Here is a 115343-nt window from a genome sequence, read left to right as displayed (position 1 = left end):
AAAGTGAGGCTGAGCTTCGGAAATTGATTAAGCAAGTTTCTGCTGTAGCAAAAGTACCTGTATCAGAAAGTACCATCAATGAAATTGTAGGTGCTGTCAAAAAAAGCGGGATGAATCCATCTAATATGGAAGCACTTATGAAATTAATGATGAAAAAATAGTTGTCTAAAATCCTATTGCACATTTGCAATAGGATTTTTTTTGTCTCTTGGTCTATCAATCTTAGTGGATACATAGTATTTAAATAGGCAGAATATGATTTGCTGTAAAGTATTGGTAGGTTTACTTCATGGCGAAGCAGCAACTTGCAAAAAAAAATGGGCGTAACATGCTTCTACTGTCATAATTACGCATCTAGTACATATGATGATACTAGTCCAAATGCATGTACGAGTTAACGCCGCTTCGTTTAAGTCATTCTCCACGTAGATGTTTAGCGGCGGACACGAAGCTCTAGGAGCGCCGCTCCTGCCGTAGTATTGGTAATAATTATTCATAATTTAAAACGAAGCGGATGCTCTCAAGGCATTTTTCCTTCGGGTCATTTTGAGGAGGGGATATCATTGGTATTGGAAAAGGTAGATATTTTCAAGGACATTGCTGAACGTACCGGAGGAGACATTTATCTCGGAATCGTAGGTGCTGTCCGAACAGGCAAGTCTACATTTATTAAGCGGTTTATGGAAACAATTGTGTTGCCAAACATCGTGAATGAAGCGGATCGAGTACGTGCAGTGGATGAGCTTCCGCAAAGTGCAGCAGGAAAAACAATTATGACAACAGAGCCTAAATTTGTACCAAACAATGCAGTGCAAATTAATGTGGATGAAGGCTTAGAGGTGAACGTCAGGTTAGTAGATTGTGTAGGTTATGCAGTAGAAGGTGCTAAAGGGTATGAGGACGAAAACGGACCAAGAATGATTTCAACACCTTGGTTTGAAGAGCCAATTCCATTTCAGGAAGCGGCAGAGATTGGCACACGTAAAGTCATTCAGGAGCATTCTACACTTGGTGTAGTCATCACGACAGACGGGACGATTGCTGACATTCCACGCTATTCTTATGTAGAATCTGAGGAGCGTGTTATTAATGAGTTAAAAGAGGTTGGCAAACCATTTGTACTCGTCATTAACTCTACACATCCAAATAGCCAAGATGCATTAGAGCTTCGCAGTGAGCTAGCACAAAAATATGATATACCTGTGCTGACTCTAAGTGCAGCAACGATGACAGAGGAAGATGTTACTGGTGTTTTACGTGAAGTATTATATGAATTCCCTGTGCATGAGGTGAATGTCAATTTACCGAGCTGGGTTATGGTGCTTGAGGAAGATCATTGGCTACGCAGCAACTATGAAAACTCCGTTAGAGATACCGTGAAGGACATTCGCCGTTTACGTGATGTGGACAGGGTCGTAAGTAACTTTATGGAATACGATTTTATCGATCGCGCCGGCTTAAGCGGATTAAATATGGGTCAAGGTGTAGCAGAAATTGATCTGTATGCGCCAGATGAGCTGTATGATGGCATTTTAATGGAAGTGGTAGGCGTTGAAATTAGAGGTAAAGATCATTTGCTACAATTAATGCAGGATTTTACACATGCTAAACGAGAATACGATCGATTTGCTGAAGCGCTAGAGATGGTGAAGACAACCGGTTATGGTATCGCCGCGCCAACCTTATCTGAAATGGCCTTGGATGATCCAGAACTAATTCGCCAAGGTGCAAGATTTGGAGTGCGTTTAAAGGCGACAGCACCATCGATTCATATGATTCGTGTCGATGTTGAATCGGAGTTCTCACCAATTATTGGAACTGAAAAACAAAGTGAAGAGCTAGTACGCTACCTGATGCAGGACTTTGAAAATGATCCAATCAAGATTTGGGAGTCTGATATTTTTGGTAGATCCTTGCATTCTATTGTCAGAGAAGGTATCCAAGGGAAAATCGCTATGATGCCTGACAATGCACGTTATAAGCTACAAGAGACATTAGGTAGAATTATTAATGAGGGTTCAGGTGGCTTGATCGCCATTATTTTATAGTTAATCTAACTGCAGCTGTACGCAAAATATTGTGTACAGCTGTTTTTATATGTAAATTTAAGGATTAATTATGAAATTTTATAAGGAAATTAAATTTAAAAAACTTGAAATTATGGGTAGGCTGTATTACTATAAATTTGTCCGCTTTTCCTGTGGTCAACGAATATAACGAATTTTACAGGGTTTTTTTGATATTAGGCTTATAAAACGTATATTCTGCAGTAAAACGGAAACACAGAATAATAGTAACATAGAACATTAGGCAGGGAGGTGAATGATGATGAATAAATCTGACTTAATTACTCAAGTAGTTGAGAGTACTGAATTGTCTAAGAAGGATGCAACTAAAGCTGTAGATGCTGTATTTGAAGCAATTTCTACTGCCCTTCAAAACGGAGACAAAGTACAACTAGTTGGCTTTGGTAACTTTGAAGTGCGTGAGCGTTCTGCTCGTAAAGGTCGCAATCCGCAAACTGGAGAGGAAATTGAAATCCCTGCAAGCAAAATTCCTGCATTTAAACCAGGTAAAGCGCTTAAGGACGGAATCAAATAATGATTTCTACATATTTTCTCTAAAAAAGGACGTGGGCATATTGTTCACGTTCTTTTTTTTCAAAATATTTGCTATGATTAATTTTTATTTTATTAAAAATAAGGAGGTAGCTTAAATTATGGATGAGACACAACATTCCGGAAATGGGGCAACACCGAATACAACTAATAACGATTATTTTGTTGTTAAGGCAAAGGAGCAAGGCGTCACTGTAATTGGCTTAACTCGGGGTAGGGACACACGGTTTCATCACACTGAGAAGCTGGACAAGGGTGAGGTGTTGATCGCTCAATTTACTGAGCATACTTCAGCTATTAAGGTTCGAGGGAAAGCAATTGTAATGACAAGACACGGTAATATTGATACGGAAGAATAATTGGTGAATGCAGGCATAGCCTGCCTTTTTTATTTATACAATGGGTATAGAGGGGGGAAGTTCATGAAACAGAAATGGCTGTGGGTAGCAGGTTGTGTTGGGCTTACATTTATTAGTGTATTTGTATTGGTGAGCTTATCCTCGTTGTCCTCCTATGCCTCTAAAGAAGTACATAAACCAGCATTGGCTGATATAGGAAAGTCGATTGAGCTGAGCACAGCTAATCTTGTTGATGAGCTAAGCAGACTTGACCTGTCTGTTAAGTTAAGCAAAGTAGATTTTAGTAGGCATATTTTATCGGTGGATATGAAGCTAACTGGCGACAATTTCAAACCCGCTTTAGTATATGAGAGTCTAGCAGAGCTAATTTCTTTTTCCATGGGACAGACCAATAATGTGTATCAGCTATTAGTACGAGTTGTAGCTGAAGACCCATGGACAAAAAACAAATATTTATTGCTTGCGGCAGATATACGAAAAGGAGAATGGCCTAAGGAAATAATACAGCAATTAGAGGGGCTTGGAGATGAACCATTGCCAAGAGAGATAAAAACGTGGTTTCGTATGACGGAAACGAAGCTATGGCAATTACATTTTAAAAAATAAGACATCGAATTATAACGTAATTAATATACATTGTCTATTGTGCGTAGCCTTAAAACATATGCTATAATAGACAAGATTGTGACAATTATTTGAGGAGTAGCGAGAATGAACCTTCAACATATAAGTAACCTTGCTCAAAAGTATGTGGGGTACGATATGATATCTAAGCACACGAAGCTGCCAGCATTTCCGGTGCCTCGTGTTCATTTACTTTATACATTTCTAAATGCTCATCAACAAGACCAAGCTTTAAATGCAGCTCAGTCCTGCGCCTTAGCGTCTTTCCTTGTACAACTTGGATTAGATACACATGATTTTATTGATCAAAATGAAGGTGCAATTGAAGATGAGTTGATGCGTTCGAGGCAGCTTAAGGTTTTAGCAGGGGATTATTTTAGTAGTGTTTTTTATGAATTATTAGCTGAAGAAGGTAATATTGCAACGATTGCCTCGATGAGTGCAGCGATTTGTGAGGTTAACCGGATGAAGGTAAGCCTATATACTAAGCTTAAAACAATGTCTTTAACAGCAGAACAATATTTAAAGGATAAGGTCTCTTTAAAAATGGGGCTTTTTATTTCTTTTACTGCTTCATTGGACAAGTCGCTTCAAAACGTGTGGAAGCTGTTATTAGCCGAATTTAGCCGCCTTGAGGTTGTTCTAGAGGAGCTAGACCTTGAGGGTACATTGCCTGAACAACGGATGAGTTATACTTATTTGAAAATTATGGAGACTGGTACCTCAGAGGATAAAGAAAAGTTGTCCAGATCTAAGGTTGGACTAGAGGAATGGACAAGGCTTTTGTCTAAATATAATATGGGTGAGCAGTTTAAAATGTTATTTACAACAACGTTAGCACAAATTCAATCGTTATTAGCGGACTATGAAACTGAAAAGCTTCAATTGCAATTAGATGAGCTGTTACAAGCTTTGAATGATTCTTTTAGAAGTAAGCTTCGCTTGTGTGTGGAAGGGTAAGGTGAAATGAACATATGAATCCGCAAAGTGATTCCAAGCCAAAAGAAGAGTTTGTACATGATGTATTTGAGAGTATTGCACATAAGTACGATGTGATGAACGATATTTTAAGTTTCAGGCGACATAAGGCTTGGCGCAAGTTCACCATGAAAAAGATGAATATGTCACAAGGAGATAGTGCAATTGACTTATGCTGTGGGACTTGTGACTGGACAATCAGTATGGCGCAAGCTTCTAGGGGACCAATTACAGGTCTTGATTTTAGCGAAAATATGCTTGCCGTTGGAAAAAGCAAAGTGCAGCAGCAAGGTCTTAATGATGTCATTACATTAGTTCAAGGAAATGCGATGGCACTTCCATTTGACGATAATACATTTGATTATGCTACGATTGGCTTCGGCTTACGTAACGTGCCTGATTTAAAGCAAGTGTTAAGCGAAATGAAGCGAGTGGTCAAGCCTGGTGGAATGGTGGTATGTCTGGAGCTATCTAAACCGACGTGGCAGCCATTTAAGGGCTTGTATTATTTTTATTTCAAAAATTTGTTGCCCATGCTGGGGAAAATATTTGCGAAACGTTACGAGCAATATAAATGGTTGCCTGATTCATTAGTTCAATTCCCAGGACGTGAAGAGTTGTTACAAATATTCCAAGAGACTGGGCTGCAGCAGGTTCAAGCTTATCCTTTAACAGGTGGGATTGCCGCATTGCATATTGGAACAAAGGAGACGTAAGAACTGATGTTTAAGAAGGCTATAATTTTTTTGCAAATGATTAAATTTGAGCATACGGTGTTTGCTTTACCTTTTGCTTTTATGGGAGCCATGTTAGGTTCTGTAGCGCTTAATCAGCATCTCCCGACTTGGGCACAAATTGGCTGGGTACTGCTAGCGATGTTTGGGGCTAGAAGTGCTGCTATGGGTCTAAATCGCTTAATAGATCGGGTAAGTGATGCTAAAAATCCACGTACGGCTAACCGTGCGATTCCTGCTGGGTTACTTAAAATCGGTGAAGTTATTATTTTTATTATTGTTTCATTTGTATTGTTATTTTGGGCGGCGTATAAGCTTGATCCACTTGCTGTAAAACTGTTACCTATTGCAGTAATTATGCTAGTTGTTTATTCCTATACGAAACGCTTCACATGGCTATGCCACGTTGTGCTTGGTCTAACTATTGCCCTGGCTCCATTAGGAGGTTGGGCGGCAGTGACAGGCAAGGTAGACTGGACAGCGATGGTGTTCTTTTTCACGATTACGTTTTGGGTGGCAGGTTTTGATATTATATATTCCTGTCAAGATGTAGAGTTTGATACGAAGGAAGGTCTATACTCTATACCAGTACGTTTTGGTGTAGCAAGATCACTTACGATTGCTAAGGTGATGCACATTGCTACAGCAATTGGATTTATTGCTCTCTATTTTATGGCCGATCTAGGTGGTTGGTATATCGCAGGAATGATCGTAGCCTTCTTGATGTTGTTTTATGAACACTACATTGTGTCACCTAGTGATCTAAGTAGATTGCAAACTGCATTTTTTTGGATGAATGGTGTGTTAAGTATTGTTGTATTTTCATTTACTACGATTGATTTATTTATTCGATAATTGTTCTTAACGAGGAGGATAACACTATGGAAAATTATGAAAGAGATATCCTCATCGGTAAAATTAGATATACAAATGCTTGGCCGATGTATCATCATTTTGATGTGGATCGGCTAACGAAGCCAAGCCGTTTAGTTGTAGAGGTTCCATCTGTATTAAATCAAGGGATATTAGACAAGACACTGGATGTTGCTCCAGTGTCTTCCTTTGCTTATGGTGTTGGCTCAGAGCAGTTAATGGTATTACCTGATTTATCGGTGAGCAGTAATGGCGCAGTCAAATCGATTTTACTATTTTCACGTAAGCCTATTGAAGAATTAGGTGATGTCAGCATTGCACTAACAAATACATCTGCAACTTCAGTCAATTTACTGAAAATAATTATGAGTAAGAAATTTGGTGCTAATCCTAGCTACGTAGTATGTGAACCAAGGTTAGATGTTATGATGGCTGAGCATGATGCTGCTCTGTTAATTGGCGATCATGCGATTCGTGCCTCGTGGGAGGATCATGGGTTTATCGTTACCGATTTAGGGGAAATCTGGAGAGCATGGACAGGACATAGTATGACTTTTGCTGTATGGACGGTGCATACTAAATTTGCAGAGCAAAATCAAGACTTCATTGGTGAGTTAGTGGCGGCGTTTGTTCATAGTAAGCAGCAAAGCTTAGCTCATTTAGATTCGCTTGTTGCAGCAGCCTGTAAAGAAATTGGTGGGACCAATCATTATTGGCATTCCTATTTTACTAATTTATGTTATGATTTTAATGATAAAATTCAAGCGGGCTTGCAGTTGTATTTTGATTATGCCTATGAGCTTGGATTACTGGACCACAAGGTGCATATTCAGTTGTGGAGTAATAATACGTTGACACAGGTGAAGGGATGAAACTAGTAGATATTTTTGGTACCTTAAAAAGAGATATAGATTTTATTGAACGCCAGCTTTACAAAAGTATTGAGGGTGACGACCCATTATTAAGTGAAACCTCGCTTCATCTGCTTAAGGCTGGGGGGAAACGCTTGCGCCCCGTTTTTGTTTTGCTTGGTGCAAAGTTTGGTGAATACGATATTAATAAGCTACAATACATTGCAGTTCCATTAGAACTCATTCATTCAGCTTCCCTCGTGCATGATGATGTGATTGATGATGCTGCGTTGCGGCGTGGTAAACCAACTGTAAAGTCAAAATGGGATAATAAAATTGCGATGTACACGGGTGATTACATTTATGCCAAAGCTTTAATGCTAGTAACTGAGCTTAAAAATCCAGATATACATCGTATTTTAGCTAAAGCTTTAGTTCAGATGTCCATTGGTGAAATGGAGCAAATTCGGGATTTTTACAATACCAACCAAAGTGTACGTAATTATCTATTACGTATTCGTCGTAAGACAGCGTTGCTAATTGCAATAAGCTGTCAGCTTGGAGCAATAGCTGCTGGAGTCTCCAAAGAGCATAGTCGATTATTGTATCAGTATGGTTACAACGTTGGGATGGCATTTCAAATTCGTGATGACTTGCTGGATTTATGTGGTACTGAAAAAGCAATTGGCAAACCACCAGGTAGCGATATGCGGCAGGGAAACATTACGTTGCCCGTTATTTATACCCTTCAACATTCTTCGAATAAAGAAAAACTATTAGCGGAGATAGATACGATACGACATCAAGCGGATGGGGACAAGGATACTTCAAAAGCGATTGAGTATATTGTTAATGGACCTGGTATTAAAATGGCGGAGGCGTTAGCCGATCAATTTATTCATAAAGCATTGGATGCCTTAGATCAGCTACCAGAAATGAAAACACGAACGCAATTGAAGGAAATTGCAATTTTCGTAAATAAGCGCACTTATTAGGCTTACGTACTAAGGATTTTTCTGATACACTACGAGATAAGACAAGCTATGATTAATTTGTTTCGGAGGATTGCTATGGAGCGTACTTTTTTGATGATAAAGCCTGATGGTGTACAACGTGGATTGATAGGGGAAATTGTAAAGCGCTTTGAAAATAAAGGGATGAAGCTTATTGCGGCAAAATTAATACAGCCGACCCCTGAACAAGCAAAAAATCACTACATAGAGCATGAAGGAAAACCTTTTTTTGCTGAAATTGTGGACTTTATATCCTCGGCGCCTGTATTTGCAATGGTATGGGAAGGTCAGGATGCCATCACCTTAGCTCGTAATTTAATTGGAAAAACAAAAGCGATGGATGCGATGCCTGGTACTATACGTGGTGATTTTGCAGCGCGTAATCCTTTTAATCTAATTCATGGTTCAGATGGACCTGACAGCGCTCAACGAGAAATTGCTAACTTTTTTGAGCCTCACGAATTTACTTCATATGATAAGGACATACAACCATGGATATAAACACAAGTAAAAACACTAATGATGTCACGGCAACGGACAGGGATTATTTAGGTTTTATAAGCAATATCAAAAAAAGCACCGGTATTGATCTAGCTCAATATAAAGAAGCTCAAATGAAACGTAGATTAACAACATTGCGTAATAAAAATGGGTTTGCTAGTTTTGATACCTTTTACGTGGCGATGATGAAGGAGAAAGCGCTATTTTATGAATTTTTAGATAAAATGACGATTAACGTGTCTGAGTTTTGGCGTAATCCAAATCGTTGGGAAACGCTACGTGATGTAGTGTTGCCTGAATTGTCAGCTGGGAAATCCAAACTAAAAATTTGGAGTGCAGCGTGTTCTACAGGTGAAGAGCCCTATACGTTAGCAATGATTTTATCTGATATGAAGTTATTGTCACAAAGCTATTTATTAGCTTCTGATATCGATGATGGAGCCCTAGCTAAGGCAGCGCAAGGCTTATACTTGGAACGTTCTTTAAAGGATGTGCCTGTTGATGTGGCTAAGCGTTATTTCAAGCCTGAAGGTCAAATGTTCCGTATTGATCCATCACTACAAAAAACAGTAAACTTCCGTAAGCAAAATTTATTGCTCGACACCTTTGAAGACGGTTTTGACCTCATTGTTTGTCGTAACGTGATGATTTATTTTACAGAGGAAGCGAAGCAATTGCTTTACCATAAATTTGCTAAGGCATTACGGCCTGGTGGCGTATTATTTGTAGGGAGTACTGAGCAAATATTTACACCTGGGACGTACGGATTAGAGCCAACTGAGACATTCTTTTATCGTAAAAGGGGATAGTCCAAAGGATAAGGTATATTCATGAGTTTACTTTCCAATACTTGTTAATAGTATTTTAAAAGGATATGGAGGTAAATTTCATGGACAAAAGAAAAGTGATTGAAGCTTATCAACGTGGCTTTTTAAGTCAACAGGAATGTGCACAGATTTTAGGACTTGAAGGCATCCAAATAAGAGGGCTGCTAGACAATATAGATGTGTCTACACTACCTACAGAAATAGAAGATAAGAAGCCAGCTTCAGGTTTTTTGTGTTAGAAAGACGAGCGGGTTTACCATTAAAGGCGCATAATCTATCCTAAGGAGAAGATGATGCGCCTTTATTTTATATGTCGATGAGATCGTATGTTCGTTTTTTGTGAATCAACTTGAAATTAGTACTTGACTGCTAACGCAAACTAGTGAAGAGACAGAGAGATTCTGAAGATTGTTTTTTAAAATCAAATTCCACCAATAATTTACTTCAATAAAAAGGAATATGATTTTAATACAATCGCAAGAACTCTCTGTATCGTAGCTAGCACCCTCTAGCCGTTGGAAGGTACTAATTTTATTAATAGAAAAAACAACAAATAGTAACTTTAAATAAAACCGAAAGCTGTTTGTCTTGAATATATGCGTGACAGAATGTATCCTTTAATAATATAATGAAAAAATACTAAGAGATTTTAGCTCTTTACAGTGTAACAGTTTAAAGGGGGAACGTATTTATGAGTTTACGCTATTTAACCGCAGGGGAGACGCACGGTCCCCAGCTGACTGCTATTATTGAAGGGTTACCAAGTAACTTGAAATTAGATTTTGAAGAAATGAATTTTGAATTAGCACGTCGCCAAAAAGGATATGGCAGAGGCCGCCGTATGCAGATTGAAAAGGATACTGCACAAATTGTTGGTGGTGTACGTCATGGTAGCACAACGGGTGCTCCTGTAGCGATTGTGGTTGAAAATAACGACTGGAAGCATTGGCAAAAAATTATGAATGTGGAGCCAATAGAGGGCACAGATGAAGAAAAAAGACGGGTTCATCGTCCTCGTCCAGGTCATGCAGATTTAAACGGAGGTCTTAAGTATAACCTAAAGGATCTACGAAATGTGTTAGAGCGCTCTAGTGCGCGCGAAACTGCGGTACGTGTTGCAGTTGGTGCGATTGCTAAGCAGCTACTCTCCCAATTTGGCATTAAAATTGCCGGTCAAGTTAAACGGATTGGTGAAATAGAAGCACCTCCGCATAATCTAAGCTTGGATGAGCTACGCCAAGTTACGGAAAATTCCTCTGTTCGAGTTGCTGATGCTGAGACAGAAAAGAAGATGGAAGCTTATATCGATCAGATTAAAAAAGATGGCGATTCAGTTGGTGGAGTTGTGGAATGTATTGTAGAGGGTGTACCTGTTGGTTTAGGTAGCTATGTCCAATACGACCGCAAACTAGATGGTCGAATCGCGCAAGCTGTCATGTCCATCAATGCCTTTAAAGGCGTAGAAATTGGAATCGGCTTTGAGGCTGGTGAAATGTTAGGCTCTCAAGTGCATGATGAAATTTTGTACGATGAGGAACGTGGTTACCACCGTAGAACTAATCGTTTAGGTGGGTTTGAAGGTGGCGTTACGAACGGTATGCCAATCGTTGTTCGTGGCGTAATGAAGCCTATCCCAACGTTATATAAGCCGTTACAAAGCATTGATATTGACACGAAAGAAGTATTTACAGCGCAAGTGGAGCGTTCCGATGCCTGTGCAGTTCCTGCTGCTAGCGTAGTTTTGGAGAGTGTAGTCGCTTGGGAGGTTGCAAAAGCGTTCCTTGAAAAGTTTGGCGGAGATTCCATTGGAGAGATTAGAAACAACCTGAATAACTACTTATCTCAATTGGAGCAATACTAATGGGTACGTTATACGTTGATTTAGGAGAACGTTCGTATCCGATCTATATTGAGCGTGGATTGCTAGCGCAGGCTGGGAGCTATTTTGAACAACATCAGTTGGGCAAAAAAAGTCCTGTGCTTATCGTAAGTGATGACAATGTAGCTCCACTTTATTTAGACGTCGTTGTGATGTCTTTAGAGAAGCAAGGCTACACAGTGGTGACAAAAGTTGTCCCAGCAGGGGAGCAATCTAAATCACTATCTGTGTTTGAGGATGTCATGACAGCGGCAATTGAGGGTGGATTAGATCGAAAGTCAGCTGTTGTTGCGTTAGGCGGGGGTGTCATTGGTGACTTAGCAGGTTTTGTTGCTGCTTCCTATATGCGGGGGGTTACCTTTGTTCAGATGCCTACTACGATTTTGGCACATGATAGTAGTGTAGGTGGCAAGGTTGCTGTAAATCATCCTTTAGCTAAAAATATGATTGGTGTATTTCATCAGCCTGCGATGGTGCTGTATGACATTGATACATTAATGACATTGCCGCCTAGAGAAATTAAGGCAGGCTTAGCTGAAATGATCAAGCATGGCTTGATCTGGGATAAAGCCTTTGCAGACTGGTGCGAGGAACACAGTGACGAGCTATTGGAGCTTAAGACAGATGTTATCCAATACGGATTAACAAGAGGCTGTGAGATTAAAGCACAGATTGTAGGAAGTGACGAAACAGAGCAAGGCTTGCGTGCAATTTTAAATTTAGGTCATACGTTAGGACATGCATTTGAAGCTACAGCGGGATATGGACAGTTGTTGCATGGTGAAGCGATTGCGATTGGAATGGCAGCAGCAGCCAAGCTAGCCGAGTATCGTGGGGCTTCTAGCGCTCTATACGAGGATACTGTCACAAAATTACGGTGCTTTGATTTACCCGTCATTATTCCTGCGGATATGTCTGAGGAAAGCATTTTAGCTGCGATGATGCATGATAAGAAATTTAAGGAAAATAAATTGGTGTTTATTTTGCCAACTGAGATCGGGAAGGTTGAGATCGTTTCAGATGTCACTGTGGAGCAGGTGCGCCAAGTAATTTCGGAGTTAAAGGAGGTATAACCTTATGCTTAATCGAGGAATACGTGGTGCAACCACAGTGCAAGCGAATGAAGAAGCTGACATTTTAAATGGAACGGAAAAATTACTTGAGCAAATTATTGCTGAAAATAATTTAAATGCTGAGGATGTCACAAGTGTATGGATTACAGTCACTCCTGATTTGGATGCTGCATTTCCTGCGCGTGCAATTCGTGCCTTTGATGGATGGGATTTAGTCCCTCTAATGTGTGCAACAGAAATTCCCGTACAAGGGGCTTTGCCTAAATGTATTCGTTTATTGTTACATGTGAATACAACTAAAAGCCAAAGTGAAATTAATCATGTGTATTTAAATGAAGCTAGAAAGCTGCGCCCTGATTTGAGTAAATCTTAATTTAGGGGTTGCGAAAACACACACTTTCCGATATAGTATTGATAAGTTTTATAGTGTAGTGAAGAGATTGTTATTAGATTTGATTAGAATGAGATTCTGGAGCCGAGCAGGCTTAGCAGAGTAAAAGAGTAAAGCCGAGTAAAAAAGTTGAGTAGAGTTTAGTTGAGAAGAGATGAGCAGAGTCTAAATATAGGCATGTTGCAGTTTGAAAACATCACCTTATTTAGAGATAAGCACGGCGTTATAGGATGCTATGCTTAATTCATACAGAACTATGAGTGTAACCTTGTGTGTTTGGGGCTACGTTTATATTTCTATATATGATCTGTGAATTTAACCAACCTCTACGATACGTAGAGGTTTTTTTGTTATATAAGCAAGGTGCATTAGTATACCATTATTCAAATCCATAGAACAGGAAGTGAGCCATATGATAACCCCAACTTTGTCTGAAACAATCTCATTAGCGAAGGAGTACAATTTAATCCCAGTTGTACGTACGTTACTTGCTGACCTTGAAACCCCAATTTCAATTTTTAGACGAGTCGCAAAAAGAGATAAGGCATTTTTATTGGAAAGTGTGGAGGGAGGATTTCAATGGGCTCGCTACTCTTTTATTGGAACGGATCCCTTTATGATGGTATCGGCGAAGCAAGGAGAAATTACCATTGAGCGTCAGGGAAAGGTGGAAAAGACTTCAACCAAGCCACTTGAGGCATTAAAGGCGATTTTACGTCAGTATCGCAGTCCGAAGCTCAATGATTTTCCACCATTTACAGGTGGAGCCATCGGCTATTTTGGTTATGATTTACTTCAATATTATGAAAGCTTACCGGAACATCAGGTCGATGATCTGCAAATGAAGGATATTCAGTTTATGTTTTGTGACCAAGTGATCGTGTTTGATCATGTGAAGCAAAGATTACTGTTAGTAGCTAATATTCATGTTCAAGATGGGGCTACAGATGAAGATATAACCGAAGCCTATAAGCAAGCTGAGCAAAGATTAGATGGGATGTCTGCTCTACTAGAGCAGGAGCGGAGCTTAGAAAACTTTAATCATCGCCCATTCCCACATGATATTGAGCTTGGTGAAATTCGCTCTAACATTTCTAAAGAGAAATTCATTGAAAATGTGGAGCGTGGGCAGGAATACATTGCAGCAGGTGATATTTTTCAAGTGGTCTTATCCCAACGCTTTGAAATAGAAACTGAAGTGGATCCACTTCATGTCTATCGTGTATTACGCACATTAAATCCTTCTCCGTATATGTATTATTTGAAGCTAGACGATGAAATTATTGTTGGAGCTTCCCCAGAAGCATTAGTGAAGGTAAACAACGGAATCGTAGAAACAAGACCGATTGCTGGCACACGTCCACGCGGTGAGACGGTTGAGGAAGACCAAGCACATGAACAGGATTTATTAAAGGATGAAAAGGAACTAGCTGAGCATCTCATGTTAGTTGATCTAGGACGGAATGATCTTGGTAGAGTATCTAAGTTCGGGACTGTAAAATGTGAATCCTATATGGAAGTGGAACGGTATTCCCATGTGATGCACTTAGTATCTAAGGTTACGGGACAGATTCGAGACGATAAAGATTTCTTTGATGCATTTATTTCGTGCTTGCCAGCAGGAACGTTATCAGGAGCACCTAAGCTAAGAGCTATCGAAATTATTGCAGAGCTAGAGCGTGAATCTCGTGGAACCTATGGTGGTGCAATTGGTTATCTAGGCTTTTCTGGAAATATGGATTCCTGTATAACGATTCGTACGATTGTGTTTAAAAATGGTCATGCCTATGTGCAAGCAGGAGGCGGTATCGTATGGGATTCTGTTCCAGAAGCCGAATTCCAAGAATCTGTAAACAAAGCTAAGGCATTGCTAAAGGCAATTCGGATTGCTGAGTTTATGTTTCCACAGGCACCTATAGATCGGCCGATCATTAATCAAGATTACTTATATTCCTATACACCACAAATTTAGAAGGGAGAGATAGAAATGACGACAGCATATAACTTGATTCAAGGTGGATTAGAACGTCTTCTTGCAGGTCAGCATTTGAGTCGTGAAGAGGCAAAAAGCATGATGCAGGTCATTATGAATGGGGAAGCAACAAGCGCACAAATTGGTGGGCTACTTATGGCATTACGCTTTAAGGGCGAAACGGTAGATGAAATTACTGGCTTTGCGGAAGTGATGCGTCAGTTCGCAGGTAAAATGCATACAGAATCTACTCAATTATTAGACACCTGTGGCACAGGTGGTTCAGGTATTCATAAATTTAACATTTCAACAACAGCAGCATTAGTGTCATCCTCTGTATCGGTGCGTGTTGCTAAGCATGGCAATCGTTCTGCATCAGGCCGTGCAGGCAGTGCTGACGTATTAGAAGCGTTAGGCGTCAATATTCATCTCTCTGCAGAGCAGGCAGCACAATGTCTGGAGGAGATCAACATCTGTTTCCTCTTTGCTCAGCTCTATCACCCTTCTATGAAGCATGCCGCAGCCCCACGTAAGGAGTTAGGGATTAGAACGGTATTTAATATGCTTGGTCCTTTAACTAACCCTGCTGGTGCAGATCGCCAAGTGTTAGGCATTTATGATCGTAGTAAAACAGAAACGATGGCAACCGTGTTAAAGGAGTTGGGCTCTAAGCGAGCTTTAGTTGTTTCAAGTCAAGAGGGGCTGGATGAAATTAGCATTTCTGCACCAACGACAGTTTCTGAGCTGAGAAATGGGGTCATTACAACCTATGACATTACACCTGATGAGCTTGGTCTACAAACGTACTCTTTACATGATATGCTAGGTGGAGACGCAGCAACCAATGCAGAAATTATCAACCGTGTATTGCAGGGCGAGCGTGGTGCTTACCGTGATGTTGTGCTTGCTAACTCTGGTGCATGTATTTATGTATCTGGACTAGCTAATAGCATTCAGGAGGGCGTTCATATCGCTGCCAATGCAATTGATTCAGGCAAAGCGTTAGCCCAATTACAGCGACTTATCCAGACGACGGGGGAATATAGCTATGTATCTTGATAAAATTGTTGAAACAAAAAAAATAGAGGTTGGACAGTTGGCGGGGAATCTTTCCATTGATGAAGCAAAAGAAAAAATAGCGGCATTACCTCCTACAAGGGGATTCCACCAAGCCTTAACGACAGGACGCAAGCGGAAGTTAGGTTTAATTGCAGAAGTTAAAAAGGCATCACCATCCAAAGGATTAATTCGCGAAGATTTCCATCCTATAGAGTTAGCACAAAGCTATGAACGGGCAGGGGCTGATTGCTTATCTGTCCTTACAGATGAGACCTACTTTCAAGGTAGTGGTCAATATTTAAGTCAAATTAGAGAGCATGTTAATATCCCTTTATTGCGAAAGGATTTCATTATTAGCGAGCTACAAATTTACGAGGCAAGGTTGCTTGGGGCAGATGCAATTTTACTCATTGCTGCCATTTTAAGTGATGAGCAAATCCGCCATTACATCCAGCTTGCCAAGGAATTAACGTTAGATGTTTTGCTAGAGGTGCATGACGAAGCAGAGCTAGATCGAGTATTGGCAATTGGTGGTGCAACGCTGATTGGCATCAATAACCGTAATTTGCATACCTTTGAAACTTCACTTAGCCATACAGAGCTTTTAGCTGCTAAGGTTCCAGACGAGATCACATTGATTAGTGAAAGTGGAATAAAAACGAAGGAAGATATTGAGTATTTAGAGGCACATGGGGCAGATGGGGTTTTAATCGGAGAAACGTTTATGCGTCAACCTGATGTTGGCAAAGCAATTACTCAATTAATGGGTTCGTAGTGTGAAAGGAGACCTTACTTGTGGCAAATACAATCATAAAAATTTGTGGACTTCAATCCGTTGAAGTGCTAAAATCTATAATACACTTACCCTTAAATTTAATCGGTTTTGTATTTTCAAAAAGTAAACGGCAGGTGACTGCGGAGCAAGCGGCATTGCTATTACCGATACTTAAAAGTTGGCAGACAGACATTATTCCGCAAAGTGTGGGCGTGTTTGTAAACCCAACTCAGAAAGAACTGACACATATTTTAGCGCTTGCGCCTTTAGATATTGTACAACTACATGGAGATGAAAGCCCTGCGTTTTGCAGGCTTATCAAAGAGTCATTTGGTGTAAAGGTGTTCAAAGCCTTATCCATTTATAAGGATGGCTCAGCTAGAGATTTAAGTGCTGAATTAAGTCGATATGAAGGCGTAATTGATGGTCTTTTGTTAGACAGTTATGATCCTAAATATGTTGGAGGCTCTGGGCATGTATTTCCTTGGGAAGCCGCTCGGCCTTATCAAATATGGGCAAAGCAAGTAAATATTCCTTTATTTATTGCAGGAGGCTTAACGCATCACAATGTAGCTGAATTAATTCAGAGTATGCAACCAGATGGAGTTGACGTTTCTAGTGGTGTAGAGAGTGATGGAGTGAAGGATGTTGCTAAAATAACTGAATTTGTTGAAAGGGTGAGGGAAGTATGAATCAAGTAAATATGAGTGATCAAATAAAAGGTGAAGTAAATGAAATGCCAGATCAGTTTGGACGTTTTGGTGATTTTGGTGGACGTTATGTGCCTGAAACGTTAATGAATGCCCTAATTGAGTTAGAGCAATCTTATGAGCAGGTGAAGGATGAGCCAGATTTTCAAGCAGAGCTTGCATATTTATTAAAGCAATATGCTGGACGGGAAAATCCTTTGTATTACGCTGAACGACTAACCAATCATTTAGGTGGAGCAAAAATTTATTTGAAGCGTGAGGATTTAAATCATACAGGTGCACACAAAATTAACAATGCGCTTGGACAAGGCTTGTTAGCGAAACGAATGGGCAAGCAAAAGGTCATTGCAGAAACTGGCGCAGGTCAGCATGGTGTGGCAACAGCGACAGTGGCGGCATTGCTTGGTATGGAATGTAAGGTGTTTATGGGAGAAGAGGATACAAAGCGTCAGCAGCTTAATGTATTTCGGATGAAGTTGCTAGGTGCTGAGGTCATTCCAGTTACTTCAGGCACAAAAACTTTAAAGGATGCCTGTAATGAGGCATTACGTTACTGGGTCAGCAACGTGCACGACACCTTTTATATTTTAGGTTCAGCGACAGGTCCACATCCTTATCCGAAAATGGTTCGCAACTTCCAGCGCATTATTGGCGATGAAACGCGTCGTCAAATTTTAGAAGCGGAAGGCCGTCTTCCTAATATGCTCGTTGCGGCAGTGGGTGGAGGTAGTAATGCAATCGGGATGTTTTATCCGTTTATTGAGGATGAGGATGTCCAGCTTGTTGGTGTTGAAGCGGCGGGACGAGGCGTTGATACACCTTATCATGCTGCTACAATGACAAAAGGCTCAAAGGGTGTTTTCCAAGGCTCAATGAGCTACCTGCTACAAGATGCATTTGGTCAGGTATTGCCAGCGCACTCTATTTCTGCAGGATTAGATTATCCAGGTGTAGGTCCTGAGCATTCCTATTTGAAAGATATAAAACGAGCAAAATATTACCCAATTACAGACCAAGAGGCGTTAGAGGCACTACAATTACTTTGCCGTACAGAAGGCATTATCCCAGCGCTTGAATCTTCACATGCGGTTGCTCAAGTAATGAAGCTTGCACCTACAATGAATCAAGATCAAATTATTGTGATCTGCTTGTCTGGTCGCGGTGATAAGGACGTAGAATCGATTATGCAATATACGGAAGGAGAAGCCTATCATGAATAAAGTGGCAGTGAATTTGTTAGATGAGACGTTTGCAGCCTTAAAGGCAGCGGATAAAACAGCATTAGTCCCTTTTATTACAGTAGGCGATCCTAATCCTGAATTAACCGTGGATATTATTGCTACACTTGAGGAAGCGGGGGCAGATGTCATCGAGCTAGGTGTTCCTTATTCTGATCCGCTTGCAGATGGTCCTGTCATTCAGCGTGCTTCGTTACGGGCGCTTGAACACGAGATTACAATTGATACTTGTATCCAGACTGCAAAGGCGGCACGAGCAAGAGGGGTTAAATTACCGTTTGTTCTGTTTACTTATTTTAATCCCGTTTTACAATATGCATCGTTGCCACAATTTTTTAGCGCTGTTCAAGAGGCAGGTATTAGTGGACTTATTATTCCAGATCTTCCGTTTGAAGAATCAGAGCAAATATTGAAATTAGCAGATCAAGCTAATGTCTATCTTATTCCGCTTGTTGCACCAACCTCTAATGAAAGAATCGCTGCGATTTTAAGTCGTGCAAGAGGATTTATTTATTGTGTATCTTCACTTGGGGTTACAGGAGAAAGAGCTAGCTTTTTTGATGGTGTTCAGAGCTTTATCAATGATGTGAAGGCGATTACTTCCCTTCCTGTTGCAGTGGGCTTTGGCATTTCATCGAAGGAGCAGGTGGAGCAATTTTCACAGTGGTGTGATGCCGTTGTCGTAGGTAGCGCCATCGTTCGGACAATTGAAGAAAGTATTCCACTTTTATTTGAAGACAGTACAAAAGCAGAGGGCTTATTGCAAATTAAAAACTTTGTGTCACAATTAAAAGCATAAATTAATTACGCAGGGGGAGAAGGAATGAGACCCAAACCACATATTGTAGATTTACCCGTATACCAACCTGGGAAACCGATTGAAGAAGTAAAAAAAGAACTTGGACTAGATGAGGTGATTAAGCTTGCCTCCAATGAAAACCCGTATGGTAGCTCTAGCTTAGTCGCAGAGGCGATCCAAGCGGAGTTGTCTCAGTTAAGTATGTATCCAGATGGTAGCTCGGCTGAACTGACAGCAGTGTTAGCAGAGCACCTTGGTGTAGAGCACAATCAAATCATTTTTGGTTGTGGCTCAGATGAAGTTATTGCTTTAATTACGCGTGCTTTTATTTTGCCGAAGGATGAAAGTATTATGGCTGATCAAACCTTCTCTGTATACAAATCAAATGTTGATATTGAAGGTGGAGTTAGCATTGAGGTTCCGCTGAAGGATGGTGTGCACGATCTTGATGCGATGTTAGCAGCAGTTACGGATCATACAAAAATTATTTGGATTTGTAACCCTAACAACCCAACAGGAACGATTGTGGAGCATGATAACCTCATATCTTTCTTAAATCAAGTGCCTGCACATGTGCTAGTAGTTTTAGATGAGGCTTATTGTGAGTTTGTTACAGACGAAAATTATAGCGATGGGGTTTCACTGCTAAACCAATATCCTAACCTTGTTGTGTTACGTACATTTTCTAAAATATATGGACTAGCATCATTGCGGATTGGTTATGCTGTGGCTAACGCTCAAAGTATCACTTATATTAATCAGGTGCGGGAGCCGTTTAATACTTCACGTATTGCTCAAGCAGCTGCAAAAGCAGCATTAACTGACTATGATTTTGTTGAAAGCTGCAGAACTAAAAATCAGCAAGGTATTGAGTACTTATATGGGCAATTTGATGAATTAGGGTTGGAATATTACCCTGCAAATGGGAACTTTATTTTTGTCAATATTAAATCCTCTGGTCTGGAGATGTTTCAAAGCTTGCTTAAGCAAGGCATCATTATTCGTGCAGGCTTCGGTAAATATCCGAACTATATTCGGGTGAGTGTAGGTACACCTGAGCAAAACGAAAAATTTATTGCGGCATTAAAGCATGCACTTGCACAATAATGAATAAATAGAAATTGGTGAATGTTATGACAATCAAAGTTGCAATTTTTGGGGTTGGTTTGATTGGCGGCTCCTTAGCGCTTACGCTAAAAGGAAAACCTGGAATCACCGTAATCGGACATAGTCATCGACCTGAGTCATTAGCGAAAATCAAAGAGCGTGATGTTGTTGATGTTGCAACGCTGTCTATGGAAGAGGCGGCATGCGATGCTGATTTTATTTTTTTATGTGTCCCAGTCGGGAAACTAGATGAATACCTTGAAAAACTAACAGCACTACCTTTAAAACAAAATTGTATTATTACCGATGTAGGGAGCACCAAAGCAGGTGTAGCAAAATCTGCTGCCAAATGTGCGAAGCCAGGCATTCATTTTATTGGGGGACACCCAATGGCTGGTTCTGAGCGCTCAGGGGTAGAAGCTGCTTCTTCTTTGCTATTTGAAAATGCGTATTATGTGTTGACACCTTCCGCAGATGTGCCTGAGGAAATGTATACACGCTTAGAAAATCTGCTTCAGCATACAAAAGCGCAAATTGTACGCGTTGATCCAGCACTTCATGATGAAATTGTGGGTGCAATTAGTCACCTTCCACATATTATTGCCGTTGCTTTAGTGAATCAGATTCGTGGTTATAACGAAAAGCAAGATCTATACCAGCGTTTAGCGGCAGGTGGCTTCCGAGATATTACAAGAATTGCGTCTAGCGATCCCATTGTATGGCGTGACATCTTGCTGAGCAATCGTGATGTGTTGTTGACCTTGTTACAGGATTGGAATAAGGAAATTGAGCATTTTGTTAGCCTGCTAGAGCAAGAGGATGGACAAGGGATTGAAGTTGCCTTTGGGGAAGCTAATGTTTTCCGTAATGAACTACCTGAACGGCGTAAAGGGGTTATTACCTCCTTATTTGATATTTATATTGACGTACCCGACCATCCGGGTATTATAGGGCAAATTACGACAGAGCTAGGGGATAAGAAAATTAACCTTAGCAATATTCAAATTATTGAAAGTCGTGAGGATGTACCGGGCATTATGCGTTTATCGTTCCGTAACGAAGAACAAATGAAGCGAGCAAAGCAGCACTTACATACGTTAGGTTATGCGGTGCATGTGTAAAAGGAAAGAGGGGAGATGATCCCCTCTTTTTTTGTGTTTACTTAAATTAGTGGTTGACAATAAAGGGTGGAAGCTACGAGACAGAGGGTTCTTCCGATCGTTGTTAAAACCAGCTTCTTTTAATTGAAGTTAGGGGTAAGAAGCTGTTTTTAAAGACGAACGTTCCACTTCTCCAGAATCCCTCTGTCCCTTCGCTAGTTTGGGATGTTGTCAACCATTAATTTAAAAGATAAACCTAATTTCATTGCACAAAAAAAAGACCGCCAATTGGCGATCTGCTACTCATCTTAGAGTAACTATTATTTTGGATAGGAGTGGAGAGAAACCATACTGTACTTTTATTATATGTATACGCTTCCATTATGTCAACACATTTTTATTAGCGCTTACATTTCCAGAAAAAAGGAAGAACTATGTTCTTTTCATACTCCCATGTTATATTAAAATGAGCAAGGAGGAGTCACGATGAAAACAATATTAATTGCTGATGATGATACACATATTCGTACCTTGCTTCGCCATGTTTTGATGGAGGAAGGTTATTTAGTAATCGAAGCAAAGGATGGACAAGAAGCACTGACTAAAATGAAGGCAATGATGATTGACCTTGCAGTGCTTGATGTGATGATGCCTTATGTGGATGGATTGGAGTTATGTCAGCATATTCGAGATACATATGATATTCCAATTATATTGCTGACGGCACGGGATGCGCTAAGTGATAAGGAGCAAGGTTATTTAAGGGGAACGGATGACTATTTAACAAAGCCATTTGAGCCGGAAGAATTGCTATTTCGTATAAAGGCATTATTTCGGAGATATCTCGTGCCTTCACAGGACAAAATTGTGTTAAATCAGGTTGTGATTGACCGCAAAAATTATGAGGTAAGTGATGGGGCTAATATGCTATTGTTGCCTACAAAGGAATTTGAGCTACTAGTCCAGCTTGCTTGTTACCCGGGTAGATTATTTGCGCGTAGTGAACTTATTGAGCTCGTGTGGGGCGCTGATTATGAAGGAGATGAGCGGACAGTCGATGTGCATATTAAACGCCTTCGTAGTCGCTTTAATCAATATGAAGACAGCTTTATGATTCGAACGGTGAGAGGGATTGGCTATAAGCTCGATTTGGTGAAGTCATGAAATCTTTATATTTTAGAATGTGTATTGCCTTTACCGTCGTCATAGCGATTAGCTGTGTGTTGTCCTTTTTAGCCTCAAATGCGTATTATCAGTGGAAAATAAAACCACAAAATGATATTAAGCTGACAGGGATGGCCAATGAGATGCGTGCTTTTATTGAAGGCCATCAAAAGGGGATCGCTGATTATTTAAACAGTGTAGGTAAGCTAGGCTACAAAATTTATATGGTTGATGAAAATGGAAACGAACAGTTTTATGGTCATCAATTTCGCAATTACAATTTAGATAAAGATGTAATTAATAATGTTTTAGCAGGTGAAACGTATCATGGTGTAGGTAATTATTCTAAAAATGCACTAATTACAGGTTTTTTTGATAATGAGCTAGTTAATTCAATTGGTGTGCCTGTTAAGATCAGTGACGAGTCGTATGCGATGTTTATACGCCCAGATGCGGAGGTGCAATTCGGGGAGCTCAGGATCTTTTTTGCGATGTTGCTAGGACTTGCGATCCTATTTAGCTTACTGTTTGTTATGATTATTACTCTGCATATTGTTAGACCAATTACACGCTTGTCTAAAGCGACACAGGATATTGCCAAAGGCAGGTTTAATGTGAAGGTTGAAACACGAAGACGAGATGAAATTGGACAACTTGCACACCAGTTTAACCGTATGAGTCAAGAGTTGGGACGAAGTGATAAGGCAAAACAGGAGTTTGTAGCAAATGTGTCGCATGAGATCGAATCCCCACTCACCTCGATTCAAGGTTTTGCGCATACGTTAAAGGACAATACACTAAGTAGTGAGCAACAGCAGCATTATTTATCTATTATCGAGGATGAAAGTAAACGGCTTTCTATGTTAAGTAAGCAATTGCTAACGTTATCCTCATTAGATCATGCTGGGGAGGCATTACGTATTGAAAACTATGATTTGCGTGCTCAGCTTAGAGCGGTGATTCAAGTGCTAGAATGGAAGCTTACACAAAAAGAGCTAGCGATTAAGCTAAGTGTGCCTGAATTGCATATTCAAGGTGATCAAGAGCTATTGTACCAGGTGTGGATGAACCTAATTAGTAATGCGATCAAATACACTCCTCATGGAGGCGAAATCGCAGTATTAGCAATGGTAGAGCATGAAAAATATGTAATCAAGGTCACGGATAACGGTCAAGGGATCGGAAAAGAACATCTTGCTCATATTTTTGATCGCTTTTATAAAGTAGATCAGGTTCGCTCTCGTGAAGGTAATGAAGATAACAGTACAGGTCTAGGGTTAGCTATTGTACAAAAAATTGTCCATCTTCATCAAGGGACAGTTGAGGTAAGGAGTAAAGAAGGAGAAGGGACTACTTTTATTGTTACCTTGCCAACCCTTCTGTTAACTCAATTATAGTTCACACATGTATTTTTTTACCTTGAAATTAGTACTTGACAGCTGGGCCCAAACTAGCGAAGAGACAGAGCGATTCTGAAGATTATCTCTTAAAATTTACTTCCATCCATAAAAATACTTCAATAATAGGAAGTTGATTTTAACAACAATCGCAAGAACGCTCTGGATCGTAGCTACCAGCCTCCTGTCGTTGGCAAGTACTAATTATAATAGAGTTGCATTTGTAATTGATTATTCATATTCCGTTCATACACCCCTCTTACACTGTGATTATACAGAAGGAGGGGATTTTTATGTTTCTTGCCTGGCGAGAAATAAGGCATTCGAAAATGAAGTATGTATTTATTTTTACGATTATGTTTCTAGTATCCTTTTTAGTGCTATTTGTGACAGGTTTAGCTAAGGGCTTGTCTTATGCGAATACGTCTGCGTTAGAGCAATTTCCTACACACTACTATTCTATTCAAGATGATGCTGATCAAACTTTTAGAAGATCACAACTAGGTGAAAAGGATTTACAGCAAATACAAGACTTGATTGGAAAAGATAAGGTATCTCCGCTTGGGGTTCAAACCAGCACGGTTACAGTCGAACAGTTAAATCGTAAGCAGGATGTTACCTTTTTTGCAATTGATATGAAAGGGGCTTTGGCACCTAAAGTAACAGAAGGTCGTATCCCTAACGACGGAGCAGGGGATGGAGAGGGAATAAGTGGAGAAGTGATAGTGGATAGTAAGCTAGCAAATGAAGGCTTAACACTTGGAAGTCAAATTACAGATCAAATGTCAGGACGAACCTTTACCATTGTGGGCTACACTAAAAATCAATCGTATAGTCATATGCCTGTCGTCTTTGTTTCCTTTTCGGATTGGAAGCTGATGAAGGGATCAAATGGACAAAAGTCTTTAGCAGAGACACCTTTGTATAACGTATTTGCTTTAGACATCGATAAGGAGCAAGCGGAGCAACTTAATACGAAGCTTAAAGGGCAGGAAATCATTACTCAAAAACAAGCGATTGCAAATATTCCTGGGTATGCAGGTGAGCAAAAGTCATTAACGATGATGATAGCCTTCTTATACGTCATTGGAGCGTTAGTTTTAGCGGTTTTCTTCTATGTCATTACGATGCAAAAAAGTAGCCAGTTTGGCATTCTAAAAGCGATGGGTACCAAAACCTCCTATTTAGCACGAAGTGTGCTCGGGCAAGTGTTTATATTATCGTTGCTTAGCTTAATGGTAAGTCTATTTCTTATTTGGGGCATTACGCTTATTTTGCCATCCACGATGCCATTTAATTTAGACGCTAATGCCGTAGGGACGAGCTGTGTATTGTTATTAGTCATGTCCTTGTTAGGTGCAGTAGTGTCGGTATTCAGAGTAGCAAAAATTGATGCATTGGTTGCGATTGGAGGCGGACAAGGATGAGTATAAAGCTGAAAATGAGCGGAGTGACTAAAAGCTATGGTGATGGTGACAGTACATTATCCGTGTTAGCTGGCTTAGAGCTTGAGGTGCGGGAAGGTGAGTTTGTCGCAGTATTAGGTCCTTCAGGTTCAGGCAAAAGCACCTTTTTATCAACTGCGGGTGCATTGGTGACACCAACGAGTGGAGAGATTAAAATTGATGGTGAAGCAATAGGCTTAAAAACAAAGCAACAGTTATCTGATTTGCGACTTCATAAAATTGGCTTTATGTTTCAGAGCGCACATCTGATTCCTTATTTAAAGGTAGAAGAGCAGCTACTATTTGTTGCTAAGCTGGCAGGAACGGAGCAAGCTATCGCGAAGCAACGTTCACAGGAGTTGCTGACTCGTTTAGGCATGTGGGAGCGGCGGAATTATTACCCAGAGAAGTTATCTGGTGGTGAAAAGCAACGGGTTGCGATTGCAAGAGCATGGATGAATAACCCAGCAATATTGTTAGCTGATGAGCCTACTGCAAGCTTGGATTATACAAGAGGAAGAGAAGTCGTGAAAATGATTGCGGATGAGGTTCAGTTAGAAGGCAAAGCCGCAGTGATGGTGACGCATGATGAGCGAATGCTAGAATGGTGTCATCGTGTGCTTTATTTGAAGGATGGTAAGCTTATAGATCAAGGTTAAGTTTAAAAGATTAATTTTTATTCTAGGTATCCTAAACGTAATGAAGAGATTGCGTTGGGGGTACCTTTTTGTGATTTTGATGTAAGCATATATTTTCATCGTCAAAAACCGCAACTATAGACAAAAAAATGCGTATGAAAAATATCACTAGGATGCTGTCTTTTTCCTTTAGTTTGCTCAAAGGGGTTGTCGAAGATTGTGTTGTATGAAACAATACAATGTAAGGAAGATTAAGGATTTTAAGCTGTAGTATGCTACTTTTAAGCAAAAAGACTTACGAATTGGAGAGGTATAATTTATGAGGTTTTTGAAGACGCAACATTGTTTTAAAATTTTATTAGCTTTTACGTTACTAATTTGGGGGATGCCTTTGTCAGCAAGTGCTGACAGTGAAGTCGAAAATGTAAGTAATATGACGACAAATACGACACTTAATACGATCCCAGCTATTCAAAGCTGGAGTAGTGTAGTAGGGCATTATGAATTTAACTCTAATGTAAGAATTGTAGTACAGGAACGTTACGCCGATCAGTTATCCCCAATTGCAACAACGCTTACACAAGACTTACGTGCATTAACTGGACTTGAAATTCCGGTCATTAAAGGTAGCAAAGGACAAAAAGGTGATATTATTTTGACAATGGGTGCAGACGAAGCCCAATTTGTTCATGATGGTTATAATATGGTGGTATCAGATACCATTGAAATTAATGGACAAAACTCTTCTGGCGTTTTTTATGGCACTCGTACTTTATTGCAACTATTAAAGCAAAGCTGGGTAATTCCACATGGAACTGCTAAGGACTGGGCAGTTTATCCAGAGCGCACCTTTATGTTAGATAATGGACGTAAATTTTATTCAATGGACTTTTTAAAAAATACAATAAGAGAAATTTCATATCTAAAATACAATTATTTCCATATGCATTTTTCCGATAATGAAGGTTTTAGAATCGAATCAGATCGGCACCCTGAAATTGTGTCCAAAGATGGCTTTTTAACGAAGGAACAAGTAAAGGAATTAATTGAATTTGCAGCACAATACAACATTACGATTATTCCAGAAATCGATATGCCAGGCCATATGGGACAAATTTTATCCCAACATCCAGATCTACAGTTAACTGATATAAATGGTGCAAAGAAAAGCGACTATATCGATCTTTCTTTAGATGAATCTTATACCTTGCTACAAGAAATTTTAGAGGAGTATTTAGCCCTATTCCCTGGCCCTTATTTCCACATTGGCGCAGATGAATATTTGCGTGATGATAAATATGCACAATATCCGCAAATGCATGATTATGCTATTAACCATTATGGTGCAAATGCAGAGCCAAGAGATACGTTTCTTGGATTTATTAATTGGGCAGATGATATTATTCAAAAGGCAGGAAAAACGACAAGAATTTGGAATGACGGCTTACAGGATAGCAAGATCACTCCAGTAAACACACAAATTCAAGTACAACATTGGACTAATAAATATTTGTCTCCACTTGAGCTTATTGAACGTGGCTACACTTTAATTAATGCCAATTCAAAGGCGACCTATTATGTAATGGGAATGCTACAATCAAGACCAGATAATAAAGCAGTGTATGAAGGTTTTACGCCAACAACGTTTAGAGATGGAACGAAATTAAAGGAGCGTCACCCTCAGTTTCTTGGCTCTAGCTTGCAGGTGTGGGCTGATTTCCCTGACGCGGAAACACCTGAACAGGTTGTGTTAGGGACTGAATCAACGATGCGTATTATCGCTCAAAAAAACTGGGGATCACCGCTGTTAACCCCAACTTATACTGCCTTTATGCCAGTGATTGGGGCTGTAGGTAATGCACCTGGATATACTGGGGATAACGGTTTCGTTTCCAACAATAATCTTGTGTTAAATAAAAAAGCGACTTCATCCAAGAATGAAAGTAAACTACTTACCGCAGATAAAGCGATGGATGGGGAAGGATACAATACGCGTTGGAGCAGTGGTCCAGTAAAAACAGCATGGCTTCAGGCTGATTTAGGTGGAGTTTACGATATTAATGAGATGGCAATTCGTTGGCATGAGCAAGCGTATGCTCAATCCTTCCGTGTTCAGACTTCAATGGATGGAAAGACGTGGAGTAACGTATATAGCACCACAGCAGGTACAGGTGCAGTAGAGAAAATTCAAGGGTTAGCTTCAAAAGGACGTTATATCAGAATAACAGGTCTGGTGCCTGCTGATTCTAAGCTAGGTTATTCTATTTATGAACTGCAGGCTTATGGCAGCTCGCCTGACCTTGCTTTAGGGAAAGCAGCTAAAGCTTCTTCGATCGAGAAAAAGACAAGCTTCTCTGGGGAATTAGTGACAGATGGACGTGCTAATACCCGTTGGAGTAGTGAAAAAAGCGATAAACAGTGGGTACAAGTGGATTTAGGGCAAACTTATCGTATCGAGGGGTTACAGTTGAATTGGCAAAATGCATATGCAAAAGCATATCAGATTCAAGTTTCCGATGATGCGAAAACATGGAAGAACATCTATAGTACAAGCGCAGGTAAAGGTGGCGTAGAGCAAATTAAGGCGTCAGGCACAGGACGTTATGTGCGGTTGAATACTACGAAGCGTGTAAATGCAAAATGGGGTTATTCCTTATTTAATATGCAAGTATTTGGCACAGATTTAGCTAAAGGAAAAGCAACAACTGCTTCCTCTAACCAAAATGCAAGCACAAAGGCAAGCTTTGCGACAGATGGCAATGCGACTACATTATGGACAAGCTCAGCTGAAGAAACAAAATGGCTACAGGTTGATTTAGAGGCAAAAAGCAATTTGAATAGAATTGTGTTAGATTGGGGAAAACTTGCTCCTACAGCATATCAACTTCAAGTTTCGAATGATGGAACAAGCTGGACGACAATCTATAATACAAATGATAACGATCGTAGTATTAATGACATTAATAATCTAAGCTTGAATGCTCGTTATGTACGAGTAGTCAGCCATGATGAGGAGACGATTTCATTACGTAGTTTGCAGGTGTTTGGTCAATAAGTGTATTATGAGTGATTACGATACATTTTACATTTTTTGTGAATTCCAAAGTGTAAGTTAAAGAGACTGGGACAAAACCCAGCCTAAAGACAAAAAAACCGATGAACGTTTACGGTAAGTAAATGTTCATCGGTTTTCGTTATTTTTAACAAAAACAAAATCCTATCCTTCACTTAGTTGATAGTATTCCAAATAACGCTTTTGAAAGTCAGTGTATTAAAGAAAAGTATCCTTAATTTCGTCTACAGGGTCCCATTGTGACCAGGCTGCTTCTATATAATTTCCTTCAGGATCTCTAAAATAAAAATATTTAGCTTCACCGTCTCCTAATGTATGAAGGGCTTCAACGGCAACTCCTTTATCTTTTAATATCTTGTAGGTATTATCAATATTAGGACAATTCATAGTTAGAATTGGGAAGCTGGTTCCATTACGAATAATTTCTAATGGCTTTGCATCAGTTGTTTCAATAAGAACGAGAGCAATTGCATTTTTATGAGGATATTGCATTACAGCAATAGAAGAGCCTCGATCCTTAAATTTTTGACTTAATTGTAATCCAAGATAATTGCTATACCATCTTATGGAGTCATTAATATTTGTTGTTGGTAAGTAGTGATAACCTATTCTAGTAAATGGTAGTTCATTACCCATTATATTCACCCTTCTAGTATAATAGATTAAATTTAAAATAAAGGTTTTAGAATAGTTAGATTATAAGTAAATGACAATTATGTGTCAATTTTTTAGACCTGTTTTTTACAAAATTAAGTAAATGTTAAGGTGAAAAATATAAGAAGCTTACTTTATGAACTTAAGGTAAGCTATTTTGCTGGGGCTCAGGTATTGATATGCCTAATAGATGAAGCTCCTGAAGGATACATTGCATATGATAGTCGACAACAATATCTTGTGAGGAAGTGTCTAAGGACTGAACTTGGGTTAAAAATGATTGTACACCAGGCTCGCCATGTAGACGTTGAATCATACGCATATGTGCGTATATATGGTTAATGATATCAATTTCCTCCTGGATTTGATTCATTAATGCAGACAAGTCTTTTTTTAGATGAAACTCCTGTTTGCAAAGTGAATAATGTTTTTCCAAATTACTAATCTCTTTTTTTAGTTCCTTTATGCCACTATTGTTGCTTTCATAAAGAACTTGGTTAGAGATGGCTACTAAGTTTTTCATCAAGGCTTTTCGTGCAACATGAAGATTAAATTCATGCTTAGGTGGAAAGATGAGGTAATTGACAAGAACAGCTACACTCACCCCAATCAGCGTATCAAAAATACGATTGATCCCATAATAGAAAGAGCTTTCACCTGGCTTAAGGTTCAACATTATCGCCAAAAATACGATGCTAGCAATGGAAATGGACTTGTTCCATTTCAGTAGATTACATATATAAATAACAATGACAATACCTATTGCACAAAACAAGGCATCATGTGGTTTAATCCAAGCAAAGATAAGACCAATTCCTGCACCTACACAAGTGCCCATCATTCGATTACGTCCTGCCGTATAGGAATTAGTTACAGAATTCTCCATCGAGATAATGGTTGCTATGGCTGCATAAAAAGGATACTCCAGCTTCAATAATGCTGAAATCATGACCGTAATAAAAATAGCAATCGCTGTTTTTATATTTCTCATCCCAATTGTATACTTCATCTGTACTCATCCTCTCGGTATTTCCACGTTCCCTATTATACATCACAAATATATTTTTGAAATGAATATAGTTCCAAAGCACTATCATTTTTGGTGATATCGTCATATTGTCCCAACTTAGACTATGAAAGTGAATTGGTGATAATTACTATGGTATAATAATCAGCAGTTTGAGAAATAATAAAAAATTTACATAGAGAACGCAACTTTTTATGCCCAAATCGGTACTATTAATAGGGATCGAAACGGGAAGAAGTAGGTAAAAAGGGGCGAGGAGGATCGCACTTACAATGACCGATTCCCAGTTAATACATGAAATTAAAGAGGGAAATATAGAGCTTTATTCTGAATTGATGCGGCGTTATCAACGCAAAATTTTGGCCTTTATATATCATATGCTCAAAAGCGCTCAACTAGAGTTGTTTGCAGAGGATCTGTGCTCAGAAACTTTTTATAAAGCTTATCGGAGTTTACACTCCTTTCGAGAAATAGATGCTTCATTTTCAACCTGGTTGTATACGATTGCAAGAAATACAGTGCTGAGTGAGCTACGTAAGCAACGAAGTGTAAATGTTCCGCTTGAAGAAAGTGGATATGTTCCTGTTGCCTCTAGTGATATTGTACCTGAGCAGGCATTGCTTCGCAGGGAAAAGGTAAACAAAGTTCGTGAAGCAATCAATAAGCTACCGGAAAAGCAGCGTGCTGCTCTCATTTTACGTGAATATGACCAAATGGATTATCAAGAGATTGCGACGATTTTAGGACAAAGTGTAAGTGCTGTGAAATCTTTAATTTTCCGAGCACGCTGTAGTGTTAAAAATCAGCTTGAGCCCTATTATTATGAACCTGTCTTTGAGCAATACGAAGGGATGAAGAGCAAATGAATTGTGATGAAACACGGGAGTTATTTGGATTGATTTCGGATTTGCCTCCTGATCATCCAGAGCGTGTAGCATTTAATTGGCATATTATGAGTTGTGAATCTTGTGCGGCTGAGTATGCAATTTGGCAGGAAAGCCTCGAAATCATTCAAGACTATGCTCATGAAGTGACGTATGAACAAGGTGAAGCGATTAATCGATCAGTAATGGCGCGTATTTTTGCAGAACGTGATTCATTAGCTGACGCTCTAGAAACAGGGACACCAACAACTAGAGGTTTTAGAAGTCGACTTGCGATGTGGGCAGCAGGATGTTTTATTGTATTTATATGTAGTTCATTATTTTTTGTTTTCAGTAACTCTACTGGACAAAGTGATAAAATAACTAGCCAAACCGGCATTCTTCCCGCTGCGGTTGCAACTACAGGTGTAGATTCTACTGGGGCTATTTCTGTAAATTTGTCTAATGTATCAAGGGGCATCGTTGCACCATTTGTTGCACAAATTGGGCCAACCTACCCCCAATATTGGATGATTTTATCTATTGCAGGTATGGGGTTAGTTTTATTCTCATGGAAAGGCTTGCGCCGAATAAAAAAATAAAGAGTTAAAGTTTATATAAGCAAAGTAAATGAGGGAATCTTTCCAAATTACTTTGCTTTTTAAAATCAAATTCCACCCATTTATTTACTCCAGTCAAAGGAATATGATTTTAACACAATCATAAGAACGCTCTGGATCGTAGCTTCTAGCCTCATGTCATTGTCAAGTACTGATTTATAATAGAGCCTTTTTAAAGTGTAAGACTTTCATATATGTTGATTTTTGATATAATGCTTAATAAAAAAGGGGAGGCATATCATATGATTGTTGGATTGATACGACATGGGCTTACTGACTGGAATGCCGCAGGAAGAATTCAAGGACAAAGCGATATTCCTCTAAATGATGAAGGCAGAGCACAAGCACATCGATTAGCAGCTCGACTAAAGCAAGAAAATTATAAATGGGATTTTATAATTACTAGTGGACTCTCCAGAGCACAAGAAACTGGAGAAATTATTGCAAAGGTATTAAATATTCCTGTATATGAGCCTGATCAACGACTTAGGGAGCGTTCCTTTGGATTAGCGGAAGGGTTGACTGCTGCCGAGCGTGAGTCGAAATGGGGTAAACAGTGGGACACATGTGACCTTGGTCAAGAGAGCAATGTGGAGATACAAAAAAGAGCTTTAGCGTTTATGCAGGATTTAGCCCACAAGCATCCCGATGCTAACATTTTAGTTGTATCACATGGTGCATTTTTAGCTCAGCTATACAATGCGTTGTATGACAATCGATACACAGAGCGGCTTGGTAATCTATCCCTAACCATTTTGGAAAAGCAAGAGCAAGAGTGGGAATTGTTACTTTATAATTGTACTCGTCATTTGGAAGAAGCAGAAACTTATTAATGTAGTTACAAAGTTGTTAAGCAGGGGCACATAAAGGTGTCCCTGTTTTTTTGTTTTTCTTACATCTGTTGTCACAATGCAGAAAAGTACATGCTTTTTTTGTTAAAAGTGGAATAAAAGTTGTATATTTTCCCATAATGATAGTAAAACAGCGAGGCGGTAAAACATGAAATTAGCGGATATGCTTTCTTTTGCCGATATCGGACAGCTAAATCGAATTGCTTCACATTATGAATGTGAATGTAACCCTAATTCCAAACATGAATTAATTCAAAATGTGTTGCAGGTGCTTGGGCAAAGGAAATATGTTGAACACTATGTTGCTGAGATGAGTATAGAGGACATTCGTTTTTTGAACTCTCTTATTTTTGATTCACGCCGACATTTTACATTAGAGGAGTTAATTGCGTTTGCTGGACAATCTAAGTTTACAGATGCGGATAAAGAAAAAGAAAATCCAAGGGATGTAATTACTCGCTTTAGAAAACGTGGGTGGCTGTTTCAAGGCACAACCCAACATACTCGTTATGCGTTTTCGGTTCCTGAGGATTTAATTGATCGTTTTAAAAGTGCACTAAAACAAAAATTGTATGCAAATATTAAGCAAATGAAATCTGACATTCCTGTGTACAGGGAGGAAATTGGCTTAATGTCAGATGACCTGCTCTTATTTTTGCGATATGTCAGTGAGCATCAAATTCCACTAAATAGTGAACAGGCAATTTATCGTCAGCATCAAGCTCAATTAATGGAGTTATTTCATGTCAGCGAGCCGCTAGTCGGCAAAGGTTGGCGTTTTGGTTATGGGCGGCATTTTAAAGACTACCCTAGTCGATTTTCGCTTCTCTATGATTACGCCTTTGCTGAAAAATTAATACGCGAGGAAGCAGATCGACTACAAATTTCGCCTTCAGGTAGCAACTATTTACAAAATAATGAATCTACTGGCATGATACGCTTTGCTGAATTATGGTTAAGAATATATAAAGGTCCAATTCCTAACCTGTATTCCTTACTGTATTGGACTCTTGCCCACAGTAGCAACTGGATTCATCTCGGTTCGTTGTTTGAAGAGATTGAGCCGCTAATTAAGCCGTTTTATTATGACACATCTGCCTCTATTTTTGAAGAAAGAATTGTGCGTATGCTTTTACATCTAGGGGTACTACGACTTGGCGAAGATGAGCTTAAAGAACGTTACATACAAATTACACCAATAGGTCAAAGTCTAATTCATAGCCTGTACCACAAAAAGTAGGCAAACACACTTTCAATCAAATGAGGGGCGATTATCTACTCGACAAATGCTTATGGTGAATATGCTTTAGTACATTCACTTTTAAATTACAGTTTGGAGGTGCATCCTATGGATAAAATGAAGGTTACTTATGAAGTGATGCTTGGCTTGGCAGCGGAGATGATATGGGATGAGGCACTACGTAGACATCGCTGTCAGCAAATATATGATGAGATTGATCTGGCTTTAGTCAAAGGCGATGAAGCCGCCTTCCGGCTCCTGACGGATGAACTGAAAACGTACAACAAAAATTAGCTTAACGTGTAGCCCGAAGACTTAAATGAGCCTTCGGGTTTTATTATTTACATAGTGATATCAGTCACAAAGTCCAATTTCAGTATTATATATAATGATGTTGATAATGATTATCAACTTATTTAGATATAAGAAACTGGATAGGAGGATCAACCTTGAAATATATTTATATTGGATTAGGTTTTTTGTTTTTTGGTTTAGGTGCAGTTGGTGTTGTCCTGCCAGTGTTGCCCACCACACCTTTTTTACTGTTAGCTGCTTTTTTCTTTGCAAAAGGTTCAGAGCGTTTTAATACTTGGTTTTTGTCTACAAAGCTATATAAAAATTATTTACACGAATTTATACAACATCGAGAAATGTCGCTTAAATCAAAGATTAGTATTTTATCCTTTGCCTCTACCATGCTTATTATTGCCTTTATATTAACCGACCTACTTTTTCTTCGTATTTTCATAGGGCTTGTCATTATTTATAAATACTATTATTTTGTTACGAAAATAAAAACGAAACGAGAAGTAACCTCATGCGCTTAAATCGAATAGACACTGAGAAAAGAGTGTTGAAAACGATGGTTGAGGTTTACTGTAGAGGTCAAAAACACGAGAGTCATGAGAAGGCGGAGAGAAAACCCAACTTGTGCGAGGAATGTGAAAGTTTAGTACGGTATGCATGGAAAAGACTAGATTATTGTCGATTTGGTGAGCAAAAAACGTTCTGCGAAGATTGTCCTGTCCATTGCTATAGTCCTAAAATGCGAACGCAAGTGAAGCAGGTCATGCGTTATTCAGGTCCAAGAATGCTAATCTATCATCCTATTATTGCAATCAAGCATATGTTTAAAAAATAAAGTTAAGTTTAAGTGGCTCAACATATTAATCAGTGCTTGACAATGTTTGGGGTGGGAGGCTACGTAGCAGAGAGTGGTTTCAACCGCTGTTAAAGTCCCACTTTTTTTCATAACTTGTCTTCAAATGATAAAAGTGGGACTTTAAATGCGGACGCTATCGCTTTTCCACCATCTCTCTGCTCCTCCGCTTCGTTTGCCTATTGTCAAGCACTGATTTTGAGGTTGAGCCCAATTTAAGTGCCTCTATTTAAAAATTAGCGATTGCTAACTTCAGGGGGAAAGCAGCTACAGTGTAGAGGATGACTTCGACCACAATAAAATGTAGGTAGACCATATATAAGTTGTATTTTTTAATCCGAACTATTACCGAATTCAAATTTGAATTTGGTTTAATAGTTCGTTTTTTTTGCCAAGTTTACATGAAAATTTGGCTCATTATTCAAATTAGTGGTTGACAACAAGCACAATTTAGGAAAGGAACAGAGGGATTATGGAGAAGTGGAACGTTCGTCTCTTAAAACCAGATTTCAACAATTAGGATATAGAATAAGGAATCTGGTTTTAACAACGATCGGAAGAACCCTCTGTTTCGCAGCTTCCACCTCCATCGTTGTCAACCACTAATTTCAGAAGTCAAAATTTTATGTTGTCAAATCATATGAATAATTTGACAAGCCTAACGATAAAGCTTTTAATTTAAATGAACTTAGATTGGAAGGAGTATGAGACTTGAAAATTTCTTATTTTTGGAGCAAACCCTTTTTATCCTCTCGTCCTTTTTTGTGGTTGCTTCTGTTATGTAACTTTTTTGGAACAATATATGGATACATATGGTATGAATCACAGCTTACCTTAACTTGGAGGACTCAACCTTGGTGGCAAATAGTATTTGTCCCAGATAGTCCAACTGCGAGCCTGTTTTTCACTATTTCAATCGCTTTTTTGTTGTTTTTGCAGCCAGCAAGCCGCAATTCAACCTTCGTTAAAATTATTGAAGCATTAGCTGTAGTGACAAGTATTAAATATGGGATATGGGCAGTCAGTATGATCTTAGCAGGAGCCTATCAAGGTATGAACTTGCAGCCTACAGACTTTATGTTAATTTTCTCTCATTTAGCGATGGCTGTGGAGGCGTTACTCTATATTTCATTATTTAAATTTAGAACGGTGGCCTTAATCGGAGCTGTGACTTGGACGTTGCTAAATGACTTTATTGACTATACCTATGAGGTGTACCCTTGGTTGCCTGAGGCGTTAAACGATGATGTTCCAGCCGTTATGATATTTACTATAGGTTTGACGCTAGCAAGTGGTCTAGTCTCTTGGATGGTTATGTATAAGACTCGTAAGGCAGCTAGCAATCTTTAAAGGACTAAACATACTAGGGTGTAAGTTCTAACCTCGGACAACCTACCATACGATGATGGTAGGAGGGGATCACATGCCAAGCTTATTACGCTTCTCTAAACAATTTGCAATAGTACTCATTTTTTCTCTTTGTGTGGGAGCGATGGGAGTAGTGACAACGATGACAACTGCTTTTGCTATGGAGAATAAATCTCCACACTCAGAGCCACAACTTCAGCCGCAGCAACAAGGACAAAAGCTACAGCAATTGGAGGCAGCAACAGAGCAATTATACCAATACATGCAAAGTGGGAATGTTAGCAAATCTCAGGAGCAATTATCAATTGTAGTGGAGATAGTGAAAAGTATTTCTTTTAAACAGTTAACTTCAATTGAGGGGATTCATGAACTAGCCGGAGCAATTATGGATGTCCAGCAAGTCATCGTTTCCGTATCTATTTCAGAGGATGAATGGCAAAGAAGCTCTGCTAGCTTACGGTTAGCTGTAAATAGTATGCTCCACCATAAATCAGGCTTGTGGCTTAATTACTATAAAGTGATGTCAGAGCAGTTTAAGTCCATGAACCTAGCTCAAACAAATGGCGATAAGGAGAAGCTGCAAGCAGCTATTCATCAATTAAATGAAAATTATCAGTTAATTCGTCCAGCTGCAGTTATCGTAAGAGACGCCTCCACAATCTCCCAGTTCGACTCTTGGATGTCTTATGCAAGCAAGCTTAGTCAACAGTCACAAGCCGATTGGGAAGTGTGGAAGGGGTTATTGTCACAAGGGGAGCTGGCATTAAATCAATTATTTGGTAAGGCTACACATGATCCTGTATTTTTACCTATCATCTATAACCAGCACCCTTGGCGGTTAGTTGTGCTTATTGGTGCTTGGATTTTGTTGTCACTGCTTTATACAGCTTGGCGCAAATATAAAGGAGAGCAAGATCGTATTGTTACTCTTCCTTAAAACCTTCCCCATGCACGTCATGCACATCACTAATAATAATAAACGCGCGAGGATCAACAGACTTGGCAATGTTGTGCAATCGTCTAATTTCTTGCCTAGACACAACGCAATACACCATATGTTTTGCTTGCTTGGAGTAAGCACCAATCGCTGGAATCAAAGTTACACCCCGATCCATCTCTTTGGTAATAATATCCGCAATTGTAGGGGCGTGATCACTAATAATGGTGAATGCTTTAGCAGCATAGGCCCCTTCCTGAATAAAATCAATAACCCTAGAAGCAATAAACACAGCTACAAGTGTATATAAAATATTTTCTTTTTTAATATAAAATAAAGACAATCCAATGATCACAATGTCAATAAATAAAATGACCTGTCCCATACTCCAGCCATACTTTCGACCCAAAATTCGAGCTATAATATCTGAGCCCCCAGTTGTTCCACCAAAGCGAAACACAATGCCTAAGCCTGCTCCAAGCGTCACACCTGCATATAAGGAAACAAGAATATAGTCATGCTCCGTAATAAACGGGGCAATCCAATTCCTATTAATAAGTAGCTCGAACAACCACAGGAAAAAAGTTAAAGATGCAATACCAATCCCAGTGTACACAATTTGTTTTCCACCAAGAATACGCCATCCTAGCAAAAAGAGTGGAATATTAAGTATTAAGTTTGATAGCGACGGAGAAATCCCAAACGCATAATTTAGCAAAATCGTGATCCCTGTTACGCCACCCTCCATCAGCTTGTTGGGTATGATGAAATACAACAGGCCAAACGCATAAATGGCAGTCCCTAACATTAAAGGTAATACCGCTTTTACATGATCCCACAGTTTAATATTGTTCATAAAATCCCTCGCTTGATTCCTGAAATAAGTGATTGCATGCTTCCTTCCATAGTATACCTTTTTTTGCCTCCTTTAAAAAATGATTTGTTTTCAAAACGCCTTTACGATAACATAGGAATAAAACCTGAACTACTGTTGGAGGAAGATGTGTCGAACAATAAAACTCTTGAGGAAATGCAAAAGGAAGTAGATCAGTACATATCCCAATTTAAAGAGGGGTACTTCAGCCCTTTGAGTATGCTGGCTCGTATGTCAGAAGAGGTGGGTGAGCTAGCAAGAGAAGTGAACCATCAATTTGGCGAGAAGCCCAAAAAGGCTGAGGAAGCTGATAATTCGATTGAGCTTGAGCTAGGAGATATTTTATTTATTGTAATTTGCTTTGCAAATTCATTAGGCATTGATTTGACAGAGGCGCATGATAAAGTCATGCAGAAGTTTTCTACGCGTGATGCAAATAGATGGACAAAAAAGGACACCAATTAGTCCAGTTGTTCATATGATGTATTACATTCGCCCACAAGTAGAGAATAGCAAGTTGTACAGGGTTTGCAAAATTACTCAATACTTTAGAATGTGAGGAGATATTATGGCGGAAACAATCAGAGTTGCTGTTGCGGGAGCAGGCGGCAAAATGGGCAAAGAAGTAATAAAAATGGTGCTAGAAGATGCAGAGCTTTGTCTAGTAGCCGCCGTAAATTTATCAGACGAAGGTATAGATGCTGGTATATTGGCAGGTGTGTCTCCATGTGGAGTCAAAGTCACTACTGACCTAGAATTAGCTTTAGTGGAGAGTAAACCGGATGTGCTCGTTGATTTTACAACGCATCAATCTGCGTATAAAAATACAGTGCTATCAATTAAGTATGGTGTTGCTCCTGTTGTAGGGACAACTGGGTTTACACCAGAGCAAATTGAAGATCTGGACAAGCAGTGTCGTGAGAAGGAAATTGGAGGCATTATTGCGCCTAACTTCTCTATTGGTGCGATTCTAATGATGAAGTTTGCTGCACAAGCAGCAAAGTATTTTCCTCATGTCGAAATTATTGAATACCATGGTGATCACAAGCTAGATGCGCCATCAGGGACAGCGATTAATACTGCAGAATTTATTGCAAAAAATCGTGAGGAGATTCGTCAAGGCGCGCCTGATGAAACAGAACTAATCGATGGTGCCCGTGGCGGTTATTACAATGGATTTCGTATCCATAGTGTCAGATTACCAGGGGTGTTTGCACAACAAGAGGTTGTGTTTGGGGGATTTGGTCAAACATTAAAAATAAGACATGACTCTTATGAACGTGCTGGGTATATGCCAGGCGTTAATTTGGCCATTAAAAAAGTGGTAACCTTCCAAGGCATGGTTTATGGTTTTGAACAATTTGTTGATGGATAAGGGAGATAATCGCTATGATAAATATTGCTTTTATTGCACATGATCGCAAAAAAGAAGATATCGTAAATTTTGTAATTGCGTATGAACATGTCTTTAAAGATAAAAAGCTTTATTCAACTGGAACCACCGGCCTTCGTATTATGGAAAGTACAAATTTAAAAATTCATCGTTTTTTATCAGGTCCATTAGGTGGGGATCAACAAATTGGCTCCATGATTGCTCAAAATGAAATGGATTTAGTGATCTTCTTAAGAGATCCGCTACTTGCTCAGCCACATGAACCAGATATTACGGCATTACTTCGTCTTTGTGATGTACATGGTATTCCTGTTGCGACCAATATGGCATCTGCTGAAATTTTGGTGCGTGCACTCGATCGTGGAGAATTTGGTTGGCGTGAGTTGGTGGAACAAAATAAACCGGGATTGTCATCATGAGTAATGGATTAGATATTCTTATTTTTGGTGCTCATGCTGATGATGCTGAAATTGGGATGGCAGGTGTCATTGCAAAGCAGGTACATTTGGGTGCTAAAGTAGGCATTTGTGATTTAACAGAAGCGGAATTGTCCTCCAATGGAAACGTAGAATTACGTAAACAGGAGGCGGCTTCAGCAGCAAAAAGCTTAGGAATTGCTTGGCGTGGCAATCTAGGACTCAGTGATCGAGGGTTATTTGTCACCCCTCAGCATATTGAGCAAATTACGAAAGTAATTCGTGAGCATAAGCCAAAAGTGATTTTTGCACCTTACTGGGAGGATCGTCATCCCGATCATATTGCTTGTAGCAAATTAGTTGAAGAAGCAGTCTTTAATGCTAAGCTACGCAAGTTCTTGCCTGAAATTCCTAGTATTGCTGCACCTGAATTATATTATTATTTTATCAATGATTGGCGTACACCAGATTTGCTAGTAGATGTAACGGCGTATTATGAGCAAAAGGAAAAAGCGCTAACGTGTTATGCTTCTCAATTTGGACAAGCATCGCTTCAAGATGATGTGGTATTGACACCACTAAATCAGGGTTACATTGAACGCGTGAAGGCTAGAGATGCATTATTAGGACAACGAAAATTAATTCCATACGCAGAAGGTTTTGCGGTCAAAACTCCTTTTGTTGTAGATGTTTTCGTTTGATTATGAAAAAGAGAAGGGGGATTTATGTACATGGCCTCAAAATTAAAAATTGGCATTACGTGTTATCCGTCGATTGGCGGATCGGGTGTAGTGGCTACAGAGCTTGGGAAACTGCTGGCTCAACAGGGGCATGAGGTGCATTTCATCTGTCATGGTGTACCTTTTCGCTTAGGAAGCTTTCATAAAAATATTATTTGTCATGAGGTTGAGGTTAGTGATTATTATGTATTCCGCTATCCACCCTACGATCTTTCATTAGCTACAAAGATGGCACAAGTGGCAAAGACAGAAAAACTTGACATATTGCATGTTCATTATGCTGTACCTCATGCTGTGTGTGCCTTTTTGGCAAAACAGATGGTGGGAGAAGAACTTAAAGTCGTTACCACTTTGCATGGTACAGATATTACCGTTCTAGGACAAGATCAATCCATCAAGGATTTAATTCGTTTAGCGATAAATCAAAGTGATGCGGTTACGAGCGTTTCAGGCGATTTAATTAAACAGACAAGAGAAGCGCTTGATATTACAAGAGATATCGATTTAACGTATAATTTTGTGGACGAAAATGTTTATTTCCCACGGGATGCCAAGGTGTGTCGAAACGATTTTGCTGCTACGGATGAAAAGGTATTGATGCACATTTCTAACTTCCGACCAGTGAAACGTGTCGCAGATGTTGTCGATATTTTTAATATGGTGAATGAAAAAATTCCTTCTAAACTACTTTTTGTAGGCGAAGGACCTGATCTTCCTAAAGTTCAATGGAAAATCAAAGAGATGGGCCTTGAAGAACGTGTTCATTTCCTTGGAAAACAAGATGATATTGCACAGGTTATTTCAATGGCGGATGTGCTATTATTGCCGTCTGAAAAAGAGAGCTTCGGGCTTGTTGCATTAGAGGCGATGGCATGTGGTGTCCCAACGGTAGGTAGTCAAGCAGGAGGCATTCCTGAATTAGTGACGCATGGAGAAACAGGTTTCCTTGCACCAATCGGAGATACTCAAAAGATGGCAGAATATACTATTCAGCTATTAAGTAATGACACATTAGCTAAAGCAATACAAACGGCGTGTATTCAGCGTGCTAAGCATGAATTCAGCAGTGCAACCATTATGAGTCAATATGAGCAAATTTATTATCGTGTATTAGGAATAGAACAAGGAATAGAACAAGGAATATAGCAATTGAAAATTGTCCTATACCTTCTAAGCTAAGGAGCGAGGATGAATGGCAATAAATAATAGTTGGACACAAGTAGACCCCCTGATGCAAGCGCAGGGGGAGCTTGTGCTTAGAAAGCTAGTGGATGCTGGTTACCCTAGTTATTTTGTGGGTGGTTGTGTTCGTGATGAATTGATGTCAAGGCCTGTACATGATATGGATATAGCGAGCAACGCTACACCTGAACAGGTCATAGCGTTATTTGAGCATGTTATCCCAACGGGATTACAGCATGGCACAGTGACTGTATTAATGGAAAACAAATTTCACTTTGAAGTAACGACCTTCCGAACTGAATCTACATATGGCGATCATCGTAGACCTTCCGCAGTACAGTTCGTAACTGACATTACCGAGGATTTAAAGCGTCGGGATTTTACGATGAATGCAATTGCTCGTGATGTAAATGGACAGCTGACTGATCCCTTTAGGGGGGCAAAGGATATTGAATCGAAGACACTTCGTTGTGTTGGACTCGCTTCTGAGCGTTTCGATGAAGATGCACTAAGGATGTTAAGAGCGGTTCGGTTTGCCTCGGTTTTTTCCTTTAGGCCAGTTAAAAGCTTATGGGCTGGACTGCTTGCTGAGAAAGCTAAGCTTAAGCATATTGCAATTGAACGTGTGCGTGCGGAACTCACTCGTGTTGTGTTAGGCCCTGATCCCCTTTATGGATTAGCACTTATTAAGCGAAGTGGGTTATATCATTATTTTAAAGTTCCTATGTCTTGGTCCGGTTCCATTAATGATGATCTACTAAATACGTTACCGATTGCGCCTGCTGATTGTCCTATAATCCGTTGGTCTCTGCTATTGCAAGGCTTGGGTTATTCTTCTTCACAAAGCTTGGATCTGATGAAATCTTGGACGTTTTCTAATGAAGAAGCAGAAGGGACAAGTAAACTGATTTTGTTTGATGAACTGTGGCATGAACAACTAGCTGAGGATCAAGAGCTTGAACCTCTAAGAAGAAGCTGGATCAAGCTAGAGCTGGAGTTAGGCAAGCAGAGTAGTGAGGATTGGCTAAAACGTGAAGAATTACTCCAGTCTACTGGACGATATGAGCAGTTCCTAGCGTGGCATAAAGAGATAAGCATTCATGCCCCACATCAATTATGTATAACGGGTAAGGATGTGTTAGAGACAACGCAAAAACAAGGTGGACCTTGGTTAGGTCAGTTTTTGAAAAAAGTAACTTATCTAGTTGCAGTTGGTGATCTTTCTAATGAGAAGGAAATACTGCTTGAGGCAGCAAATAAAGAGGTGATACAAAATGGAATATGATCAATTACTTCAAATGTTTTTGGATCACCAAGGTGAATATTTATCAGGCGAAGAGATTAGTAATCGGCTTGGCATTAGTCGAACTGCGGTCTGGAAGCAGATTAATAAGTTGCGGGATCAAGGTTATGATTTTGAGGCGGTATCACGTAAAGGTTATCGCCTTGTCCGTCAGCCTGACAAGCTGAAGCATCTAGATGTGGTTAAAGCACTGCAAGGCTGTCAATATGGTAATCAACTCAAGCTGCTTGAAACTACGACTTCTACGCAGGAGGAAATTCGAATTTGGGCGGACCAAGGTGCAGACAATGGTGCACTTGTCATCGCGGAAGAACAGACCCTTGGACGTGGAAGACAAGGGCGTAGATGGATGTCTCCATCAGGTAAAGGGGTATGGATGAGTTTATTGCTTAAACCTGAATTGCCCCTAGCGGATGCTTCAAGATTGACGTTACTTACCGCAGTCGCAGTATGTAGGGCACTTCGCAGCATTACAGGTCTTGAAATCGGCATTAAGTGGCCTAACGATTTGCTCATCAACGGAAAAAAAATCTGTGGCATATTAGTAGAATCTGCAGGTGAGGATGGGAAAATTCGTTATTGTGTCGTTGGAATCGGAATTGACGTTAATTTGGAGGCACAGGATTATGCTGAAGAGTTATCTCACCGAGCAACTTCGCTTAAAATAGAAGGTAATCAAGACTATGATCGAGCTGTTATTATCGGTGCGGTGATGAAAGAAATGGAATTTTTAATGACCTCCTTTTTAGAGCAGGGCTTCTCTACGATTGCAAACTTATGGGAGGCATTATCTGTCACCTTAGGTAAAACGATAACAGTAAGAACGTATCAAGGTGAAATGATCGGGGTAGCAGAGGAATTGGATAGTTCAGGGGGACTTAAGCTAAGGAAGCCTGATGGAAATATTGAAATTGTATACTCAGGTGAAATATAACTATAATAATTAAGAGATGCAAGTCTACATGTTATTTGCTATACTGTAGCTATAAGACGGCATCGTAATTCGAGCTGTACTTATAAATAAGGATTGTAGTTAACATGTGCGTACACGTACACGTTGGATTCTGCTCAGAGCCGAAGAGGACCGGGACAGAAGGGACGATGGAATGGACTCTTCTTGTAAAAATCGGACCTTTTTAGCAAAATGGCTAAAAGGTTTTTTTTATGGATAACAACATGTTTTTTTAGTTTGCTTATCCAGCATATCGTGCTTGTATCCTCATCTTAAGGAAAAGGAAATTTAGCACTTTATTGCTATGTAGCCATGAGAATTGGAAGACTACATGAAAAACAAGGAGATGGCAAAACGATGGCAACAAAACCAATGCTCAACATTATTAAGCTTAAGAAAATGAAAGAAGCGGGCGATCCGATTTCGATGATCACTGCATATGATTATCCCTCAGCACGACTTGCGGAAGAGGCTGGGATTGATATCATATTAGTTGGTGATTCTTTAGCTAATGTTGTGTTAGGGTATAACTCCACAATTCCAATTACGATTGATGACATGGTGTTCCATAGTCGTAGTGTTGCAAGAGGGGCTACGCATACGTTTATCGTAACGGATATGCCGTTTATGACCTATCATGGCAATATTGATGAGACACTTCGTAATGTGCGCCGGATTATGCAAGAGGGTTATGCACATGCGGTCAAAATGGAAGGTGGAGCAGAGATTGCACCTGCGATAAAAGCAATTGTCAAGGCAGGCGTGCCTGTGCTTGGGCATATTGGTCTTATCCCGCAATCTGTAAATCAAATTGGTGGTTATCGTATTCAAGGCAAAACACCTGAAGAAGCTAAGCAGCTTATGGAAGATGCAAAAGCTTTAGAGAAGGCAGGCGCATTTGCAATTGTATTAGAGCTAGTAACTGAAGAGGTTGCTGCTGCAATTACAGCTGCGATTTCAATTCCTGTCATTGGTATTGGTGCAGGACGGAAGGTAGACGGCCAAGTGTTAGTTTACCACGATGTGTTAAAATATACCGATAGCTATAGAGAAAAACGTTTTGTAAAAACCTATGCTGATCTTGGTGAAATTGCAAAGCAGGGGATTACTGAATTTATAAAAGAAGTAAAGACTAAGGAATTTCCTTCTGAGGATCACGTTTTTGCGGCAAATGAAGAAGTATTAGATCAGTTGTATGGGGCAAAGACTGGAGCAAAACAATGAAATTAGTCAAAGAAATAAACGTATTACGTTCTCATTTGAAGGAGATCACTTTTAAGGCAGCACAGGGTGGTAAACAGCTTCAAGTAGGTTTTGTGCCAACAATGGGTTATTTACATGCTGGACATGCAAGTTTACTTCGACAAGCACGTCAGGAAAATGACATTGTCGTTTTAAGTATTTTTGTAAATCCAATTCAGTTTGGCGCAAATGAAGACCTAGATAAATATCCTCGAGATTTTGAAGCAGACATGACATTAGCAGGTCAAATGGGTGTAGATATTGTATTTATGCCAACACCTGAAGAAATGTATCCAACACCAACTAAAACACATGTAAAGGTGTCACAGCTTACTGATCTTTTATGTGGAGCGTCTCGTCCAGGACATTTTGATGGTGTGACAACCGTTGTGAGCAAGCTTTTTCATATTGTATCACCAAATGTAGCCTATTTTGGTCAAAAGGATGCTCAGCAGCTTGCTGTTATTACACAGATGGTTCGCGATTTAAATTTAGATGTGAAGATTGTGCCTTGCCCAATCGTACGTGAGCAGGATGGACTTGCACTTAGCTCCCGTAATGTGTATCTAAGTGATGATGAAAGACAAGCGGCTTTAGTGTTATCTCAAAGCTTAGAGCTTGCTAAGAGCTTAACGTCTTCTTCAAATTCAGTTAGTATTGGTCAGCTAAGGGATTCTGTTACAAATCATATAAAGACAGAACCGTTAGCCAAAATTGATTATGTAACATTAACCTCATTTCCAGAGCTTGAGGAGCTTGAGGATGAATTAAAATATAGTGATATTCAAGGTGATATTTTACTTGCCCTTGCTGTTAAATTTGGAAACACTCGGCTAATTGATAATGTCATTTTAACGAAGAAAGGGCTGTGAGCCATGTATCGCACTTTGATGAAATCAAAAATTCATAGAGCAACGGTAACCGAAGCTAATCTTAACTATGTAGGCAGTATTACGATAGATGAATTGCTTATGGAGCAAGCGGACTTGGTGGAAAATGAAAAGGTGCAAATTGTTAATAATAACAATGGTGCACGCCTTGAGACGTATGTCATTCCTGGTCCACGAGCAAGTGGGGTAATTTGCTTAAATGGTGCTGCTGCAAGATTGGTACAGCCTGGCGATAACGTCATTATCATTTCATATGGGGAATATTCTCCTGAAGAGGTTCGTAGTCACAAGCCAACGGTTGTATTTGTCAACGAGCACAATAAAGCAGTTGAAAAAGCATTCCAAGAACTACATGCTACGATTCGCTAACTGCTTTACAGAATGCTCAGGTATGTAATTAATGCCTGTGGGAATGAAAAGGCGCTTTTCAACAAAAAATGAGTGTATCTTAAAACCTGATTCACATCATTTCTTGTTGAGAGCGGGGGATGCACATGATGTTTGAGCACATGTTTGCTGAAATGAATGAAATATTAGATGAAATATCTCAAAAATACCCATCTGCCAATGGCGTAAAAAAGCAAGAGCTTGATTACAAGTGGAATTTGTTAAAGGATATGAGTGATGGCATCATTGAGGAATGGCTCAGTTTTGAAGAGAAATTAGGTGTTTTGCAAAAAAACTGTGGACATTCTAGCAATTACTCCCATCCGAAACCTTCTAATGAAGAAATTATGAGGCAAACTGATTTTGTGAAAGCGCAAGGTTATTATAAGCTACTGATGTTTGAACAGGCGCATCGGTTGTTTTTACAGCTACAGAGCCATTATCCTCAAAGTGATTTGATTTACACGTATCTCGGCATGTGTGCGATGCATTTGCAGCACTACAGCGAAGCTGTAGAATATATGGGAAAGGTACTTGAGCTGACCTCAAGTCCTCGTACCAGAGCAATTATTTATAATGCTCTAGGTTGTATTGCTGCGACAGATAAACGTATGGCTGAAGCTAAGGAGTACTTTTTGTTAGCACATCATAATGATGAAACGCTGGATGAACCCGTTCAAAATCTAAAATCATGTCAGCAAAACAACGGGCAATTATTTATAAGTAATCAATTTTCACCGTTAGCTTAAATTAGTGATAAAGCGATGTGACTGTCCACTGGAGCAGATTACATCGCTTTATTGCGCCTTCAAGGCGCATTTTTACAAGTTATTTTCAAGAAGGTCATCTTCTGTTATGCTGATAATAGAAATGGAATGAAAGGGACTTAAAATGTAATGAAATATGCGGTATTGGATTTTGAAACAACAGGTAACCAGTCCACAGATGAGATCATTCAGGTTGGGCTTGCTATTATAGATCATGATTCCACCGTATCCCAGGTATATCGTTCTTATGTGAAGCCAAGTGTTGCAATTCCCCCCTTTATAACAGGGTTGACCGGAATTACAGAAGATGATGTGTTGGATGCTCCTGAGCTTGATGATGTCATGATGCAAATGGTTCCTTTGTTAAACGATGTTATTCTTGTGGGACATAATGTCGCTTTTGACTTTAACTTTTTACAAAATGGTCTTGAAAAGACAGGTTATCTTCCTTTTACAGGGAGAATTCTGGATACGATGGATTTTCTGAAAATTTTATTTCCATCTTTAACGTCATATCAGCTTGGTATGGTATCAAAGCAATTTGAAGTGCAGCATGACCGTCCACATCAAGCAGATAGTGATGCGCTTGCGACGGCTCTTATTTTTATCAAATGCTTAGAGGAAATTAATGATCTTCCACTGCTAACCATTCAAAGGTTATGTGATCTATTTGCGGATGATAGTGACTTGGGATGGTTTTTTGAAGCGGTGCTCACACAAAGAGAGCAGGAAAGCGTTCAAGAAGAGGATACACGTTATACGTATTATAGACAATTTGCACTCAAGGTGCAGGATTGGATGGATATTGAGCCTCCTCGCGCACTGATGGAGCAAAATCCTTTAGCAGAGGTAAGCTTTGAGCAATTTATGGAGCAGGTCACAGCTTCTTTAAAGGAAGCCTTGCCTGGGTATGAGCAACGGGAAGCACAAACCCTTATGCTTGATAAGGTAAATGAGGCATTCGAAGACGATAAGCATTTACTTATCGAGGCAGGGACTGGTACGGGAAAATCATTAGGGTACTTACTTCCTTCTATTTACCAAAGTGTAAAAAGTGATGAGAAGGTAATGATTAGTACACATACGATCAACCTTCAAGAACAGCTTAGAGAGCGTGATGTACCTTTATTATCCAAAGTTGTTCCTTTTCCATTTCGAGCAGCAATTTTTAAAGGAAGACAACATTATTTGTGTTTGAGAAAATTTGAACATAAAATAAATAGAAGAGACTTTGTTGCGCCTAAGGATGATGTATTGATCGCAGCCCAGATGATTGTATGGTTAGCAAGAACCGAATCAGGGGATGATGAAGAATTAAATATGGGTAATCGCGGTGTTGACTTCTGGGAAACAGTTGCAAGTGAATCTGATTCCTGTTTAGGACGTGCCTGTCCATGGTTCCGTAAATGCTACTATCATCGTGCTAAGCATGAAGCAGGTATTGCAGATGTAGTCATTACGAACCATTCTAAATTGTTTACTGACATTCAAGCAGGTCATCAGCTGTTGCCGACTTATGAGCGACTTGTTGTTGATGAAGCTCACCATCTAGAGGATGTTGCTGGGAAGCATCTTGGTTTACAGATGAAATACTTTACAATCGTGCATACTCTGATGAGATTGTTTAAAGATAGTAAAACAGGTCAACTTCCAAGCTTAATGGGACTACTACAATCTTCTCACTATGAGAACAGCAATGAATGGATTAGAGTGATGGACGATATGTACCATGATTTGCTAGATGTGAAGGAAAGCTGGGATCGTTTAAGCGATATGCTGTTTGGACTCATGCCTGAGCGTAATGATGCGGCACCAGGCGATCCTGGGCAGTTCGTATTGCGTCTTTTGAGCCACAATAGACCTGATAACTGGGAGGAGATTGTCGCCCTAGAAAACAGCATTTATGTCACGATGGGCGATGTTGTCCGTAAAGGTGAAAAGATGCTTGCACAAATTAGGGACGCGGTTGATGATTATGCGATTGAGGCATTGGTGACAGACATTAGTGGTTTAGTTAAGGATATGGCTAATCAACGAGATGGTCTTCGCACCTTTATTAAGCTTGATAATGAGGACATCGTATATTGGATGGAGGCTAATGGGAATTATCGTGGTCGTTCCCTGCAAATCTTTGCGGTACCGATTGATGTGAGCGAGCAGTTAAAGGCATTCTTTTTTGACAAAAAGAAAAGTGTCGTTATGACCTCTGCAACGTTGTCTGTGGATAAATCATTTCAGTATATGATTGAGCAGCTAGGTCTAGAGCAATCGCAGGAGGATCAACGCTTATTACAGTCAATGTTACCATCGCCATTTAATTATCGAGACCAGTCACTGCTTGTCATCCCTCGAGATTTTCCAAGTCTTAAGGGAAGCATTGGGGATGGCCATTTTATTAATACCCTTGTCACCTCCTTAGCGGATGCGGCTGTTGCAACAAAAGGACGAATGCTGGTCCTGTTTACCTCTTACCGGATGTTAAGACAGGTGTATGATCCATTAAAGGAACGTCTAGCAAATGAAGGAATTACGGTGCTTGGACAAGGTATGGACAACGGCAGTCGCAATAAGCTGACACGCAGATTCCAGCATGATGCAGCATCTGTATTGTTAGGAACTAATAGCTTCTGGGAAGGTGTGGATATTCCAGGGGAGGCATTAACAAGCCTTGCTATCGTTCGTCTCCCGTTTCAGCCACCTAACCATCCTATGGTTGAAGCTAAAAGTGAACGATTAAAGAGAGAGAAAAAAAATCCATTCATGAAATTATCTGTGCCTCAAGCTGTTATTCGGTTTAAGCAAGGTTTTGGACGTTTAGTTCGTTCATCACAGGATCGTGGAATTGTAATTGTGTACGATACGCGTATTTTGGAATCCTATTATGGGAAACATTTCTTGTATTCCTTGCCAGGGCCCAAGATGGAGCATATGCCATTGTCGCAAATGACACCACGTATTTCTCAGTGGCTTGAAATGGAGCAAGAGTAGGAAAAGAGAAAAACCATATTGATATTGATTTTGGAGGTAACAAAATGAAATCGGAGAAAATTTCAGATGCAGTGGTGCGTAGATTGCCTGTGTACCTACGCTTCCTTAATCAACTCACCATGCAGGAAGTGTTAACTGTATCTTCACAAGAATTGGGACAAAAATTAGATTTAAATCCAGCACAGATTCGGAAAGATTTAGCTTATTTCGGAGACTTTGGGCGTAAAGGGATTGGCTATGATGTTTCCTACTTAATCGAAAAAATTAGATATATACTAAATCTTGATCAACAGATCAATGTTGCGTTAATTGGTGCTGGTAATTTAGGTCAAGCCTTGTCTAACTATAATGCTTATTTGAAAGACAACATGAAAATTGTAGCTGTTTTTGATACGTATGAAGGTAAAATCGGTACATCTATTAATAATATTGTTGTGCAGCCGATTGATCAATTAACGGATACAATTATAAAAAATAATGTAAAAATAGGTATTATCACTGTTCCCGGTTCTGAAGCACAACGTGTCGCAGATGAATTGATTTCTGCGGGAATACGTGCAATTTTAAATTTTGCCCCTGTCATTTTAAAAACACCTCCTGACATTCGGGTGCATAACGCCGATTTCACGACGGATTTGTTAAGCTTAGCTTATTATTTAGAAGATAAAGACGATAAAGAAGTGGCGTCACATGAGTCATAAGTGGTTGATTGAAAATGGGACATTTCTAGTTTTAGATCAGACCTCTCCAATTATGAAAGGCTATATGTTAATCCAAGATGACCTGATTCAATATGTGGGGGAAATTCGACCTCAGGTTGAAGAGGATATTCAAATTATGGATGGTTCAGGCTTATTATTTATGCCTGGCTTAATAAATACACATGGTCATTCACCAATGTCGTTATTGCGTGGGTTGAGTGATGATGTTACTCTTCAAGTTTGGCTACAACAAAAAATATGGCCAATGGAAGCAAAATTTAGTGAGCAAGAGATATCTGCAGGGGCAGCATTATCTATCCTTGAAATGATTAAAGGTGGAACAACTACTTTTTTAGATATGTATATTTACATGGATGAGGTAGCTAGACTTGTTGAGCAGGCAGGAATTCGTGCAGTTTTAACTAGAGGGGTACTTGGGTTATGCTCGGAGCAAGAACAGTTAGATAAGCTTGCGGGTGCAGTTTCTTTTGCTAAAGAGTGGAATCATGCAGCAGATGGTCGGATAACTACAATGTTATCACCACATTCACCTTACACCTGTCCTCCTGCTTTGATCCAAAAATTTGTGGAAGCTGCTCATGATCTGAATGTTTCACTACATACACATATGTCTGAGACAAGGCTAGAGGTTCAGCAATGTATTAAGGATTATGGAGTCGCTCCTGCTGAGCATTTGCAGCAACTTGGTTTTTTCTCAAGGCCAGCATTAGTTGCGCACGGGGTACATGTGAATAGCGAAGAGATACAGCTTTTAGCTGAACATAAGGTTAGTGTTGCTCACAATCCAGGAAGTAATCTAAAATTGGCAAGTGGTATCGCTCCTGTTGTACAGTTGCTAGAAGCGGGGGTTAATGTATCCCTTGGTACGGATAGTGCAGCAAGCAACAATAATTTAGATATGTTTGAGGAAATGAACTTGGCTGCTCTAATTCATAAAGGAGTTAGTGGGGATCCGACTGCAGTACCTGCGATAGAAGCACTAAAGATGGGGACTGAATATGGTGCAAAAGCGTTAGGTCTAGCCCATATCGGTAGCCTAAATGCGGGAAAAAAAGCGGATTTTATTGCCCTTTCACTACAGCAAGCTCATTTTGTTCCTAAAAGTGATCTCTTATCCCATCTTATTTATTCAGCAGGTGCACAGGATGTAGAGCATGTATGGGTAAATGGCGTTCAATTAGTCAGACATAAGGAATGTCTCACAATGGATGAGGAGAAAATTTGCTATGAGGCTGAGGCGGCTTTAAAACGTATAAGCTAATATCATCCTACAGCTTAGGGAGGAAAAATAGGCTTTGAAGAGTAGAACGAAATGGATATTGCTGTCTATTCTCATTTTGCTGCTTGTCCTGTTTGGTTTACAGCGATTTTATGTATACGTTCAGCAAGATAAATGGGGTGGCGAGGCTGCAGCAATTGAAAAAGCCAAACAGGAAAGTAACCTAGTTCTAGCTGATAAGGTATGGAAATCAGTTTGGGATAAAGTCGTATGGGTGGTTCAAGGGTCTAATGACCAAGGACAAGGTATGATGGTATGGTTGGAGGATGGGAAGGAACCTCAAAAAAGGCTATTGTCTGAGGGCATGTCCGAAGAGGAGATCACTGCGATCATCAATCAAGAGTTGCCTAACGCAAAAATAAAACGGTTAGTCCCTGGCATTTATAACGATACCTTAGTGTGGCAACTATTTTATAAGCAAAAAGAACATTATATTTATCGCTTCTATGACTTTAACTCTGGGAAAGCATTAGCAGACGAATACACATTGCCTAATCGATAATAATATTTTAAGAAATTAGGTGGCTTTATTAAAAATTAGTGCTTGACAGTAGCTACGCTCCAGAGAGTTCTTACGATTGTTGTTAAAATCATATTCTTTTTATTGAATTATATTTATGGATGGAATTTGATTTTAAGAGACAATCTTCAGAATCTCTCTGTCTCTTCGCTAGTTTGGATCAGCGGTCAAGCACTGATTTCAAGATTGAATCATTAGTTAAGACGAGTTCACATATGATTGTGACTCGTTTTTTTATGCCATTCTTTTTTTTAGAAACGGTAGACAAGCCGCGTGTGGAGTCAATCTTAAAATGGAAAGATGCCATGCCAAAGTTATTGGTTATAATTACATGCTTAAAATTTGAAATAAGTTCACACTTTTTGATCGCCCCGTATATACTTTGTGCTATACTTTTTTGTATGAAAAAGATATACACAAGGAGGGCAAACTTACTATGAAATTACGTATCATTCCGATCTTAGCAACTATTGTTCTCTCCGTTTGTATTTTATTTGGCGGTTGGTATGCTTATCGTATATATGCTGTGAACCAACCCTTTAATAACATTATTACGCAACACGAAGGTGTAAAGAACGCCACATTTACTGTAGATCGTTCTGACGTTAACGTTCAGCTTGAGCTTCAGCCAGGGGCAAATTTAGCTGATATTGTGAAACAAATTGAACAACAAGGTAAAGATATTATTGGAAATCGAAAACTGAATTTAAATATTAAGAACCATTCCTCTAAAAGTTTAGATCAATTATGGGAAAAGACATTATTTACCGTTGCGCAAGCGATGGAAAATAAACAATATACTCAAATCACTGAGGCAATGAAACAACTTGAACAAGGTAATCAGCATGTAAAAGCTGCTGCTCAGATGGATGATACTAACGTTTATATTACGCTGATTGAGGGACAAAACAGCAAGTTCGTTATTTTACCTCGTATCCCACAAAAGATAGGAGTGTGGAGCAATGCGTAAATGGTTACCTGAGATTTTAGTTGGTGTTATACCAGTACTCCTTGTTTTTCTAGCTTTTATTGGCGTTAACATTATTCCACTTGTTGCAGCGCTTGTTTTTGTACTTGCGATGTATGTTGTCAACAAATTGCGTGGTGGTGGGGTGGCGATTGGGGCTTCCCAAGGCCGGAATAAAAATAATAAGCCAACATCTAAGCTTACCTTCGATGAAATTGGTGGACAAGAAAGTGCTAAAAATGAATTAAGAGAAGCGCTCGACTTTTTGGTGAGACGTGATGAGATAGAAAAATTTGGTATTAGACCGATTAAAGGGATTTTACTCACAGGTCCTCCAGGTACAGGGAAAACACTTTTAGCGAAGGCAGCTGCCAATTACACAAACTCTATTTTTGTAGCGGCATCGGGAAGTGAATTTGTGGAAATGTACGTTGGGGTTGGTGCAGGGCGTATCCGTGATTTGTTTAAGGATGCGCGTAAGCAAGCAATTCAAGAAAAAAAGGATAGTGCAATCATTTTTATTGATGAGATTGATGTCATTGGTGGCAAGCGTGAAGGTGGCGGACAACGTGAATATGATCAAACGTTAAATCAATTGCTCACTGAAATGGATGGAATTTATTCTGTGGCTACACCACGTATTTTGCTGATTGCTGCAACAAACCGGAAGGAAATGCTGGATAGCGCGTTACTTCGTCCAGGACGCTTTGACCGTCATATTCAGGTTGATTTGCCTGATAAGCGTGGACGCGAGCACATTTTGAAGCTACATGCACTTAACAAGCCTTTACATGAAGCAACAAGCTTAGCCAAAGCAGCTGAGGAATGTTATGGTTTTTCTGGTGCACAGCTTGAAAGTGTAATGAATGAATCCGCAATTTATGCGATGCGTGAAAATAATACCCATATTGAGCAACGTCATCTATCTATGGCGATTGATAAGGTAATGATGGGGGAGCAAAGTGATCGAAAGTCGACAGAAGAAGAAAAACGTCGGGTTGCTGTTCATGAGCTTGGACATGCAGTAGCGGCGGAAATTGTGGCACCAGGCAGTGTGAATCAAGTTGTACTGAGTCCTAGAGGACGTGCTCTTGGTTATGTGCGTCATAACCCTCAGGACGATAAGTATTTGTATACAAAGGAATATTTAGAGGGGCAAATTATCGTCGCTTTAGCTGGCGCTGCCGCAGAAGAAATATATTATGGTGGTCGCAGTACAGGCTCAAGCAATGACTTTGAACAGGCATTAAAGCTTGTGAATACGATGATTACTTCTGGCATGACCTCCCTAGGTATTGTTAATATGGAAATGTTACCTCAAGACGTGCTATTAAAGGAAAGTAATCTTATTTTAGATCAGCTTGCTGATAGAACAAAAAGGAAAATGTTAGAGCACGCGATCGTCTTTGAAACGTCATTAGAGGTGTTAATGAGAGAGGAAAGACTATCTGGAGAGCAATTCCGATGTCAATTTAGTGACAGTATCAATTTACCGGCATAAAAATTTGTGCCGGTAATTTTTTTTACTTTTTCTTCGTGCTAAGATATTATTATATGTTGGGTACTATGTATCTTTCGACATAATCAGTACAATATTAAATGTGTAGTAAACGAAAGGATGGAGACATTAAAACAATGAACTTCAAAAAGATAGGTGTTATTGGCGGCGGAACAATGGGCCAAGGCATCAGTGAGATGTTGGCGGCGAAAGGCTTAGATGTACTACTTGTGGAAGAAACTCCAGAAAAACTAGAGCATGCGTATAGCATGATCGAAACCAGTCTTGATAAACAGCTTGAAAAATGGGCGATTACCAAGTCTGAAAAAAAACTGATTATGTCAAAAATTCATAAGGTAACTCATTTTGCAGAGCTTGGAACTTGTGATATGGTCATCGAAACCATTTCTGAAAATTTACAAGCTAAGCAAGAAGTGTTCCATCAGCTTGACCAAGTATGCCCAAGTAATATTTTACTTGCAAGTAATACTTCTACGTTAAGCTTGACTGAAATTGCAGGTACAACGAAGTACCCTGAACGTGTAATCGGGATGCATTTTATTTACCCTGTAGCTAAAATCAATCTCGTGGAAATTATTCGTGGATTAAAAACTTCTGACGAAGCATTTGAAGCGACAAAGGAATTTGTTGAAGAACTTTTAGACAAGCGTGGCGTGATGGTTCACGAATCCCCAGGATTTGTAACGTCTCGTATTATGTGTGTCATGATTAACGAAGCATTACATGTATTAGGTGAAGGCGTAGCAACAGAAGAAGATATCGATGCATCTATGCGTATCGGGTATCAATTCCAGTACGGCCCACTTGAAATGGCTGATCGGTTTGGACTAGACTCTGTACTTGCTGCACTAGAGCGCATGTTCCGGGAATTTGGCGAGCTTAAATATCGTCCATCCTATGTATTAAAGAAAATGGTACGTGCCGGTCATCTCGGTGTAAAAACAGGTGAAGGCTTCTTTAAATACAACAAGGATGGTGAACGAGTGTGAAAATTTTAGTGATTAATGCGGGAAGTTCTTCCCTTAAATATCAGTTGTATGATATGACAACGGAGGCAGTTCTTGCAAAAGGACTTGTAGAACGTATTGGTATGGATTCATCTATTTTGAATCATAAACCAACAGGTAAAGAAGAAGTGACAGAAGTTAGCGAAATTTTAGAGCATAACACTGCGATTCGTAAAGTTATTGATATGTTAACGCACGAAGAGCATGGTGTGCTTAAATCTGTTTCTGAGATTGATGCTGTAGGACACCGTGTTGTTCATGGTGGGGAAGCATTTACAGATTCCACACTCATTACGGGTGAAGTGAAGTCCGAAATTCGTAGATTATTTGATTTGGCACCGTTACATAATCCGCCAGCGATTATGGGGATTACTGCTGCTGAGAAAAATATGCCTAATGTGCCCCATGTGGCAGCATTTGATACTGCATTCCATCAAACGATGGAAGAAACATCTTATTTGTATCCAATACCAAAAGTATTGTACAAAAAGCATCATGTTCGTCGTTATGGTGCGCATGGAACTTCTCATTTCTATGTTAGCAAGGCTGCTGCTGAATACTTGGACCGTCCGATTGAAGAATTGAAAATTATTACTTGTCATATCGGTAATGGTGCAAGTCTTACTGCTGTTAAGGGTGGTAAATCGATTGATACCTCAATGGGTCTAACTCCGTTAGAAGGTTTAATGATGGGGACACGTAGTGGTGATATTGACCCTGCGATCGTAACTTTTGTGATGAATAAAGAAGACCTTAGCATTAGTGAAGTTAACTCCATGCTTAATAAGCATAGTGGTTTACTTGCTATTTCTGGTAGCAGTAGTGATATGCGTGATATCGAAAATGGTGTAAAAGAAGGACAACCTAATGAGACACTAGCTTTTGATATGTATGAATATCGTCTTCGTAAATACATCGGTTCTTATGCCGCTGCTATGGACGGAGTTGATGTGATCGTATTTACAGCGGGTGTTGGTGAAAACTCTTCCTTTGTTCGCGAACAAGTATGTAAAAACTTAACTTACCTTGGCGTTGAGATTGACCCTGAGTTAAATGCGATCCGTTCTGGTGACCCACGTCGTATTTCTACACCAAATTCTAAAGTTGAAGTATTGGTTATTCCAACAAATGAAGAGCTTGTCATTGCACGTGATACACTTCGCATTGCACAAGAAAATAAGAAATAATAAAATTTTGTATCGTTAGAGGAGAGGTTAAAGCATGGCGATCAAAACTGTGATCCGTCAGGTTAACGAGCACGTCGGGGAAACTGTCGTGATCGGTAGTTGGTTAAATAATAAACGTTCCAGTGGTAAAATCCAGTTCTTACAGCTTAGAGATGGAACAGGGTATATTCAAGCTGTTGTTGTGAAAAGTGAAGTATCTGAGGAAACTTGGGATGCTGCAAAAAGCTTGACACAGGAATCCTCCATGTATGTCACAGGCGTTATTCGTGAGGAGCCACGTAGTGCCTCGGGTTACGAAATGACTGTAACCGAAGTGAAGGTGCTTCATTTAACTGAAAATTATCCGATTACGCCAAAAGAGCATGGTGTGGACTTCCTGATGGATCATCGTCATTTATGGCTTCGTTCTGCAAAGCAACGTGCTATAATGGTTATTCGCGCTCAAATTATCTCTGCTGTGCAAGAGTTTTTTGATAAAAATGGTTTTACTTTGGTAGACCCACCAATTTTAACGCCAACTACTGCTGAAGGCACAACAAACTTGTTCCAGACCAAATATTTTGATGAGGATGCGTATTTGACGCAAAGTGGTCAATTGTATCTGGAAGCTGCTGCAATGGCGCTTGGCAAGGTGTATTCATTTGGCCCAACGTTCCGTGCAGAAAAATCCAAAACCCGCAGACACCTTATTGAGTTTTGGATGATCGAACCTGAAATGGCGTTTGTAGAGCACGAAGAAAGCCTAGAGGTACAAGAACAGTTCATGAGCCATGTTATACAATCAGTGCTTACTCATTGTAAGCCTGAGCTTGAGGCAGTTGGACGAGATATTAGTAAGCTAGAAAATATTCAAGCGCCGTTCCCTCGTATTACGTATGATGAGGCAATTGAATATTTGCATACACAGGGCTTTGATATTCCATGGGGTGAGGATTTTGGTGCGCCTCATGAGACAGCAATCGCTGAACGTTATGACAAGCCAGTGTTTATTACTCATTATCCAGCAGGAATTAAATCGTTTTATATGAAACCAGATCCTGAGCGTCCTGAGGTTGTATTGTGTGCGGATATGATTGCACCAGAGGGTTATGGTGAAATTATTGGTGGATCACAACGGATCGACGATCCAGCATTAATGGAAGAACGCTTCAAGGAGCATAACTTGTCTATGGAGACATATCAATGGTATATGGATATTCGTAAGTATGGTTCTGTTCCACATTCCGGTTTTGGACTTGGCTTAGAGCGGACAGTGGCGTGGATTTGTGGACTTGACCATGTACGTGAAACAATTGCGTTCCCTCGTATGTTGTACCGTTTGTATCCATAACCGTTGGTTTGTAGCTCTACCTTCGGTTTAACGTGAAGGAGGGTAAAGGATATGGCTATGAATGAAGCGTGGAAAATATGGGCTAAAGGCATTTCCTATGGTCTTGAAATGGAAGCTGTCCAAGTTCCAGCTGTGCTGCTTATGCATTATCGTAAGCTTGGTTTACAAATGTCTGAGCTTGTTTTACTGTTGGAACTGGTTGCTTTTAAACAAAATCAGCGTGATGAATTTCCTTCTATCCTACAATTAGAGCAGGTAACAGGGATGACGTCAGATGAATTGTCCTTGTCTTTGCGACATCTTATGCAGAGCGGTTGGATTGCGATTGAAGAAATGGAAGACCCAATAACGGGAATTCATTCTGAACGTTATAATCTAACCGGAGTGTATCAAAAAATAGGACAACATATGGCAGAAGAACGTGAGGCTGCACATCAGAGCTCTAAGAATTTTAAATCTGGTACGTCTGAGGACTTACAGGATGATATCGACGAGGATTTAGAAGCTTCTCGTAACTTGTTTGCTATTTTTGAGAAGGAATTTGCTAGACCACTCACACCGATGGAGTGTGAAACGATTTCGGGATGGTTGGATCAAGATGGTTATCCTGAAGAGTTGATTTTATTATCTCTAAAAGAGGCTGTCTTTGCTGGTAAAGTTCATTTTCGATACATCGATCGAATTTTATTAGAGTGGAGCCGCAATAGAGTTAAAACTGCCGAGGATGCCAAGGCGTATACACAACGCTTCCGAGCGGGTAGAGGTTAAGGGTAAGATGGTTAAAGCTTTTTGAAAAAGGCGTGGGAATTTTGTTCCCACGTCTTTTTTTATTAATAAATGTATCAAATACATATTAGATGATTGGAATTATTTCTAGGGACTGTGAATTTTATTTTTATTTTGGCTTTCTCGCCAAATAAAATTCAATCGTATCATATATGTTTAACTCGTTCCCATGCGCTAGAATGACTTCTTTTACCCTATCTTCAAATTTACCCTTAATGTCCTTTGGCAACACGGCATGGTCTGAGTAGGTTTGAAGCAAAGCGATATATTCCTCTGCATTAAACTGTCGCTCATTATGAAGCAGACGAAATTCTAAATCAGTGAAGCCATAGTTTAAAATGTTACTAATCCTTTGTTCATATCGCTTTGTTTCATGCTGAAGTACTTTATAAGTAAAATCTGGACGTAATTCTGTATAGATTTGCTGGATAGCTTGATGTAATGGATCATCCTCTTTACCTACGAAGGGACGGTTCCAGAACAAAGCGATGGCGCCACCAGGTTTGAGTAGATTAAACAGCTTTGGAAATCCAAGCTCTACAGGAATCCAATGAAATGCAGTGGCAGAATAAATAAGATCAAAACTGTCCGGATCTCCTTCGTATTCCTCGAAGGGGATATTTTTAATGTCTAAATTGGCATATTGACTAAATTTATTTCTTGAATAATCCGCAAGTTTATTCCCGAGCTCGATTGCAGTAATTTGACAGCCTGTCTCCAAAATAGGACGTGTTGCTTGTCCTGTGCCAATGCCAACTTCAAGGGCATGAGACTCCCCATCAATATTGGCATATTCTATCAAGGTTTTGAATAAGACCGGTACGTATTGAGGACGATACTTCTCATAAATATCGGCAACTTCATTAAAAATAAAACGCTCATCCATATTCATTTCCCCCTTTATCTAGCATTATTTTTTCCACTGTCGTTCAACTAAGTTCATTATAGTGCAGGTGAAGAATCAAGTATACCCTAACTGGAAGAAACTTGACTTTTTGAATTTACATTTGTAATATTAATATTCAGATTGAACTATTACATTTGTAAAAGATAAAACTTTGTTAGAGTGGTGGAGGTTACAGTATGGATATGATGCCTAAAATTTCTGAATCAGAATGGGAAATAATGAAGATCATTTGGAGAGAAAATCCAATTACAGCAGAGCACATTATGGGCTTGCTTCCTAAGGAATACGGATGGAGTGATCAAACCATTCGAACATTTATTAATCGATTATTAAAAAAACGAGTTATTGGCTTTGAGAAAACGGGTCGAAGCTATAATTATTACCCACTACTATCTGAAAAGGAATGTGTGTGGACTGAGAGTCAATCTTTTATTAAACGCGTGTTTGGTGGCAGGTCTAACAAGTTGGTAGCCAATTTTATTGAGGAAGTAGATTTATCCCAAAATGAAATTGAGAAGCTGCAAAAAATATTACAGGAAAAGCAGAAGAAGATGGATCAAACAAATAATGAATAAATTATATGATACCTTTAGTTGGTTTATCAGTTCTACGATAGCAGGAAGTATCGTGATTGTATTTATTTTTATATTTTTATTTATTTTTCGTAAACGATTTGCACCTCCAATACGTCATATATTATGGATAGTTGTTCTTATGCGGTTAGTAGTGCCTGTTTTTCCAAATAGTCAGGAGTAAAACAAAACCCACATCAACAAATTGATTACATAGCTAATTCAGATTGTACTGGAGAAAATTATGCAGAAAGAGAAGACATACAACCGATTAAAGTACGCCCTATGAAGTTACCAGGGCAAGAATTGTATCGTACAGACAGTTATAAAATTGATGGAGTTCTCAGTAGCGCAGATGAATGAAATTGTCTCCGCAATTAATAAGGGAACGTCCACTAGTGCTAAGGTAAGCAAAAGGATGGTGTCAGATGAAATTAGAGGATAGGGTTACAATTTTAAAGGAGTATCAAGTATATTGCTATCAGGTATGTCTATGTCTCCTTCATGAACAAAGACGAGCTGAGGCAGCAGCATGTACTGCTTTATTAAATATAGCACAGATTTCTGAATTTTTTACTGCTGATCCTGTTAAGAAAAGGGCAAAAGTAAGGCAAGCAGCAATTCATGCAGCTAATGAAATAGCAATGGAGAAAAGCTCCACAGCATAAATTAACTATTTTATTTAACAAATAAATTAGCCATAATTTATATTGGGCTGATATACTGAGCTTGTAGCACCAATTCAAATTAGGGGGAGTTTCTCTGATCGGCTGGATCATTTATAGACCTTCAAATAATGAAGTGAAGGCGGAAACGTTTGAAATTGATCGCTTTGTTGAAGTGGCTCAGGAGCAGGACATTGAAATAAGAGTGCTTGCACCAGAGCAATTTGAATTAATTGTAACCCGTGATGATCGTAAAAGTGTGCTTGTAGATGGTGAAGTTCTCCCATTACCTGATTTTGTATTACCCCGTATGGGTGCAGGTACGAATTACTTTGGTTTAGCATTGATTCGTCATCTTGAACGATTAGGGGTCAGAACGTTTAACTCCTCACAAAGCATCGATACTGTAAAGGACAAGCTTTATACGTTACAGATTTTAGCCGAGCATAACCTGCCTGTTCCTAAAACAATTTTAATTCGTTCTAAGGTGGATGTTGAATTAGTTGAAAAGCATCTTGGCTTTCCAGCTGTGGTGAAAACCATTTCTGGCTCACAAGGTAGTGGTGTATTTTTAGCTGAGACGAAATCCAAATTTATTGATCTAGTAGAAATGATTAACGCCTACAAAGAAAATGCAACGATGATTATTCAGGAGTTTGTGGAATCTAGTCGTGGCATGGATTTGCGCGTAATAACGATTGGTGGACGAGCTGTTGCAGCGATGAAGCGTACTTCAGGGAATGATAGCTTTAAAGCCAATTATTCAAGAGGCGGTTTTGTAGAGCCGTTTGAGATGAATCCTGAGGTAGAGTGGTTGGCGCTTGAAACGTCACGTCTGCTGAATTTAGATATTGCGGGTATTGATTTATTGTTTGATGGGGAGCATTACAAAATTTGTGAAGCCAACTCTTCTCCTGGATTTGAAGGCTTAGAGTCATGTTGTAATGTCAATATAGCAGATGAAATTTATAACTTTTTACGGGTAAGATTAAATCGCTTTTAGATGGTGAAGTTTTGAATATCTAACTTACTTTCATTAATCCTTAGATGACTGACTTAGATGACCATAAGCTAAGTCTCTTTAGTTCACAAGCAAAATCAAAGGCTTCTAATCTTCGTATCGCTTGGGGAAGCGAATCACCCCACACATATACGCCCTGCTGATGCCCTAGTAAAATGGGGATGTCTGGGTGAAGTGTATTCGCAACGAATTGAGCTAGCATGATAGAATTTGCTGGTTCTTGCTGAGAGGGGTTAGGGAATATTGGGATATTAAGGTGTTTGTCATCATGTCCTAAGCCTAACTCGGCATATCTCGTCACTTCGTTATGTTCCAAGCTAACATAAGAGTGCGTATGAAAGTGGTCGCTAATCTCGTAATGTAGTGGCTTATGGATATGCAAAATAGAAGTACAGCCTGTTAAACGATAAATTTTTGCATGAATAGAGGCTTCCTTGCCTGAAGCAACTTCGGTTGCTTCACAAGGTAAGCCTTTTTCGTTTATAAAAATAAAGTTTGGCTCAAAAGGATAGGAGGCAGAGGACAAGGAGTCGATATCCGACTGAGTTTGTTCCTTTGTGTTCACATTCATTGCAAAATAGTACCTTGTTGGGTCATAAGGGCCAACTCTCATGGAAATGCTACCACAGCCTGCGGGAAAAAAATGTTTTTGTTGCAGGGCATAGTAGGTGCTCTGCAACGTGTTTAACACGGTTATCTTTTCTGCTGTTGGAATGAGACTAAAATCCATTGCCATCTTCTCCTTTCCTTTTCTGTGTAATCATTAAATTAACTTCGGCAAACTTATTTAAATCATCTATTTTTACTAACTATAGCTACACTACAGCAACGAAGCCTTGACAGCCTCGCCCATTTCGTGCGAACGTTCTGCGCAACGATGAACCGCAGCCTTAACGGTATTTGTAAAATCACCTTGATCTAATACTGCAAGTGCAGCTTGAGTTGAGCCATTTGGCGAAGTAATATCCTTCCGTAGCTTGGCAGGATCTTCGCCTGTATGCAACATCATTTCAGCAGCGCCTTTAACTGTCTGAACGGTCAATTGCCTCGCTTGCTCTGGAGATAAACCACCTTCGATCCCCGCTGCCATCATGGCTTCCATCATATAATAAATATAAGCAGGGCCACTGCCAGATATCCCTGTTAAGATGTCTAGCTTTTCCTCTGGGATCACAGTTACCATACCTACAGCTTGAAAAATTGCTAATATCTGCTCGGCTGCATGTTCATTAACTTCATCGGAAAAAGATAAGCCAGTTGCACCAAGGCCAATTGAGCTTGATGTATTTGGCATCGTACGTGCAATCGGTAGTGATTGTCCTAGTAATGCTTGAATCGTCGCGATCGATAAACCTGCAATGAGTGAAACGATGGTTTGTCCAGCATGAAGTAGAGGGGCAACCGCTTTAATGGCGTTACCCGCATCCTTTGGTTTCATCGCAAGCACAACGATATTTGCTTCTTTTAACAGCTTATGCTTGGTTTGCTCTTCATATCCAACCTGTAAACCATATTTTTGCTGAAGTTCATTTAATCGAGCCTCATTAGTACGATTGAGCATTGAAATTTGCCCTGCCCCAACCACTTGATTATGAATAAGACCACGGACGATGGCTTCTGCCATCGAGCCCGCACCATAAAAGCAGATGGTGGGTGACGTATTCATTACTACATTTACTTTATTATCTACATCTTCTTGATTCGCTAGATTCTCTTTATTTGCGTTATCCCTTTTCGTCACGAAGATTTGTCCCCTTTCCTTAGCGAGTTAACCTCTAATTTGTCCGTTGCCTTGAATGAAATATTTGCTTGAGGTTAGTGCTGGTAATCCCATTGGCCCTCTAGCGTGGAGCTTTTGTGTGCTGATTCCGATTTCCGCACCAAATCCAAATTCAAAACCGTCAGTAAAGCGAGTAGAAGCATTATGATAAACAGCCGCCGCATCAATTTCCCGTTGGAAACGAGCCGCTAATTCATTATCATTAGTTACAATACATTCAGAATGCTTTGTGCCGTACGTTGCGATGTGCTGTAACGCCTCATCTATGTTGGCGACGATTTTTACGTTTAAAATGTAGTCGTTATATTCAGTTGCATAATCCTCATTGGTTGCAACCGTAGCCCATGGAACAAGGTTTAATGTCTTTTCACACCCACGAAGCTCTACACCAGCCTCCTTAAAAGCAAGTGCTAATTCTTTAAAATGATCGTGTGCATAGTCTTCATGAAGCAACAAGGTTTCCATCGCATTGCAGACAGAAGGACGTTGAACTTTAGCATTCAAGCTAATCGATGCTGCCATAGCAGAATCTGCATTTTTATCAATATAGGTGTGACAAATGCCTGCACCAGTTTCAATGACAGGGACAGTCGCGTTTTTCACAACATGCTGAATTAAAGAACTACCCCCACGAGGGATGATGACGTCAAGTAGACCATTTAGCTGTAGCATATCGTCCACGGAGGAACGATTTGAATCCTCAATAAGCTGAAGGGCATCTGCAGGGATATCGCTTTGTGCTAGTGCTTCATGAATGACGGCTACAATTTGACGATTGGAGGAAATCGCGGCTGAACCTCCGCGTAAAACTACGGCATTTCCTGTTTTTAAGCACAAGCCAGCGGCATCAACAGTAACATTTGGACGAGCCTCATAAATAATACCGATGACACCGATAGGCACACGACGTTGTACAATATGCAGTCCATTTGGACGATCGATCGTGGCAAGGGTTTCTCCAACAGGATCAGGCAAGCTGACGATTTGTCTTAGACCATCAGCAATGCCAGCAATGCGCTCCTCATTTAAAGCTAAGCGATCTAATAAGGAAGGGGAGGTTCCGTTTTCCTTTCCGCGCTTTAAATCCTCTTCATTTGCAACAATAATCGAAGGTGCTTGTTTCACTAAAGCATCTGCGGCAAGTAACAAAGCTTTATTTTTTTGCTCTGTTGTATTTTGACTTAATTGGGTTGCAGCTTTCGCCGCTAACTCTGCTTTTAATTGGACTTCGCTCATGGATAAATCCTCCTTTTTAATTACAATTTAATCATTTAGTTTGATGAAATTTATTTTAATGAGATCCATTCGTCACGGTGAATGACTTCAAGTCGGTGTACGCCGTCTATTTTTTTAATAACGTCACCACTAGATAATCCTAAAATTCCACTAAGCTGTGCTGTATCATAGTTGACAATACCTCTGCCTAGCAGCTCTTGTTTTGCATTCACAACCTCAACCACGTCCCCTGCGTGAAAATGCCCTTTAACTCCACATACCCCAACAGGCAACAAGCTCCGTCCACCTTGGAGCAGGGCTTCTTCAGCGCCTTGATCGACCTCTAGGGTGCCAATCGGGGTGGATAAGAAGCCTAACCATTGTTTTTTGCGGGGTAAAGCGTTTGCTTGTGTAGAGAAGTAGGTACCTTTTCCCTTTCCTTGGATAATGTGAAGTAGCTCATTTGCTTGCTTCATTTTTCCGACAAAGACAGGGACGCCACTACGGGTAGCAATTTTAGCGGCATCAATTTTGGAGCGCATGCCTCCTGTACCGACGGCACTTCCAGCCCCACCTGCAATGCTGTAGATATGTTCATTGATATCTTCTACGGTGCTAATTCTAGTCGCAGCAGGATCGATGCGAGGGTCCTTTGTGTATAAACCATCCATGTCTGTCAGAATGATTAATTGCTCGGCTCTAAGTAAATTAGCAACAAGCGCAGATAACGTATCATTATCGCCAAATTTCAGCTCATTTAAGGAAACCGTATCATTTTCATTAATGATTGGCAAAACAGCATGCTTTAAAAGCTCCTCAATTGCCATACTCGCATTGCCGGTATGCTTACGATTTTGAAAATCCGAACGGGTTAGCAAAATTTGTGCAGTCACGATACCATGCTGGTGTAGCGCTTCTCTATATTTTTGCATTAATAAGGCTTGACCCACAGCCGCGGCGGCTTGCTTTTCATGTAATAAATGAGGGCGTTCAAGAAATCCCATTTCCCTAAAACCTGCGGCAACCGCACCAGAAGTAACAAGTACAGGCTGATATCCTGCTGTGTGAATGGTTGCTAGCTCTGCTGCAAAATAAGTAATCGCTTGCTCGTTAATTCCCCCTTCAGGGGTAGTTAGCGAGCTGCTCCCGATTTTAATGACAATTCGGTGTAACAATACGGTTCACTCCTTTAAATAACAACTTATAACAAAAAAACCTTCATCCATTTGCTTATGCAAAGGACGAAAGTTTAACTTCCGCGGTACCACCTTTGTTGATGAAAGATTTATACGTTTCATCCAACTCAAAGCCTGTAACAGAGGCACTGTCCGAAATATATTCGGCCGTTCAGGGGTAGGATTCAGAGAATTCGCATTGTTGTAAATTCTTTCAGCCTGTGGAATTTACTCTCTAACATCAATGCTTGTTTTACTCTTACTGGTCCCTTCAACACGTTTCGCTTAGATTCATTTTATTGCTTTATTGCGCTAATGAATATTAATTATTGATAGAATACCACGGGGATGTAATCATTGCAAAACAATTCTAAACGGAGCTTAAATACCTGACTCAATTAGGCTTGATCCGTATCCTTCTGCATTTCAATCATATGACTTGGCATAACGGCTTGGAACGTAGCGATAAAAGCTTCAGCGGCCTTGGACAAATAGCGTCCTTTACGATAGGCAATAATCAGTGTTCGGCTTGGTGATGGATCTAATGGGAGAAAAACTGGAGTTAATTCACTACTTTTTGCACGTGCAATTAACCGTGGTACAAGGGATACCCCCATGCCTGCTGCAACTAGTGATTGTACAGTTTCCATATTGTTGCTTTCAAATACGACATTAGGTTCAAAACCCGCCTCCTTGCACAATTCAAGTGCTAGTCTACGGAAACCCTGACCCTTTTTCAATAAAATAAAAGGTTCATCTGCTAGCTGAGCAAGCTTAACTGGCTTATGAAGCTGACCAGATTGGGCTAAAGGATGCTCAGGCGGAACCGCAAGGTCAATTTTTTCCTCTCCTATAATTTCATAGGTTAAAGTTGGTTCTTGTAGTGGCAGAGATAACAAGCTTAAATCTGTTCCCCCTCCAGCCGTTAGCTTTTCTAAATGTAAGGAGCTGTCCTCAAGCAAAGTAACGTCAATGTGTGGATAAGCGGCCTTAAAAGCAGGCAACACATAGGGTAATAAGTGTGAGCCTGTGATTGGCATACTGCCGATATGTACACGTCCTGCACGAAGCTGTGAAATGTCGTCCATCTCTTGTCTTAATTGCTCAACTGCATCCATGATGCCTCTTGCATGAGCAATAAAGCTTTCACCCGCATGGGTTAGCTCAACAGAGCTTGTATTACGGTGAAAAAGCTTAACCCCTAGCTCCTGCTCCAGCTTGGATAACTGCTGACTCAGGGAAGGTTGCGCGATATGTAGCTTTTCCGCTGCTCTTGAAAAGTTTTTAGTTTCTGCAATTTGTAATGTGTATTGAAGCTGTCGAAATTCCATTGTAGTGCTCACTCCTGATTTAATGTTTTTGCTATAGAATATAATACCATTATAGGTTATACCTATCAATTAAGCCGTGAGTACAAAGAAATTAGAAATGAGACTAGGTGTTAGAGTATAATATAAAGCAACACTTGTTATAGGAGGTTTTTTTGTGAAAGTATGGAAGGAAATTCGTGGTTGGGGATTATCCATCATTATTGGGTTTGTGCTTAGTGTTATTATTGGTATTTTTGTCATCCAACCCTACAGAGTAGATGGGCATTCTATGGAACCTACTTTAAATGATACGCAGCGTATTTTTGCTTGGAAAACAGTGCATACATTAAGTAAGCTTCCAGCTTATGAGGACATTGTCATTATTGATAGTCGTGTCGATCGTAAACGCACGTTGTTTGATGATATTAAAGAAAATCCGATTGTGCAAATGTTTTCAGGTAACGGATCAGATGAAATCTTTTTTGTGAAGCGTGTAATTGGTTTACCTGGTGATAAAATTGAAATTAAGGAAGGCCATCTATATCGTAATGGAAAAGAAGTAAATGAGCCCTACATTAAAGAACCGATGATGGCGGGTATGGATCAGAGCTGGGAAATTCCTGAAAATCATATTTTTGTAATGGGAGACAATCGTAATCATAGTAAGGATAGCCGCAGTATTGGTCCCATTCCGTTGACACATGTGATGGGTGTAGATTTATAAACGGAACAGCGTATACCTGTTTAGCTTTGTGATATAGTAATAAGCATAGCAAGATCAAACATTCTAGGGGGAGTCTGAAAAGTCAGCAGGGAGCAGATGTTGTTGAATTTTCGATCTATACAAGGCACTTTTACGCAGGCTTACTGGGGTAAGTCAATGAAAAGTAACGCAGTAGAGGCGAAACCGCGGGAACAGATGACCTTGAACGTGGTTTCAGACACACCCAAGCACAGACAAAGGAGAAGAACGACATGAGCGAAAAAATCTATTCCTTAGTAGTGATTGGATATGGGGGAATGGGCAGTCAGCACGTTCGTATGCTTGAGAAAGTGGATCGGATTAAGGTTACGGGTATGTATGATACTAAACAATCTAGACTGGATGAAGCTTCAGCTCAAGGCTTTAAGACGTATGATTCTCTTGAAGCGGTATTAGGGGATGCTACCGTAGATATTTTGCTAATTGCAACGCCAAATGATAATCATCATGATATTGCTGTTCGTGGTATGCAAGCAGGAAAGCATATTATTTGTGAAAAACCAGCGATGCTTAATAGTGGTGAAATCGAAGATGTCATGCAGGTGTCTGAAAAAACAGGCAAGCTGTTCATGGTACATCAAAATCGTCGTTGGGACGAAGATTATTTAGCAGTTAAGAAGCTGATGGATGAAAATACATTAGGTGAAGTATTTTACCTAGAAACACGAGTACACGGTTCAAGAGGCATTCCTGGAGATTGGCGACATGAAGCAAGCCGAGGTGGCGGAATGGTGCTCGATTGGGGTGTACATTTACTTGATCGCTTGTTGCTATTGTTCCCTGAGCCAGTGACCAGTGTGTATGCGAAATTAAGTTATATTCTTGGGCATCAGGTGGATGACGGGATGAAGGCCTACATAACCTTTGAAAGTGGTAAAACAGCGTTAGTTGAGGTTGGCACTACGAACTTTATTCCTTTACCGTTATGGTATGTGACAGGGCGTTATGGTTCAGCAGCTATACAGGATTGGAGTATGAATGGTCAAGTGGCAACGTTGGATCGTTTAGATGATCACAAAGATGCAAAGCCAATTGTTGCTGGAGCAGGATTAACTAAAACGATGGCACCGAGAACGAAAAAGGAAGATACGATTACAATAAATCCAGTGCCTAGAGTAGACTCCGACGTACGGGAATTTTATTATAATTTTATTGATAGTATTGAACAAAAGAGCCAGCCAATTGTAAAAAATGATGAAGTATTACGTGTCATGAAGCTAATGGAGGCGATTTTCGAATCGCATAAGTTAGGACAGGCTGTTCATTTAAATTTATAGGTGCGTATCATTTTAGCTCAATTGTAATTAGTGTCGACCAATTCAATTCCGCTAGTATTGTTTGTAAGTATTTAAGTACCCTTTGAATTCTGGGTACTTTTTTTATTCTCCCTTTATACAGCCTTATAGGTATTACCTATCAATACGATAGCATCTATGTATTTCTAACATAACTTAAAATCTGATATAGTATGATCATTAAAGAAGCGGATTTATATTAAGGATTTAAAGCCAGCGATTTTAGCAATTATTTTACAACTATTTAATTCAAGATAACCTATCTGAGGTGATTAAAAATGACAACTAAAAAAACGATGTATGAAAAAATTTGGGACAATCACGTTATTTTTCAAGAGGAAGGCAAGCCAAGTATTTTGTATATTGATTTACATCTTGTGCATGAGGTAACTTCACCTCAAGCCTTTGAAGGCTTGAGATTAGCGGGACGTAAAGTACGTCGTCCAGAATTGACATTTGCAACAATGGATCATAACGTACCTACGAAAGACCGCTTCAACATTAAAGATCCAATTTCTAAACAGCAGATTGATACCTTATCTAAAAACTGTGCTGATTTTGGCGTCACCTTGTATGATCTTGACACGATTGATCAAGGTGTTGTACACGTTATGGGGCCTGAGCTTGGATTAACGCATCCAGGAAAAACAATTGTATGTGGAGATAGTCATACTTCTACACACGGGGCATTTGGTGCATTAGCATTTGGGATTGGGACAAGTGAAGTAGAGCATGTACTTGCAACGCAATGTTTGCAGCAAGCAAAGGCAAAAACGCTAGAGGTTCGTTTTAATGGTAAACGTAAACCAGGTGTAACCGCAAAGGATATGATTCTTGGTGTGATTGCTAAGTATGGGACTGACTTTGCTACAGGTTATGTTATTGAATATACAGGTGAGGCTATTCGTAGCTTAACGATGGAAGAACGTATGACCGTTTGTAATATGTCTATTGAAGGTGGGGCAAGAGCAGGACTTATTGCACCAGATGAAGTGACATTTGAATATTTGCGTGGACGTGAGCATGTACCTCAAGGGGAAGCTTTTGAGCAGGCAGTTGCAACATGGTCTCAATTAGTGACTGATGAAGGTGCTAGCTACGATCGTATTGTCGAGTTTGATGTGGATAGCTTAGTACCACAGGTAACTTGGGGAACTAGTCCAGGGATGGGAACAAGCATTGAAGCAACTGTGCCTAATCCAGCTGATTTTGAAACTGAAAATGAACGTAAAGCGGCTGAAAAGGCGCTTGAGTATATGGGCTTAACGCCAGGTACACCAATGAAGGATATTGCTATCGATTATGTATTTATCGGTTCTTGTACAAATGGTCGGATTGAGGATTTGCGTGCTGCTGCTGAAATTGCTAAAGGCTATAAGGTTTCAGATAATGTCACTGCGATCGTTGTACCAGGCTCTGGACGTGTGAAAATCCAAGCTGAACAAGAAGGATTGGATAAAATATTTACGGAAGCTGGCTTTGAGTGGCGTGAAGCAGGTTGTAGTATGTGCTTGGCGATGAATCCGGATGTATTATCCCCAGGACAACGTTGTGCTTCGACTTCGAATCGTAACTTTGAAGGACGTCAGGGTCGTGGAGGAAGAACTCACTTAGTTTCTCCAGCAATGGCTGCGGCTGCGGCAATCAAGGGACGTTTTGTTGATGTACGTGAGTGGGATATTAAGCAAGAGGTTGCTGCTAATTAAGGATCATAATTATTGACAAAGGAGTGTAGTCTGATGGAGGCATTTACTAAGCATACAGGGGTTGTAGGTCCCGTAGATCGGGTTAACGTTGATACAGATGCAATTATTCCAAAGCAATTTTTAAAACGGATTGAGCGTACAGGTTTTGGACAGTTTTTATTTTATGAATGGCGTTTTGATCCAGAAGGTAACGTAAATCCAGAGTTTGAGCTTAATAAACCACGTTATGAGGGCGCTTCTGTCCTGATTTCAAGAGTTAACTTTGGTTGTGGCTCTTCTCGTGAGCACGCACCTTGGGCTATTTTAGATTATGGCTTCCGTTGTGTGATTGCACCTTCATTCGCAGATATTTTTTATAACAATTGCTTTAAAAATGGGATTTTACCGATTAAGCTATCTGAAGAGCAGGTAGAGCAACTATTCCAAAAAACAGCAGCGAAGGAAGGCTATCAGCTTCACATTAATTTAGAAGATAAAGTGATCACCGATGATGAAGGCTTAGAAATTAAATTTGAGCTTGATGAACATCGTCGTCAATTTTTACTTCAAGGGTTGGACGATATCGGCTTAACGTTGCAACATGAGGATTTAATTACAGCTTATGAGGAAAAAAGAGCAGCCCAAGCGGTATAACGTTAACTATTTAGTATTAAAAAGTATTAAAAGTAAACAAATTTACAAATAAGAAATATCCCTCCTTTATTCTACGATGATGTTTTTAAGTAGGATAGAGCGAGGGTTTTTTTTGTAGTTTTTTAAATTAATATAAAGAAGGCTTTATTTAATTTGTTGCCTGGCCGCAACTTTTGTCATACCTAAACGTCTAATAAATCGTCTGGTAAAACACAGAGGTTGCGGGATTCTCTTCTTTATCAGAAAAAAATTGAGAATGGTAGGGGTGACGGATGAAAAAAACAAGTTGGTTCGTAATGTTTGTGATTGTTTTTTTAATGGCTTTCCCGCAAAATGGGTTTGCTGCTTCAAAAACAGGGATTGTGCTGGATGGTAAAAACCTTAATTTGCCCAAGGATGTAGAGGTGCAAAATATTAAGGGAAATATAATGATTCCAATTCGTGTCGTTGTAGAGGAGCTGGGATTTGAAGTCAACTGGGTTAAAAACACGCGCACGGTTACGATAAAGCAAGAAGGAACTACGTTACAGCTTGTCATTGACAAAAAAATAGCGAAGGTGAACAGTAAAAATGTTACACTTCCTCTAGCACCAATGATTAGCAATGGAACAACGTTAGTGCCTCTGCGTTTTGTAAGTGAGCAAATGGGACTAGGTATTAAATGGGATAACAATGCTAAAGTCGTTTATTTAACAAGCCCTAAAGTAGAGAATCCAGATTCCAATCAAGATTTAGCTACAGTGAATGGGATTCAATTTATTAACAATCAATTAAACATTGAAGTAAGCAAAAAGGTGAAACCAAGTATTTTTAAAATGACTGCACCTGATCGTATTGTAGTAGATTTGCCAAACAGTACATTTGCAGACAATTTTTCAGCTAATCAAGTTTTAGATGCTAACAATACTGGTTACATAGATATAGTAGACCATATGAATGTCAATAAAATTCGGTATGCTATGTTTAGCCAAGATCCTTCTACTGTTCGTGTTGTGATTGATATGAATGGAGCAAGCAATTATACAATAACAACAAATAACGACAATTTGGTAGCAATTACATTAAGTGATGACACATCTTTGCCAGTTAATAACGGTAAAAAGTTAGTCGTGATTGATGCAGGCCATGGTGGGTCTGATCCAGGGGCCATTAGCGTGAAGAAGCGTAATGAAAAAGATTTTAACCTAGCGGTGGCTTTAAAGGTGGAAGCATTACTTAAAAAAGAATCAGAAATTGAATATGTGATGACACGTGACCGTGATGTTTACCCGACATTGCAGGATCGGGTGGATTTAGCAAATCGGATTGGGGCAACAATCTTTATTTCTATTCATGCGAATTCGTCTACAAGTAGTGCAGCAAATGGAGTTGAAACGTATTATACACGTCCTGAAAGCTTACCTTTAGCAAATGTCGTGCATAAATACTTAGTATCTTCTACTGGATCAGTGGATCGTCAAGTTCGCATTAAAAGTCTAAAGGTTACTAGAGAAACCCAAATGCCAGCTGTATTAATCGAGGCAGGATATCTCAGTAATGCTACTGAGGAAGCTAAACTTTATACAGAACAATTTCAAAACAATCTTGCAGCAGGAATTGTGGCATCCATTAAAGAATATTTAGATGTAAAATAGGCTAAGGGTAAGGGGGAAACCAAAATGAAGAGAAAATTATGGATATATAGCCTGATGTTATTAACTGTTATCGTATTAGCTACAGGTTGTGGGCAAAAACAGCAAACTGCTAGTCCTAATAATGATAAAAATAGCAATGTAACAACACCTGCGGCGGCAGATCCACAAAAGGACAATTCAGAAAAAAAAGATGAAACCAAAGAAACGATTGATGCTTTCTTCACCGATGAGCAAATTATGGATTTGAAGAAGGAATCTAAAGAGATCACATATAAAGACAACAATGAAAAATATATTGCTGCTTTAAAATCTCTGCAATCTGCAAATGATGATAAATTGATTTCGTTGTGGGCAAAAGTTACTTTTAAAACTGCCGAATTTAAGGATGGTTTAGTAACTGTGGATATCACCCTCCCTAATGAAGCTAGATTGGGCTCAGGTGGTGAATCATTAGCGATTGATGCACTTAAAAGCACCTTGTTCCAATTCTCAGAAGTGAACGAGATTGAGTTGCTTGTAGACGGTGCTAAGGTCGATACTTTGATGGGACATGTCGAGCTAGAGCATCCGATGAAGAGATCACAATAACGAAATAACCAAATAATGAGACAGTTAATTTTATTTTTTTAAAGGAAATGAAGAGAATTTGTCGAATAGAATAGTTTGGTGTGTTGTCTAATGCAAAAACAGAAAGTATATTATTTATACTTTCTGTTTATTTTGAAATGAGCATTTTACATATGCTGAATGACTAAGCTTTGATCTATGAACTGAAGGGAGATATAATTAATGGCTTCATTTAAACGTAATATTAAGCGTAATTCAAAAAAATTAGTTTCAACCGTCTTGATTTCTGCCATGTGTCTAAGTGGGAGCGTAGCTGCTTTTGCAGATAACACTTCAACAACTGGAACAACGAATAACAGCTCAAATACAGCTTCCAATACGGTGGCTACTGCTGTTTCTATATTTAGTGATGTGAAAAGTGGATTTTGGGCTGAGAAGCATATTTATAAGCTGGCTTCACAAGGAATTATTTTGGGAGATAAAGGTAATTTCCGCCCAAGTGATAGTGTAACACAACAAGAAGCAATTACGATGGCAATTCGTTTTATGAATATGGAAAAAAGCTTAGGTAGTGGAGAAGCTGCTCCTACTGATTTGAAGGTAGATAACTATTTTAAGCCCTATTTAGAGCTTGCACTGAAGCAGAACTTAATCCAAAAGGATGAAGAGCTAAAGTTAACAGGAGCAAAAGAAACCTGGGGTAAAAAGAAAGCATCAAGAGAATGGGTCGCTAAAATTTTAGTCCGTGCGATTGGACAAGAATCTCAAGCGAAGTTAGCTGCAAATACGACTTCTACTTTTGCTGATGCTAAAAACATTTCCAATGAAAATAAAGGTTATGTGAATTTGGCTGTACAATTAGAGCTTGCTAATGGGGTTGCAGGTAATAAATTTGATCCAAAGGGCAACGTAACTCGTGCTCAAATGGCAACCTTTTTAAGTCGTGGTGGTGAGCATTTTGATGCTAAGTACAGCACTTCTTTTGAAGGTGTAGTAACAGAGTTATCCGATTCTACTATCACGTTACTAGTAGACGGGAAGCTAAAAAGCTTTAAATTAGATAATCGCTCTGTTTATTTCACAAAAGACTCCGAGACTAAAATTGCTAAAGCTGACGTGCAATTGTTTACGAAAGTATTAGTCATTGATAAAGTGGGATCAGCGGCATACGTTGAAGTGAGAGATGCTAAGCAACAGCTTACAAGTACAGAAGGAACATTACTACGTGTATTGGATAAAAATCGTTTGCTGATGCTTGTAGATAATGAATCCGTAACGTACACATATGATAATTCCACTGTATTTACAGATCAAAATGGGACTAAGATTAAGTCTTCTGATCTAATTCCTGATAGCACATTAGTTGTACAACGTGAAACGTATTCTGGTCTAAACAAACCAGTGGTTGTACAAGTGAAGTCAGCAGTAGTGAACACGAATGATACTGGTGTAGTAGATCAAATTGATACTAAAAACAATACAATTACGATCAAAAATAGTGCAGGAAATACTGAAACATTTAAGCTGGACAGCAGTTCATTAGTGCGTTATCAAACTCAAATTTTAACTTTGGCTGATTTGAAGCAAGGTATGTCTATCAAATATAGTGTTAAAAATAGCATCGTTGATGCGATAGAAATCAACAAAGGCGTTGAGCGTACAGTTACAGGTACTTTGTTAAGTGTAGATGGTACAGCATTCATTACGTACAGTAATTCAGCAGGAACACCTGAGGTGAAGAAATTAGCAGATAAGCCAGTTGTTGAAATTACAGGAATTACGGATGCAAAATTAAGTGATTTGATCGCAGATGTTAGAGGTGGCGATAAGATTGAACTTACAATCAGTGCTGATGAGCAAGTGTCCAAGATTGTAGTGTTGGGTCGTCAATCCGAGCAATTGACTGAAGCGACTGTAAGTAAATATGATTCTAAGCTAAAAGCACTTATGGTTATTGATTCTAATAAGAAATTACATGCCTTCAAGCTAGATGACAAAACAAAGGTAGAATACAATTCCGCACAACCGACATTAGCAGGGGCAGAATCCTTATTAACAGAAGGCAGGAAAATTAGCTTAACTGTTATTGGAGATCGTGTATTATCCCTAAGCGTAGTATATAAATATGATGGCACGTTTGTTTCCGCGAATACCGCTGCAAAAACGGTAACGATTCAAGTTGCAGACGGTAGCACAGTTACTGTTCCGTATCAAGGTACACAGCCGCCAGTCTCCTTGTATGGCAAAACTAACGCTACAATTTCAGACATTCGAGTTGGTGATGCTGTAACGGTGGTTTTAAGCACAAATCAAGATACATTACAAAATTTAGCGGTGAAATCTGCGGCTCAATTTGAGATTGTATCCGTAAACAGCTCCACAAATCGTATCCGTATTATGGACACCAATTCTGCTATTGATGAAATTTATGTGGATGGCGTAACGATCACAGATTTTAACGGTGTGATTCTTAAAGTAGCCGATTTAACGCAAGGGCAAACGGTAAACATTAATTTTAGTGGCCGAACAGCAACTGCGGTACAGGTTGTGAAGCTTACTTTAGGAAAAGTGTTAAGCGTAGATAACAACACATTGCAAATCAAATCCTTTGCAGGGGGTACTGAATCCTTTGCAACAAACAATGTTAAAGTGATTAAAAACAACGGTGTTTCTAATGGGACTGCGGTATTAAATACTTCTGATCACGTAGAGGTTCGCAAAAGCCCAGAAGGTCAAGTTGTAGTTAAGGTTTTAACTGCTCTTGAAAGAAAAGTATCTCGTTATGACAATTTCAATAAAGAAATACTTGTCATTAGATCAAGTTTGAGCGATAATAATTATCGCTTTGCTGTAACTGCTGACACTTATGTTCATCAGGGAGATACGACAATATCTGTACAAACTTTAAAGGAAAATGATAAAATTGTTTTATATTTCAATGGTGATAAATTAGTTGAGGTTGAAAAGCAATAATCATTTACGTGTGAATAACCGTCTTGATGCGGGCTCACCCCTGAGTCAAGACGGTTATTTTGAACGTTAGGGAGAGGGTGGAGACATGAATGCTGCTGGTGTCCGTTACATCTTGGATCAGATTGGGCTCATGTTTCCAGATGCACATTGTGAATTAGTGCACAATAATGAGTTTGAACTCACTATTGCTGTATTGTTGTCTGCACAATGTACCGATGCCACCGTAAATAAAGTGACTGTGGATTTATTTCAAAAGTATAAGCAACCAGAGGATTATGTTGCTGTTCCAATCGAAGAGCTAGAGCAGGATATTCGCCGTATAGGACTGTTTCGGAGTAAAGCGAAGCATATTCAAAAATTGTGTGCCATCCTTATTGAGCAGTATGATGGAAAAATACCTAGGGAGCTTAATGAGCTGGTAAAGCTGCCAGGGGTGGGACGGAAAACGGCTAATGTAGTTATGTCCGTTGCTTTTGGTGTACCAGCCATTGCTGTAGATACGCACGTAGAGCGTGTGAGTAAACGGCTAGCACTTGCAGCCTGGAAGGATAACGTACTAGAGGTTGAGCAAAAGCTGATGAGAAAGGTGCCAAGAGAAGAATGGACGCTAACTCACCATCGCTTTATTTTCTTTGGTCGTTATCATTGTAAGGCACAAAATCCAAACTGCAAGGAATGTCCACTGTTGGATGTGTGTCGTGAAGGAAAAAAACGTATGAAACAGCTCCAAGTCAGAAAAGATAAGAAGTAAGAAGTAGTAAGCCTTTGTATTAGATGCTGCAAAGAAATGAGTAGTAAAAAGCAAAGAGATGAATAGTAGAGGATGGGAATGGCATGAGATGTATTTCTGTATACACTGACAATTTTGAATTGTTTTCAGATGTGTTTGAACAAGTAGTTGCCCTTGATTTGCAAGAAAATGATGAGCGTGAGATCGACGGTTTAATCGTCAGTGATTCTGGAGAGGTACCTGAGCATTATTTAGAAAGAATGGCAGTAAAACCAGAGGTTGTTGTAATGAAGGATAAACAAAAAGGAATTACTATTTTGCAGCATGGTAAAGTATTTGAAATATTAATTCCTTCTGAATCAGATTTGTTGGAAGGTAATAAGGAAATCATCTAATTTTGGCAAACGAAGAACTGTTTGCTTTAAGGTAGATATAAAAAATCGGTCTTTCTCGCGAAGACCGATTTTTTATATGTATAAATATGATGTAATCCCTTCCATGAATGTTGTGCGTGAGGTAGAATAGTTATATTTCATGTAAAAGGTGTAATAAAAATAAAATGTGTTTAATTATAGGTGGTGGTTATAAAAGACAACTTTATATAGATATCATGTCGCTGATGTACATAGTCTAGGATTAGAGATGTAGAGGAGGGAAAGACTTGGATGTTCTAAGGCAATTACGAATCTATTATAAAGAAAAGTTTAGCTATTTAATATTATCGATGGTGTGCTTGGCTGCAGCAACCGCATTAGGGTTGGTTTTGCCACAGTTATTACGAGGACTAATTGATGATGTTATTATACCTGGTAATTATGGCGACGTTATTTGGTTAGCTTTAACGGCGATCGTTATCGTTATCTTCAAAGCAATATTGCAATTTCTACATGGTTTTTTTGGTGGACGCTTAGGTAACTTTCTTGCTTATCGTCTTCGGAATGCCTGTTATGAGAAGCTACAATTTTTATCATTTCGCTATTATGATACAGCTAAAACAGGCGATTTAATGTCACGTTTAACGGGTGACCTTGAAGCGATACGTAACTTTATTGGGTTTGGCTTCGCCCAATTATTAAATTTATTTTTGATGGTTACCTTTGGTTCCGTTGTCATGTTGTCAATTAGCTGGAAACTAACGATTTTGGCACTTATAACGATTCCTTTTCTGGCCATTGTAGCATTAAGGTTTGAAGGTAAAATCCATCCCGCCTTTCAGGAAATGAGACTGGCACTAAGCTCATTAACAACAGCCGTTCAAGAAAACGTTACAGGTGTACGTACAGTAAAGTCTTTTGCGAGAGAGCCTTATGAAATTGAAAAGTTTTCTACTCGTAATGAACGGTATAAGGAAAATCAAATTTTTGCTGCAACGTTATGGAGTCGCTTTTTCCCCTTTATGGAGTTATTAGCCTCGATTAGTGTAGCAGTATTGCTAGCTGGTGGAGGAACATTAGTTATTAAGGGCCAGTTAACCTTAGGGGAATTTGTCGCATTTTTTAGCTTAATTTGGTATATCATTGGACCGATGTGGGGATTAGGTTTCCATATTAATAACTATACGCAATCAAAGGCTTCAGGGGAACGTGTCCTTGAAATTTTAAATCATGAAATCGATATTAAAGATGAGCCAAACGCGATTGTTCTACAACCGGAACAGATTCAAGGTAATGTTAGTTTTGACCATGTTACATTTGCTTATGGAAACAAAATGGCGGCGGTTCAGGATATTAATTTCGAAGCACCTTCAGGTTCTGTCATCGGATTTTTAGGGGGAACTGGCTCAGGTAAATCCACTATTATTCAATTATTGATGCGTGCTTATGAAGTAAATGAAGGACAGATTTTAATCGATGGACATAACATCAATGATATTGAGATTAAATCCTTGCGTAGTCAGATAGCTACCGTATTTCAGGAAACATTTTTGTTCTCCTCAAGTATCGTAAATAATATTGCTTATGGTATGAGTAACGTCACGATGGAGCAGGTTGTTGCTGTAGCTAAGCTAGCTAAGGCACATGAATTTATTATGGAGCTGCCAGATGGCTATAACACTGTCGTTGGTGAAAGAGGTATGGGCTTATCTGGTGGACAAAAGCAGCGGATCGCTATTGCTCGTGCCTTATTAAAAAATCCTAAAATACTAATTTTGGATGATGCTACAAGTGCTGTAGATATGGAGACAGAACAAGAGATTCAAGCTGGCTTCCAAGAGGTGATGGCAGGTAGAACCACCTTTATTATTGCCCATCGCATTTCCTCACTTAGACATGCGGATGAAATTCTTGTGCTGGATGAAGGTCGAGTTGTTCAGCGTGGTAAGCATACAGATTTAATTAACGTAGAAGGACCTTATCAGGATGTATACCGTATTCAGTATGCAGATCATTTAGAAAAACAGAAAGAACGGCAAAGTGAGGTGAAGCCTTGATGAGTACAGAGGCAACAGCACCCAAAAAGAAAGTAAACAAAGTAAATAACTCCATTGAAGGTCGTTTTGTTTATCAGGATGATGAGATCATCGATAAAGCATTTAACTGGAAGCAGTTTAGACGGTTATTTTCTTATATGAAGCCGTATGCAAAACAGCTATTACCGCTAATTGCGCTACTGACTATTTTAGGTACAATTACAAAGCTAACCGTTCCTTATTTAACGAGTCAGGCGATTGATAAAGCGATTGCACCTGTCAATGGCACACCAAGCTTATCATTATTGTATATTTTGGCGAGCTCCATCGTTGTTTTATATTTAATCCAGTGGGCGGCAGGTATATATCGTATAAAGTACACTAACATTATTGGGCAACGTGTCATCTACGATATTCGTTCTGATCTTTTTAAGCATATTCAGAAATTATCCTTCAATTTTTTTGATAAACGTCCCGCTGGTTCCGTTTTAGTTCGTGTGACGAATGATGTAAACTCCTTGCAGGATTTATTTACAAATGGTGTAGTCAATCTGATGATTGATTGTGTTCAGCTTCTTGGAATCGTCATTATATTATTAATTATCAATTGGAAGCTTGGTTTAGCGGTCATGATTACAGTCCCAATCATGTTCCTTATTTCCACTAAGCTTAGAAAAAAAATAAGATATGCTTGGCAAGATGTACGTATGAAAAACTCTAGAATCAATTCTCATTTAAATGAATCGATCCAAGGAATTAGAGTCACACAAGCGTACACACAAGAGCATGAGAACATGCGTTATTTTGATAATATGAATATGGACAGCAAAAAGTCATGGGATAAGGCTTCTGCCATGAACCAAATGTTTGGTCCACTGATTGAAATTACAGGTGGTGCGGGTACATTTATTTTGTTTGTGTTAGGTACACACCTTATTCAGAGTGGGGAATTAACGATTGGTTTGCTTGTTGCTTTCTCCAATTACGTAGGTAATTTTTGGGATCCAATTAATCGGTTAGGGCAAATGTATAACCAGCTACTCGTAGCGATGGCTTCCTCAGAACGTATTTTCGAATTTATCGATGAAGAACCAAATATCGCAGATAAGCCAGATGCTCGTCCTTTGCCAGCAATTAATGGAAACATAAAGTTTGATCATATCGTTTTTGAATATGAACAAGGTCGCCAAGCGCTGAAAGGAATTAACCTTGATGTTAAATCAGGGCAATCTGTAGCACTTGTTGGACATACGGGTTCAGGTAAAAGTACAATCATCAATTTACTAAGTCGCTTTTATGATGTGACAGAAGGTGCCATTACGATTGATGGTTATGATATTCGTGATGTAACGGTACAAAGTTTGCGTAGTCAAATTAGCGTGGTGCTTCAGGATACCTTTATTTTCTCAGGCACAATTAGAGACAATATTCGTTTTGGACGTCTGGATGCAACCGATGAAGAGGTAGAGGAAGTTGCCAAGTCTGTAGATGCACACGATTTTATTATGAAACTACCAAAAGGTTATGACACAGAAGTCGAGGAACGTGGAAGTGCTTTATCTATGGGTCAACGACAACTATTGTCTTTTGCCAGAGCCTTGCTAGCGAATCCGCGTATTTTAATATTGGATGAGGCTACAGCAAGCATTGATACTGAAACAGAGCTAAAAATTCAAGAGGCGTTGAAGGTTTTACTTAAAGGTAGAACTTCCTTTATCGTGGCACACCGATTATCTACGATTCGTAATGCAGATTTAATCGTTGTGTTGGATCATGGAGAAATTAAAGAAACAGGAAGTCACGCCCAATTAATGGAACAGCAGGGTATTTATAATGGTTTAGTAGAAGCACAATTTAGATATTTGTAACATTTTGTCGAAAAGATTGTTAAATTAATAGAAGCCCCTTGCAAAATTGGTGAAAAACCATGAAAATAGAGATAGATTGTTTGAGCAGTATTAACTTCATGTTAAATCAGCATCAAGATTTGTCATAAATCTCATTTCGGGAGGTTTCATTTTTTATGTGGGGGGCTCCTTTATCTGAAAATGCCAAGTCCATCATGCTGCTTGGTAGTGGAGAATTGGGCAAGGAAGTCATTATTGAAGCTCAGCGCCTTGGTGTGCGTACAATCGCAGTAGATCGTTATGAACATGCACCTGCCATGAGTGTAGCTCATGAGTGTTATGTGATTGATATGCTCGATGGTACAGCCTTAAGAGCGCTTATTGAGCGTATAAGGCCTGATGTTATTGTCCCTGAGGTTGAGGCAATTGCCACAGACATGCTGCTAGAGCTAGAGCAGGAAGGTTTTTTTGTTGTTCCAACAGCTACAGCAACTAGATTAACGATGGACCGAGAAGGAATTCGTAGGCTTGCTTCTGAAAAGCTTGGCTTACCTACTGCTAGATACGGTTTTGCTAATAGCTTTGAAGAATTGCAGCAAACAGCACTTCTGATCGGATTTCCTTGCGTCATTAAGCCTTTGATGAGTTCATCTGGTAAAGGTCAAAGTGTGTGCCGTAGTGAACAAGAGCTTCAGGCTTGTTGGAATATGGCGCTTGAAGGTGCACGAGCAAAAAAAATGCGTGTTATTGTCGAAGCGTTTGTACCATTTACAAGTGAAATTACGTTGCTCACGGTTCGAAGTATTAGTGGCACTATTTTTTGTGCCCCGATCGGTCATATTCAACAAGATGGGGATTACGTTGAATCATGGCAACCTCATTCATTAAGCCAAGCACAACTTGCAGAAGCACAGAACATGGCGGCTGCAATTACAGATGCGTTAGGTGGATATGGATTATTTGGGGTTGAGTTATTTGTAACGGAGGGTGGCATTGTATTTAGTGAAGTGTCTCCTCGTCCACACGATACAGGTATGGTAACGATGGTTACGCAGGATTTATCAGAATTTGCTCTACATGTACGTGCTATCCTTGGTTTTCCGATTCCTTCTGTTACGCTCCTAACAGCAGGTGCTTCAGCAACATTGAAGGCGGATCAAGAAGGGGTACATTTTCAGATTGGTGGTTTGGATGAAGCATTAGCGATTCCAAGAACACAGGTACGCGTATTTGGTAAACCACTTTGTAAACCTGGTCGTCGTATGGCAGTAGCCTTAAGTGCAGCAGAAACAATTGATGAAGCCCGCAGTCGTGCAAAATCAGCGGCAAATTTATTAAAGGTGGTATGGTCCAATGAGTAGTCAAGCCTTTGCTCCAGCATTGGTAATCCGAAAATGTTGCTCTAATGATGTACAAGAAATGTTACCGTTAATGCGCCAGCTATGTTATCCAACAACACCTAGTGTACTTAAAGAACATTTGTCCATGCTTGATAAGCATCCTCAAGAGTGCAGTTTGATTGCAGAAATGGACGGCCATGTCGTTGGTACAACTTTCTTGAAATTATATCAGACCCATGACATGGCTAAGCCAGTAACCCGCATAACAGCCATGATTGTTGATGAAGAGCATCGTCTTTCAGGAATTGGTAAAAGACTGCTACAGGAAGCAGAAAAATGGAGTAAAGAACAAGGAAGCTCAAGGCTATACCTTTCTTATGGTGAGCATAATAGCGAAGCACGTGCTTTTTATGAACGTTTAGGTTACACTTGCACTGGTTATCGCTTAAGTAAAAATATTTAAATAAAAAAGAGTCATACCTAAAAATCGTTGCATTTTAGGTATGACTCTCTTTTGTTAAGAGGGAACTTTTTGTTCCCTTAATGTATCGTGATATAGCCCTAAGTATCCATGATATATAAGCTCCAGCCCTTCATTATACTCAAAATCAGAAGGGGTAGTAAGCTTTACAGGTTTTTCAATCAATTGTATACCTCCTTGCCTCAGCACAGTATGTACAAACTGAGAGCAAAAATAGGAGTCCTCTCCACCTAATTCTCGATTTAATATAACGCCTATAATACCAATATAATTATAGCTGTATCGCTCATGATTTAATGCAAATTGTTCCACAAAGCATTGCATTGTATTGTAGGTTTCTTCATTTACGGTATATTTGTATAGTGCACAACGTGCCTCTTTAAACAACTGAGAATGTATCGTTTCCTGTACAAACCCACCAAGAATAGGAATTAGCTCGTGCTTACGTCCAAAGCTATACATTGTATTCAATTGTTCATCAAAAGCGATAGATACGTGATTAAAAGGAGCTTTTGTATACCAACCAATCATTTTAGCTATAAATGAGCATGGATTACTGAGTACGATATAAATATTTTTTGTTCCAGCCATAACTTGCACCACTTTCATCCCAGTTTTCAAGTCATTTGTGGTTGTTTTAAACCTTGATGTATATCATTATGTTACTTGAATTTAAGTCGCTACAAAACAGCCTTAGGTTGGGAAAAAAACTAGACTAAAGTTATAGTTTACCTTCCAATTTTTGCACATGCATAACTAACTTTATTCTGATAAAATAGGAAAGAACTCATTTTAAACAAATTTTGGGAGCTTAGGAGGCAATACAACATGGAAAAAAGGAATCAGAGTCCAACCACTAAGCGGATTTTTTTCTCTATTTTAGTGTCCTCACTGTTAACATTATCTGTGATGTCTAGTGGTGAACCCGCACATGCTGCTTCTACCTCAAAGGCTATCAAACAACAAGAATTAGCAGTTGCATTTGCTAAAATCCAGAAGGAACGAGCTGCAGAGGTTGTTGATTTAGTTAACAAGGAGCGTTCGCAGGCAGGACTAAAACCGTTAGTTGTACACACAAATTTAACGAATATGGCAAAAAATAAAGCAATTGATATGTATAAAAATAACTATTTTAGTCATACCTCGCCTAAATACGGATCTCCATTTGATATGATGGACCTGTACAATATTACGTATCGTTATGCAGGAGAAAACATTGCCAAAGGACAGCAATCTGCAAAGGAAGTTGTCAAAGCATGGATGGATAGCCCAGGCCATAAAGCAAATATTTTAAATAAAAACTTTGGACTGATTGGTGTAGGTTATTACAACGGCTATTGGGTACAGGAGTTTGTTGGGAAATAGAGATCTGATTTTGGCTCTATATTAGAAATTAGTACTTGACAATGACTGGATGCTGGTAGCTACGATCCAGAGCGTTCTTGCGATTGTTGTTAAAATCATATTCCTTTTTTATTGAAGTAAATTTATTGATGGAATTTGATTTTAAGAGACAATCTTCAGAATCGCTCTGTCTCTTCGCTAGTTTGGGTTAGCTGTCAAGGACTGATTTCAAGATTAGAGCCCTAATTTTTTTGTGAAAATAAATAAGAAAATGAATAAGCAAACACAAGTTTCCTAGTGGAATCCTGTGTTTGCTTATTTGCATATTGTTTTCAGAACATTTATGTTTAATAATATAGACTCAATCTAAAAACTATATTTTCTTTTTTATATCAGCCAAGGAGGGACTCAGGTGAGATCAACATCTCGAATATGGATCATTACAGGCTTATTGTCTGGTTTAGCTACAATATTATTATTAGTTGGTTTTGTGTATGGCGTGAAAGATATTTTATATCCTGCGGCCACGAGTGCTTCAGAGGATAAAGCCACCGCTTCTCCGCCCAGTATGACAGACCAGCAGCCACCACTTCAAAACCATTTAGATGTAAGCGCTATTGGAGATTCCTTAGCTAAAGGAACCGGGGATGATAAGGGACTTGGGTTTGCAGGCAGAACGGTGCAGACGCTAACGGAGCAAAAAATAGAGTCTCAGTTAAGAAATAATCTAGGCATCAATGGTTTAAAGACGGCGGGGCTTTTGGAAATGTTAGAGGAAAAAGGAGTAAAGCATGCGTTACAGCAATCAAATGTTATATTACTATCTATTGGTGGTAATGATTTATTTCAAGGCGCACAGGCTTTACAAAATGGTGGACAGCTACCCACATGGAATGATCTAGAAAAAGCGATTAAAGATGCCGGTGAAAATTTTAAAAAGATTATAAAAAAAATTAAAGAAATTAATCCAGATGCTCAACTTGTCTATGTAAGCCTTTATAATCCATTTACAGATTTGAAGGATATGAAAGGGATTGGCAATCGCGCCGTATCTAGCTGGAATTTGCTAACCTCAGAGGTGTTATCTTCATATGAGCATACATTAGTTGTGCCTACCTTTGATTTGTACGTAAATAATGGTGGACGTTACTTATCCAGTGACCATTTTCATCCTAATCAGGATGGATATCAGATCATTGCAGAACGAATTGTTCAAAGTATTTTTATTGAAGGCTTAGCCAAAAAATAGGGGGAGGATAACTATGCACAAAGCGATAATCGATACGATGAATACAAGCGAAGGTAAGCCAGTGTTATCCGTCTCACATTTAAAGAAAAGAATAGGTAAAAAGTGGATTGTAAAGGACGTTAGCTTTGATATTCGACCAGGCGAAATTTTTGGCTTTCTAGGTCCAAATGGAGCAGGGAAAACGACGACAATTCGCATGCTGGTTGATTTAATTCGACCCACTGAAGGTACTATTAAAATTGCTGGATATGATGTGCAAAAAAATCCTGAGAAAGCTTTGTCTTATGTAGGTTCCATTGTAGAAAATCCAGAAGTATATACATACTTAACAGGATGGGAAAACCTAGAGCAATTTGCGAGAATGATGCCAGGGATTGATCAAGCACGTATTGCTGAAGTTGCACAAATTGTTAGACTTGATGCACGTATTCATGATAAGGTTAAAACCTACTCATTAGGGATGCGGCAACGTTTAGGTATCGCACAAGCATTACTAGGCAGACCTAAGCTTTTAATATTGGACGAGCCTACGAATGGTCTTGATCCTAAAGGCATCAAAGAAATGAGAAGCTTTATACGTGAGCTAGCAGGGACAGGTATGGCTGTATTTGTCTCAAGTCATTTATTAAGTGAAATTCAATTGTTATGTGATCGTGTTGCGATTATTAGCCAAGGTAGAGTTTTAACTGTAGGGACTGTAGAGGAATTGATCAAAGGGGGAGAAAATTACGTTATATGGGAGCTTGAGCCCCGTGAGCAAGGCTACCGCGTATTACAAGCTGACAATATCACAATGCTAGATGAGACCGATCATGTGCTAGATGATTCTGTATTAGTAGGAACGTCTCAGGATGCGATTGTAACGAAGATGGACACGGGTCTAGTGGACGGTATGGTATCGAAGCTTGTGCAGTCCGGAATTGCAGTTAAGGCAGTGCAACGGATAAACCCAACATTAGAACAGCTATTTTTGCAGCTAACGGAAGGTGAGCATATTGAATAGAATGAGAGACCTAGTCAAAAATGAAACGATAAAAATGATTAAGAAAAAACGTTTTTATGTGATTTTGCTTGTGCTTTTTGTAATGGTACCCATCTTTTCATATGCCCAAATGCGTATTGCCCAAGAAAGAATGGATAAATACGGTGATGATTGGCGTAGACAAATCCAACAAGCGATTACAGATAACCAAAATTCGTTAGGTAGTGATCGTGTACCAGAGGAATATAAAAAGTATCGTAAAATTTATATCCAGCAAATGAGATATTACTTAGATAATGATGTAAATCCTCAGCAAAGTGGTGGTATTACTTTTACGAAGGAGTTTTTAAATAATGCAGCGACCTTGTTGATTCCGCTTTTAATTATGGGGATTGGCTCTGATATCGTGTCCTCTGAACGGAGTAATGGGACAATTAAAATGTTGCTAACTCGTCCAATTCGCAGGTGGAAAATATTACTAAGTAAACTCATCACGTTAGTGATGTTTGTCTCATTAATAGTTGTGGCAACGTACATCATTTGTTATGCTGTTTCAGGACTATTTTTTGGTTATGGTGGTTTTAATCTCCCTGTGTTTACAGGCTTTCAGTTAAATGGGACTGAGGTGGACATTTCTAATGTGCATGCAGTACCACAATGGCAGTATTTATTTATGCAGGCGGGATTAATTTGGTTTATTAGTGTAATCGTTGCTTTACTTGCGTTTATGGTGTCTGTTTTAGTTCGCAGTACGGCAGCTAGCATTGTCATTATGATGGCAACGTTAATTTCAGGTAGCATTTTGACCAATATGGCATCCTCATGGACTAGTGCAAAATATTTATTTATGGTAAACCTTGGTTTGACAAACTTTTTATCCGGTTCACCTGCGCCTATTGAGGGGATGACTTTACCATTTTCACTTGCTGTTTTAAGTGTGTGGGGAATTGCGTCACTGTTTGTTTCATTCCTTGTCTTTACGAAACAGGATATTTTGAATTAAAATGTACAAGGAATCAAAACACTTGTTTGCATGAAGCAAGCAAGTAATCATAAGTATTACATAAAGAAGATTAAAGGGGGAGCATGAATGGCGGAACAAATCGATTTATTCGATGCGGATGCCACTTCCGGTAAAGTTCCTAGTGGTGCTAATTCGGGATACGAGGCGGACGACATTCAAGTGCTCGAAGGGCTTGTCGCGGTACGCAAACGACCAGGTATGTATATCGGTAGTACGAGTTCGTCGGGCCTTCATCATCTGGTATGGGAAATTGTTGATAATGCTGTTGACGAGCACTTAGCAAAATTTTGTTCGAAAATTGAGATCACGTTAAATCGAGATGGCTCGATTACCGTATTTGATAATGGAAGAGGAATACCAACGGGGATGCATAAGACAGGCATTCCTACACCTCAGGTCGTATATACGATCTTACATGCAGGTGGGAAATTTGGTGGCTCTGGTTACAAAAAATCAGGGGGGCTTCATGGCGTTGGTGCCTCGGTTACGAATGCATTGTCTGAATGGCTTGAAGTTAATATATATCGTGAGGGCAAGATTCACCGTATGCGCTTTGAGTATTGGGTAGATAAGCAAGGAAATGAACACGTGGGCGAGCCTGTAACAGGACTTGAAGTGATTGGAAATACGAATCGCACAGGAACCAAGGTGACATTTAAGCCAGATCAAAGAGTGTTTCAAAGTGGAATCTCATTTAACTATGAAACACTTGCTGAGCGCTTACAAGAAATTGCCTTTTTGAACTCAGGGCTTAGAGTTGTAATTAAGGATGAACGCTCTGATCGTGCAGATGAGTTCCATTATGAAGGTGGTGCAAGCCAATTTGTACAATTTCTTAATGAAGGCAAAGATGTGCTTCATGAGGTTGTGCATTTTTATGGTGAGCGTGATGACATTGAGGTTGAGGTTGCTTTGCAATATAACGCAGGGTATACCGAAACATTAGCTTCGTTTGTAAACTCCATTCCCACACGTGGAGGAGGGACGCATGAGACAGGCTTCAAAACCGCCTATACACGCGTAATGAATGATTATGCTCGTAAAAACGGCATTTTAAAGGAAAAGGATAAAAACCTTGAAGGTGGCGACTTACGTGAAGGCATGATGGCTGTTATTAGCGTCAAAATGTCTGAGGTGGAGTTTGTTGGTCAAACGAAGGATCAGCTTGGTAGTGCTTCTGCAAGAAGTAGTGTTGATGCGATTGTTGCAGAGAAATTGGCAGTCTTTTTAGAGGAAAATCCTCAGATCAGTCAATCCTTAATTAAAAAGGCATTACAGGCTGCTAAAGCTAGAGAAGCGGCACGTAAAGCTAGAGATGAGATGCGCTCAGGGAAAAAGCGCAGTGAGGGCTCTAACCTTGGTGGTAAGCTAACCCCTGCACAATCTAAAGATTTTAGTCGTAATGAGCTATTTATTGTTGAAGGTGACTCTGCTGGTGGTTCTGCAAAGCAAGGACGTGATTCTAAAATTCAAGCGATCTTGCCCTTAAAGGGAAAACCGCTGAATCCAGAAAAGGCGAAGCTTGCAGACATTTTAAAAAATGATGAATATCGTGCCATCATTTCAGCAATTGGTGCAGGCATTGGAACGGAATTTGAGATTGGTGACAGCAATTATTCCAAAATTATTATTATGACGGATGCGGATACAGATGGTGCGCATATTCAAGTATTGTTGCTCACTTTCTTTTACCGTTATATGAAGCCGTTAATTGATGAAGGTAAGGTATTTATTGCACAGCCACCTTTATATAAAATCACAAGGCGTTCAGGTAAGCTGGAGACTGTCAGATATGCTTGGACTGAGGAGCAGCTACAAAACTATTTAAAGGAATTTGGAAAAAACTACGAGCTTCAGCGCTATAAAGGGCTTGGAGAAATGAATCCAGATCAGCTATGGGAAACAACGATGAACCCTGAGGCACGTACACTGTTACAGGTACAAATTGTTGATACTGCGAAAGCAGAACGCCGAGTATCCACGCTAATGGGCGATAAGGTAGATCCACGTAAAAACTGGATTATTGAAAATGTAGATTTTACAGAGTATGAGGAATAGAAGGTGACTTGATTTGAGCATGTTGGAGAATTTTTTACCAGCGTATCTGGAAGAAGTTGTAGGTGACAGGTTCGGCAGGTATTCCAAATATATTATTCAAGACCGCGCCATTCCTGATGTTCGTGATGGATTAAAGCCTGTACAACGCCGAATTTTATATGCAATGTATGACTCTGGCAATACACCTGATAAGCCGTATCGCAAATCTGCGAAAACGGTAGGGGACGTTATGGGGAATTATCATCCCCATGGGGATTCCTCGATTTATGACGGTATGGTTAGAATGGCACAGCCTTGGAAGATGGGACATGTGTTAGTAGATGGGCATGGAAACTGGGGTTCTCAGGATGATGATCCCGCAGCAGCGATGCGTTACACAGAAGCACGCTTGTCTCATATTGCTTTAGAGCTTTTGCGAGACATTGATAAGCGAACAGTGCCATTTAAGGATAACTTTGATAATACAGCGATGGAGCCAGTTGTGTTGCCAGCAAGATTTCCTAATCTGCTTGTGAACGGGGTTAGTGGAATTTCTGCTGGTTTTGCAACTGAAATCCCCCCTCATAATTTACGTGAGGTTATTGATGCCTGTGTTGCTTTGATGGAAAAACCAGAAATGACTTTGGATGAGATCAGGATGTTTATAAAAGGTCCAGACTTCCCAACGGGTGGCATTATTATGGGCGAAGATGGAATTCGCCAAGCCTATGAAACAGGGAAAGGCCGAATTTATTTACGTTCAAAGACAGAAATCGAGAGCTTGCGTGGTGGAAAGCAACAAATTGTTATCACTGAAATTCCGTATCAGGTTGTTAAATCGCGTCTAGTCACAGCGATGGAAAGTATTCGACTAGAGAAAAAGGTAGAAGGCATTGCTGAGGTTCGTGATGAATCAGGACGTAATGGACTTCGTATCGTTGTTGAGCTAAAAAAGGATGCGGATGCGCAAGGGATTCTTGCCTACCTATTCAAAAAAACGGACTTACAGGTCACCTATAACTCCAATATGGTTGCGATTGTTAAAAAAGCACCAAGACAGCTTGGACTTAAAGCGATGCTTGAGGCTTATATTGCTCACCAACGTGAAGTAGTGACTTTTCGGACGCAATACGATTTGGAAAAGGCGGAGGATCGCTCCCATGTATTAGAAGGCTTAGTAAAGGCACTCAATATATTGGATGAAGTGATCGCGGCGATTAAGGCTTCTAAAAATCGTCAGGATGCTCAAAAAAATCTGGAATGGATGTTTGGCTTTACTGAACGTCAAGCGGACTCCATTTTAGCGTTACAGCTATATCGCTTAACCAATCTCGAAATTACCGCTCTGCAAAAGGATCTCGATGAGCTACAGAAGAAAATTGCTGTCTTGCGTGGTATTTTGGAAAGTGATAAAAAATTAATTGCAGTTATTCGCAAGGAATTAGTAGAGATCCGTGATAAATATGGCGTGGAGCGACGTTCTGTCATTCAGGATGAGATTGAAGAATTAAAGGTTAACCTTGAAGTTATCGTCTCACAGGAGGATGTACTTGTTGCCTTGTCAAATGAGGGCTATATTAAGCGGACAAGTATGCTTTCATTTACCCGTTCGGGTGGGGAGCTAGAAACTAGTGGCGTTAAGGACGGCGACTATATTAAGCATCTATTTGAAGTGAATACGCTTGAAAATATATTAGTATTTACGCAGCGTGGTCAATACTTCTTATTGCCTGTGCATCAAATTCCAGAATTTAAGTGGAAGGATAACGGGACGGCGATTGTTAACGTAATTCCGTTGTCGAAAGAGGATCGAATTATAAGTGTCATCCCAGTAAAAAGCTTTGATGAACAAGGCATTAGTCTTGTTTTCGTCACAAAGCAAGGACAAGTGAAGCGTACAGAACTGAAGGAATACGAGACGAAACGTTCTGGTGCTGTTGCGGCTTGTAAAGTAGGTCCTCAAGATGAAGTTGTTAGCGTTCAGGTTAGTCATAACAACCAGGATATTGTGTTAATTACCGAGCAAGGGATGTCGATTCGCTTTAATGAGCAAGAGGTAAACAGCATGGGACGCGTTGCTGGTGGTGTTAAAGGGATTACATTAAAAGACAATGACACTGTTGCTACCGCAATTTGGGTGGAAGGTGATGAAGGTGAACTCCTTGTCATTACAGACTTGGGCTACGGTAAACGAAGTTTATTGCTGGACTATCCAATTCAAAGCCGAGGTGGCAAAGGCGTTCAAACCTTTGAATTTAAAGAAGGAAAAAGAGTCAAGCCTAATGGCAATGCCTTAATTAAAGCGTTCCATACAAAAGAAGCATTGGAATTGGTTTTAATAACTGAAGCTGGAGAGGCACATGTGATTAGCTCTGAGAAGTCACCTATTGATGATCGGAAATCGATTGGGAAGCAGTTAGTTCCATTGCAAAAGCAAGAGAAGATTATTGATATTCTTCATAAGCAAGGGAACGAAATCAATTAATTGTTGTTAAGCAGTTAGTAAAGGGATAACCTTAAGCTAGCTGCTTTTTTATGAGTTATATTAGGTTACAACCCACTTATAATTGAGGGGAAATTTGGAAGTAGGCAGGAGTTTTGTAGCATCATAGCGAATAAAGGTCAAATACATTTATTTAGAGAAGGTGGGCGAATATATTGCATGCTGACAGTTTTGCCCGATTACTTGATGTCCTCATGAAGGAATATCAAAGTCACATGGAGCAGCATTTAGCACCAACTTTAACGACAGCTCAGTTCACTGTGCTTGAGTTATTAGTGGAGCAAGGTTCGTTAAAGCCATCTGACTTGTTGCCATTTCTCACAACCACACCAGCGGCTGTGACGATGCTGTTAGATCGGATGGAGCGAAGCGAGCTTATACGCCGCGAACGGGATGAAGCAGATCGTCGTATTGTATGGATTTATATTACAGAGAGTGGATTACAGGAAGTACAAAGAGGGACCGAGGTTCGAAGAGCTTACTTAAATGAAATATTAGATCATTTATCTACACATAATCAACAACTGCTTATTTATTTAATGGGGAAAATTACGAGTAAAAAAGAAACTGTTTCCTCAGAGTAAATTTATTCTATTGTAAAAAGACACCCCCAAGAACGTTGAGTTTACAATGTTCATGGCGGTGTCTTTTATGTTAGTTACTGTGTACTCACTGTGTACTACGTAGCACTGGCAGCTTGCGACTATAAACAGCCTCGTCCCACTCACTCCAAGGAAATTCCCTTGGTGGTAGCGAGATCAGATCAATTGGTTCCTTTGTAACAGGATGAGGAACACCTACATAGAGGGACCAGAGTGCAATTTGCTGCCCAGGCTTATTTACCTGTGCACCATATTTTTGATCACCATACAAGGGGCAACCCATCGCATTCATTTGCACACGAATTTGATGGGAGCGACCTGTGAGTAGTTCAATATGAATAAGGCTCAGTGGGTGCGCTCCTGAAGTGGTGCCAAGAACGCTATAGTTTAAAATTGCTTCCTTGCTGCCAGGGGTTCCTTTAGCAACGACAGATACCGTATTATTTTTTTCGTTTTTCAACAAATAATGTTGTAGTGTTCCCTCGGAAGAAGTGGGGATACCTCTAACGATAGCAACATACAACTTTTCAAACTTTCTTGTTCGAACTCCATCGGACAGTCTTGAAGCCGCTTTTGACGTTTTGGCAAAAATCATTGCCCCACCTACTGGACGATCAAGACGGTGGACAAGTCCTAGGTACACATTGCCAGGTTTTTGATAACGAACTTTAAGATCATCCTTGAGCAACGTTAATAGATCTAGGTCACCACTGCTGTCTCCTTGTGTGGGGATATTTGGTGGCTTTACGATGCCAAGTAGATGGTTGTCCTCATACAAAATTGAAATATCATGCAAGACGTTATTCCTCCCAACGTCCTAAAATGCCACATGGAAGGTTGAAGCCTGATTTTGTGATCGGCAAGCCTAGCTCACCTGCTGAAATGGAGCCTCCATATTTTTTCTTCATCGTCATGCTCAAAATGTTATTTAAAACACTTGGAGATAATCCAGTTGTATAGGAGTTAATTAACAAAAACAAAGGTTGATCGGACAAAATAGATAAGCAGGATTCTACAAATGGATACAAGCTTTGCTCCAGCTTCCACGTTTCACCATTTGGTCCACGTCCATAGGAAGGAGGGTCCATAATAATTGCATCGTATTTATTGCCACGACGCTCTTCACGTTGTACGAATTTAAATACATCATCAGTAATAAAACGAACAGGACGATCGCCGATACCAGACAACGTAAGATTTTCCTTTGCCCACTGCACCATACCTTTTGCCGCATCGACATGCACCACAGAGGCTCCTGCTGACGCCGCTGCAACCGTAGCTCCACCCGTATATGCAAATAAATTTAATACTTTAATAGGACGATTTGCATTTTTGATTTTGTCCATCATCCAGCTCCAATTAGCAGCTTGCTCAGGAAATAATCCTGTATGCTTAAAATTGGTTGGTTTAAGATAAAATTGCAAATCTTTAAATGAAATAGTCCAGCGGTCAGGGATAGATTTTTTCATTTCCCATTCACCGCCACCGGATGAACTACGATGGTAGTGACCATGTACATCATTCCATAATTTTTTATCTGATCCTTTAGGCCAAATAATTTGAGGGTCTGGACGTCTTAAAATAATATCGCCCCAACGTTCTAATTTTTCACCGTCTCCAGTATCGATCACTTCATAGTCAATCCATTCATTTGCTACATACATAAAAGTTTAATCATCCTTCCAATTTAACCGTTTCTTAAAAATAAACCATAGTGATGTTATTGTAACTCATTTGACTATTGACATGCTACCCTAAGTATCGTTTGTTTAGTATTAGTCTTTTATGTTGACATTGATAATCATTATCAATAAACTGAATATAAAGGTTTTTATTTAAAATTTGAGGCTTAACTTAGAAATTAGTGGTTGAGAGGAAACAAAACTAGCGAAGGGGTAGAGGGATGGTGGAGAAGTGAACACGTCCGCCTTTACAGCTTGTTTTTCAACCGATAACGATCTCATTCAAGAAAATCAGGCTGTAAGAGGGGGCGAAGCCACCCTCTGCACCGTGGCTGCTTTCCCCCTGAAGTTAGCAACCACTAATTTTTGTTTGAGCCAAATTTGGAGGAGCATAACATGAGTAAATATATTGTAGTCTATTCCAGTTTATCAGGGAATACAGAGGATATTGCTGATCTGATCGCGGAAGGCATTAAATCAACAGGACATGAAGTGATAGTAAAGGATGCAATGGATTGTAATGCTTCGATTTTAACAGAATATGATGCTTTTTGTCTGGGTGCATACACCTGGGGAGATGGAGAGTTGCCAGATGAATTCCTTGATTTTTATGAGGAAATGGATGAGCTAGATTTAACGGGAATTTATGCAGCCACTTTTGGTAGTGGAGATACGACCTATGAGCAATTTTGTGCTTCTGTAGATATTTTAGAAAAAAAGATTGTAGAGCGTGGGGGGACGATAACCCAACCTGGCTTAAAAATCGAATATTCTCCTACAGGAGATGATCGAGAGATATGTCGGCAATTCGGAATTGATTTTGTAAATAAAATTAAGTAAACAACTAAAATAATTTAAAAACAGAGGATTGTTACGAGAATAGTAGTTACTTTTTTCACAATCTCTCTGTTTTTCTGTAGATTATTCTTTAGGGAAAATGATTATTTGCTCCACTTATAGTAGCTTTGCTCGTGTTGTACTTGAAAACCTACAGATTCATAAAGGTAACGAGCATGATCATTAGTTAACGCCACCTCTAACCATACGTCAATGCCAAGCTTGGCTTCACGATCGACTATATGCTCGAGTACAGCTCGACCAATTCCTTGCCCTCTCCTTGCTGCCGAAATGACAAAACCATATAGCCAAACTTCATTTTCACTTTCAGGTGAAATTCTAATTTTTCCTACGGACTGATGCTCCTTCTTAATAACAAAGTATTGAGATTTGTCGATTAAACTTAACTCTTCGTAATATTTGCTTGCTGTCGCGTGACTTTCTCCAAAGCCCTCCATATCTAATTGCACAAAAAATTGCTGATGAAGTTCGGGCTGATAAGGATCTAGCTTAATTAACTGATCTAAGTGATCAACATTCTGAGCTGCACCATCGATTTTCTCTAGTGGATAGTACTTCATTTGATATTCTGTAAAACCTAATTGACAAGGTATTTGTCGTAAAAATGCTACACCAGATGATGACTTGACAGGTGTATTCAGTAAAATCTCCTTGTATTGCTGCTCAAGAGTTATCGTAATGCTTTCTTTAATCAACCTAGTAAAAATCCCTTGTCTACGATAATCAGGATGCACCATCCCACACACTTCAACCTTGTCTCCAAAAGGGTACAAAGCCAAAAATCCAACGAGTTGGCCTTCATGCAGATGGTAAAAGCTATTTTCATTGTCATCACGTGCTTCCAACATATCCCAGTTTAACTTCAGTGAGAGGTTGTCATGCTGCTCTACGATATGTTGTAAATGTAAAATGTTATGTTTCAAGGTTAATCACACTCCAATCTAAATCAGTATAATACCTTGACAATCTAAAGGCTAGAGGCTTAGCTTATATTATATTTAACGTTTATACTAAGCTGATACAATAATAAATAGATTAACAGGATGATTAGGGGGACAACCACATTATGACGACACCTATTTTTGAAATGAACAATATTAGCTGGGTTAGAGATGGAAAAAAGGTTCTTACTAACGTAAATTGGAAAATGAATCAAGGCGAGCATTGGGCGTTATTTGGCTTGAACGGTTCAGGTAAAACGACATTGCTTAATATGCTAAATGGTTACATTTGGCCCACAACGGGGGAAATATCGGTATTCGGGCACAAATTTGGTCAGATTGACTTAAGGGAATTAAGAAAGTCGATTGGTTGGGTAAGCTCTTCCTTTCAAGAAAAGCTCCATCGCTCACAAAAAAGCCAAGAGCTTGTCGTAAGTGGCAAATATGCAACGATTGGTTTGTACCAATCTCCAACAGAAGAGGATTACGAACGTGCAGATAAATTGATGCGACAGCTGGGTGTTGTGCATGTCAAAGATCGGACCTATGCCACCTGTTCGCAAGGGGAGCAACAAAAATTACTTATTGCTAGAGCGCTAATGGCATCACCTAAGCTGTTAATTCTGGATGAAGCCGCAAATGGACTCGATTTTATATCCAAGGAAGGGCTGCTGGATAGCATTGCGGAGCTTGCTTCTAGCGAACAAGCCCCTCATTTATTATATGTGACACACCATACGGAAGAAATTTTGCCTATATTTACACATACGTTATTACTTCGCAGAGGTGAAGTTTTTGGGAGTGGAGAGACAAAACATGTTTTTAATGATGAGCAATTATCTCAATTTTTTGAGATGCCTGTAGCTGTGAACTGGGAAGATGATCGTGTCTGGCTGCGCCGTAAATAAATGAAACCATAGCTCCTTCTCATTCGTAATAAATTTTAATAAAGACGATATAGATTTAAAGACGAAAGAGATAAAATGGAGGGAAGTCTATGGCAGCAGAAACAAATACGACGAGAAATTTAAAAAAGATCCCCAATCCAGGAGCAATTTTTGCAGGGATTATCATTGTGCTTGTGTTGATTGTAGTGGGAATTAATAGTGTTGCTCAGGTACAGTATGGACATGTAGGACTGTATAAGACGTTTGGGAAACTAAATGACAAAGTACTCACACCGGGGCTACATTTGAAAATGCCATTTGTTCAAGAAGTAATTCAGGTCAATACGCAGGTCGCGAAGACAGAGACAGATACAACAGCATCATCTAAAGATTTGCAGCCTGTCTCCACACATGTCGTCGTAAACTATTCTGTGCATAAAGAGTCGGTATATAAGCTGATGAATGATATCGGTGCTAATTTTGATACTGTGATTATAAATCCTGCCATTCAGGAAATTATTAAGGAAGTAACTGCTAAATACCAAGCTGAGGAGCTGATTTCTTTACGTGACAAGGTCGCAGGGGAGATCAATGAGGATTTAACAAAACGTCTAGCGACATATAACTTGGTTGTGAATGAGATTAACATCGTTAACTTTAACTTCTCAGATGCATTTAATCAATCCATTGAAGCGAAGCAGGTAGCGCAACAGCAAGCACTTAAAGCAAGCAATGACCTAAAGCGGATTGAAATTGAAGCGAAGCAAAAGGTAGCGCAGGCACAAGCGGAAGCAGAAGCATTAAAACTAAAAAAGCAAGAAGTTACGCCAGAGCTAGTACAACTTAAACAAATCGAGGTTCAGGAGAAGGCACTTGAAAAATGGGATGGCAAGTTACCCCAAGTTACAGGTGGAGCTACGCCTTTTGTAGATATTAATCAATTTTCATCATCTCAATCGAAATAAACTTAAAATTATTTTGAAATTTAACAGTCTACAATTATAAAAAATACTTCTTTAGTCGTTAATCCCAACTTGACTAGAGAAGTATTTTTTTATCTCAAACTAAAAATAGGACTATAGAATTGTTTTTTCTTGATTTCCCATCAATTTATGTAAGAAAATTACCCAAATAAGGGTGTTTTGAACTATTTAGTCTTGTTGATATTGATTCGATATTAATAGGTATAGATGAATAGAAGGGGGTCTTACTCGTTTGTTAGTTCACGTCATGGATTTGAAAACAGGGGATAAGCTGCGATCCGATATTTTTAATTCGGCAGGTCTACATATTTTAGCTAAAGGGACTGTCATTCGGAATGAAGAAATTGCGTTATTAATTCGCCATAGTATTGATATGATTGATATTGAATTAAAGGAAAACAAAGAGGAAGTTACGATAACGGAAGAAGAGGTGTTTTATCAGAAGCTCAAGGAAGATTTTGATTACACCATTCAGGCATATCAAGGTATTTTTTTGGATTCTTTAGTCAAAGGGAAATTTAATCCTGATAAGGTGCAGGAAAGACTAGAGACATTGCTTGAAAAAATAGATAGTCGTAAAAATGTAGTTGGTTTATTGCTTGATCTTGGACGTGAAGACGTAACAATTTATAATCACTCCTTACAAGTTGGATTATTATCCTATTACATAGCAACATGGCTTGGATATTCAAAGGAAGAGAGCTACGAAATAAGTCAAGCTGGATATTTGCATGATATCGGCAAAAGTAAAGTTCCTCATGCCATTCGGGATCATGTAGGAGAGCTTACAGGTAAGGAGCTTGAAATAATGCAAAACCATACCAGATACGGTTATGATATTATTCGTAACTCGATGTCTGATGGGAGTATTGCCTTAGTTGCGCTACAGCATCATGAGCTTGAGGATGGTACAGGTTATCCGTTAGGTCTTGGAAAAAATGCAGTTCATCCTTATTCTCAAATTGTAGCCGTTGCCAATACTTATGTTGAACTTACATCACAGTATGAAGGAAAAGGGAGTCAAGGCTTCCTAAGTGTATTAAAAAAGATTTATGAGTTAGGATTTGGTAAGCTAAATGAAAGACCTGTGCAAGCTTTGATGCAAAACTTATTACCAAACATTCTTAGTAAAAAGGCTTTACTTAATACAGGCCAAGAGGGCATCATTGTTCTCAACAATCCAAATGATATTTTTAGACCACTTGTCAAGGTGGGGACCGAGTTTGTTGATTTGGCAAAAAATCGTAACATTTTAATTGAAGAGATCTATTTATAGCTATAAAAGCTCTACTCATGCTGGATATGGGTGGAGCTTTTTTGTCTGTTTATGTCGGAATCTATGAAATTGCATGTAATTTATCCTTTTAACAAGTTAATGGGATGGGGTATACTAGACGATAAGTGTTTTACAATAAAATGGGGGGTTGTTGTAAAATGCAACATTTTGAAGAAGATGGAGAGGTTTAGATGAGTTTTAATAAAAATAAAATCAAGAACGATCAAAAGCAAGAACGATTTTCTTCCGCAGGCTTTATTTTAGCTGCAATTGGTAGCTCTGTAGGGCTAGGAAATATGTGGAAATTCCCATATATTACAGGGGAAAATGGCGGGGCAGCATTTTTCTTACTATTTATCGTATGTTTAGTTATTATAGGTTTGCCTGTTTTGCTTGCAGAGCTTGCGATTGGTCGTAGCTCACGAACCAGCGCAGCGACCGCTTTTTCCAAAATAACTGGGAAAAAGGGATGGAATGGCTTAGGGATACTGCAGATTATTGCACCATTTATTATATTATCTTTTTATGTCATTATTGCTGGCTGGACACTGCATTATGCGATGTTGTCTTTTTCAAGTCAATTATTTAAAGATAGCGATTATAGTGCAGTTTTTGCTAACTTTAGTTCAGGATACTTACCTATCATGTGGCAGGGGATATCGATTCTAATTTCTGCATGGGTTGTAATCAAAGGTGTCTCTGGTGGGATAGAAAAGTTTAATAAAGTATTATTACCAGGCATGGTCGTTTTATTAATTATTTTAATGATTCGAGCATTAACATTACCTGGGGCAGGAGCAGGCGTAAACTTTTTCTTAAAACCTGATTTTGCATCACTAAGTCCAGAAGCTGCATTAATTGCACTTGGACATGCTTTTTTCTCTTTATCACTTGGTATGGGCATTTTAATGACATACGGAGCTTATGTAAATAAGGAGCAATCATTAGGTACCGCTGCTTTAGCTATAGGGGCAGGGGATTTAATCTATGCATTTATTGCAGGATTAATCATATTCCCAACCACATTCTCATTTGGGATTGCACCTGATAAGGGACCTTCTCTCATTTTCGAGGCTTTACCCGCAGCATTTTCTGCAATGCCTGCTGGAAGTGTTTTTGCGGGATTATTTTTTGTAATCCTTGCGATAGCGGCAATTACATCTTCTGTTTCATTACTAGAAGTTCCAGTAGCCTATGCGAGGGAACGTTGGCAGTGGACGCGTACGCGTTCCGTTTGGATTATGAGTATTTTAGTTTTCCTACTAGGTTTACCTTCGGCATTATCGCTTGGCTTAGCAAAAAATATAACATTGTTTGGTGTAAGTTTCTTTGATGCAATGGATTTCATTGCTTCTAACATTTTACTTCCATTTATTGGACTGATTGTGACAATTTTTGCCGGTTACTTTTGGAAAAATATCGCTGAAGAGTCTGGGTTAAATCAAACTTGGTTTAAGATTTGGTTATTTATGCTACGTTACATTGCACCAATCTTAGTACTATTAGTTTTGCTTCATACATCAGGGGTAATTAAGTTTGAATAACATATAAGTTTCATTAAAAAAGGAACTCAAGGACAACTATTAATAGTTGCCTAGGGTTCCTTTAAATTTAGTAACGTTATACTTGTATGATTGCTGTAATTTCTTCATCAAGATCAAGCTGTACATCCTGACGGAATACTCTTGCTTGATATTCAGAATGAACATAACGAATGATTGCTTCAATCATCTGGGATTCTGACATGAATTGATTACGTGCTTTAGCCCACACCTCAGCACTGTATCCTGCATCTTCCTCCCAGCTTAACTCCACCTGAACCTCAGTAGGCTGAATGTCATTTCGTTCTGCAATATGAATACAGATTGCATTGATGATTTCATCCATACTTAAAATAAGTCGTGACATTAGTAACGTGTACCCCGATCATCGGATGGTTGGGGCTGTGGTTGTTTTCTACGGAATAATGCCATTACTAACATAACTATGATATATATAGCAAACACGTTAACAGCAAGTCCTAAAATGTTACCCATCATCCCCATTCCTGAGAACATAGAGCCAAATAGTAAACCTGCAATACCACCCATCATCATTCCTTTAAACAAGCTACCCCCACTAAAAAATCCACGTCCATTTGAAGCGGTAGAGCCTGTACTTCCTGTGCTACTTTTTGATGAATCTGTTTTTCGGATTCCACTATCTGTTTTCTTTTTTGGTGTTGTTGTGTAGCTTCGAGTACCTGATTTAAACCCTCCACCACGTCTAGCATCTGCTAAATCCGGTGATACCATTGCAAAGAAAACAGTTAAAGCGACAATCACTAAAGAAATACGTTTGGTTAGTTTCATCATCGTTAGTAAATACCCTCCAAAAAAAGTTTGACCCCTAATCGTCTAGTGTCTAGCTAATTCTACGTGTATCTATTAAAATGGTTTCAATTTTATTTAAAATTTATGTTTTTATAGATCAAAAATTAAATATGAGGTTAATGGTGCATAAAGCTTAAATGAGTGTGGAAATATAGGACAAATGAAGACAATGTTTAATTATTGTGAAGGAGTGAGTAGATGTCGCTTGATATTTATTTAAATTTTGCTGGGAACTGTCGAGAGGTGGTTCTTTATTATGTTGAAGTTTTTGGGCTAGAGCAGCCACATATTATGACCTTTGGGGAAATGGAGCCAGATCCTAGTCATCCAATACCAGATGAAGCTAAATCTTTAATTATGCATACTCGTATAAGTATAGGTGGTAGTACTCTCATGTTTTCAGATACTTTTCCAGGTATGCCCTTTACACAAGGAAATAATTTTAGCTTAAGCCTAACGTTAACAAGTGCTGATGAACTTAAGTCAGCATTTGAAAAGCTCAAGGATGGTGGAAAAGTAATTATGGAGCTGGGGCCAACATTTTGGAGCGAGCTTTATGGCAGTATTGTTGATAAGTTTGGTATACAGTGGCAATTTAATTTGGAAAAATAGGCTCTATGATATAAATCAGTACTTGACAATGACTGATGGGTGGTAGCTACGATACAGAGAGTTCTTTCAATTGTTGTTAAAATCATATTCCCTTGATTGGGGTAAATAAATGGGTGGAATTTGATTTTAAGAGACAATCTCGAGAATCTCTCTGTCTCTTCGCTAGTTCCGGTTGGCTGTCAAGTGCTCATTTATAATTCCATAATAAACGAGATCCTCAAATTTATTTTCCTTTTTTACGTGTTGATAAAGTGTACCTTCATGCACCATGCCAGCCTTCAGCATGACTTTTCCAGAAGCAGGGTTTGAAGCGAAATGTGTTGCGTATACCTTATGATATTGCTTGTCATTAAACGCAAACTGTATCATGGCTTTAGCTGCTTCAGTTGCAATTCCCTTCCCCCAGTACTTTTCACCAATCCAATACGCTAATTCACCATGCTCATACCCTTGGTTGTTGCTTATTCCAATCGCTCCATATAACTCTTGTGTCTCTTTATCTGTAATTGCAAATTGATACATAATATCATTAGAGAAATTACCCTCTTGCCTCTCAATCCATGCTGTCGCATCACTTTCATGATAAGGATAAGGTAAGGAAAGTGTACTTCTATAAATGTTATAGTTATTACACAATTCAGACACTATTGGTGCATCTGAGGCTAAAAATGGTCTAAGCAGCAGTCTAAGTGTTTCGATCGTTTTATTGTGTGGATTATACATAGATATAGATACGCCCCCTAAATGATTTTTAACAGTATAACAGAAAATATGAATAAAATGGAACTTGTGTGATAATTCATTCAGATTTCTGTTAACTCCCGTTATAATAGAATTACTTCATGTGTCTTCATAATTTAATTATTACAAATTTAATTTTTTGCGATGGGAAGGATGGAAGTATGGATACTAGATTTAATCACAGCAAATACCACATTAGAAGGAAGGTAATGGCTTTAGTAGGGGCTAAGCTTCATGTTTTTGATGAGAATCAAAATGTGATCATGTTTGCTCAGCTTAAAGCGTTCAAATTAAAAGAAGATATTGCTATTTATACTGATGAAAGTAAAACGCAAGAGTTAATTAGAATTAAAGCGCGAAATTATATCGATTTTTCTGCTACATATGATGTGGTTGATAGTCAAAGTGGGGAGACGGTTGGTGCGTTAAAGCGTAAAGGAATGAAATCTATTTTCAAGGATGAATGGATCATTTTGGACAATAACGATAATGAAAGGGGGCTTATTAAGGAAGACAGTCGGTTTAAGGCATTTTTACGTCGCTTTTTATCTAGTTTGATACCTCAAACCTATTATACTTTTATTGGTCAACAGCAGGTTGCAACTTATAAACGCAATATGAATCCGTTTGTTTCAAAACTCGATTTAGATTTATCAGCAGATACTACTTTACAATTTGACCGCCGGTTAGCTATGGCTGCTGCAATTTTATTATGTGCAGTTGAAGGAAAGCAAGATTCATAGAATCGAAACAAACAGCAGTTAACTGAACCGTAGGAGATGTTTACATTGGACAATAAAACAACGGATTTAAACCAAATTAAAGAAGCGCTTGCGATTTCTCTTCCGCTTATTCAGCAGGTGTTTCCGCTTGATGTAATGTTTGGGCTAACAGATAAGGAGCAATTTCTTTATTACTTAGCTGGTAAAGAGATTGATATTCATGCAGATGAAGGGATGGCTGTCCCTGAAAAAAGTGGGATAAAACAGGCTTTGATTACCCAACAGGTTGTGTCATCAAATATAGGTGAAGCGGTATATGGGACTCCATTTAAATCTACCTCTCTTCCTCTTAAGAATGAAACAGGAGATGTAACGGGTGTATTTACAGTTGGAATTAGCCTTAAAAATCAGGTTGCTCTAAATGGGGCAGCAGAGCATTTGGCTGTAAGCTCCAGCGAAATTAGAACTGTGACTGACGAAATTGCAGGGACTGCAACTGTACTCGCTAACAACATTAACGATGTTAAAAACTTAGCAGTAAAGGTACTTGAGGAATTGCACAAAACTGACGAAATTTTAAGTTTCATTAAGCAAGTGGCAGACAGCTCTAATTTATTAAGTATCAATGCTTCCATTGAGGCGGCTCATGCAGGAGAGCATGGGAGTGGATTTGGTGTTGTTGCTAAGGAAATTCGAAAAATGGCCGACTCTAGTACAAAGGCTACCAAGGAAATCGAGCAAATTTTAAATGCGATTCAAAATAATTTTAAAGAGCTTGATGTTACTTTATCTGATTGCTTCCTTCAAAGTGAAAGACAAGCAGCTTCTACGGAGGAAATCGCGGCTTCGGCACAGCAATTAGCCTCTTCGGCTGAAAATATTAAAGAGGTGGCTCAGCTAATATAAAGGAGATCTTGAATGAGTACAGTAGTACAACAGATTGTGCAGCAATATTGGGAAAATTGGACTGGACAACAAAAAGAAGGTAAGGGTGGCTGGAATAATACAACCTATTTTGTACAAGAGGGTCCCAAACAAGCTGTAGTACGTATTTATAACACACATCAAGATATAAAAAAAATAAAGTTTGAACACCATGTGTTAAAGCTGTTGGGGCAACAAACCTATCGTTTCCAAGTACCTCAACCACTAACTACTCTTAATGGGGAGACTGTTGTTCAAGTCCCTGACAGCTCAGGCCGTTATGCCTGTTTATTTGAATATATTGAGGGAGCGTCGATGGGAGAACGTGATGCACTGTTGCCAAGCGTGCTTGGTGAAGCAACAGGGGAATTGTCGCTAGCGTTAAGCCAGATCAAGTTAGAACAGGTTCCTATTTATCCTCCTTATTATGAGCTTAAGCAGGCCTATCCTTTGTGTACCGATGAGACATTATTGTCCTTATGTTATGATCCTCCAGCCCCGCTACGGGATGTACGGTGTTCATTGGCTGAGCTTTATGAAGCCTTTCAAATGATTATAGTTAAGTTGGATAACCTTAGAAATCTACCGCATCAACTTGTGCATGGAGATCTGAATCACTCCAATTTACTGACTGAGCAAGGACGAGTCAAGGCATGGCTGGATTTTGAATTTTGTACAAACGATGTAAGGGTAATGGAGATCGCAGTTTTGTTAGGTGATTTACTTGGAGACGGAGAGGGAACTGATTCTGAGCAACACAATATCGAGCAGTTTTGTATAGGTTTCCGTCAGTTTGTGAGGCTTGAAGAAGAGGAAATTAAGGTCATTCCGTTACTTATGTTATTACGTAAGGTTGATGTTTTTCTTCATTTCACAAGCAGGTACTTGGAACAAATTGATTCTTCGTCGGTATTAAGTCAACAAGCAGAGCTGCTAAGTCAAGATTTACAACAATTACGGTATAGTGATAAGTGGCTTACCTCGTTGCTATTAAAATCTTTGGGTTAATCTTTGGGCTAATTTATAGGCTATTGTGTAGCACATTCCTCCTAAGCTGCATAACGTAAATTAGACGTTAACCCATGAGGAGGATTCAACTCTATGATAGACCCAATTTTAAAGTCTCCAAACTTAACCCTGGCGGCTGATTCCAATCAAGTTGTGAATTATAAACGTGATCCTAACAATTACATTACCCAATTATTTGGTGAGCAGCTTCCAGCGATTAAGAACGGTTTTTTTAATGTGTACTTAAGCAAAGGAATTATTGTTCAACCACACTGGCATACCAATGCTACGGAAATGGTGGTTGTTATCCGAGGTGAGGTTGTTACTGCTGTTTTTAATCCATTCACACAAAAGGTGATGGCGTATTATTTAAAACCAGGTCAAGTTGCAATTCTTCCGCAAGGCTGGTTCCATTGGATTATCGCGGAAACAAATGATGTGTACATCCTTACCATCTTTGATGTGCCAACACCAGATATCGTTTACGGCTCAGACTTTTTACGCTGCGTACCTAAAGAAGTGCTAGGGCGAGCTTATTGCATTAATGAAGAGGATTACGCAAGAGCGATTGCACCATTGCATGAATCCGTTGTTTTAGGTCCACCACTCGATTGTGGGAAATATAAAGGACACTGCTAGAGAAATAAATTACAAAGAAGCACGCAATTCTCCTTTTATAATACAAAGGGAGAACTGTGTGCTTTTTAATTGTGCATAAATGAAACTGGTGGTTTTCTTATATTTTAAATTAATACGATAGCTAATAATGTAAATAAGCTTAATGTTAAAATTTCATTATTATAGTTGTTGTAATAATTAGGATAAAATCCAGAAGACTTTACTTCCCCTCTACCAATTGGCTTTAAATATACATTATTTCTATCAACATCCATGATGACACCTTCATAACGCTGACCCTGAGATGTAAAAAGACGCACCTTTCTATTTTTGTAACGACAACATGTGTAGTAGGCTTCCATATATACATTCCTCCTTTTTTATAATTTATGGGAAGAAGGAAAGTATGGAACGGCGTTATGCCTGTGGTAACAACTAAGTTGTTGTAGGAGCTGTGGTTAGATCATCAATATTTGTTGAACCATAAAAAAATAAGCTAATAAGGATAACAACAATTAAGAACTCTGAAAATTTTTCTCCATCAAAGCTATCCATAATTCACCCTCCTAATTACCTGCCTTTTTTTTGAGAGCATTGATGAAATCGTTAAACGTTAAATCGCCATGATTATCAAGAAATTGAACCATTTGCTCTACATTGTTCTGATTTATATCGTTGCTATTATATTGACCAACTAGGGTAACAACAAAGGAAGCTTCTCGGAATATTTCAACGGAGTCAACTTTAAGTTTTCCCGTCAGTAATAACGCGGCCACTGTATATTCTAGTCCCTTTGGTTTTTTAGGATTTGTACGGGGAGATTGTTTTTTCGTTTTATTATTTTTTTTCGAAAAAGCCATCTTTGTCCCTACTTCCGTATAACTGTACTTAAAATACAGAATATGCAAAAAATATTGTAGGGGTGCGAATCATATATCCTGTTTGCTTTACTATTCGAATCCACTTTATTAAAACTTTATTTTTCCGCCAGTGTAACTTTATTTTAAGGTGGTACATTTTTAAGCAAGAACTATAAATAAAGTTGTGGAGGAAGTAATGTGAAAACAAATCCAATTCCTGTGTTGCAAATTACAAATCTCACTAAAAAAATTAAAAATAAGGTGATTGTAAACAAGTTAAGCTTTAGTCTTGAAAAAGGTGATATTTATGGATTTTTAGGGCCAAATGGCTCGGGTAAAACAACGACGTTACGCATGATCACTAGGTTAGTTTATCCTACCGCGGGTGATATTCTCATCAATGGGATTTCAATTACAAGCAATACGAAAAAAACGATATCTTCAATTGGAAGTATTATTGAAAATCCTGCTTTTTATTTGAATATAACCGCAAAGCAAAATTTAAAATTAAGCGCAACCTTAGCTAATAAAGATATTAAATCTACACGAATTGATGAAGTGCTTGAGCTTGTGAAATTAACGGATGCTAAAAACGATAAAGTAAAAACCTTTTCGCTTGGGATGAAACAACGTTTGGGCTTTGCTAACGCGCTATTATGCGATCCAGACATAATTATTTTGGACGAGCCTACAAATGGTGTTGATCCGATGGGATTGTATGAAATGAAGACTCTAGTGAGACACTTAGCGGAGCAACATAATATTACTTTTCTTATATCAAGTCATATGTTAAGAGAGATGGAGGATTTATGTAACAAAGTTGCTATTGTTCAAAAAGGGACTTTAATTGAGAGTGGCAAGGTAAATGAATTGTTGGAGAAATATTCAGTAAATAATTTGGAGCAGCTCTTTTTTTCGTCTGTTAAGGAGGTGTCTTTATGAGCAATGTAAAGTCACTGGTTTCCTTTGAAGTGAAAAGATTTTTAACTGCTAAAAGTACATTCATATATGCTTCTATTTATTTAGTAAATTATATTATATCTGCGATTTTTTATAAATTATATGGAAGTGAACTCACCGTACTTACAATGGGAAATGGTCAATCTTTTCCAATTCAGCATTTACAAGGGAGTTACCTGTTTTCGGGCGTGTTTATAGCGATTTATGTTGGACATATTATTGTACAAGAACGCACCACGGGAACAATTAAATTACAGCTACTACAGCCTGTATCAAGAAATGAATATTTTTTTAGCAAAGTTTTTTCTATTTTTCTTTTTTCAATATTTCTTTCCTTTTTAATGATTAGTTTAGGGTATGTCGTTGGAACCCTCTTTTTTGGGTGGGGGGATCAACTTGTTATCGCTTCTCTTACTTATAGTGGGTTATCTGGTGTTTTTGTAACTTTAAAAAGTGGTTTAGCTCTAGCCTTACCCTATTTTGTTTTTGGACTTATGGCTCTAGTTGTAGCTATGATATCCAATTATTTGCTAGAAAGTACTATAATTATGGGTGTTTTTCTGATGGCAGGTCAATATCTCGAATTAATCCCCGTTATAAATCGCTGGAGCTTAATTCGTCAGATGTATTTCTTTTGTCTTGATATTTTAACGAAGCCATCCACTTATATTATGATGAGTTTGTTTAGTTTAATTTGTTATGCTTTATTATTTGGAGTAGTTAGTTATTTTATATTTAAAAAGAAAGATTTGTTTGTTTAAATAAAGGGGTGGGCGTAGTGATTAGGCAATTAAAGTTTGAACTAAAAAAAATGTTTTTTCAGGGGAAATACCAGATTATAGTGATTGCGCTAGTGTTATTTAGTATTCTGTATACTGTATTTATGTTTAATAGAGGGCTTTTGGAAATTGAGATTTTAAATGGCGTACTAGCAACGTTTCGTCCAATAGGCTGGTTAATCTGTAGTTACATCATATGTGAGATTGTTGCTAATGATTATCACTATAAATTTTTAAAAACAGTCCTCCCTTATGCTAAAAGTAGAAGCAGCTATATTATTTCAAAGCTAATTCTCGCATTAAGCCTATGTTTAGCTCTATTTTTACTAACTATAGTCATTACTAGCACGACATTAATGCTTATATCTAATGACCACCTTTGGGTTCTAGATCTTGACCTTGTTATCCCAAAAGTTGTTACGATATTAGCAGGTGTTTTGTTTTTTGCAAGTATGAGTATGGCTTTTATGATTTTTACCGAAAGTGAAGTTGTTACAATTGGACTTTCTATGGGGATTGTTCTGATTATGTTTGTATTTGAATCTGTTGAGCAAATTTTAATTTATTTACCTACGATGTGGCTAATTCAGCTCCCAGTGGCTACTCATACAGAATCTAGTATAATATTGATGACGATGGCTATATTTGTTCTAATATCTTTAAGCCTAGTTTGCATAACAGTACAGCGATTTAAGACAAAGGATTTGTTTGTGTCCTAATATCATTGCGGGTTAAGGAAAGGCAGTTGTTATGAGAAAAAAAACAATACTCATTATTGAAGATGAGTTAGAACTAGCTAATATGATAAAAAAGTATTTGCAAAGAGAGCATTATGATGCCGAAATTATCGTAAATGGCAATGATGCCTTACAAGCGATAAAAAAAATGCAAGCTGACCTGGTTCTTTTAGACTTAATGTTACCGCATTTAGATGGACTTGAGGTTTTACGTCAAATTCGATTAGAGTGTATTGTCCCTGTCATTATAATTAGTGCTAAAGAAACGGAGCTAGATAAAGTTCTTGGACTAAAACTTGGGGCAGATGACTACATGACAAAGCCATTTTCAATGAAGGAGATGGTGGCGCGTGTTGAGGCTTTATTTAGAAGAATTGAAGGCTACTCCACTAAGGATAACAATCATCAGACTTTTCAGTTTAATAATATAAACGTTGATCTGTTAGCTAGACAAGTTAGAAATGAAAATGAAGTACTAAATTTTACAACAAAGGAAATGGATCTGTTAACCTTTTTGTTAAGACATCCTAAGCAGGCGCTAAGTAAAGAGCAGATTTATAATCATGTATGGGGATTAAATGAGTATGGAGATATAAATACGGTGACGATCCATATCCAGAAAATTAGGGAAAAGTTAGGCCCTTTTCATGAAATAACTACAGTACGTGGAGTGGGTTATCGATTTGATGGGGAATTGCGATGAAAAAGGGTATTATTAATAACCTACTGTTGATATGCTCAATTCTATGTATTTTACCGCTTATACTTTTGACGCTAACTGTGTCGATTGGCTTTCCCGCGTGGTTCCTTGTTATAGTGATCGTTCCCTCTGTTGTTCTCACCTCTTATACTATTATTTATATTAAAAATCGGATTATTAAACCAATAGAGACGCTAATGGAGGAGGCGCAATTGATTTCATCGGGTGATTTGTCTCATTCTATCGTGTATTGCAAAAATGATGAGATCGGGAGCTTTGTATCCGCATTTGACCATATGCGAAGTCAATTATACGAACAACAGCAACAGCAGCAACAGTTTGAAATTCAACGCAAAAATTTTATTAGTAGCATCTCTCATGATTTAAAAACGCCAATCGCCTCGATTTCAGCATATGTAGAAGCATTGCAGGATGATTTAGCGGAAACACCACAGGAAAAGCAACAATATTTGAAAATTATTGAAAATAAACTTGCTGTTTTAGCGGATTTGTCTAAGCAACTTAACTTAAGTTATGCAACACCAGAAGCATTAAATTTATCATTAAACCACTTTAGCTGCTATACATGGACAGAAGAGATGATTTATAGTGTGGAATCAGAATGTAAAATTAGAGGCATTCATTATAGCTTGCATAATTTAATTGAAGAACATGATAAGACTACGATGTTGATTGATGTTTTTCCATTAGATAGAGCGATACAAAATATATTAAGCAACTGTTATCGATATACAAAAACTTTATTTATGATGTCTATGGAAATAAAAGAACATAACTTTATTTTGACAATAAAAAATGATGGCGCTACCATGCATCCTAGTCATGTCAGCAAAATCTTTGATCGATTTTATTCAGAGGAAATGAATAGTGCTCAAGGGCATCTCGGACTAGGTCTTTACATTTCTAAAACGATCATAAATGCGATGAAGGGGGATATTCAGGTTGATGTTGATGGCGGGGTAATCACATTCGAAATAGCGTTGCCTGTGACAATCTATCAATGAGAGGAATGACTGTTTATGAAAAGCCTAATGGGTAGAGGTGCGCTGAATTAAATGCAAGCAAGACACTTCATTTTTTGCTTGCACATAATGTGAGAATGAGGTGTATATCATTTACTGGTATAATCCCTGCTTGTGAAAATATTAAAGATAACTTAAAGAACACATCCAACAATTTTTCTGGATGTGTTCTTCTATATTCTAATTGATTTAACTAAAACTTTTATAAATGACTTAAAAAAAGCCGAGACCCTTTCACAAGAGTCTCGAATCATGGGAGAGGAGAAACCGGATGAAGAGCTTATGGGGAAACGTAAGTCTTCTCCGCGGTTGTCTACGACATTTGCTGATGTCGATATGTTTAATTCTGCCTCAATTTGTAATGATTTATACATATAAGCACAAAAAAATGTTATAATATTTGCGTTTTTCAAGTTTTATTTGTTTTTGTGTTACGATATGGAAGCAGATTACTTGATTTAGGATTTATTTAGGGATTTTAGGACAAGGGTGTGAATTAAAAATGAGAGTGATATCAGGAAGTGCTCGTGGACGGCATTTGAAGGCAGTTCCGGGTATTGGAACACGTCCCACTACGGATAAAGTAAAGGAAGCATTGTTTAGTATGATTGGTCCCTTTTTTGAAGGAGGGAATGTGCTTGATTTATTTGCGGGCACAGGTGGACTTGGTATTGAAGCGTTAAGTCGTGGCATGGAGCACGCTGTATTTATTGATTTAGAGCCTAAAAGTATTGCGACAATTCACGATAATTTGCAGGTGACCAAGTTTAGTGATCAAGCAGAGGTTTATAAAAATGATGCAAAACGTGCTTTAAAGGTTTTATCCAAAAGAGCGATGAAGTTTCAGCTTGTGTTTCTTGATCCACCCTATCGTCTAAAGCATGGAGATGAGCTGATGGAACAAATGGCAGAGCTTGAGCTACTTACGCATGACGCTACCATTGTATTGGAGCACGATGCAGGATATACATACCCAGAGCAGTTTGGAGGCTTCCAGATGTGGCGTAAGGCAGAGTATGGTGAAGCTGCAATTTCTATCTACTCCTATGATTCTCAGCAATGTGAGCAAGAAAAGGAATAACAACTAAGGAGGAGTTAGTAAAATGAGTACAGCAAACAAAAGCATTAGAGTTGCGGTGTATCCTGGCAGCTTTGATCCAGTAACCAAAGGACATATGGATATTATTAATCGTGCTGCAAGACAATTTGATCATCTGATTGTGGCTGTGTTAAACAATACGAATAAAAATCCATTATTTAGTGTGGAGGAACGAACCCACTTACTTCGCACAGTAACTAAACATATCCCCAATGTTGAAATAGATAGCTTCCAAGATTTATTAGTTAATTATATGGATTACAAGCAAGCACATGTCATCGTTCGTGGAGTTCGTTCCATTACAGATTTTGAATATGAGCTACAAATCGCTTCCACTAATCACAAATTAAATAGTGACGTTGAGACGATTTTCATGATGACGAACCCTAAATACTCCTATTTAAGCTC

Annotated in this window: 119 protein-coding genes (2 of these 119 running past the window's edge); 101 read left to right on the top strand and 18 right to left on the bottom strand. The window is 39.1% G+C overall.

What is annotated here, in order from left to right; genetic code table 11:
* From ABE099_RS08520 to ABE099_RS08380, 29 genes are all read left to right on the top strand, one after another.
* On the top strand, positions 1-161 hold the 3' portion of the coding sequence (locus tag ABE099_RS08520) for a stage VI sporulation protein F (RefSeq protein WP_210091075.1). The gene continues 112 nt to the left of window position 1, outside the view; the window shows 161 of its 273 coding nt (coding positions 113-273); its start codon lies off the left edge, out of view; the stop codon is at positions 159-161.
* A 408-nt stretch (positions 162-569) separates the two neighbouring features.
* Positions 570-2048 (top strand): stage IV sporulation protein A, encoded by a 1479-nt coding sequence (gene spoIVA, locus ABE099_RS08515; RefSeq protein WP_210091105.1) that lies wholly within the window; start codon positions 570-572, stop codon positions 2046-2048.
* Between the two features lie 280 nt (positions 2049-2328).
* Entirely contained in the window at positions 2329-2601 is a 273-nt protein-coding gene (locus ABE099_RS08510) for an HU family DNA-binding protein (protein ID WP_210091074.1), read from the top strand.
* Positions 2602-2719: 118 nt separating this feature from the next.
* Positions 2720-2977 carry a trp RNA-binding attenuation protein MtrB gene (mtrB, locus tag ABE099_RS08505; protein ID WP_430029287.1) on the top strand — a complete coding sequence of 86 codons (258 nt, stop codon included), beginning with the start codon at positions 2720-2722 and terminating at the stop codon, positions 2975-2977.
* A 63-nt stretch (positions 2978-3040) separates the two neighbouring features.
* Positions 3041-3583 (top strand): hypothetical protein, encoded by a 543-nt coding sequence (locus tag ABE099_RS08500; protein WP_430029285.1) that lies wholly within the window; start codon positions 3041-3043, stop codon positions 3581-3583.
* A gap of 105 nt (positions 3584-3688) precedes the next feature.
* Positions 3689-4561, top strand: coding sequence for a heptaprenyl diphosphate synthase component 1 (locus ABE099_RS08495; RefSeq protein WP_430029283.1), 873 nt, complete (start codon positions 3689-3691; stop codon positions 4559-4561).
* Between the two features lie 14 nt (positions 4562-4575).
* Positions 4576-5295 carry a demethylmenaquinone methyltransferase gene (locus ABE099_RS08490; RefSeq protein WP_430029281.1) on the top strand — a complete coding sequence of 240 codons (720 nt, stop codon included), beginning with the start codon at positions 4576-4578 and terminating at the stop codon, positions 5293-5295.
* A 6-nt stretch (positions 5296-5301) separates the two neighbouring features.
* The gene (locus ABE099_RS08485) at positions 5302-6168 is read left to right on the top strand and encodes a UbiA-like polyprenyltransferase (protein WP_430029278.1); all 867 of its coding nucleotides are present in this window, start codon (positions 5302-5304) and stop codon (positions 6166-6168) included.
* 26 nt (positions 6169-6194) lie between these two features.
* Entirely contained in the window at positions 6195-7058 is an 864-nt protein-coding gene (locus ABE099_RS08480) for a menaquinone biosynthetic enzyme MqnA/MqnD family protein (protein WP_430029276.1), read from the top strand.
* Positions 7055-8032, top strand: a complete 978-nt coding sequence (locus tag ABE099_RS08475; protein WP_430029274.1) for a polyprenyl synthetase family protein — start codon at positions 7055-7057, stop codon at positions 8030-8032. Before ABE099_RS08480 ends, ABE099_RS08475 begins: the two co-directional genes overlap by 4 nt.
* A gap of 75 nt (positions 8033-8107) precedes the next feature.
* Positions 8108-8551, top strand: coding sequence for a nucleoside-diphosphate kinase (gene ndk / locus ABE099_RS08470; protein WP_430029272.1), 444 nt, complete (start codon positions 8108-8110; stop codon positions 8549-8551).
* On the top strand, positions 8542-9360 hold the full coding sequence (locus ABE099_RS08465) for a CheR family methyltransferase (RefSeq protein WP_430029270.1): 819 nt from the start codon (positions 8542-8544) through the stop codon (positions 9358-9360). The genes ndk and ABE099_RS08465 overlap by 10 nt, the downstream gene beginning before the upstream one ends.
* 80 nt (positions 9361-9440) lie before the next feature.
* Complete coding sequence (locus tag ABE099_RS08460) at positions 9441-9617, top strand: hypothetical protein (protein ID WP_430029268.1); 177 nt, start codon at positions 9441-9443, stop codon at positions 9615-9617.
* Positions 9618-10069: 452 nt separating this feature from the next.
* Positions 10070-11239 (top strand): chorismate synthase, encoded by a 1170-nt coding sequence (gene aroC / locus ABE099_RS08455; RefSeq protein ID WP_430029266.1) that lies wholly within the window; start codon positions 10070-10072, stop codon positions 11237-11239.
* The gene (gene aroB / locus ABE099_RS08450; protein ID WP_430029264.1) at positions 11239-12330 is read left to right on the top strand and encodes a 3-dehydroquinate synthase; all 1092 of its coding nucleotides are present in this window, start codon (positions 11239-11241) and stop codon (positions 12328-12330) included. The genes aroC and aroB overlap by 1 nt, the downstream gene beginning before the upstream one ends.
* Positions 12331-12334: 4 nt before the next feature.
* Positions 12335-12703, top strand: a complete 369-nt coding sequence (aroH, locus tag ABE099_RS08445; RefSeq protein WP_430029262.1) for a chorismate mutase — start codon at positions 12335-12337, stop codon at positions 12701-12703.
* Positions 12704-13133: 430 nt separating this feature from the next.
* Positions 13134-14693, top strand: coding sequence for an anthranilate synthase component I (gene trpE, locus ABE099_RS08440; protein ID WP_430029260.1), 1560 nt, complete (start codon positions 13134-13136; stop codon positions 14691-14693).
* A 15-nt stretch (positions 14694-14708) separates the two neighbouring features.
* Positions 14709-15752: an anthranilate phosphoribosyltransferase gene (gene trpD / locus ABE099_RS08435; protein WP_430029258.1), complete on the top strand. Its 1044-nt coding sequence runs from the start codon at positions 14709-14711 to the stop codon at positions 15750-15752.
* Positions 15742-16527, top strand: coding sequence for an indole-3-glycerol phosphate synthase TrpC (gene trpC, locus ABE099_RS08430; RefSeq protein WP_430029256.1), 786 nt, complete (start codon positions 15742-15744; stop codon positions 16525-16527). Before trpD ends, trpC begins: the two co-directional genes overlap by 11 nt.
* A 20-nt stretch (positions 16528-16547) precedes the next feature.
* Complete coding sequence (locus tag ABE099_RS08425; RefSeq protein WP_430029254.1) at positions 16548-17219, top strand: phosphoribosylanthranilate isomerase; 672 nt, start codon at positions 16548-16550, stop codon at positions 17217-17219.
* Positions 17216-18457, top strand: coding sequence for a tryptophan synthase subunit beta (trpB, locus tag ABE099_RS08420; protein WP_430029252.1), 1242 nt, complete (start codon positions 17216-17218; stop codon positions 18455-18457). Before ABE099_RS08425 ends, trpB begins: the two co-directional genes overlap by 4 nt.
* A gap of 7 nt (positions 18458-18464) precedes the next feature.
* Positions 18465-19274 carry a tryptophan synthase subunit alpha gene (gene trpA, locus ABE099_RS08415; protein WP_430030539.1) on the top strand — a complete coding sequence of 270 codons (810 nt, stop codon included), beginning with the start codon at positions 18465-18467 and terminating at the stop codon, positions 19272-19274.
* 24 nt (positions 19275-19298) lie between these two features.
* Positions 19299-20381, top strand: a complete 1083-nt coding sequence (hisC, locus tag ABE099_RS08410) for a histidinol-phosphate transaminase (protein WP_430029249.1) — start codon at positions 19299-19301, stop codon at positions 20379-20381.
* 26 nt (positions 20382-20407) lie between these two features.
* Positions 20408-21502 (top strand): prephenate dehydrogenase, encoded by a 1095-nt coding sequence (locus ABE099_RS08405; RefSeq protein WP_430029245.1) that lies wholly within the window; start codon positions 20408-20410, stop codon positions 21500-21502.
* Positions 21503-21967: 465 nt separating this feature from the next.
* A complete protein-coding gene (locus tag ABE099_RS08400; RefSeq protein WP_430029243.1) occupies positions 21968-22645 on the top strand; it encodes a response regulator transcription factor in 678 nt (225 codons plus the stop codon).
* On the top strand, positions 22642-24042 hold the full coding sequence (locus tag ABE099_RS08395; protein ID WP_430029241.1) for a sensor histidine kinase: 1401 nt from the start codon (positions 22642-22644) through the stop codon (positions 24040-24042). Before ABE099_RS08400 ends, ABE099_RS08395 begins: the two co-directional genes overlap by 4 nt.
* Before the next feature lie 293 nt (positions 24043-24335).
* Entirely contained in the window at positions 24336-25469 is a 1134-nt protein-coding gene (locus ABE099_RS08390) for an ABC transporter permease (RefSeq protein ID WP_430029239.1), read from the top strand.
* Positions 25466-26146 (top strand): ABC transporter ATP-binding protein, encoded by a 681-nt coding sequence (locus ABE099_RS08385; RefSeq protein WP_430029237.1) that lies wholly within the window; start codon positions 25466-25468, stop codon positions 26144-26146. Before ABE099_RS08390 ends, ABE099_RS08385 begins: the two co-directional genes overlap by 4 nt.
* 370 nt (positions 26147-26516) lie before the next feature.
* Positions 26517-29180, top strand: coding sequence for a discoidin domain-containing protein (locus ABE099_RS08380; RefSeq protein ID WP_430029235.1), 2664 nt, complete (start codon positions 26517-26519; stop codon positions 29178-29180).
* A gap of 216 nt (positions 29181-29396) precedes the next feature.
* Here ABE099_RS08380 and ABE099_RS08375 read toward each other — a convergent pair whose 3' ends face one another.
* On the bottom strand, positions 29397-29834 hold the full coding sequence (locus ABE099_RS08375; RefSeq protein ID WP_430029233.1) for a VOC family protein: 438 nt from the start codon (positions 29832-29834) through the stop codon (positions 29397-29399).
* 160 nt (positions 29835-29994) lie between these two features.
* Positions 29995-30861, bottom strand: coding sequence for an FUSC family protein (locus ABE099_RS08370; protein WP_430029230.1), 867 nt, complete (start codon positions 30859-30861; stop codon positions 29995-29997).
* 290 nt (positions 30862-31151) lie between these two features.
* Between ABE099_RS08370 and ABE099_RS08365 the strand changes: the two genes are divergently transcribed.
* From ABE099_RS08365 to ABE099_RS08325, 9 genes are all read left to right on the top strand, one after another.
* Positions 31152-31745: an RNA polymerase sigma factor gene (locus tag ABE099_RS08365; protein ID WP_210091297.1), complete on the top strand. Its 594-nt coding sequence runs from the start codon at positions 31152-31154 to the stop codon at positions 31743-31745.
* Positions 31742-32344 carry a zf-HC2 domain-containing protein gene (locus tag ABE099_RS08360; RefSeq protein WP_430029228.1) on the top strand — a complete coding sequence of 201 codons (603 nt, stop codon included), beginning with the start codon at positions 31742-31744 and terminating at the stop codon, positions 32342-32344. The genes ABE099_RS08365 and ABE099_RS08360 overlap by 4 nt, the downstream gene beginning before the upstream one ends.
* A 260-nt stretch (positions 32345-32604) precedes the next feature.
* On the top strand, positions 32605-33195 hold the full coding sequence (locus ABE099_RS08355) for a histidine phosphatase family protein (RefSeq protein ID WP_430029226.1): 591 nt from the start codon (positions 32605-32607) through the stop codon (positions 33193-33195).
* Positions 33196-33361: 166 nt separating this feature from the next.
* The gene (locus ABE099_RS08350) at positions 33362-34453 is read left to right on the top strand and encodes a hypothetical protein (protein WP_430029224.1); all 1092 of its coding nucleotides are present in this window, start codon (positions 33362-33364) and stop codon (positions 34451-34453) included.
* A gap of 108 nt (positions 34454-34561) precedes the next feature.
* A complete protein-coding gene (locus ABE099_RS08345) occupies positions 34562-34747 on the top strand; it encodes an IDEAL domain-containing protein (protein ID WP_430029222.1) in 186 nt (61 codons plus the stop codon).
* Positions 34748-34902: 155 nt separating this feature from the next.
* On the top strand, positions 34903-35280 hold the full coding sequence (locus ABE099_RS08340; RefSeq protein WP_430029220.1) for a YbaN family protein: 378 nt from the start codon (positions 34903-34905) through the stop codon (positions 35278-35280).
* The gene (locus ABE099_RS08335; protein ID WP_430029218.1) at positions 35271-35594 is read left to right on the top strand and encodes a nitrous oxide-stimulated promoter family protein; all 324 of its coding nucleotides are present in this window, start codon (positions 35271-35273) and stop codon (positions 35592-35594) included. Before ABE099_RS08340 ends, ABE099_RS08335 begins: the two co-directional genes overlap by 10 nt.
* A 729-nt stretch (positions 35595-36323) precedes the next feature.
* A complete protein-coding gene (locus tag ABE099_RS08330; protein ID WP_430029216.1) occupies positions 36324-36962 on the top strand; it encodes a DUF1405 domain-containing protein in 639 nt (212 codons plus the stop codon).
* Positions 36963-37035: 73 nt separating this feature from the next.
* The gene (locus tag ABE099_RS08325) at positions 37036-37917 is read left to right on the top strand and encodes a sporulation protein YpjB (RefSeq protein ID WP_430029214.1); all 882 of its coding nucleotides are present in this window, start codon (positions 37036-37038) and stop codon (positions 37915-37917) included.
* Here the strand turns inward: ABE099_RS08325 and ABE099_RS08320 are convergent.
* Positions 37904-38773, bottom strand: a complete 870-nt coding sequence (locus ABE099_RS08320; RefSeq protein WP_430029212.1) for a YitT family protein — start codon at positions 38771-38773, stop codon at positions 37904-37906. The two genes, ABE099_RS08325 and ABE099_RS08320, sit on opposite strands and share 14 nt — an antisense overlap.
* A gap of 174 nt (positions 38774-38947) precedes the next feature.
* Between ABE099_RS08320 and ABE099_RS08315 the strand changes: the two genes are divergently transcribed.
* From ABE099_RS08315 to ABE099_RS08215, 21 genes are all read left to right on the top strand, one after another.
* A complete protein-coding gene (locus ABE099_RS08315) occupies positions 38948-39256 on the top strand; it encodes a nucleotide pyrophosphohydrolase (protein WP_210091305.1) in 309 nt (102 codons plus the stop codon).
* A 103-nt stretch (positions 39257-39359) separates the two neighbouring features.
* Entirely contained in the window at positions 39360-40166 is an 807-nt protein-coding gene (gene dapB, locus ABE099_RS08310; RefSeq protein ID WP_430029210.1) for a 4-hydroxy-tetrahydrodipicolinate reductase, read from the top strand.
* A gap of 14 nt (positions 40167-40180) precedes the next feature.
* Positions 40181-40603 (top strand): methylglyoxal synthase, encoded by a 423-nt coding sequence (mgsA, locus tag ABE099_RS08305; protein ID WP_210091287.1) that lies wholly within the window; start codon positions 40181-40183, stop codon positions 40601-40603.
* Complete coding sequence (gene bshB1, locus ABE099_RS08300) at positions 40600-41301, top strand: bacillithiol biosynthesis deacetylase BshB1 (protein WP_430029208.1); 702 nt, start codon at positions 40600-40602, stop codon at positions 41299-41301. The genes mgsA and bshB1 overlap by 4 nt, the downstream gene beginning before the upstream one ends.
* A 30-nt stretch (positions 41302-41331) precedes the next feature.
* Positions 41332-42486 carry an N-acetyl-alpha-D-glucosaminyl L-malate synthase BshA gene (gene bshA / locus ABE099_RS08295; protein WP_430029206.1) on the top strand — a complete coding sequence of 385 codons (1155 nt, stop codon included), beginning with the start codon at positions 41332-41334 and terminating at the stop codon, positions 42484-42486.
* A 46-nt stretch (positions 42487-42532) separates the two neighbouring features.
* Positions 42533-43807, top strand: a complete 1275-nt coding sequence (locus ABE099_RS08290) for a CCA tRNA nucleotidyltransferase (protein WP_430029204.1) — start codon at positions 42533-42535, stop codon at positions 43805-43807.
* Positions 43797-44759: a biotin--[acetyl-CoA-carboxylase] ligase gene (locus ABE099_RS08285; protein WP_430029202.1), complete on the top strand. Its 963-nt coding sequence runs from the start codon at positions 43797-43799 to the stop codon at positions 44757-44759. The genes ABE099_RS08290 and ABE099_RS08285 overlap by 11 nt, the downstream gene beginning before the upstream one ends.
* A 375-nt stretch (positions 44760-45134) precedes the next feature.
* Positions 45135-46001, top strand: coding sequence for a 3-methyl-2-oxobutanoate hydroxymethyltransferase (gene panB / locus ABE099_RS08280; RefSeq protein ID WP_430030537.1), 867 nt, complete (start codon positions 45135-45137; stop codon positions 45999-46001).
* Positions 45998-46891 (top strand): pantoate--beta-alanine ligase, encoded by an 894-nt coding sequence (gene panC / locus ABE099_RS08275; protein WP_430029199.1) that lies wholly within the window; start codon positions 45998-46000, stop codon positions 46889-46891. Before panB ends, panC begins: the two co-directional genes overlap by 4 nt.
* A 3-nt stretch (positions 46892-46894) precedes the next feature.
* Positions 46895-47278, top strand: a complete 384-nt coding sequence (gene panD / locus ABE099_RS08270) for an aspartate 1-decarboxylase (RefSeq protein ID WP_430029196.1) — start codon at positions 46895-46897, stop codon at positions 47276-47278.
* 125 nt (positions 47279-47403) lie between these two features.
* Positions 47404-48045: a tetratricopeptide repeat protein gene (locus ABE099_RS08265; RefSeq protein WP_430029194.1), complete on the top strand. Its 642-nt coding sequence runs from the start codon at positions 47404-47406 to the stop codon at positions 48043-48045.
* Positions 48046-48192: 147 nt separating this feature from the next.
* Positions 48193-51051 (top strand): ATP-dependent DNA helicase DinG, encoded by a 2859-nt coding sequence (gene dinG / locus ABE099_RS08260; RefSeq protein WP_430029192.1) that lies wholly within the window; start codon positions 48193-48195, stop codon positions 51049-51051.
* Positions 51052-51095: 44 nt separating this feature from the next.
* On the top strand, positions 51096-51752 hold the full coding sequence (locus tag ABE099_RS08255) for a redox-sensing transcriptional repressor Rex (RefSeq protein WP_430029190.1): 657 nt from the start codon (positions 51096-51098) through the stop codon (positions 51750-51752).
* On the top strand, positions 51742-53034 hold the full coding sequence (locus ABE099_RS08250; protein WP_430029188.1) for an amidohydrolase: 1293 nt from the start codon (positions 51742-51744) through the stop codon (positions 53032-53034). The genes ABE099_RS08255 and ABE099_RS08250 overlap by 11 nt, the downstream gene beginning before the upstream one ends.
* A 34-nt stretch (positions 53035-53068) precedes the next feature.
* The gene (locus ABE099_RS08245; RefSeq protein ID WP_430029186.1) at positions 53069-53554 is read left to right on the top strand and encodes a DUF5590 domain-containing protein; all 486 of its coding nucleotides are present in this window, start codon (positions 53069-53071) and stop codon (positions 53552-53554) included.
* A gap of 454 nt (positions 53555-54008) precedes the next feature.
* Positions 54009-54542: a hypothetical protein gene (locus ABE099_RS08240; protein WP_430029184.1), complete on the top strand. Its 534-nt coding sequence runs from the start codon at positions 54009-54011 to the stop codon at positions 54540-54542.
* On the top strand, positions 54535-56040 hold the full coding sequence (locus ABE099_RS08235; RefSeq protein ID WP_430029182.1) for an AAA family ATPase: 1506 nt from the start codon (positions 54535-54537) through the stop codon (positions 56038-56040). The genes ABE099_RS08240 and ABE099_RS08235 overlap by 8 nt, the downstream gene beginning before the upstream one ends.
* 134 nt (positions 56041-56174) lie before the next feature.
* Positions 56175-57047 carry a 3-hydroxyacyl-CoA dehydrogenase family protein gene (locus ABE099_RS08230; RefSeq protein ID WP_430029180.1) on the top strand — a complete coding sequence of 291 codons (873 nt, stop codon included), beginning with the start codon at positions 56175-56177 and terminating at the stop codon, positions 57045-57047.
* On the top strand, positions 57044-58252 hold the full coding sequence (locus ABE099_RS08225) for an acetate kinase (RefSeq protein ID WP_430029178.1): 1209 nt from the start codon (positions 57044-57046) through the stop codon (positions 58250-58252). The genes ABE099_RS08230 and ABE099_RS08225 overlap by 4 nt, the downstream gene beginning before the upstream one ends.
* A gap of 34 nt (positions 58253-58286) precedes the next feature.
* Positions 58287-59582 carry an asparagine--tRNA ligase gene (asnS, locus tag ABE099_RS08220; RefSeq protein WP_430029176.1) on the top strand — a complete coding sequence of 432 codons (1296 nt, stop codon included), beginning with the start codon at positions 58287-58289 and terminating at the stop codon, positions 59580-59582.
* A gap of 51 nt (positions 59583-59633) precedes the next feature.
* Complete coding sequence (locus ABE099_RS08215; RefSeq protein ID WP_430029174.1) at positions 59634-60350, top strand: DnaD domain-containing protein; 717 nt, start codon at positions 59634-59636, stop codon at positions 60348-60350.
* 127 nt (positions 60351-60477) lie between these two features.
* Here the strand turns inward: ABE099_RS08215 and ABE099_RS08210 are convergent, their stop codons facing one another.
* Entirely contained in the window at positions 60478-61254 is a 777-nt protein-coding gene (locus ABE099_RS08210; protein WP_430029172.1) for a class I SAM-dependent methyltransferase, read from the bottom strand.
* Positions 61255-61451: 197 nt separating this feature from the next.
* On the opposite strand from ABE099_RS08210, the gene ABE099_RS08205 reads away from it, so the two are divergent.
* From ABE099_RS08205 to ABE099_RS08190, 4 genes are all read left to right on the top strand, one after another.
* Positions 61452-61850 carry a BlaI/MecI/CopY family transcriptional regulator gene (locus ABE099_RS08205; protein WP_430029170.1) on the top strand — a complete coding sequence of 133 codons (399 nt, stop codon included), beginning with the start codon at positions 61452-61454 and terminating at the stop codon, positions 61848-61850.
* Positions 61843-62031, top strand: coding sequence for a hypothetical protein (locus ABE099_RS08200; RefSeq protein WP_430029168.1), 189 nt, complete (start codon positions 61843-61845; stop codon positions 62029-62031). The genes ABE099_RS08205 and ABE099_RS08200 overlap by 8 nt, the downstream gene beginning before the upstream one ends.
* 244 nt (positions 62032-62275) lie before the next feature.
* Entirely contained in the window at positions 62276-62515 is a 240-nt protein-coding gene (locus tag ABE099_RS08195) for a hypothetical protein (protein WP_210090837.1), read from the top strand.
* A gap of 133 nt (positions 62516-62648) precedes the next feature.
* Positions 62649-63515 carry an ATP-grasp domain-containing protein gene (locus ABE099_RS08190; protein ID WP_342453982.1) on the top strand — a complete coding sequence of 289 codons (867 nt, stop codon included), beginning with the start codon at positions 62649-62651 and terminating at the stop codon, positions 63513-63515.
* Positions 63516-63555: 40 nt separating this feature from the next.
* Here the strand turns inward: ABE099_RS08190 and ABE099_RS08185 are convergent, their stop codons facing one another.
* From ABE099_RS08185 to ABE099_RS08165, 5 genes are all read right to left on the bottom strand, one after another.
* Positions 63556-64263, bottom strand: a complete 708-nt coding sequence (locus ABE099_RS08185) for a class II aldolase/adducin family protein (protein ID WP_430029166.1) — start codon at positions 64261-64263, stop codon at positions 63556-63558.
* Positions 64264-64353: 90 nt separating this feature from the next.
* Complete coding sequence (proC, locus tag ABE099_RS08180) at positions 64354-65199, bottom strand: pyrroline-5-carboxylate reductase (RefSeq protein WP_430030534.1); 846 nt, start codon at positions 65197-65199, stop codon at positions 64354-64356.
* 102 nt (positions 65200-65301) lie between these two features.
* Positions 65302-66549, bottom strand: coding sequence for a glutamate-5-semialdehyde dehydrogenase (locus ABE099_RS08175; RefSeq protein WP_430029164.1), 1248 nt, complete (start codon positions 66547-66549; stop codon positions 65302-65304).
* A 50-nt stretch (positions 66550-66599) separates the two neighbouring features.
* The gene (proB, locus tag ABE099_RS08170) at positions 66600-67703 is read right to left on the bottom strand and encodes a glutamate 5-kinase (protein WP_430029162.1); all 1104 of its coding nucleotides are present in this window, start codon (positions 67701-67703) and stop codon (positions 66600-66602) included.
* Positions 67704-68101: 398 nt separating this feature from the next.
* On the bottom strand, positions 68102-69034 hold the full coding sequence (locus ABE099_RS08165) for a LysR family transcriptional regulator (RefSeq protein WP_430029160.1): 933 nt from the start codon (positions 69032-69034) through the stop codon (positions 68102-68104).
* Between the two features lie 154 nt (positions 69035-69188).
* Here ABE099_RS08165 and lepB point away from each other — a divergent pair, with 154 nt between their 5' ends.
* The 13 genes from lepB (at position 69189) to ABE099_RS08100 (ending at position 85374) form a co-directional block, all read left to right on the top strand.
* Positions 69189-69737: a signal peptidase I gene (lepB, locus tag ABE099_RS08160; RefSeq protein WP_430029158.1), complete on the top strand. Its 549-nt coding sequence runs from the start codon at positions 69189-69191 to the stop codon at positions 69735-69737.
* 251 nt (positions 69738-69988) lie between these two features.
* Positions 69989-71053 carry a Gfo/Idh/MocA family protein gene (locus ABE099_RS08155; RefSeq protein WP_430029156.1) on the top strand — a complete coding sequence of 355 codons (1065 nt, stop codon included), beginning with the start codon at positions 69989-69991 and terminating at the stop codon, positions 71051-71053.
* Positions 71054-71349: 296 nt separating this feature from the next.
* Complete coding sequence (gene leuC, locus ABE099_RS08150) at positions 71350-72777, top strand: 3-isopropylmalate dehydratase large subunit (protein WP_430029154.1); 1428 nt, start codon at positions 71350-71352, stop codon at positions 72775-72777.
* A gap of 33 nt (positions 72778-72810) precedes the next feature.
* Positions 72811-73410 (top strand): 3-isopropylmalate dehydratase small subunit, encoded by a 600-nt coding sequence (leuD, locus tag ABE099_RS08145; RefSeq protein WP_430029152.1) that lies wholly within the window; start codon positions 72811-72813, stop codon positions 73408-73410.
* 272 nt (positions 73411-73682) lie between these two features.
* On the top strand, positions 73683-75044 hold the full coding sequence (locus tag ABE099_RS08140) for an N-acetylmuramoyl-L-alanine amidase (protein WP_430029150.1): 1362 nt from the start codon (positions 73683-73685) through the stop codon (positions 75042-75044).
* Between the two features lie 24 nt (positions 75045-75068).
* Positions 75069-75632: a GerMN domain-containing protein gene (locus ABE099_RS08135; RefSeq protein WP_430029148.1), complete on the top strand. Its 564-nt coding sequence runs from the start codon at positions 75069-75071 to the stop codon at positions 75630-75632.
* Positions 75633-75833: 201 nt separating this feature from the next.
* Positions 75834-78584 carry an S-layer homology domain-containing protein gene (locus ABE099_RS08130; RefSeq protein WP_430029146.1) on the top strand — a complete coding sequence of 917 codons (2751 nt, stop codon included), beginning with the start codon at positions 75834-75836 and terminating at the stop codon, positions 78582-78584.
* A gap of 85 nt (positions 78585-78669) precedes the next feature.
* Positions 78670-79335: an endonuclease III gene (gene nth / locus ABE099_RS08125; RefSeq protein WP_430029144.1), complete on the top strand. Its 666-nt coding sequence runs from the start codon at positions 78670-78672 to the stop codon at positions 79333-79335.
* Positions 79336-79418: 83 nt separating this feature from the next.
* Positions 79419-79709 carry an NAD/NADP transhydrogenase alpha subunit gene (locus ABE099_RS08120; RefSeq protein WP_430029142.1) on the top strand — a complete coding sequence of 97 codons (291 nt, stop codon included), beginning with the start codon at positions 79419-79421 and terminating at the stop codon, positions 79707-79709.
* 266 nt (positions 79710-79975) lie between these two features.
* Positions 79976-81745 carry an ABC transporter ATP-binding protein gene (locus tag ABE099_RS08115; RefSeq protein ID WP_430029140.1) on the top strand — a complete coding sequence of 590 codons (1770 nt, stop codon included), beginning with the start codon at positions 79976-79978 and terminating at the stop codon, positions 81743-81745.
* The gene (locus tag ABE099_RS08110; protein WP_430029138.1) at positions 81745-83592 is read left to right on the top strand and encodes an ABC transporter ATP-binding protein; all 1848 of its coding nucleotides are present in this window, start codon (positions 81745-81747) and stop codon (positions 83590-83592) included. The genes ABE099_RS08115 and ABE099_RS08110 overlap by 1 nt, the downstream gene beginning before the upstream one ends.
* Positions 83593-83747: 155 nt before the next feature.
* The gene (gene purT, locus ABE099_RS08105; RefSeq protein ID WP_430029136.1) at positions 83748-84932 is read left to right on the top strand and encodes a formate-dependent phosphoribosylglycinamide formyltransferase; all 1185 of its coding nucleotides are present in this window, start codon (positions 83748-83750) and stop codon (positions 84930-84932) included.
* Complete coding sequence (locus tag ABE099_RS08100; protein WP_430029134.1) at positions 84925-85374, top strand: N-acetyltransferase family protein; 450 nt, start codon at positions 84925-84927, stop codon at positions 85372-85374. Before purT ends, ABE099_RS08100 begins: the two co-directional genes overlap by 8 nt.
* Positions 85375-85428: 54 nt before the next feature.
* On the opposite strand, the gene ABE099_RS08095 is transcribed toward ABE099_RS08100, so the two are convergent.
* Positions 85429-85983 carry a hypothetical protein gene (locus ABE099_RS08095; protein ID WP_430029132.1) on the bottom strand — a complete coding sequence of 185 codons (555 nt, stop codon included), beginning with the start codon at positions 85981-85983 and terminating at the stop codon, positions 85429-85431.
* Between the two features lie 237 nt (positions 85984-86220).
* Between ABE099_RS08095 and ABE099_RS08090 the strand changes: the two genes are divergently transcribed.
* The 7 genes from ABE099_RS08090 to ABE099_RS08060 all read left to right on the top strand — a co-directional run bounded on the left by ABE099_RS08090 (position 86221) and on the right by ABE099_RS08060 (position 95115).
* Positions 86221-86757 (top strand): CAP domain-containing protein, encoded by a 537-nt coding sequence (locus ABE099_RS08090; protein WP_430029130.1) that lies wholly within the window; start codon positions 86221-86223, stop codon positions 86755-86757.
* Positions 86758-87148: 391 nt separating this feature from the next.
* On the top strand, positions 87149-87985 hold the full coding sequence (locus ABE099_RS08085; protein WP_430029128.1) for a GDSL-type esterase/lipase family protein: 837 nt from the start codon (positions 87149-87151) through the stop codon (positions 87983-87985).
* Between the two features lie 13 nt (positions 87986-87998).
* A complete protein-coding gene (locus ABE099_RS08080; RefSeq protein ID WP_430029126.1) occupies positions 87999-88988 on the top strand; it encodes an ABC transporter ATP-binding protein in 990 nt (329 codons plus the stop codon).
* Between the two features lies 1 nt (position 88989).
* Entirely contained in the window at positions 88990-89970 is a 981-nt protein-coding gene (locus tag ABE099_RS08075; RefSeq protein WP_430029124.1) for an ABC transporter permease, read from the top strand.
* An 87-nt stretch (positions 89971-90057) separates the two neighbouring features.
* Complete coding sequence (parE, locus tag ABE099_RS08070) at positions 90058-92049, top strand: DNA topoisomerase IV subunit B (protein ID WP_430029122.1); 1992 nt, start codon at positions 90058-90060, stop codon at positions 92047-92049.
* A gap of 13 nt (positions 92050-92062) precedes the next feature.
* The gene (gene gyrA, locus ABE099_RS08065; protein WP_430029120.1) at positions 92063-94513 is read left to right on the top strand and encodes a DNA gyrase subunit A; all 2451 of its coding nucleotides are present in this window, start codon (positions 92063-92065) and stop codon (positions 94511-94513) included.
* A 173-nt stretch (positions 94514-94686) separates the two neighbouring features.
* Complete coding sequence (locus ABE099_RS08060; RefSeq protein WP_430029118.1) at positions 94687-95115, top strand: MarR family winged helix-turn-helix transcriptional regulator; 429 nt, start codon at positions 94687-94689, stop codon at positions 95113-95115.
* Positions 95116-95200: 85 nt separating this feature from the next.
* Here ABE099_RS08060 and ABE099_RS08055 read toward each other — a convergent pair whose 3' ends face one another.
* Positions 95201-95929 (bottom strand): RluA family pseudouridine synthase, encoded by a 729-nt coding sequence (locus ABE099_RS08055; protein WP_430029116.1) that lies wholly within the window; start codon positions 95927-95929, stop codon positions 95201-95203.
* 4 nt (positions 95930-95933) lie between these two features.
* Positions 95934-96797 carry a class I SAM-dependent methyltransferase gene (locus ABE099_RS08050; RefSeq protein ID WP_210090862.1) on the bottom strand — a complete coding sequence of 288 codons (864 nt, stop codon included), beginning with the start codon at positions 96795-96797 and terminating at the stop codon, positions 95934-95936.
* 414 nt (positions 96798-97211) lie between these two features.
* Here ABE099_RS08050 and ABE099_RS08045 point away from each other — a divergent pair, with 414 nt between their 5' ends.
* Positions 97212-97655 carry a flavodoxin gene (locus ABE099_RS08045; RefSeq protein WP_430029114.1) on the top strand — a complete coding sequence of 148 codons (444 nt, stop codon included), beginning with the start codon at positions 97212-97214 and terminating at the stop codon, positions 97653-97655.
* 101 nt (positions 97656-97756) lie between these two features.
* Here the strand turns inward: ABE099_RS08045 and ABE099_RS08040 are convergent, their stop codons facing one another.
* Positions 97757-98596: a GNAT family N-acetyltransferase gene (locus tag ABE099_RS08040; protein WP_430029112.1), complete on the bottom strand. Its 840-nt coding sequence runs from the start codon at positions 98594-98596 to the stop codon at positions 97757-97759.
* A gap of 143 nt (positions 98597-98739) precedes the next feature.
* Between ABE099_RS08040 and ABE099_RS08035 the strand changes: the two genes are divergently transcribed.
* From ABE099_RS08035 to ABE099_RS08020, 4 genes are all read left to right on the top strand, one after another.
* On the top strand, positions 98740-99522 hold the full coding sequence (locus ABE099_RS08035) for an ABC transporter ATP-binding protein (protein WP_430029110.1): 783 nt from the start codon (positions 98740-98742) through the stop codon (positions 99520-99522).
* An 89-nt stretch (positions 99523-99611) separates the two neighbouring features.
* On the top strand, positions 99612-100466 hold the full coding sequence (locus ABE099_RS08030; RefSeq protein ID WP_430029108.1) for a prohibitin family protein: 855 nt from the start codon (positions 99612-99614) through the stop codon (positions 100464-100466).
* A 265-nt stretch (positions 100467-100731) separates the two neighbouring features.
* Positions 100732-101760: an HD-GYP domain-containing protein gene (locus tag ABE099_RS08025; protein ID WP_430029106.1), complete on the top strand. Its 1029-nt coding sequence runs from the start codon at positions 100732-100734 to the stop codon at positions 101758-101760.
* Between the two features lie 191 nt (positions 101761-101951).
* Positions 101952-103304, top strand: coding sequence for a sodium-dependent transporter (locus tag ABE099_RS08020; protein WP_430029104.1), 1353 nt, complete (start codon positions 101952-101954; stop codon positions 103302-103304).
* A 76-nt stretch (positions 103305-103380) separates the two neighbouring features.
* On the opposite strand, the gene ABE099_RS08015 is transcribed toward ABE099_RS08020, so the two are convergent.
* Positions 103381-103668: a DUF2653 family protein gene (locus ABE099_RS08015; protein WP_430029102.1), complete on the bottom strand. Its 288-nt coding sequence runs from the start codon at positions 103666-103668 to the stop codon at positions 103381-103383.
* Positions 103668-104114 carry a hypothetical protein gene (locus ABE099_RS08010; RefSeq protein WP_430029100.1) on the bottom strand — a complete coding sequence of 149 codons (447 nt, stop codon included), beginning with the start codon at positions 104112-104114 and terminating at the stop codon, positions 103668-103670. The genes ABE099_RS08015 and ABE099_RS08010 overlap by 1 nt, the downstream gene beginning before the upstream one ends.
* A 216-nt stretch (positions 104115-104330) precedes the next feature.
* On the opposite strand from ABE099_RS08010, the gene ABE099_RS08005 reads away from it, so the two are divergent.
* A complete protein-coding gene (locus ABE099_RS08005; protein ID WP_430029098.1) occupies positions 104331-104744 on the top strand; it encodes a VOC family protein in 414 nt (137 codons plus the stop codon).
* Between the two features lie 162 nt (positions 104745-104906).
* On the opposite strand, the gene ABE099_RS08000 is transcribed toward ABE099_RS08005, so the two are convergent.
* On the bottom strand, positions 104907-105467 hold the full coding sequence (locus ABE099_RS08000; RefSeq protein WP_430029096.1) for a GNAT family N-acetyltransferase: 561 nt from the start codon (positions 105465-105467) through the stop codon (positions 104907-104909).
* A 227-nt stretch (positions 105468-105694) separates the two neighbouring features.
* Here ABE099_RS08000 and ABE099_RS07995 point away from each other — a divergent pair, with 227 nt between their 5' ends.
* The 4 genes from ABE099_RS07995 to ABE099_RS07980 all read left to right on the top strand — a co-directional run bounded on the left by ABE099_RS07995 (position 105695) and on the right by ABE099_RS07980 (position 108778).
* Entirely contained in the window at positions 105695-106228 is a 534-nt protein-coding gene (locus ABE099_RS07995) for a hypothetical protein (protein WP_430029094.1), read from the top strand.
* Between the two features lie 45 nt (positions 106229-106273).
* Positions 106274-107113, top strand: a complete 840-nt coding sequence (locus ABE099_RS07990; protein ID WP_430029092.1) for a methyl-accepting chemotaxis protein — start codon at positions 106274-106276, stop codon at positions 107111-107113.
* Between the two features lie 12 nt (positions 107114-107125).
* Entirely contained in the window at positions 107126-108139 is a 1014-nt protein-coding gene (locus tag ABE099_RS07985; protein ID WP_430029090.1) for a phosphotransferase, read from the top strand.
* A gap of 93 nt (positions 108140-108232) precedes the next feature.
* Positions 108233-108778 carry a cupin domain-containing protein gene (locus ABE099_RS07980; protein WP_430029087.1) on the top strand — a complete coding sequence of 182 codons (546 nt, stop codon included), beginning with the start codon at positions 108233-108235 and terminating at the stop codon, positions 108776-108778.
* A 104-nt stretch (positions 108779-108882) separates the two neighbouring features.
* Here ABE099_RS07980 and ABE099_RS07975 read toward each other — a convergent pair whose 3' ends face one another.
* Positions 108883-109119 (bottom strand): hypothetical protein, encoded by a 237-nt coding sequence (locus ABE099_RS07975; protein ID WP_430029085.1) that lies wholly within the window; start codon positions 109117-109119, stop codon positions 108883-108885.
* A 204-nt stretch (positions 109120-109323) separates the two neighbouring features.
* Positions 109324-109617, bottom strand: coding sequence for a hypothetical protein (locus ABE099_RS07970; RefSeq protein WP_210090876.1), 294 nt, complete (start codon positions 109615-109617; stop codon positions 109324-109326).
* Between the two features lie 198 nt (positions 109618-109815).
* On the opposite strand from ABE099_RS07970, the gene ABE099_RS07965 reads away from it, so the two are divergent.
* From ABE099_RS07965 to coaD, 8 genes are all read left to right on the top strand, one after another.
* The gene (locus tag ABE099_RS07965; protein WP_430029083.1) at positions 109816-110559 is read left to right on the top strand and encodes an ABC transporter ATP-binding protein; all 744 of its coding nucleotides are present in this window, start codon (positions 109816-109818) and stop codon (positions 110557-110559) included.
* Positions 110556-111338 carry an ABC transporter permease subunit gene (locus ABE099_RS07960; RefSeq protein WP_430029081.1) on the top strand — a complete coding sequence of 261 codons (783 nt, stop codon included), beginning with the start codon at positions 110556-110558 and terminating at the stop codon, positions 111336-111338. Before ABE099_RS07965 ends, ABE099_RS07960 begins: the two co-directional genes overlap by 4 nt.
* Before the next feature lie 17 nt (positions 111339-111355).
* Positions 111356-112075, top strand: a complete 720-nt coding sequence (locus ABE099_RS07955; RefSeq protein ID WP_430029079.1) for a hypothetical protein — start codon at positions 111356-111358, stop codon at positions 112073-112075.
* A 31-nt stretch (positions 112076-112106) separates the two neighbouring features.
* Positions 112107-112796 (top strand): response regulator transcription factor, encoded by a 690-nt coding sequence (locus tag ABE099_RS07950; protein WP_430029077.1) that lies wholly within the window; start codon positions 112107-112109, stop codon positions 112794-112796.
* Positions 112793-113818: a sensor histidine kinase gene (locus ABE099_RS07945; RefSeq protein ID WP_430029075.1), complete on the top strand. Its 1026-nt coding sequence runs from the start codon at positions 112793-112795 to the stop codon at positions 113816-113818. Before ABE099_RS07950 ends, ABE099_RS07945 begins: the two co-directional genes overlap by 4 nt.
* Before the next feature lie 270 nt (positions 113819-114088).
* Positions 114089-114214, top strand: coding sequence for a hypothetical protein (locus tag ABE099_RS07940; protein ID WP_430029072.1), 126 nt, complete (start codon positions 114089-114091; stop codon positions 114212-114214).
* 124 nt (positions 114215-114338) lie between these two features.
* Positions 114339-114917 (top strand): 16S rRNA (guanine(966)-N(2))-methyltransferase RsmD, encoded by a 579-nt coding sequence (gene rsmD, locus ABE099_RS07935; protein WP_430029070.1) that lies wholly within the window; start codon positions 114339-114341, stop codon positions 114915-114917.
* 22 nt (positions 114918-114939) lie between these two features.
* Positions 114940-115343, top strand: partial view of a pantetheine-phosphate adenylyltransferase gene (gene coaD / locus ABE099_RS07930; RefSeq protein WP_430029068.1) — the 5' portion only. It continues 106 nt past the right edge of the window; the window shows 404 of its 510 coding nt (coding positions 1-404); the start codon lies at positions 114940-114942; its stop codon lies beyond the right edge, outside the window.

The sequence above is a fragment of the Paenibacillus turicensis genome (assembly GCF_050461185.1).
Taxonomy (GTDB): Bacteria; Bacillota; Bacilli; order Paenibacillales; family Paenibacillaceae; genus Fontibacillus; species Fontibacillus turicensis_A.
Note: the sequence above shows the minus strand (reverse complement) of the source record. Positions and strands in the feature narration are given on the sequence as shown.

Coding starts and splice junctions, on each gene's coding strand:
- ABE099_RS08095 (WP_430029132.1), bottom strand. CDS start 85,983: ATGGCTGGAACAAAAAATATTTATATCGTACTCAGTAATCCATGCTCA.
- ABE099_RS08365 (WP_210091297.1), top strand. CDS start 31,152: ATGACCGATTCCCAGTTAATACATGAAATTAAAGAGGGAAATATAGAG.
- panD (WP_430029196.1), top strand. CDS start 46,895: ATGTATCGCACTTTGATGAAATCAAAAATTCATAGAGCAACGGTAACC.
- purT (WP_430029136.1), top strand. CDS start 83,748: ATGTGGGGGGCTCCTTTATCTGAAAATGCCAAGTCCATCATGCTGCTT.
- ABE099_RS08350 (WP_430029224.1), top strand. CDS start 33,362: ATGAAATTAGCGGATATGCTTTCTTTTGCCGATATCGGACAGCTAAAT.
- ABE099_RS08015 (WP_430029102.1), bottom strand. CDS start 103,668: ATGTCACGACTTATTTTAAGTATGGATGAAATCATCAATGCAATCTGT.
- trpD (WP_430029258.1), top strand. CDS start 14,709: ATGACGACAGCATATAACTTGATTCAAGGTGGATTAGAACGTCTTCTT.
- ABE099_RS08135 (WP_430029148.1), top strand. CDS start 75,069: ATGAAGAGAAAATTATGGATATATAGCCTGATGTTATTAACTGTTATC.
- ABE099_RS08460 (WP_430029268.1), top strand. CDS start 9,441: ATGGACAAAAGAAAAGTGATTGAAGCTTATCAACGTGGCTTTTTAAGT.
- ABE099_RS07960 (WP_430029081.1), top strand. CDS start 110,556: ATGAGCAATGTAAAGTCACTGGTTTCCTTTGAAGTGAAAAGATTTTTA.
- ABE099_RS08140 (WP_430029150.1), top strand. CDS start 73,683: ATGAAAAAAACAAGTTGGTTCGTAATGTTTGTGATTGTTTTTTTAATG.
- rsmD (WP_430029070.1), top strand. CDS start 114,339: ATGAGAGTGATATCAGGAAGTGCTCGTGGACGGCATTTGAAGGCAGTT.
- aroC (WP_430029266.1), top strand. CDS start 10,070: ATGAGTTTACGCTATTTAACCGCAGGGGAGACGCACGGTCCCCAGCTG.
- aroH (WP_430029262.1), top strand. CDS start 12,335: ATGCTTAATCGAGGAATACGTGGTGCAACCACAGTGCAAGCGAATGAA.
- ABE099_RS08215 (WP_430029174.1), top strand. CDS start 59,634: ATGGCTATGAATGAAGCGTGGAAAATATGGGCTAAAGGCATTTCCTAT.
- mtrB (WP_430029287.1), top strand. CDS start 2,720: ATGGATGAGACACAACATTCCGGAAATGGGGCAACACCGAATACAACT.
- ABE099_RS08390 (WP_430029239.1), top strand. CDS start 24,336: ATGTTTCTTGCCTGGCGAGAAATAAGGCATTCGAAAATGAAGTATGTA.
- ABE099_RS08175 (WP_430029164.1), bottom strand. CDS start 66,549: ATGAGCGAAGTCCAATTAAAAGCAGAGTTAGCGGCGAAAGCTGCAACC.
- nth (WP_430029144.1), top strand. CDS start 78,670: ATGAATGCTGCTGGTGTCCGTTACATCTTGGATCAGATTGGGCTCATG.
- ABE099_RS08265 (WP_430029194.1), top strand. CDS start 47,404: ATGATGTTTGAGCACATGTTTGCTGAAATGAATGAAATATTAGATGAA.
- ABE099_RS08385 (WP_430029237.1), top strand. CDS start 25,466: ATGAGTATAAAGCTGAAAATGAGCGGAGTGACTAAAAGCTATGGTGAT.
- ABE099_RS08395 (WP_430029241.1), top strand. CDS start 22,642: ATGAAATCTTTATATTTTAGAATGTGTATTGCCTTTACCGTCGTCATA.
- trpE (WP_430029260.1), top strand. CDS start 13,134: ATGATAACCCCAACTTTGTCTGAAACAATCTCATTAGCGAAGGAGTAC.
- proC (WP_430030534.1), bottom strand. CDS start 65,199: ATGAATACGTCACCCACCATCTGCTTTTATGGTGCGGGCTCGATGGCA.
- ABE099_RS08130 (WP_430029146.1), top strand. CDS start 75,834: ATGGCTTCATTTAAACGTAATATTAAGCGTAATTCAAAAAAATTAGTT.
- ABE099_RS08030 (WP_430029108.1), top strand. CDS start 99,612: ATGGCAGCAGAAACAAATACGACGAGAAATTTAAAAAAGATCCCCAAT.
- ABE099_RS08050 (WP_210090862.1), bottom strand. CDS start 96,797: ATGTATGTAGCAAATGAATGGATTGACTATGAAGTGATCGATACTGGA.
- ABE099_RS08255 (WP_430029190.1), top strand. CDS start 51,096: ATGAAATCGGAGAAAATTTCAGATGCAGTGGTGCGTAGATTGCCTGTG.
- ABE099_RS07950 (WP_430029077.1), top strand. CDS start 112,107: ATGAGAAAAAAAACAATACTCATTATTGAAGATGAGTTAGAACTAGCT.
- ABE099_RS08465 (WP_430029270.1), top strand. CDS start 8,542: ATGGATATAAACACAAGTAAAAACACTAATGATGTCACGGCAACGGAC.
- ABE099_RS08485 (WP_430029278.1), top strand. CDS start 5,302: ATGTTTAAGAAGGCTATAATTTTTTTGCAAATGATTAAATTTGAGCAT.
- ABE099_RS08075 (WP_430029124.1), top strand. CDS start 88,990: ATGAGAGACCTAGTCAAAAATGAAACGATAAAAATGATTAAGAAAAAA.
- ABE099_RS08185 (WP_430029166.1), bottom strand. CDS start 64,263: ATGGATTTTAGTCTCATTCCAACAGCAGAAAAGATAACCGTGTTAAAC.
- parE (WP_430029122.1), top strand. CDS start 90,058: ATGGCGGAACAAATCGATTTATTCGATGCGGATGCCACTTCCGGTAAA.
- ABE099_RS07975 (WP_430029085.1), bottom strand. CDS start 109,119: ATGGAAGCCTACTACACATGTTGTCGTTACAAAAATAGAAAGGTGCGT.
- ABE099_RS08210 (WP_430029172.1), bottom strand. CDS start 61,254: ATGGATGAGCGTTTTATTTTTAATGAAGTTGCCGATATTTATGAGAAG.
- ABE099_RS08400 (WP_430029243.1), top strand. CDS start 21,968: ATGAAAACAATATTAATTGCTGATGATGATACACATATTCGTACCTTG.
- ABE099_RS08120 (WP_430029142.1), top strand. CDS start 79,419: ATGAGATGTATTTCTGTATACACTGACAATTTTGAATTGTTTTCAGAT.
- ABE099_RS08375 (WP_430029233.1), bottom strand. CDS start 29,834: ATGGGTAATGAACTACCATTTACTAGAATAGGTTATCACTACTTACCA.
- ABE099_RS08035 (WP_430029110.1), top strand. CDS start 98,740: ATGACGACACCTATTTTTGAAATGAACAATATTAGCTGGGTTAGAGAT.
- mgsA (WP_210091287.1), top strand. CDS start 40,181: ATGATAAATATTGCTTTTATTGCACATGATCGCAAAAAAGAAGATATC.
- leuD (WP_430029152.1), top strand. CDS start 72,811: ATGGAGGCATTTACTAAGCATACAGGGGTTGTAGGTCCCGTAGATCGG.
- ABE099_RS08080 (WP_430029126.1), top strand. CDS start 87,999: ATGCACAAAGCGATAATCGATACGATGAATACAAGCGAAGGTAAGCCA.
- ABE099_RS08345 (WP_430029222.1), top strand. CDS start 34,562: ATGGATAAAATGAAGGTTACTTATGAAGTGATGCTTGGCTTGGCAGCG.
- ABE099_RS08325 (WP_430029214.1), top strand. CDS start 37,036: ATGCCAAGCTTATTACGCTTCTCTAAACAATTTGCAATAGTACTCATT.
- ABE099_RS08510 (WP_210091074.1), top strand. CDS start 2,329: ATGAATAAATCTGACTTAATTACTCAAGTAGTTGAGAGTACTGAATTG.
- ABE099_RS08100 (WP_430029134.1), top strand. CDS start 84,925: ATGAGTAGTCAAGCCTTTGCTCCAGCATTGGTAATCCGAAAATGTTGC.
- aroB (WP_430029264.1), top strand. CDS start 11,239: ATGGGTACGTTATACGTTGATTTAGGAGAACGTTCGTATCCGATCTAT.
- trpC (WP_430029256.1), top strand. CDS start 15,742: ATGTATCTTGATAAAATTGTTGAAACAAAAAAAATAGAGGTTGGACAG.
- ABE099_RS08240 (WP_430029184.1), top strand. CDS start 54,009: ATGAAATTACGTATCATTCCGATCTTAGCAACTATTGTTCTCTCCGTT.
- ABE099_RS08335 (WP_430029218.1), top strand. CDS start 35,271: ATGCGCTTAAATCGAATAGACACTGAGAAAAGAGTGTTGAAAACGATG.
- ABE099_RS08500 (WP_430029285.1), top strand. CDS start 3,041: ATGAAACAGAAATGGCTGTGGGTAGCAGGTTGTGTTGGGCTTACATTT.
- ABE099_RS08290 (WP_430029204.1), top strand. CDS start 42,533: ATGGCAATAAATAATAGTTGGACACAAGTAGACCCCCTGATGCAAGCG.
- ABE099_RS07945 (WP_430029075.1), top strand. CDS start 112,793: ATGAAAAAGGGTATTATTAATAACCTACTGTTGATATGCTCAATTCTA.
- ABE099_RS07940 (WP_430029072.1), top strand. CDS start 114,089: ATGGGAGAGGAGAAACCGGATGAAGAGCTTATGGGGAAACGTAAGTCT.
- ABE099_RS07985 (WP_430029090.1), top strand. CDS start 107,126: ATGAGTACAGTAGTACAACAGATTGTGCAGCAATATTGGGAAAATTGG.
- ndk (WP_430029272.1), top strand. CDS start 8,108: ATGGAGCGTACTTTTTTGATGATAAAGCCTGATGGTGTACAACGTGGA.
- panC (WP_430029199.1), top strand. CDS start 45,998: ATGAAATTAGTCAAAGAAATAAACGTATTACGTTCTCATTTGAAGGAG.
- ABE099_RS08200 (WP_430029168.1), top strand. CDS start 61,843: ATGAATAAATTATATGATACCTTTAGTTGGTTTATCAGTTCTACGATA.
- ABE099_RS08205 (WP_430029170.1), top strand. CDS start 61,452: ATGGATATGATGCCTAAAATTTCTGAATCAGAATGGGAAATAATGAAG.
- ABE099_RS08005 (WP_430029098.1), top strand. CDS start 104,331: ATGTCGCTTGATATTTATTTAAATTTTGCTGGGAACTGTCGAGAGGTG.
- ABE099_RS07980 (WP_430029087.1), top strand. CDS start 108,233: ATGATAGACCCAATTTTAAAGTCTCCAAACTTAACCCTGGCGGCTGAT.
- bshA (WP_430029206.1), top strand. CDS start 41,332: ATGGCCTCAAAATTAAAAATTGGCATTACGTGTTATCCGTCGATTGGC.
- ABE099_RS08025 (WP_430029106.1), top strand. CDS start 100,732: ATGGATTTGAAAACAGGGGATAAGCTGCGATCCGATATTTTTAATTCG.
- ABE099_RS08370 (WP_430029230.1), bottom strand. CDS start 30,861: ATGAAGTATACAATTGGGATGAGAAATATAAAAACAGCGATTGCTATT.
- ABE099_RS08165 (WP_430029160.1), bottom strand. CDS start 69,034: ATGGAATTTCGACAGCTTCAATACACATTACAAATTGCAGAAACTAAA.
- leuC (WP_430029154.1), top strand. CDS start 71,350: ATGACAACTAAAAAAACGATGTATGAAAAAATTTGGGACAATCACGTT.
- hisC (WP_430029249.1), top strand. CDS start 19,299: ATGAGACCCAAACCACATATTGTAGATTTACCCGTATACCAACCTGGG.
- ABE099_RS08480 (WP_430029276.1), top strand. CDS start 6,195: ATGGAAAATTATGAAAGAGATATCCTCATCGGTAAAATTAGATATACA.
- ABE099_RS08020 (WP_430029104.1), top strand. CDS start 101,952: ATGAGTTTTAATAAAAATAAAATCAAGAACGATCAAAAGCAAGAACGA.
- ABE099_RS08490 (WP_430029281.1), top strand. CDS start 4,576: ATGAATCCGCAAAGTGATTCCAAGCCAAAAGAAGAGTTTGTACATGAT.
- ABE099_RS08475 (WP_430029274.1), top strand. CDS start 7,055: ATGAAACTAGTAGATATTTTTGGTACCTTAAAAAGAGATATAGATTTT.
- ABE099_RS08155 (WP_430029156.1), top strand. CDS start 69,989: ATGAGCGAAAAAATCTATTCCTTAGTAGTGATTGGATATGGGGGAATG.
- ABE099_RS08320 (WP_430029212.1), bottom strand. CDS start 38,773: ATGAACAATATTAAACTGTGGGATCATGTAAAAGCGGTATTACCTTTA.
- ABE099_RS08285 (WP_430029202.1), top strand. CDS start 43,797: ATGGAATATGATCAATTACTTCAAATGTTTTTGGATCACCAAGGTGAA.
- ABE099_RS08250 (WP_430029188.1), top strand. CDS start 51,742: ATGAGTCATAAGTGGTTGATTGAAAATGGGACATTTCTAGTTTTAGAT.
- dapB (WP_430029210.1), top strand. CDS start 39,360: ATGGCGGAAACAATCAGAGTTGCTGTTGCGGGAGCAGGCGGCAAAATG.
- ABE099_RS08355 (WP_430029226.1), top strand. CDS start 32,605: ATGATTGTTGGATTGATACGACATGGGCTTACTGACTGGAATGCCGCA.
- asnS (WP_430029176.1), top strand. CDS start 58,287: ATGGCGATCAAAACTGTGATCCGTCAGGTTAACGAGCACGTCGGGGAA.
- ABE099_RS08110 (WP_430029138.1), top strand. CDS start 81,745: ATGAGTACAGAGGCAACAGCACCCAAAAAGAAAGTAAACAAAGTAAAT.
- ABE099_RS08315 (WP_210091305.1), top strand. CDS start 38,948: ATGCAAAAGGAAGTAGATCAGTACATATCCCAATTTAAAGAGGGGTAC.
- ABE099_RS08360 (WP_430029228.1), top strand. CDS start 31,742: ATGAATTGTGATGAAACACGGGAGTTATTTGGATTGATTTCGGATTTG.
- ABE099_RS08405 (WP_430029245.1), top strand. CDS start 20,408: ATGACAATCAAAGTTGCAATTTTTGGGGTTGGTTTGATTGGCGGCTCC.
- ABE099_RS08090 (WP_430029130.1), top strand. CDS start 86,221: ATGGAAAAAAGGAATCAGAGTCCAACCACTAAGCGGATTTTTTTCTCT.
- dinG (WP_430029192.1), top strand. CDS start 48,193: ATGAAATATGCGGTATTGGATTTTGAAACAACAGGTAACCAGTCCACA.
- ABE099_RS08230 (WP_430029180.1), top strand. CDS start 56,175: ATGAACTTCAAAAAGATAGGTGTTATTGGCGGCGGAACAATGGGCCAA.
- trpB (WP_430029252.1), top strand. CDS start 17,216: ATGAATCAAGTAAATATGAGTGATCAAATAAAAGGTGAAGTAAATGAA.
- ABE099_RS08045 (WP_430029114.1), top strand. CDS start 97,212: ATGAGTAAATATATTGTAGTCTATTCCAGTTTATCAGGGAATACAGAG.
- ABE099_RS08495 (WP_430029283.1), top strand. CDS start 3,689: ATGAACCTTCAACATATAAGTAACCTTGCTCAAAAGTATGTGGGGTAC.
- panB (WP_430030537.1), top strand. CDS start 45,135: ATGGCAACAAAACCAATGCTCAACATTATTAAGCTTAAGAAAATGAAA.
- bshB1 (WP_430029208.1), top strand. CDS start 40,600: ATGAGTAATGGATTAGATATTCTTATTTTTGGTGCTCATGCTGATGAT.
- ABE099_RS07995 (WP_430029094.1), top strand. CDS start 105,695: ATGGCTTTAGTAGGGGCTAAGCTTCATGTTTTTGATGAGAATCAAAAT.
- ABE099_RS07970 (WP_210090876.1), bottom strand. CDS start 109,617: ATGGCTTTTTCGAAAAAAAATAATAAAACGAAAAAACAATCTCCCCGT.
- ABE099_RS08235 (WP_430029182.1), top strand. CDS start 54,535: ATGCGTAAATGGTTACCTGAGATTTTAGTTGGTGTTATACCAGTACTC.
- ABE099_RS08000 (WP_430029096.1), bottom strand. CDS start 105,467: ATGTATAATCCACACAATAAAACGATCGAAACACTTAGACTGCTGCTT.
- ABE099_RS08010 (WP_430029100.1), bottom strand. CDS start 104,114: ATGATGAAACTAACCAAACGTATTTCTTTAGTGATTGTCGCTTTAACT.
- ABE099_RS08195 (WP_210090837.1), top strand. CDS start 62,276: ATGAAATTAGAGGATAGGGTTACAATTTTAAAGGAGTATCAAGTATAT.